General features: G+C 71.8%; 92 protein-coding genes, 1 tRNA gene and 4 pseudogenes (2 of these 97 running past the window's edge). 41 read left to right on the top strand and 56 right to left on the bottom strand.

The annotated features are described in order from the left end of the window. The 9 genes from DMB38_RS31020 to DMB38_RS30980 form a co-directional block, all read left to right on the top strand. A protein-coding gene (locus tag DMB38_RS31020) for a CocE/NonD family hydrolase (protein ID WP_125937922.1) crosses the window boundary here: on the top strand, positions 1-548 show its 3' end. 1,030 nt of this gene lie to the left of the window's left edge; only the last 548 of its 1,578 coding nucleotides appear in the window; the start codon falls outside the window, past its left edge; its stop codon occupies positions 546-548. Beyond that, positions 545-1,924 (top strand): YcaO-like family protein, encoded by a 1,380-nt coding sequence (locus DMB38_RS31015; protein ID WP_125937921.1) that lies wholly within the window; start codon positions 545-547, stop codon positions 1,922-1,924. The genes DMB38_RS31020 and DMB38_RS31015 overlap by 4 nt, the downstream gene beginning before the upstream one ends. 9 nt (positions 1,925-1,933) lie before the next feature. Beyond that, entirely contained in the window at positions 1,934-3,868 is a 1,935-nt protein-coding gene (locus DMB38_RS31010) for a hypothetical protein (RefSeq protein WP_125937920.1), read from the top strand. Then, positions 3,865-5,586 (top strand): ABC transporter ATP-binding protein, encoded by a 1,722-nt coding sequence (locus tag DMB38_RS31005; RefSeq protein ID WP_125937919.1) that lies wholly within the window; start codon positions 3,865-3,867, stop codon positions 5,584-5,586. The genes DMB38_RS31010 and DMB38_RS31005 overlap by 4 nt, the downstream gene beginning before the upstream one ends. Positions 5,587-5,607: 21 nt before the next feature. Next, positions 5,608-7,431 (top strand): ABC transporter ATP-binding protein, encoded by a 1,824-nt coding sequence (locus DMB38_RS31000; RefSeq protein ID WP_125937918.1) that lies wholly within the window; start codon positions 5,608-5,610, stop codon positions 7,429-7,431. A 442-nt stretch (positions 7,432-7,873) separates the two neighbouring features. After that, positions 7,874-8,122, top strand: a complete 249-nt coding sequence (locus DMB38_RS30995; RefSeq protein ID WP_240662784.1) for a helix-turn-helix transcriptional regulator — start codon at positions 7,874-7,876, stop codon at positions 8,120-8,122. A gap of 80 nt (positions 8,123-8,202) precedes the next feature. Then, positions 8,203-8,685 (top strand): YbaK/EbsC family protein, encoded by a 483-nt coding sequence (locus DMB38_RS30990; protein ID WP_240662783.1) that lies wholly within the window; start codon positions 8,203-8,205, stop codon positions 8,683-8,685. 35 nt (positions 8,686-8,720) lie between these two features. Continuing rightward, the gene (locus DMB38_RS30985; protein WP_125937915.1) at positions 8,721-9,146 is read left to right on the top strand and encodes a thioesterase family protein; all 426 of its coding nucleotides are present in this window, start codon (positions 8,721-8,723) and stop codon (positions 9,144-9,146) included. A 193-nt stretch (positions 9,147-9,339) separates the two neighbouring features. Then, a complete protein-coding gene (locus DMB38_RS30980; protein ID WP_206337772.1) occupies positions 9,340-9,909 on the top strand; it encodes a pyrroline-5-carboxylate reductase in 570 nt (189 codons plus the stop codon). Between the two features lie 244 nt (positions 9,910-10,153). Here DMB38_RS30980 and DMB38_RS30975 read toward each other — a convergent pair whose 3' ends face one another. Genes DMB38_RS30975 through DMB38_RS30965 form a run of 3 tightly spaced genes read right to left on the bottom strand, consistent with a single transcriptional unit; the run spans position 10,154 to position 14,252 of the window. Continuing rightward, on the bottom strand, positions 10,154-11,128 hold the full coding sequence (locus DMB38_RS30975; RefSeq protein ID WP_125937914.1) for a BadF/BadG/BcrA/BcrD ATPase family protein: 975 nt from the start codon (positions 11,126-11,128) through the stop codon (positions 10,154-10,156). After that, a complete protein-coding gene (locus DMB38_RS30970; RefSeq protein ID WP_125937913.1) occupies positions 11,125-12,027 on the bottom strand; it encodes an N-acetylmuramic acid 6-phosphate etherase in 903 nt (300 codons plus the stop codon). Before DMB38_RS30970 ends, DMB38_RS30975 begins: the two co-directional genes overlap by 4 nt. Further along, a complete protein-coding gene (locus tag DMB38_RS30965; RefSeq protein ID WP_125937912.1) occupies positions 12,024-14,252 on the bottom strand; it encodes an alpha-N-acetylglucosaminidase in 2,229 nt (742 codons plus the stop codon). The genes DMB38_RS30970 and DMB38_RS30965 overlap by 4 nt, the downstream gene beginning before the upstream one ends. Positions 14,253-14,355: 103 nt before the next feature. Between DMB38_RS30965 and DMB38_RS30960 the strand changes: the two genes are divergently transcribed. The 4 genes from DMB38_RS30960 (at position 14,356) to DMB38_RS30945 (ending at position 18,884) form a co-directional block, all read left to right on the top strand. After that, complete coding sequence (locus DMB38_RS30960) at positions 14,356-15,621, top strand: ROK family transcriptional regulator (RefSeq protein ID WP_206337771.1); 1,266 nt, start codon at positions 14,356-14,358, stop codon at positions 15,619-15,621. Between the two features lie 104 nt (positions 15,622-15,725). Continuing rightward, on the top strand, positions 15,726-17,051 hold the full coding sequence (locus DMB38_RS30955; RefSeq protein ID WP_206337770.1) for an extracellular solute-binding protein: 1,326 nt from the start codon (positions 15,726-15,728) through the stop codon (positions 17,049-17,051). Continuing rightward, positions 17,041-18,006, top strand: coding sequence for a sugar ABC transporter permease (locus DMB38_RS30950; protein WP_125937909.1), 966 nt, complete (start codon positions 17,041-17,043; stop codon positions 18,004-18,006). The genes DMB38_RS30955 and DMB38_RS30950 overlap by 11 nt, the downstream gene beginning before the upstream one ends. Then, positions 18,003-18,884: a carbohydrate ABC transporter permease gene (locus DMB38_RS30945; RefSeq protein WP_125937908.1), complete on the top strand. Its 882-nt coding sequence runs from the start codon at positions 18,003-18,005 to the stop codon at positions 18,882-18,884. Before DMB38_RS30950 ends, DMB38_RS30945 begins: the two co-directional genes overlap by 4 nt. Before the next feature lie 611 nt (positions 18,885-19,495). On the opposite strand, the gene DMB38_RS30940 is transcribed toward DMB38_RS30945, so the two are convergent. From DMB38_RS30940 to DMB38_RS30915, 6 genes are all read right to left on the bottom strand, one after another. Further along, positions 19,496-20,818 (bottom strand): BNR-4 repeat-containing protein, encoded by a 1,323-nt coding sequence (locus DMB38_RS30940; protein WP_125937907.1) that lies wholly within the window; start codon positions 20,816-20,818, stop codon positions 19,496-19,498. Between the two features lie 187 nt (positions 20,819-21,005). Next, positions 21,006-22,679 carry a DUF4038 domain-containing protein gene (locus tag DMB38_RS30935; protein ID WP_164716145.1) on the bottom strand — a complete coding sequence of 558 codons (1,674 nt, stop codon included), beginning with the start codon at positions 22,677-22,679 and terminating at the stop codon, positions 21,006-21,008. A gap of 141 nt (positions 22,680-22,820) precedes the next feature. Then, on the bottom strand, positions 22,821-23,954 hold the full coding sequence (locus DMB38_RS30930) for a glycoside hydrolase family 99-like domain-containing protein (RefSeq protein WP_125937905.1): 1,134 nt from the start codon (positions 23,952-23,954) through the stop codon (positions 22,821-22,823). Next, positions 23,944-24,708 carry an ATP-binding cassette domain-containing protein gene (locus tag DMB38_RS30925; protein ID WP_125937904.1) on the bottom strand — a complete coding sequence of 255 codons (765 nt, stop codon included), beginning with the start codon at positions 24,706-24,708 and terminating at the stop codon, positions 23,944-23,946. Before DMB38_RS30925 ends, DMB38_RS30930 begins: the two co-directional genes overlap by 11 nt. Continuing rightward, positions 24,705-25,739 carry an ABC transporter permease gene (locus DMB38_RS30920; RefSeq protein ID WP_125937903.1) on the bottom strand — a complete coding sequence of 345 codons (1,035 nt, stop codon included), beginning with the start codon at positions 25,737-25,739 and terminating at the stop codon, positions 24,705-24,707. The genes DMB38_RS30925 and DMB38_RS30920 overlap by 4 nt, the downstream gene beginning before the upstream one ends. 31 nt (positions 25,740-25,770) lie before the next feature. Then, positions 25,771-26,865: a substrate-binding domain-containing protein gene (locus DMB38_RS30915; protein ID WP_164716144.1), complete on the bottom strand. Its 1,095-nt coding sequence runs from the start codon at positions 26,863-26,865 to the stop codon at positions 25,771-25,773. A 133-nt stretch (positions 26,866-26,998) separates the two neighbouring features. Between DMB38_RS30915 and DMB38_RS30910 the strand changes: the two genes are divergently transcribed. Beyond that, positions 26,999-28,051 carry a LacI family DNA-binding transcriptional regulator gene (locus DMB38_RS30910; RefSeq protein WP_206337769.1) on the top strand — a complete coding sequence of 351 codons (1,053 nt, stop codon included), beginning with the start codon at positions 26,999-27,001 and terminating at the stop codon, positions 28,049-28,051. A 99-nt stretch (positions 28,052-28,150) separates the two neighbouring features. Next, a pseudogene (locus DMB38_RS30905) lies at positions 28,151-28,365 on the top strand (rhamnose isomerase); the annotation flags it as partial. A 63-nt stretch (positions 28,366-28,428) separates the two neighbouring features. On the opposite strand, the gene DMB38_RS30900 reads toward DMB38_RS30905, so the two are convergent. Continuing rightward, positions 28,429-29,730 (bottom strand): MFS transporter, encoded by a 1,302-nt coding sequence (locus DMB38_RS30900; protein ID WP_125937901.1) that lies wholly within the window; start codon positions 29,728-29,730, stop codon positions 28,429-28,431. Positions 29,731-29,852: 122 nt separating this feature from the next. After that, positions 29,853-30,953 carry a phytanoyl-CoA dioxygenase family protein gene (locus DMB38_RS30895; protein WP_125937900.1) on the bottom strand — a complete coding sequence of 367 codons (1,101 nt, stop codon included), beginning with the start codon at positions 30,951-30,953 and terminating at the stop codon, positions 29,853-29,855. 70 nt (positions 30,954-31,023) lie between these two features. Between DMB38_RS30895 and DMB38_RS30890 the strand changes: the two genes are divergently transcribed. Then, positions 31,024-31,854 (top strand): AraC family transcriptional regulator, encoded by an 831-nt coding sequence (locus tag DMB38_RS30890; protein ID WP_125937899.1) that lies wholly within the window; start codon positions 31,024-31,026, stop codon positions 31,852-31,854. Positions 31,855-31,984: 130 nt separating this feature from the next. Here the strand turns inward: DMB38_RS30890 and DMB38_RS30885 are convergent, their stop codons facing one another. The 6 genes and pseudogenes from DMB38_RS30885 to DMB38_RS30865 all read right to left on the bottom strand — a co-directional run bounded on the left by DMB38_RS30885 (position 31,985) and on the right by DMB38_RS30865 (position 38,317). Then, positions 31,985-33,280, bottom strand: a complete 1,296-nt coding sequence (locus DMB38_RS30885; RefSeq protein WP_125937898.1) for a BNR-4 repeat-containing protein — start codon at positions 33,278-33,280, stop codon at positions 31,985-31,987. Between the two features lie 220 nt (positions 33,281-33,500). Then, positions 33,501-34,475: an NADP-dependent oxidoreductase gene (locus DMB38_RS30880; protein WP_206337768.1), complete on the bottom strand. Its 975-nt coding sequence runs from the start codon at positions 34,473-34,475 to the stop codon at positions 33,501-33,503. Positions 34,476-34,978: 503 nt separating this feature from the next. Next, positions 34,979-36,385, bottom strand: a complete 1,407-nt coding sequence (locus DMB38_RS30875) for a sulfatase (protein ID WP_125937897.1) — start codon at positions 36,383-36,385, stop codon at positions 34,979-34,981. 154 nt (positions 36,386-36,539) lie between these two features. After that, on the bottom strand, positions 36,540-37,490 hold the full coding sequence (locus DMB38_RS37730) for a sulfatase/phosphatase domain-containing protein (protein ID WP_346429545.1): 951 nt from the start codon (positions 37,488-37,490) through the stop codon (positions 36,540-36,542). Positions 37,491-37,662: 172 nt separating this feature from the next. Next, positions 37,663-37,929: pseudogene (locus DMB38_RS37725) on the bottom strand (sulfatase-like hydrolase/transferase); the annotation flags it as partial. 142 nt (positions 37,930-38,071) lie between these two features. After that, positions 38,072-38,317, bottom strand: a complete 246-nt coding sequence (locus DMB38_RS30865) for a hypothetical protein (RefSeq protein ID WP_125937896.1) — start codon at positions 38,315-38,317, stop codon at positions 38,072-38,074. A 1,013-nt stretch (positions 38,318-39,330) separates the two neighbouring features. On the opposite strand from DMB38_RS30865, the gene DMB38_RS36295 reads away from it, so the two are divergent. Together DMB38_RS36295 and DMB38_RS30860 are read left to right on the top strand one after the other, a co-directional pair. After that, positions 39,331-39,468, top strand: a complete 138-nt coding sequence (locus tag DMB38_RS36295) for a hypothetical protein (RefSeq protein ID WP_164716143.1) — start codon at positions 39,331-39,333, stop codon at positions 39,466-39,468. A gap of 57 nt (positions 39,469-39,525) precedes the next feature. Next, complete coding sequence (locus DMB38_RS30860; protein WP_125937895.1) at positions 39,526-39,897, top strand: hypothetical protein; 372 nt, start codon at positions 39,526-39,528, stop codon at positions 39,895-39,897. A 13-nt stretch (positions 39,898-39,910) separates the two neighbouring features. Here the strand turns inward: DMB38_RS30860 and DMB38_RS30855 are convergent. From DMB38_RS30855 to DMB38_RS30825, 5 genes and pseudogenes are all read right to left on the bottom strand, one after another. Then, positions 39,911-40,756, bottom strand: a pseudogene (locus DMB38_RS30855) (IS5 family transposase). A gap of 905 nt (positions 40,757-41,661) precedes the next feature. Further along, entirely contained in the window at positions 41,662-42,972 is a 1,311-nt protein-coding gene (locus DMB38_RS30840; RefSeq protein ID WP_240662557.1) for a hypothetical protein, read from the bottom strand. A gap of 78 nt (positions 42,973-43,050) precedes the next feature. Beyond that, on the bottom strand, positions 43,051-43,533 hold the full coding sequence (locus tag DMB38_RS30835; protein ID WP_125937893.1) for a hypothetical protein: 483 nt from the start codon (positions 43,531-43,533) through the stop codon (positions 43,051-43,053). 278 nt (positions 43,534-43,811) lie between these two features. Continuing rightward, on the bottom strand, positions 43,812-44,438 hold the full coding sequence (locus tag DMB38_RS30830; protein ID WP_125937892.1) for a hypothetical protein: 627 nt from the start codon (positions 44,436-44,438) through the stop codon (positions 43,812-43,814). Positions 44,439-44,450: 12 nt separating this feature from the next. Further along, entirely contained in the window at positions 44,451-53,576 is a 9,126-nt protein-coding gene (locus tag DMB38_RS30825; protein ID WP_346429531.1) for a DNRLRE domain-containing protein, read from the bottom strand. 514 nt (positions 53,577-54,090) lie between these two features. On the opposite strand from DMB38_RS30825, the gene DMB38_RS37280 reads away from it, so the two are divergent. Then, the gene (locus DMB38_RS37280) at positions 54,091-54,555 is read left to right on the top strand and encodes a hypothetical protein (protein WP_240662556.1); all 465 of its coding nucleotides are present in this window, start codon (positions 54,091-54,093) and stop codon (positions 54,553-54,555) included. 563 nt (positions 54,556-55,118) lie between these two features. Here the strand turns inward: DMB38_RS37280 and DMB38_RS36290 are convergent. Both DMB38_RS36290 and DMB38_RS30815 read right to left on the bottom strand, forming a co-directional pair. Beyond that, complete coding sequence (locus DMB38_RS36290; RefSeq protein WP_164716142.1) at positions 55,119-55,259, bottom strand: hypothetical protein; 141 nt, start codon at positions 55,257-55,259, stop codon at positions 55,119-55,121. Between the two features lie 296 nt (positions 55,260-55,555). After that, positions 55,556-56,185, bottom strand: coding sequence for a DUF6461 domain-containing protein (locus DMB38_RS30815; RefSeq protein ID WP_125937890.1), 630 nt, complete (start codon positions 56,183-56,185; stop codon positions 55,556-55,558). Between the two features lie 55 nt (positions 56,186-56,240). On the opposite strand from DMB38_RS30815, the gene DMB38_RS36285 reads away from it, so the two are divergent. Next, positions 56,241-56,387 (top strand): hypothetical protein, encoded by a 147-nt coding sequence (locus DMB38_RS36285; protein ID WP_164716141.1) that lies wholly within the window; start codon positions 56,241-56,243, stop codon positions 56,385-56,387. 806 nt (positions 56,388-57,193) lie between these two features. Here the strand turns inward: DMB38_RS36285 and DMB38_RS30800 are convergent. The 3 genes from DMB38_RS30800 to DMB38_RS30790 form a co-directional block, all read right to left on the bottom strand. Continuing rightward, positions 57,194-58,444: an ATP-binding protein gene (locus tag DMB38_RS30800; protein ID WP_125937889.1), complete on the bottom strand. Its 1,251-nt coding sequence runs from the start codon at positions 58,442-58,444 to the stop codon at positions 57,194-57,196. Positions 58,445-58,689: 245 nt separating this feature from the next. Beyond that, positions 58,690-60,117 (bottom strand): hypothetical protein, encoded by a 1,428-nt coding sequence (locus DMB38_RS30795; RefSeq protein ID WP_125937888.1) that lies wholly within the window; start codon positions 60,115-60,117, stop codon positions 58,690-58,692. Then, positions 60,111-60,719 carry a hypothetical protein gene (locus DMB38_RS30790; protein ID WP_125937887.1) on the bottom strand — a complete coding sequence of 203 codons (609 nt, stop codon included), beginning with the start codon at positions 60,717-60,719 and terminating at the stop codon, positions 60,111-60,113. The genes DMB38_RS30795 and DMB38_RS30790 overlap by 7 nt, the downstream gene beginning before the upstream one ends. Positions 60,720-60,858: 139 nt before the next feature. Between DMB38_RS30790 and DMB38_RS37275 the strand changes: the two are divergent. From DMB38_RS37275 to DMB38_RS30775, 4 genes and pseudogenes are all read left to right on the top strand, one after another. Next, positions 60,859-61,080 (top strand): annotated as a pseudogene (locus tag DMB38_RS37275) (IS5/IS1182 family transposase); the annotation flags it as partial. After that, positions 61,062-61,931 carry a transposase gene (locus DMB38_RS30780; RefSeq protein ID WP_346429530.1) on the top strand — a complete coding sequence of 290 codons (870 nt, stop codon included), beginning with the start codon at positions 61,062-61,064 and terminating at the stop codon, positions 61,929-61,931. The pseudogene DMB38_RS37275 and the gene DMB38_RS30780, both read left to right, overlap by 19 nt. Before the next feature lie 145 nt (positions 61,932-62,076). After that, positions 62,077-62,355, top strand: a complete 279-nt coding sequence (locus DMB38_RS37270; RefSeq protein WP_240662555.1) for a hypothetical protein — start codon at positions 62,077-62,079, stop codon at positions 62,353-62,355. Continuing rightward, positions 62,356-63,381, top strand: coding sequence for a recombinase family protein (locus DMB38_RS30775; RefSeq protein ID WP_240662554.1), 1,026 nt, complete (start codon positions 62,356-62,358; stop codon positions 63,379-63,381). Positions 63,382-63,501: 120 nt separating this feature from the next. On the opposite strand, the gene DMB38_RS30770 is transcribed toward DMB38_RS30775, so the two are convergent. From DMB38_RS30770 to DMB38_RS30690, 17 genes are all read right to left on the bottom strand, one after another. Further along, positions 63,502-63,585 (bottom strand) — tRNA-Leu (locus DMB38_RS30770). Between the two features lie 222 nt (positions 63,586-63,807). Further along, positions 63,808-64,842: a sugar phosphate isomerase/epimerase gene (locus DMB38_RS30765; RefSeq protein WP_125937886.1), complete on the bottom strand. Its 1,035-nt coding sequence runs from the start codon at positions 64,840-64,842 to the stop codon at positions 63,808-63,810. 25 nt (positions 64,843-64,867) lie between these two features. Beyond that, positions 64,868-66,247 carry a nucleotide pyrophosphatase/phosphodiesterase family protein gene (locus DMB38_RS30760; protein ID WP_125937885.1) on the bottom strand — a complete coding sequence of 460 codons (1,380 nt, stop codon included), beginning with the start codon at positions 66,245-66,247 and terminating at the stop codon, positions 64,868-64,870. Then, positions 66,244-67,422, bottom strand: coding sequence for a metabolite traffic protein EboE (gene eboE / locus DMB38_RS30755; RefSeq protein ID WP_125937884.1), 1,179 nt, complete (start codon positions 67,420-67,422; stop codon positions 66,244-66,246). The genes DMB38_RS30760 and eboE overlap by 4 nt, the downstream gene beginning before the upstream one ends. Positions 67,423-67,425: 3 nt before the next feature. Beyond that, positions 67,426-68,283: a TatD family hydrolase gene (locus DMB38_RS30750; RefSeq protein WP_047018833.1), complete on the bottom strand. Its 858-nt coding sequence runs from the start codon at positions 68,281-68,283 to the stop codon at positions 67,426-67,428. Continuing rightward, entirely contained in the window at positions 68,283-68,960 is a 678-nt protein-coding gene (locus DMB38_RS30745; protein WP_125937883.1) for an EboA domain-containing protein, read from the bottom strand. The genes DMB38_RS30750 and DMB38_RS30745 overlap by 1 nt, the downstream gene beginning before the upstream one ends. Positions 68,961-69,105: 145 nt before the next feature. Then, positions 69,106-69,978: a sugar phosphate isomerase/epimerase family protein gene (locus DMB38_RS30740; protein ID WP_047018830.1), complete on the bottom strand. Its 873-nt coding sequence runs from the start codon at positions 69,976-69,978 to the stop codon at positions 69,106-69,108. Beyond that, on the bottom strand, positions 69,975-71,375 hold the full coding sequence (locus DMB38_RS30735) for an SCO3242 family prenyltransferase (protein ID WP_346429544.1): 1,401 nt from the start codon (positions 71,373-71,375) through the stop codon (positions 69,975-69,977). The genes DMB38_RS30740 and DMB38_RS30735 overlap by 4 nt, the downstream gene beginning before the upstream one ends. A gap of 32 nt (positions 71,376-71,407) precedes the next feature. Then, positions 71,408-72,559, bottom strand: coding sequence for an inositol-3-phosphate synthase (locus DMB38_RS30730; protein WP_125937882.1), 1,152 nt, complete (start codon positions 72,557-72,559; stop codon positions 71,408-71,410). A gap of 83 nt (positions 72,560-72,642) precedes the next feature. After that, positions 72,643-73,911 carry a ThuA domain-containing protein gene (locus DMB38_RS30725; protein WP_240662779.1) on the bottom strand — a complete coding sequence of 423 codons (1,269 nt, stop codon included), beginning with the start codon at positions 73,909-73,911 and terminating at the stop codon, positions 72,643-72,645. Between the two features lie 130 nt (positions 73,912-74,041). Continuing rightward, positions 74,042-76,501, bottom strand: coding sequence for a PQQ-dependent sugar dehydrogenase (locus DMB38_RS30720; protein ID WP_125937880.1), 2,460 nt, complete (start codon positions 76,499-76,501; stop codon positions 74,042-74,044). 198 nt (positions 76,502-76,699) lie between these two features. Further along, complete coding sequence (locus DMB38_RS30715; RefSeq protein ID WP_125937879.1) at positions 76,700-77,701, bottom strand: sugar phosphate isomerase/epimerase family protein; 1,002 nt, start codon at positions 77,699-77,701, stop codon at positions 76,700-76,702. 58 nt (positions 77,702-77,759) lie between these two features. Beyond that, positions 77,760-78,965 (bottom strand): Gfo/Idh/MocA family oxidoreductase, encoded by a 1,206-nt coding sequence (locus tag DMB38_RS30710; protein WP_125937878.1) that lies wholly within the window; start codon positions 78,963-78,965, stop codon positions 77,760-77,762. 88 nt (positions 78,966-79,053) lie between these two features. Next, positions 79,054-80,103 carry a substrate-binding domain-containing protein gene (locus DMB38_RS30705; RefSeq protein ID WP_206337767.1) on the bottom strand — a complete coding sequence of 350 codons (1,050 nt, stop codon included), beginning with the start codon at positions 80,101-80,103 and terminating at the stop codon, positions 79,054-79,056. Between the two features lie 14 nt (positions 80,104-80,117). Further along, the gene (locus tag DMB38_RS30700; protein ID WP_125937877.1) at positions 80,118-81,140 is read right to left on the bottom strand and encodes an ABC transporter permease; all 1,023 of its coding nucleotides are present in this window, start codon (positions 81,138-81,140) and stop codon (positions 80,118-80,120) included. Then, positions 81,141-82,676 (bottom strand): sugar ABC transporter ATP-binding protein, encoded by a 1,536-nt coding sequence (locus DMB38_RS30695; protein WP_125937876.1) that lies wholly within the window; start codon positions 82,674-82,676, stop codon positions 81,141-81,143. It lies immediately after the preceding gene. A 306-nt stretch (positions 82,677-82,982) separates the two neighbouring features. Continuing rightward, on the bottom strand, positions 82,983-84,164 hold the full coding sequence (locus DMB38_RS30690) for an ROK family transcriptional regulator (protein ID WP_047018821.1): 1,182 nt from the start codon (positions 84,162-84,164) through the stop codon (positions 82,983-82,985). A gap of 181 nt (positions 84,165-84,345) precedes the next feature. Here DMB38_RS30690 and fdhD point away from each other — a divergent pair, with 181 nt between their 5' ends. The 4 genes from fdhD (at position 84,346) to DMB38_RS30670 (ending at position 89,879) form a co-directional block, all read left to right on the top strand. Beyond that, a complete protein-coding gene (gene fdhD, locus DMB38_RS30685) occupies positions 84,346-85,176 on the top strand; it encodes a formate dehydrogenase accessory sulfurtransferase FdhD (RefSeq protein WP_125937875.1) in 831 nt (276 codons plus the stop codon). Between the two features lie 54 nt (positions 85,177-85,230). Continuing rightward, a complete protein-coding gene (locus tag DMB38_RS30680) occupies positions 85,231-85,845 on the top strand; it encodes a TetR/AcrR family transcriptional regulator (RefSeq protein ID WP_125937874.1) in 615 nt (204 codons plus the stop codon). Continuing rightward, positions 85,842-86,708: a thioesterase family protein gene (locus DMB38_RS30675; protein WP_125937873.1), complete on the top strand. Its 867-nt coding sequence runs from the start codon at positions 85,842-85,844 to the stop codon at positions 86,706-86,708. Before DMB38_RS30680 ends, DMB38_RS30675 begins: the two co-directional genes overlap by 4 nt. 267 nt (positions 86,709-86,975) lie before the next feature. After that, entirely contained in the window at positions 86,976-89,879 is a 2,904-nt protein-coding gene (locus DMB38_RS30670; RefSeq protein ID WP_125937872.1) for a BTAD domain-containing putative transcriptional regulator, read from the top strand. Between the two features lie 54 nt (positions 89,880-89,933). Here DMB38_RS30670 and DMB38_RS30665 read toward each other — a convergent pair whose 3' ends face one another. Beyond that, positions 89,934-90,515, bottom strand: coding sequence for a M23 family metallopeptidase (locus DMB38_RS30665; RefSeq protein ID WP_240662553.1), 582 nt, complete (start codon positions 90,513-90,515; stop codon positions 89,934-89,936). A 215-nt stretch (positions 90,516-90,730) separates the two neighbouring features. Here DMB38_RS30665 and DMB38_RS30660 point away from each other — a divergent pair, with 215 nt between their 5' ends. Beyond that, a complete protein-coding gene (locus tag DMB38_RS30660) occupies positions 90,731-92,176 on the top strand; it encodes a lipase maturation factor family protein (protein ID WP_125937871.1) in 1,446 nt (481 codons plus the stop codon). Here the strand turns inward: DMB38_RS30660 and DMB38_RS30655 are convergent. Continuing rightward, the gene (locus tag DMB38_RS30655) at positions 92,166-93,005 is read right to left on the bottom strand and encodes a helix-turn-helix transcriptional regulator (protein WP_125937870.1); all 840 of its coding nucleotides are present in this window, start codon (positions 93,003-93,005) and stop codon (positions 92,166-92,168) included. The two genes, DMB38_RS30660 and DMB38_RS30655, sit on opposite strands and share 11 nt — an antisense overlap. Before the next feature lie 132 nt (positions 93,006-93,137). On the opposite strand from DMB38_RS30655, the gene DMB38_RS30650 reads away from it, so the two are divergent. The 4 genes from DMB38_RS30650 to DMB38_RS30635 all read left to right on the top strand — a co-directional run bounded on the left by DMB38_RS30650 (position 93,138) and on the right by DMB38_RS30635 (position 97,855). After that, complete coding sequence (locus tag DMB38_RS30650; protein WP_125937869.1) at positions 93,138-93,998, top strand: NAD(P)-dependent oxidoreductase; 861 nt, start codon at positions 93,138-93,140, stop codon at positions 93,996-93,998. Positions 93,999-94,267: 269 nt separating this feature from the next. Continuing rightward, complete coding sequence (locus tag DMB38_RS30645) at positions 94,268-96,091, top strand: AMP-dependent synthetase/ligase (RefSeq protein WP_125937868.1); 1,824 nt, start codon at positions 94,268-94,270, stop codon at positions 96,089-96,091. A gap of 108 nt (positions 96,092-96,199) precedes the next feature. Then, complete coding sequence (locus DMB38_RS30640) at positions 96,200-97,027, top strand: aldo/keto reductase (RefSeq protein ID WP_125937867.1); 828 nt, start codon at positions 96,200-96,202, stop codon at positions 97,025-97,027. Positions 97,028-97,129: 102 nt separating this feature from the next. After that, positions 97,130-97,855 carry a tyrosine-protein phosphatase gene (locus tag DMB38_RS30635; RefSeq protein WP_125937866.1) on the top strand — a complete coding sequence of 242 codons (726 nt, stop codon included), beginning with the start codon at positions 97,130-97,132 and terminating at the stop codon, positions 97,853-97,855. A 17-nt stretch (positions 97,856-97,872) separates the two neighbouring features. On the opposite strand, the gene DMB38_RS30630 is transcribed toward DMB38_RS30635, so the two are convergent. Then, positions 97,873-98,181 (bottom strand): 4a-hydroxytetrahydrobiopterin dehydratase, encoded by a 309-nt coding sequence (locus DMB38_RS30630; protein WP_047018810.1) that lies wholly within the window; start codon positions 98,179-98,181, stop codon positions 97,873-97,875. 73 nt (positions 98,182-98,254) lie between these two features. On the opposite strand from DMB38_RS30630, the gene DMB38_RS30625 reads away from it, so the two are divergent. The 3 genes from DMB38_RS30625 to DMB38_RS30615 all read left to right on the top strand — a co-directional run bounded on the left by DMB38_RS30625 (position 98,255) and on the right by DMB38_RS30615 (position 103,705). Further along, positions 98,255-99,124: a helix-turn-helix transcriptional regulator gene (locus DMB38_RS30625; protein WP_125937865.1), complete on the top strand. Its 870-nt coding sequence runs from the start codon at positions 98,255-98,257 to the stop codon at positions 99,122-99,124. A 147-nt stretch (positions 99,125-99,271) separates the two neighbouring features. Continuing rightward, positions 99,272-101,386, top strand: a complete 2,115-nt coding sequence (locus DMB38_RS30620) for a sulfatase (protein ID WP_125937864.1) — start codon at positions 99,272-99,274, stop codon at positions 101,384-101,386. A gap of 207 nt (positions 101,387-101,593) precedes the next feature. Then, on the top strand, positions 101,594-103,705 hold the full coding sequence (locus tag DMB38_RS30615) for a sulfatase (RefSeq protein ID WP_240662552.1): 2,112 nt from the start codon (positions 101,594-101,596) through the stop codon (positions 103,703-103,705). Between the two features lie 59 nt (positions 103,706-103,764). Here the strand turns inward: DMB38_RS30615 and DMB38_RS30610 are convergent, their stop codons facing one another. Continuing rightward, on the bottom strand, positions 103,765-104,190 hold the full coding sequence (locus DMB38_RS30610) for a hypothetical protein (RefSeq protein ID WP_125937863.1): 426 nt from the start codon (positions 104,188-104,190) through the stop codon (positions 103,765-103,767). Between the two features lie 252 nt (positions 104,191-104,442). On the opposite strand from DMB38_RS30610, the gene DMB38_RS30605 reads away from it, so the two are divergent. After that, positions 104,443-105,399 (top strand): LysR family transcriptional regulator, encoded by a 957-nt coding sequence (locus tag DMB38_RS30605; RefSeq protein ID WP_125937862.1) that lies wholly within the window; start codon positions 104,443-104,445, stop codon positions 105,397-105,399. A gap of 18 nt (positions 105,400-105,417) precedes the next feature. Here DMB38_RS30605 and DMB38_RS30600 read toward each other — a convergent pair whose 3' ends face one another. Beyond that, on the bottom strand, positions 105,418-107,907 hold the full coding sequence (locus DMB38_RS30600; protein WP_125937861.1) for a phage holin family protein: 2,490 nt from the start codon (positions 107,905-107,907) through the stop codon (positions 105,418-105,420). A gap of 149 nt (positions 107,908-108,056) precedes the next feature. Between DMB38_RS30600 and DMB38_RS30595 the strand changes: the two genes are divergently transcribed. Both DMB38_RS30595 and DMB38_RS30590 read left to right on the top strand, forming a co-directional pair. Next, complete coding sequence (locus DMB38_RS30595; protein WP_125937860.1) at positions 108,057-108,839, top strand: MBL fold metallo-hydrolase; 783 nt, start codon at positions 108,057-108,059, stop codon at positions 108,837-108,839. A 2-nt stretch (positions 108,840-108,841) separates the two neighbouring features. Then, positions 108,842-109,486 (top strand): VTT domain-containing protein, encoded by a 645-nt coding sequence (locus tag DMB38_RS30590; RefSeq protein ID WP_125939385.1) that lies wholly within the window; start codon positions 108,842-108,844, stop codon positions 109,484-109,486. Between the two features lie 31 nt (positions 109,487-109,517). Here the strand turns inward: DMB38_RS30590 and DMB38_RS30585 are convergent, their stop codons facing one another. The 3 genes from DMB38_RS30585 to DMB38_RS30575 all read right to left on the bottom strand — a co-directional run bounded on the left by DMB38_RS30585 (position 109,518) and on the right by DMB38_RS30575 (position 112,301). Next, on the bottom strand, positions 109,518-110,549 hold the full coding sequence (locus DMB38_RS30585; protein WP_125937859.1) for an MBL fold metallo-hydrolase: 1,032 nt from the start codon (positions 110,547-110,549) through the stop codon (positions 109,518-109,520). Further along, positions 110,546-111,850 carry an aminotransferase class I/II-fold pyridoxal phosphate-dependent enzyme gene (locus DMB38_RS30580; RefSeq protein ID WP_125937858.1) on the bottom strand — a complete coding sequence of 435 codons (1,305 nt, stop codon included), beginning with the start codon at positions 111,848-111,850 and terminating at the stop codon, positions 110,546-110,548. The genes DMB38_RS30585 and DMB38_RS30580 overlap by 4 nt, the downstream gene beginning before the upstream one ends. Positions 111,851-112,058: 208 nt before the next feature. After that, positions 112,059-112,301, bottom strand: a complete 243-nt coding sequence (locus DMB38_RS30575; protein WP_047018800.1) for a DUF6158 family protein — start codon at positions 112,299-112,301, stop codon at positions 112,059-112,061. 162 nt (positions 112,302-112,463) lie between these two features. Between DMB38_RS30575 and DMB38_RS30570 the strand changes: the two genes are divergently transcribed. Both DMB38_RS30570 and DMB38_RS30565 read left to right on the top strand, forming a co-directional pair. Beyond that, positions 112,464-113,264, top strand: a complete 801-nt coding sequence (locus tag DMB38_RS30570; RefSeq protein ID WP_125937857.1) for a methyltransferase domain-containing protein — start codon at positions 112,464-112,466, stop codon at positions 113,262-113,264. Positions 113,265-113,359: 95 nt separating this feature from the next. Then, on the top strand, positions 113,360-113,707 hold the full coding sequence (locus tag DMB38_RS30565) for a VOC family protein (protein WP_027770346.1): 348 nt from the start codon (positions 113,360-113,362) through the stop codon (positions 113,705-113,707). A 16-nt stretch (positions 113,708-113,723) separates the two neighbouring features. On the opposite strand, the gene DMB38_RS30560 is transcribed toward DMB38_RS30565, so the two are convergent. The 4 genes in view from DMB38_RS30560 to DMB38_RS30545 are tightly spaced (at most 26 nt apart) and all read right to left on the bottom strand, a layout consistent with a single transcriptional unit that may run on beyond the window. Continuing rightward, on the bottom strand, positions 113,724-114,278 hold the full coding sequence (locus tag DMB38_RS30560; RefSeq protein ID WP_047018798.1) for a GNAT family protein: 555 nt from the start codon (positions 114,276-114,278) through the stop codon (positions 113,724-113,726). 26 nt (positions 114,279-114,304) lie between these two features. Next, complete coding sequence (locus tag DMB38_RS30555; RefSeq protein WP_125937856.1) at positions 114,305-114,676, bottom strand: glyoxalase superfamily protein; 372 nt, start codon at positions 114,674-114,676, stop codon at positions 114,305-114,307. 7 nt (positions 114,677-114,683) lie between these two features. Beyond that, positions 114,684-115,217 carry an endonuclease domain-containing protein gene (locus DMB38_RS30550; RefSeq protein WP_125937855.1) on the bottom strand — a complete coding sequence of 178 codons (534 nt, stop codon included), beginning with the start codon at positions 115,215-115,217 and terminating at the stop codon, positions 114,684-114,686. Positions 115,218-115,227: 10 nt separating this feature from the next. Continuing rightward, positions 115,228-115,343 carry the end of a pyridoxal-dependent decarboxylase gene (locus tag DMB38_RS30545; RefSeq protein ID WP_125937854.1) on the bottom strand. It continues 1,411 nt past the right edge of the window, so 116 of the gene's 1,527 nt are visible here — the last part of the coding sequence; the start codon falls outside the window, past its right edge; the stop codon is at positions 115,228-115,230.

Raw genomic sequence — 115,343 nt, 5'->3', positions numbered from 1 at the left:
GCATGCGGACCGTACGGGGCGCCGCCTTCACCGCCGACGTCGCCCGGCCGGTGCGCTCCGACCGCCTCGACGTGCCCACCGGCGGCGTGCCCGACCGCTGCCTGATCGTCTCCGCGCCGCTGCCTGCCGGCCTCCACCTCGCCGGGAGCGCGGAAGCCCGTATCGAGGGCACCGCGGACACGCCCACCGCCGACTGGGCCGTCCGTCTCACCGCGCTCACCGCCGACGACACGGCACACCCCCTGGCCGCCGGAGTCGCCCGCCGCGAGCACGACGGCCCCGGGCAGACCTGCCGCATCCGCGTCGAACTCGGCCCGCTCGCACGCCGGCTGGCTGCCGGCACCCGGCTGCGCGTCGAAGTCGCCGGCCACCACTTCCCCGCCCACGCCCGCAATCCGCACACCGGCCAGGACCCCGTACGCGCCACCGCTCTGCGCCCGTCCCGGCGGACCGTCGTCACCGCGGGCTGCCGCCTGCTGCTGCCCGTACTCGGCGCATCCGCCGCCGCTGCCCGTTCCGTCGACCCGGCCGAGGAGACAACCCGGTGAACCCGCCGCTGCCGCTGGACGCACTCGTCGACCCGGTCTGCGGCCTGGTCCGCTCCGTCGCCCCCGTACCGCATCCGCCCGGCACCCCCGCCCGCTACACGGCGATGACCGCCGACGTCTCCGACGCCCGCCGCCTCGGCGCCTGGCCCGCCGACCGCGTCGCGCTCGGCACCACGTTCGGCGACCCGGACGGCGCCCGCGTCGCCGCCGTCGCCGAGGCCGTCGAGCGCTACTGCGGCAACCGCGTCCCCCCGGCCGGCGAGCCCGGTGCCCCCCTGCGTACCACCGCCGCCCGCCTCGTCGCCGAAGGCCGGGCACTTCTCACCCCCGGCGAACTCCCGTCGTACGCGGACTGGCAGTACGGCCGGCCCCGCTTCCCCTACCGGCCGCTCACACCGGCCACCGAGACGCTGTGGGCCCGCGGGCGCGAACGGCTGCCCGGCGGCGGGGAACGCGACTGCTGGGCGCCGGTGGCGCTCACCCACCTCAACTGGCGCCAGGGCGAACTGACCGGCCTGCCCCGCACCCACCACCTCAACTACGCCGGCATCGCCACCGGCCGGGGACGGGCGGACGCCGCCGAGCGCGCGCTGCTCGAAGTCGTCGAACGCGATGCCCTCGAACTGTGGTGGCATCTCGGCGGCCCGGCCCGCGGCATCGACCTGGCCACGGTCCCGGGCCTCGCCGCGGACCTGGAGGGCTCGCCGCTGCGGGCCTGGGTGGTGGAGATGCCGGGCGACTTCGCCCCCGCCATGGCCGCCCTCGTCCACGATGCCGAACGCGGCCTGTACGCGGCCGGGTTCGCCTGCCGCCACGACCCGGCAGAGGCCGCCCGCAAAGCCGTCCTGGAGGCCGTCCACACCTGGGTCTTCACCCAGGGACTCACCGAACCGGACGGCTGGGTCTTCCGCGCGATCGAGGCCGGCATGCTCGCCCGCGGGCTCTACCTCGACCACCGCACCGACCGCCGCTACCTCGACGACGCAGGCGAGGACTTCGCCCGCGTACGTGACCTCGGCGCGCACGTCCAGGTGTGGCTGGACGACCGGCTCGCCCCGCTGGCACGGCGGTTCACCGACCCCGCGGAGACCGTCCCGATCGGCGCCGTCGCCCCCGGCTCTCCCGGGCTGCTGCACCGGCGCCTCGCCGAGGGCGGACACCGCGTGGTGACCTTCGACCTGACCACGCCCGACGTGGCGGAGACGGCGCTGCGCGTGACCCGTGTCCTGGTCACGGGCCTGGTGCCGAACGCGCCCGCCGCCTTCGCGTACTACGGCTGCCCGCGGTTCGCGGACGCCGCCGTGGCCCGCGGCTGGCGCACCGAACCCCCGGCGGGACCGGCCGACTTCACGCTCGCCCCGCCCCCGCACATGTGAGGAAACCGGATGACCACCTCTTCCACCGCCCGGGCAGGCGCCCCCGGCGCGGGCGGCCCGGAACCGGAGCCGGCGGAACAAGGCCCCGGGGTACGGCCGGACGCCGCCGGAACACGTGCGAACGCCCGGCTCGTCGCCGCCGCCCTCGCCGACGCCCGCTCCGGCCGCCCCGTCGAGCCCGACACCCCTTCCGGTCCCGCCCGGCAGCGCTGGCGGGAGCCCGCCCGCCGCGTGCCCGCTGCCGGAGCGGGGGACGTCGACCTCGACACCGTGCTCACCCTGTCCCTCGCCGCGGGCAAGCCGGCCCGCGCCGGGACCTCCGGCGGCAACGCCGCTCCCGCGCACGGCACTCCGGGCGCGGCCACCGCCGGCCTCCACACCGGCCGCGCGGCCGCCAGGCCGCGTGCCGCCGCCTCGGCCGGAGGCCGCTACCCGGTCCGCGCCCACCTGCTCGTCGGCCCCGGCTGCCCGCTCCCGCCGGGGCGCTACGCGTACGACCCGCTGACCCATCGGGTCCACCGCCGCGGTCCGGCTCCCGGCAACGCCGCCCGGGGCGTCGTCGCCGTCCTCACGGTGGCCGCGCAGCGCACCGTCTCCCACTACGGCCACCGGGCCTGGCCGTTGCTGCTGCTGGACACCGGCCATGCCGCCGCCGCGCTCGCGCTGGCATCGGTGGGCACGGGTCACGCGGCGCGGGTGTGCCTGGACGCGGACGGGGCGCTGCTGGCCGCGGCGGCGGGCCTGCCCCCGCCCGGGAGCTGGCGGGACCTGTGGCCCGGTACGTCGCCGGAACACCCGCTCGCCGCCGTCCACATCCGCCCCGGAGCGGCGGGACCGGGGACATCCGGCATCCCGCCCGCGGCGGCGGAAACCGGCACGTACGACGCGCCGCCAGGGCCTGCCGGGGCCCCGGACGGCGACGTGTGTCCGCTCGCCGCGTGGGCTGCGGTTCGGCTCCCGGCGCCACCCGGGGCCGGGCCGGCGGCGGGCAGTCCGGTCGGCCGCCGTACCGCGGCCGTACTGGGCGCGCTCACCCGCGCCCCTCATGCAGGGGACCGGCCGGCCTGGTGGCGGGCCCGTCCGCCGTGGCAGGGCGGTCGCGTCGAACCGCCCTGCGCGCAGGGCGCCTTGCCGGCCGCCCTTCGACGCCGGCGCAGCGCGTTCCCGCCGCTCGCCGGAGAGCCGGAACGGACCGCGCTGGCCGCCGTGCTGCACGCGGCCGCGGCCGCCTGCCCCTCCGGGCCCGCCTGGTGTGCCGCGGTCGGCGGCCGGAACCCGGGCCTGCTGGCCCCGGCCGGCGGCGCCGGAACGGGCGTCGTCTCCCCCGCGGCGGGCGACCGCGACCACACGGACCGGAACCTCGGCGACCGGCGCCCGGACAGCCACGGTGCGGGCGGGGATGAAGCCTTGCTTGTGCCCGGCCGCGCCGGCCCCGGTTCGCGCCCGGACCGCCCCGAGGAGCCGGGCGGCCATGCCGTACGGGAGGAAGCGCGCCCGTACGAGGGCGCCGCGCCCGCCCCGCCGTTGCGTCTGATGGCCCGCGGCGAGGCGCGCCCCGCGCTCGCCGCCTGGGCGGCCGGGCAGGGCTGGCTCGCCGGTGCCGGGGCCGTTCTTCTCGCCCGTAGCGCCCCGGGCGACGCATCGCCCGCCGGTGTGCGCGCCGTGCACCTGGCCGCCGGGTACGCGGCCGCCTCCGCCGAAGTGACCGCGGCCGCACTCGGGTTGCGCAGCCGGCCCGTCGGCTCCTGGCAGCGGGCGGACCTGGGCGCGGCGCTCGGCGACGCCCGGGGCGAGCGGTGGGTCGTCCACGGCCTCGCACTGGCCGCGCCCGAGGACGCCGCGCAGGTGGGGCGCAAAGGTCCCGTACCGGCCTCACCCGCGCAGGCAGCGGCGGGCACCTCAGCCACTCCCGATCCGAACACCGCAGGGAACGAACGCCGATGATGCTCCACCCCGAGCTGCTGCGCGCCGCCCGTACCGCCCCCGGCCCGCTGTCGGGCGCCACCGCGCTGCTCGCCGCCGTCACCGCCGCCCACGTCGCGCAGGCCGCGCTCCTGGCGGCGGCGCTCGCCGACATCGCCTGCGGCAGGGACGACCGGCTGCCGGCCCTGCTCGGCGCGGTCGTCGCCGTCGTCGCGCTGCGCGCGCTGCTGACCTGGCGGCAGCGGATCGCCGCGGCGGACGCCGGGGCCAGGATCCGGCTGCGGCTCCGCGACGAGCTGGTCGCGCGACTCGGGCGGCTCGGCCCCGCCCACCGGTCCGCCGCACGGGCCGGGGCGCTGCGCGCCACCGTGGTGGACGGCGTGGAGGGTGTCAACGCCTACCTCTCCCGCTACCTGCCCCAGCTCGCCGTCGTCGGCCTGGCCACCCCCGCGCTGCTGGTCTGGGTGGCCGTCCTGAACCCCGCCGCGGCAGCCGTACTCACCGCCGCCGTCGCGCTGGCCCTGCTCGCCCCGCGGCTGTGGGACCGTGCGCTGGCGGGCCGCGGCAAGGAGCACTGGGACACCTACGAGCACCTGGCCGCCGACTACCTGGAGGCGCTGCAGCACATGCCGGCGCTGCGCGCCGCGGGGGCGGTGGGCAGCAAGCGCGCCGCGCTGGAAGAACGGTCCGGGCAGGTGCACCGGGCCACGGTCGCCAAGCTCCGCGTCTCCCTGGTGGACACCGCGCTCACCGACCTGGCCATCCAGGCGGGCACGCTCGCCGCCGTCCTGCTGGCCTGCACCTCCGCCGCCACCGGTGCCGCCGCCGGGGGTGAGACGTACCTGCTGCTGATGCTCACCTCCGAGTGCTTCCGGCCGCTGCGCGACCTGTCGCGCGAGTGGCACGCCGGCTACCTCGGCGTCTCCGCCGCCGACGGCATCGCCGCCCTGCGCACCGCCCGGCCCGCCACACCCGACAACGGGACACTGCACCCGGCCTGGACGTCGGCGCCTGCCCTGACCTTCGCCGACGTGACGTTCACCTACCCCGGCGCCGCCCGGCCTGCCGTGGACGGGGTCACCTTCACCTGCGAGGCCGGGCGCACCACCGCCTTGGTCGGCCCGTCGGGGGCGGGCAAGACCACCCTGCTCGCACTGCTGCAACGGCAGCACGACCCCGACACCGGCGCCGTGCTGCTGGACGGCACCGACATCCGCGACCTGGCACTGGACGCGCTGCGCCGCGGTATCGCCGTCGTCTCGCAGGACACGTACCTCTTCCACGCCTCCGTCGCGGACAACCTGCGCCTGGCCCGTCCCGGCGCGAGCGACGACGAACTGGCCGCCGCGTGCCGCGACGCGGGCGTCCACGACGAGATCGCGACGCTGCCCGGGGGGTACGCCACCGTGCTCGGCGAGCGCGGCGCGACCCTCTCCGGCGGCCAGCGCCAGCGGCTCGCCCTGGCGCGCGCACTGCTCGCGGACGCACCCGTGCTGATCCTGGACGAGGCCACCAGCGCCGTCGACGAGGCCCGCGAGAGCCTCATCACCGAGGCCCTGCGGCAGGCCACGCAGGGCCGCACCTGCCTGGTCGTCGCCCACCGGCTCGCCGCGGTACGGCACGCCGACCGCGTCGTCGTGCTCGACCACGGCCGTCTGGACGCGGTCGGCGACCACCGCAGCCTGGCCGGGGCCGGGGGCACGTACGCCGAACTCGTCGCCGCCGACCTGCGGTCCTGACCGGAACGGGAGAAAGAAACCATGACGCCCCAGCCGGCGACGGACACCCGGTCGACCCACACCGCACCCCCGCACAGCCGCCCGCCGGCGCCCGCGCGGGGGGCGCTGCGCCGCCTGCTGCCCGCCCTGCGCCCGCACCGGGCCATGGCGGCGCGTACCGCCGTCGCCTGCCTGGCCGACCAGACCTGCCTCGTCGTGCTCGTCACCTGGCTCGCGTACGCCACCGGGCGCGCCGTCATCGACGGCACCGGCCCGGACGGCGCCACCATCGGCGCCCTCACCGCGCTCGTGCTGCTGCGCGCGTTCGCCACCTGGCGGCAGATGGACCTCTCCCACGACCTCGCCTACCGCGTCCTGGCCCGGCTCCGTGTCCGTGTCTACGACGGACTGGCCCGCAGCGCCCCCGCCCGGATCGCGGGGCGCCGCAGCGGGGACCTGGCCGCCACCGCCATGAACGACATCGAGGCCCTGGAGTTCTTCTACGCCCACACCATCGCCCAACTCCTCGCCTCCGCCGTGGTCTTCGCCGCGGGGGCGGCCGTACTCGGCCTCCTCGACCCCTGGCTGCTGATCGCCGCACTCGCCGCCGCGGCGGCACTCCTGGCGCACTCGCTCCTCGGAACCGCGGGCCGCACGGCGCGCGGGGAGATCACCAGGGCCGCGACCGCGCGGCTCTCCGCCGACGCCGTGGACACCGTCGACGGTCTGCGCGAACTCCTGGCCCACGGCGCCCTGGACCGGCGGCGCGCGGAGCTCACCGCGAGCGGGCGCCGGCTCACCGACGCCCAGCGCGCCGAGGCCGGGCACGAGGGCGCCTTCGCCGCCGTCCAGGACATGCTGGTCGTCCTCGCCCTCGTCGGCGTCCTCGCGGCCGGAGCCGCCACCACCGGCGACGGCCGGCTGCACGGCGCGTGGGCACCCGCCGCCCTGGCCCTCGCCCTGTCCGTGCTCTCTCCCGTGGCCGCCGCCGCCGACGCCCTGCGCCAGGCCGGCACCCTGCGCGCCGCGGCGGCCCGCGTCCACGCCGCCACCTCCGCCCCCGCGGGCGCCCCACCGCCGACGCACCCCCGGCCGCTGCCGCCCGGCCCGCTCGGCGTGCGACTGCGGAACGTCCACGTCGACTACGGCGCCGGGCCCGTCCTGCGCGGTGTGGACCTGACCGTGCCGGCCGGCTGCACGCTCGCCCTGGTCGGCGCCTCCGGCGCGGGCAAGACCAGCACGGCCCACCTGCTGGCCCGCTTCTGGGATCCCCGCTCGGGCACCGTCGAACTCCTCCCCGCCGACGGCGGCGACCCCGTCGACGTACGCCACCTGCCGGACCGGCACCTGCGCGACGCCGTCGCCCTCGTCGGCCAGGACACCGCGCTCTTCCACGGCACACTGCGCGACAACCTCCACCTCGCCGCACCCGCCGCCGACGAGAACCAGCTCGAACGAGTCCTGCGCCAAAGCGGCGTCGACCGCATCGCCGCCACCCTGCCCGACGGACTCGACAGCATCGTCGGCGAACGCGGCGCCACCCTCTCCGGCGGCCAGCGCGCCCGCGTCGCGCTCGCCCGCGCCCTGCTGGCCGACCCCAGGATCCTCGTCCTCGACGAGGCCACCGCGCATGTCGACACCGCGGGCGACGCCGAACTCGCCTCCGCCCTGGCCGCCGCGTCCACGAACCGCACCACCATCGTCATCGCCCACCGCCCCGCCACCATCCGCCGCGCCGACCGCATCGCCGTCTTGGAGAACGGCCAGGTGGCCGAAGAGGGCACCTGGCATGAACTGACCCAGCGGGAAGGGCCACTCACCCGGATCCTCGAAGCCCCGGCCGCACCGGCCGGCGACACCGCATGACCGGAGCACCACGGTCCACAGCACAGCTTCCGAGACGCTGCGTCAGGGCTCGCGGCATGCGCCAGGTGTATTGATCACGGTTGATCGTCTTCCACCTTTCCCTTGCAGGCGGCACGACGGCGGGCCCTGGGAAGCACACGCTCCCGGGAGCCCGTTCGTCTGCAAGCCCCCCGGCCCGGCGCCGCGGGCCGGTCGGGGGGCGCGGGTTCGGCGCCGGAGGCCCGGGTCACCGGGGCCGTCGTCGTCGCTCCCGGAGTCGCCCCCGCATCCTGCGATCAGACCCAGTACCGCCGCGGCCCCCGACCTCACCCCGATGAGGCGACGTCGAGCAAGAGGACCCTCCGGGGCGGGCTTGACACATAACTTAGTTAATTAGCACACTGCCTATGTGCTTGACGTCGAGGTGCTGAAGGCGCTGGGAAGCGAGAAGCGTCTGGCGATCATGGAGTGGCTGCGGGATCCCACCGCGCACTTTCCGCCACAGCGTGACGGCGACCTCGTCGAGGACGGAGTCTGCTCGGTGTTCATCGCCGACAAGCTCGGCGTGAGCCAGCCCACCGCGAGCGTGCACCTCAAGCTGCTCACCGGAACGGGTCTGCTGCGCGCCAAGAAGGTCAAGCAGTGGACCTTCTACCGCCGCGACGAGCAGCGCATCGCCGAGGTCAAGCGGATGTTCGACGAAGGATGGTAAGAGTGCCCCAGCAGTACGCAGCCACCTCGCAAGACGCTCAGGGCGCCGACCCTGCGGACAGTTCCGGCACGGATGCCTACGTGCGGCTCGTCTCGCTCCTCGACGCGCACGGCGCCCGGTACCGCGTCATCGACCACGTCCCCGAGGGACGCACCGAGGTGGTCAGCCGGCACCGCGGCCACCCCGTGGCCCACGCGGCGAAGTGCCTCGTCGTCATGGTGAAGACCGGCAAGCGCACCAGGCGGTACTTCCTCGCCGTCGTCCCCGGCGATGCCAGGGTCGACCTGGAGGGGCTGAAGGACCTCGCTGACGGCACGTACGTGTCCTTCGCGTCGGCGGAGAAGGCCGAGGCTCTCTCGGGCAGCGTCAGCGGCACCATCCTGCCGTTCAGCTTCGATCCGGATCTCGAACTCGTCGTCGACCCACGGCTCTTGGAGCATCCCGAGATCTTCTTCAACGCCGCACGGCTGGATCGCTCCCTGGCGCTGAACACCCAGGACTACCAGGATCATCTGCGCCGCATCGGCGCGCGGATCCGTCCGATCACCGCCGGGGAAGCCTGAGCGATCGCATCACCGACGAGCGAGAGGTTCGACAGATGACCTGGACCGCCCCGAAGCCCGGCCTCACACACACCTCCCGACTGCTGGTCGACGACGACCTGACGGTTCCTGCGGTATCGGACGCGCTGCCGGGCTTCGCCGGCATGCCCCGCGTCTTCGCGACGGCGTATCTCGTCGCCTTCGTGGAGAACACCTGCATCGAGGCGGTCGCTTCGCTGCTCCCGGAGGGGAGCAAGACGGTGGGCACTCATGTGGACCTCAGCCACAGCGCGGCGACCCCGGTCGGCATGGAGGTCACCGCATTCGTCGAACTGGTCGAGGCGGAAGGGCGGCGACTGCGCTTCGCCGTCGAATGCCGGGACGCCCAGGACGTCATCAGCAGCGGACACCACGAGCGGCACGTCATCGACGCGTCGAAGTTCGATGACCGCATGGCCGCCAAGGCGGCCGCGGCCCGCTGATGCCGGCGGGGACGGGCTCCGGACTCGGGGCGTCAGCGGAGGACCACTCGCCCCCGCCCGCGCCGATGTCCGCATCGGTGACTGCTGCCCCCACCCGCCGGCGACCGGACGGGGCAAACGTTGCCTGATACGGCACTGGAATCGGCGGTGACCGCGCATCGAAGCGAAGGCCATCGCTTGCCGATCGGAGTTGGTGATCCTCGCCGTCCGCCCCCAGGACCGTGTCGAGGCCCTCGCCGGGCTCCGGGTCGGCGACGACAGGGTCGTGGTCAGCGTCATGACCGGTGTCGCCATCAGCGAGCTGCGCCGCATGCTGGGCACCGATGCCCCCATGGTGCGCGCCATCCCGTTGCCCTCTGCGCGCGAGCGCCGGTCCGTCACCGTGACCTGCCCCTCCCACCCTGCTGTGGACGACCTCTTCGGCGGCCTCGGTGGGACGCTCCCCGTCGCGGACGAGGCGACCCTCAACGTTTTTCAGGCTCTGACGGCCACGCTGACCACCCATTACCGGTACCTGGCCACGCTCTCCGACTGGGCCACCCGTCAGGGCATTCCTCCCGAGGGCGCGGACCGCTACCTCCGTGGTCTCTTCCAGGGCGTCGGGCGTGCGCTGGGCGACGACACGCGCTCGTTGCAGCAGCTCGCGAGCGACCACGAGACACCGAGAGGGCTCAACGAGCGCCTTCGCACCACGTGGTTCGACGCGGCCAATGCCGAGGCCCTGGCCCGGGCGCTCGACGCGCTCCTCGCAGACCTCGGGTAGGCACGTCGGCACAGGGCCCGCGCACCCCCTGCCCGTCCAGGCGAACGCGCGCTCGGGCAGGTGGTCCGGCTGCCGGCGGCGGCCCCGGGGGACCATCATGTGGTGGCGCTGTCCCGCCGTGAGCCGGAACTGCCGGGCGCCGACACGGCGTACGCGGACGCCGCGGGGCCGGTGATGTCGTGGTGTATGCCGGTAGGGGCAACGAGATGGCCGCCCGCCCGCCCCCGTCCGCGCACTTGGTGCTTCACCCTGCCGGCGTCCGGTCGGCGGCGAAGACGTACAGATACGGGAAGTGCGGCCGCAGCGTCCCCGCCGACGCCGCCCGGGCCAGGGCCAGGGCGCCGTCGGCGGAGTTACCTCGCGGCGGGGTGAAGCGGGCGTCGGGGAGCAGGGTGCGCACGGTGTCGCGGAAGGGCTCCATGAGCAGGTCGGCGGCGTCGAAGAGGCGGCCGCCCCAGGAGAAGACCGGGTCGAGCCCGGTGGCGGCGGCTACCGCGGACTGGCCGAGATGGCGGCCGGCCTCGGTCCAGATCCGGGCGGCGACCGGGTCCCCGGCGCGTGCCGCGTCGCCGACCGACGGGGCGAACGAGGCGAGGTGGTGCGCCGCCGCGTTCCCCTCGTAGATGAGGGCGACGAGGTCCAGGGGGTGGCCGAAGCGGGCCGTCATGCGCTCCAGCAGGGCGGTCGACCCTCCGGGCCGGCCGTCGTGCGCGCGCAGCGCCGCGTGGAGGCCCTTCCGGCCGATCCAGGCGCCGCCGCCGTGGTCACCGAGCAGGTGGCCCCAGCCGTCGGTCTGGTTCCAGACGCCGTCGAGGTCGGTGCCGAGTGTGATGATGCCGGTGCCGGCGGCGATGACGACGCCCGGCTCGAACCCGAGGGCGCCGACGTGCGTGGTCACCGCGTCGCCCGCGACGACGAGCGCGCCGAGGCCGAACCGCCCGCGCAGCGTGTGCCAGAGCTCGCCGGGGTCGCCGACCAGGCCAGGCAGCCCGGTGATGCCGACGGCCATGCCCGCGAGCCGGTCCACGGGCGGCCCGGGGTGCGCCGCGCTCCCGACGAGGCCGGTGATCCGTACGGCGAGTTGGTCGAGGTCGACCCGGCCGTTCTTCCGGGGTACGGGCGCCACGTCCTCCCCGTACGAGCGCCCGCCGCCGGACTCGATCCGTACTCTGATCCCGCCGCCGCCGACGTCGACGCCCGCGAAGCCCGCTGCGCTCATCGGGTGTTCCCGTTCAGCGCGGCGACGGCCGCCCGAACGCCGGGGTGGTCGGCGAGCGCGGCCTGCGCCTGCCCCGCCGGGCAGCCGGTGAGCAGCCGTACGAGGGCCTCCGGCAGCCGGCCGTCGGCCTCGGCCAGCGCGGATCGGCAGGTCGCCTCGTCCTCGTCGGTGGCCGCGACGAGCAGGGCGACGGCGCGATCGCGGAGCTTGGCGTTGGTGGCGACGAGGCCGACCATGAGGTTGCCGTACGTACGCCCCGACTTGATCATCAGCGCGGTCGAGAACGAGTTGAGGATCACCTTGGTGGCCGTGCCCGCCTTGAGCCGGGTGGAGCCGGTCAGCGCCTCGGGTCCGGTGTCGGCGACGACGCCGATGTCGGCCGGATCGAGCAGCGAAGCCTGGGGGTTGCAGGTGACCAGCACCGTGAGCGCGCCCGCGGCGCGGGCGGCGCGCAGTGCGCCGGCGACGTAGGGGGTGGAGCCGGAGGCCGTGATGCCGATCGCCACGTCGGCCTCACGGAGCGCGGCGGCGTCGGCGGCGCCCAGCGCCTCGGCGTCCTCGCGGTCGACCGAGGAGTCGGCGAGGGCGGCGGGGCCGCCGGGGAAGTGGGCGGTGAACAGCTCGCGCGGCGCGCCGAACGTGGGGGTGATCTCGGTGGCATCGAGCACGGCGAGGCGTCCCGAGGCGCCGGCGCCGAAGTAGTGGACGGTCCCGCCGCGTCCGAGCCGCAGGTGCGTCTCGTCGACGGCCCGGGCGAGTTGGGCGGTGGCCGGGCCGACGGAGGTGACGGCCCGGGCGTCCTCGTCGTGCAGCCGCCGCAGCACGTCGCGGGTCGGCAGGCTGTCGATGTCGGCGGTGCGCGGGTTGCGGCGCTCCGTGGGCGGTACGGCCGGGGTCATCGTGCTCCTCGTCGGTCGTGGGCGTGGTTGTCGTCGGTCGGCGGCTGGGCGAGTGCGTCGGCCTGGTTCGCGTACGCGGTGAACAGCCGGCGGGACTCGGCGGCGAGGTCGCCGAGGTCCGCGGGCGGGGGTGCCGGTCCTTCGCGGAGGAACTGCTCGGCGCGGTACCGCAGTTCGTCCTGCAGCTCGCGCTCGGCGGCTGCGCCGCCGGGCTCGGCGAGAGCCCGGTCGAGGCCGCGCGCCCACAGCGCCCAGCGGTCGCGGTAGTAGCCGCCGACGAGCCCGCTCCAGTGCCGGCCTGCGTAGTCGTCGAGAGTCCCGCCGGCCGCGGCGCCCCACACCGTGACGATGCGGCGGGCGTTGTCCCGCAGCACGTCGGCGTCGGCGGGCCCCGCGGCCCAGGCCAGCGCCTTGGACTCCCAGTGCCGGAAGGTGTATTCGGGCCGGCAGGCGAGCATCCGGTCCAGGTCGTCGAAGACGCGCAGGAACCGGTCGAGGTGCGGTCCGCTGCCGGCGCCACGGTGGACGGACTCCGCCACGGCGTCGAGGTGGTACCGGTCGGCGACCCGGGCCACGAACGCGATGCCCGTCTCGACGAGGTCGTGCCCCAGTGGTCCCGCGGTCAGCCCGGGGTCGCGCTCGGCGGCCTCGACGAGCCGCTCCCAGGCCGCCGCCAGCGCGGCCGGCTCGTACCAGAGGGTGCGGGCGACGTCGGCGCGCAGTTCCGGCAGTCCGCCGTGCACGGGCGCGTACGACGGCCTGGCGGTGAGGATGCCGTTGTACTGCTCGGGGAAGATCCGCAGGCCCCGGGCGTCGTAGACGGTGTCCAGCAGGCCCCGCCAGGCGGTCCGCAGGGTGCCGGTGTCGCCGCGCCCGCCGTAGCGCCGGTCCACGAAGTCGTCGAGCCAGGGGCCGACATCGGAGGTTCGGTGCCAGAGCTGGTCGGCGGTCAGCTCGAAGAAGACGGGGTTGTTGCGGGTGGCCTCCATGGCCAGGCCGAGTCCCGCGGGCGGGTGCGGCGCCGCCAGCGCGGCGTCCACCGCGGCGGGCACCCCGCGCAGGTCGGCGACCGGGTCGGTCCGGCCGCCGAAGCTGAGCAGCGCGCACCACAGCCAGGGCTTGCCGGAGAACCCGTCGAGGCGTTCCCACTGCGGGTCGTACTCGGCCCACAGGTCGGCCACGACCATCCGGTCGTCGGGGATGGCGTCGAGGAAGGCGGCGACGCGGTCGCGGGTCCAGAAGTCCCGCTGGTACGAGAATGGCCAGGCCTGCATGATCCAGACCGCGTCCGGGTCGGCGGCGCGCAACCCGGCGAGCGTCGCGTCCGCCACGGCGCCGGGGAAGGCGGGGTCGGCGTCGACGGGGGTCATCTCGATGAAGGGATCGGCCGCGTACCGGTGGTCCGTGCCGTACAACTCGGCCTGTGCGCAGGCGGCTTCGGTGCACAGCCTGGTGTACAGCGGGTCGGCCGGGTCGAGCACCCAGGTGTCGAACCCCTGCCAGCCGCGGCGGTGGGCGCGGGCCGAGGCGGCGATCGCCCGCGGGACGTGCCCGGTGAAGGCGGGCAGCACGGGCGTCATGCCGAAGGCGCGCTCGCGGTCGAGGATGCGGGCGCCGAGGTCGCGGTGGCGGGTGATCCAGGAGGCGGGCAGCGGTCCCGCGAAGCCGTCGAGGCAGCCCATGTACTGGAACGGCAGGTAGCCGGGCCCGCCGAGGAAGTCGCGGATCGCACGGTCGTCGAGGCCGGTGCGGGAGTAGGCGGCGTACAGCGCGGCCTCGTGGCCGGTGACGGCGAGCGGCATGGTGATGCCGTGGAGCGCCATCCAGTCGATCTCGCGCTCCCAGTCCGGCCAGTCCCAGTAGGGCATCGTGTAGCTGAACGTGCAGAAGTTGAGGTAGTAGCCGTCCTGCACACGCGCCTCGCCGCACCGTCGCGGGCTGTCCGGGAGGGACGTGACGGGCAGTGGCAGCTCGGTGTCCCAGCCGACGGTCAGGCGGCAGCGGTCCCGCAGGTAGTGGTGAAGCCCGACGGACGCGCTCACCCCGTCCGTCGCGGAGACGGTGAGCACGCCGCCGGCAGCTTCATAGGCATAGCTCCGCAATTCCCGGCCTAGTGGCGCGAAATGGACCGCATCGGCCGCCTGTGAGCCGAGGACCCGCTCGGCGAGGCCGCGGACGGCCACCGTCCACTCCGGCGTCTCCCGCTCCCCGTCTCCGGTCGGCATCGCAACGTCAACCCCTTGATGAATTAGTTACGTACGGATCGTAATTAATATGCTAGCGTACCCGCCACATCCTCGAGATCAGGGGTGCCGAGAGAGGGGTGTCGTGGAGGACCAACTGGTCGCCGCCGGAACGCGGTTCATGCGGGAGGTCAACGCCGCCGCGATCCTGCGGCAGTTGCGCACCGGGCCCAGCATGAGCGTGTCCGCGCTGGCCAAGGCGGTGGGCCTGTCCCGGCAGGCGGTGAGCCGCTCGCTCAACGCGCTGGTCGACGAGGGGCTCGTCGAGTTCGGCTCCCTCGACCGCAACTCCGCCCGCGCCGGGCGGCCCGCGCAGCTCGTCCGCTTCCGGGCGGAGGCGGGGTACGTGCTCGGCCTGTCGGTCAGCCCGCAGGACCTGCGGGTCGCGGTCTCCGACCTGGCGGGAACGGTCGCCGCGAGCGAGGTGGTGCAGCTCGGCGCCGGGGTCAGCGGCGAGGTGGCGGTAAAGGCGCTGCTGGACACGGTGGAGCAGACGCTGGCCTCGACGGAAGTCGCGGCCGGCGACGTCTGGTTCGCCTCGGTGGGCGCGTCCGGGATCGTCGACCCGGCGACGGGGGTCATCAGGCTCATCCCGAGCATGCCGGGGCTGACCGGCGACATCCTCGTACGCCGCCTGAAGGACGCCCTCGGCTGCCCGGTCTACGTGGACAACGACGTCAAGCTCGCCACCCAGGGCGAGCGTTGGCGGGGCGCGGAGCGGCGCGAGGACTCGCTGGTGATGGTCCACTGGGGCGAGCGCGTCGGGGCCGGCATCGTGCTGAACGGCGAGCTCCACCGCGGCGCCTCCAACGACGCCGGGGACCTCGGCTTCCTCGATCTGTTCGCGGACGGGCCGGGCGCCGGGCCCGCCGGCGCGGCCCGGCGCCCGCACGGGCTCGGCCCGTTCGAGGGGTGGGTCGGCGGCGCGGAGATCGTGCGGCTGGCCACTCGGGCCGCGGAGCAGGCCGGCGACGACGCCTTCCGGGACCGCCTCGACGCCGCGGGCGACCGGGCGTTCGACGCCGTTCTGGACGCTGTCGTCGACGGCACGCCTGCGGCCCTGGAGACGGTCGACGAGGTCGCCCGCCGGTTCGCCAAGGGCGTCGCCGCGATCCGGGTCATCCTCGACCCGCGGCTCGTGGTCATCGGCGGGCCGATGGCCCGGTGCGGCGAGACACTGCTCGCCGCCGTTCGCAGACATCTGTCCGACCACGAGCTCGACCAGCCCGCGTTGGCGGTCTCGACGCTGCGGGAGCACGCCGTCGTGCACGGTGCGGTGCACCACTCGCTCGACGAGATCGAGCGGACCAGGTTCGGCCTCGTGCCCGGCGCCCGCCAGGAGGCCCGTTGAGCACGCGCCACCCCCACACCCACACGCCCCCCGCCTCCGACGCCGCCCGGCGCCGGTGTCCGGCAGCACCCGACAGAGGAACACAGAGGAGGACGGTCATGCGGATGACGGCACCAGCCCGGAGGCAGGCGCTCGCAGCGCTCGGCACCGCGGCGGCACTCGCCCTGACGGCCTGCGCGGGAAGCGGCGGAGCGGAGGGAGACACCAACGACGACGTCGACGCGTCGACGACCATCTCCGACGACCCTGTGACACTCACCCTCGCCTTCACCGACGACCCGCCCACCGAAGCGCTCATCGACGGCTTCGAGGAGAAACACTCCAACATCACGATCAAGACCCAGCAGACGCCGTTCAACGACTACGTGAAGTCCATCAAGCTGGGCATGTCGTCGGACAACCCGCCGGACCTCGCGCAGTACAACCCCGGCGCGATGAACTCCCTGGTCCCCGCCGGACTCATCCAGGACCTCGGCCCCTGGTCGAAGGAGTACGGCTGGCAGGACAAGTTCCCGCCGGCGAGCCTGGAGGTGCTGAGCTCCGACGAGTCGGCCAAGCAGTTCGGCACCGGCAACCTCTACGCCGCGCCCGGCGCCCTCTCGGTGCTCGGCGTGTTCTACAGCAAGTCGGCCCTGGCCGACGCGGGCGTGCGGGACGTGCCGGCGACGCTGGCGGACTTCGAGGACGCGATGGGGCGGGTGAAGGACGCCGGCCAGACCCCGCTGAGCCTCGGCGCACTCCAGGTCGGCGGCTTCCAGCTATGGAACGCGCTGCTCAACGTCACCGGCGACGTCGCCTCGTACCGGGACTGGGTGTACGGCAAGCCGGGCGCCACGATCGAGAACGAGGACGCGCGCAAGGCCGCCGAGAAGCTCGCCGGCTGGATAGAGAAGGGCTACGCGCGCGAGTCGGCCAACGCCACGGCCGACACCGACGCGCAGGCGGACTTCGCCGCCGGCAAGAGCGCGTTCCTCGTCACCGGCAACTGGGCCGCCGCGGCGCTGGAGGCCGAGATGGGCGACGACGTCGGCTTCTTCCCCATGCCCTCCCCCGAGGGCGGCACGGCGAAGGTCGCCTCCGGCGCCAGCGTCGCGTACGCCATCTCCTCGAAGTCGGAGCACCCCAACGAGGCCGCCGCCTTCCTCGACTACCTCCGCTCGCCGGAGGCGGCGAAGATCCAGTTCGACACCGGGTTCATGCCGGTCGACACCGAGGCGGAGCTGGGCGCCGAGGGCGTACGGAACGAGATCGCGACCGCCTTCGCGCCGGTGGCGCAGGCCGACGGCATCGTTCCGTTCCCCGACTACGCCTCCCCCGGCATGATCGACAAGCTGACGCCCGGCGTCCAGGGCCTCATCAGCGGCAAGACGACCGCCGACGACTTCCTGCGCTCGCTGCAGGAGTCGTGGAACGAGCACCATGGCTCATGACCTGAGCACGCCGGCCACCCTGCCGCGGGCCGCGGAGGCCCGCGGCGGGCGCCGCGCCGCAACCGGGCGCGCACGCCGCGCCCCCGGGCGCGGGCGGCGGTGGCGCGGCTGGCTGTACGTGCTGCCGGCGCTCGGCGTATATCTCGGGTTCGCCATCTGGCCGGCGCTCAACACGCTGCGCCTGTCCTTCTTCGAGTGGGACGGCGTGCTGGCGCCGACCTGGGCCGGGTTCGACAACTACACGCGGATCTTCCAGGACGAGGCCCTCTACGAGGCGATCCTGCACAGCCTGGTGCTGATCGTCTTCTTCTCGTTCGTGCCGGTGGTCGTCGGGCTGCTCATGACGGCCCTGCTGCTGGGCAAGGTGCGTAAGGGGATGACGTTCTTCCGGATCGTCTTCTTCCTCCCCCAGGTGCTGCCCCTGGTCGCGGTCGGCGTCACCTGGCGGTGGCTCTACAGCGAATCCGGCGTCGTCAACCAGCTCCTCGACCTGGTCGGCCTCGGCTCGCTGACCCGGCCCTGGCTCGGCGACTACGACCTGGCGCTGATCGCGCTCGGGCTGATCGGGACCTGGACGATGAGCGGGCTGTGCATGATGCTCTTCCTCTCCGGCGCGCAGAAGATCGACACGGCGCTCTACGAGGCGGCCGTCCTCGACGGCGCGGGCCCGTTCCAGCAGTTCCGCCACGTCACCCTCCCCGGGCTGCGGCAGGAGATCACGATCGCCGGAGTCATCACCACGATCGCGGCCCTGGCCAGCTTCGACCTCGTCTTCGTCACGACGAACGGCGGCCCGGCGGGGCAGACGAACGTGCCCGCCCTGCTCGTGTACCGGCTGGCGTTCAACGAGGGGGACATCGGCGGCGCCAGCGCGCTCGCCGTCGTGCTGACCGTGCTCGTCGTCGCCGTCGTCAGCGCCATCCGATATCTCGCCCGGGACAGGAGTCGAGCATGAGCGGCGGTGTGAGCGCCCGGCCCGGGCCCAAGGCCCGCGGCACGCGCGCCGGGAGCGGCGTGACGGCCAGGGGCACGAGCCTGCGCTACGGAGTCCTCGTCGCGCTCGCGGCCATGGTGCTGCTGCCGTTCGCCGGCATCGTGCTGGCGGCCCTCCACCCGCAGGGCGAGCAGGTCGGCGGGCTGAGCATCCCCGGCGAATGGTCCTGGGGGAACTTCCAGCAGGCCTGGGAGCGGGGCAACTTCGGCAACCTCATGCGGTCCAGCCTGCTGATCGCGGTCTGCGTGGTGCCGCTGGCGGTGACGCTGGCGACGCTCGCGGCGTACGGACTGACCGTGCTCCAGGCGTGGGGGAACCGGACGCTCTCTGCCGGGTTCGTGCTGGGGCTGACGCTGCCGGTGGAGCTCGTCGTGGTGGCCCTCTACTACAACCTGCGCGAGGTCGGCCTCACCGACTCGTACAGCGGCATCATCCTCGCCGAGGTGGCGCTGTTCATGCCGTTCGGCGTGTACTGGATGCAGGCGCACTTCTCCGGCATTCCCAGGGAACTCGTCGAGGCGGCGCGCATCGACGGCGCCCGGGATCTCTCGGTCCTGGTGCGGGTGCTGCTGCCGATCTCGTGGCCGGCGATCACCACGCTGTCGGTCCTGTACTTCATGTGGTCCTGGAACCAGTTCCTGCTCGTGCTGGTCATGATGCAGGACCCGGACCGCCGCACCGCGCCGACCGGTCTCGGGCTCTTCGTCGGCCAGTACTCGACGAACATCCCCCTTCTCGCCGCCGCCAGCCTGATCGTCATCGCCCCGATCGTGCTGGTCTACCTCACGTTCCAGCGCAGTTTCGTCAACGGCATCACACAGGGCGCGATCAAAAGCTGAGGGCTGCCGGGCGGCCCCTTCCGGGAGGTGATAGAGCGAGCGGGGCCAGGGTGACTCCTGCAATCACCTCGTCGGCCACGAGCCGCAAAAGGGGATCGAGACCCTTGCTGTTACGCGGACGACGACTGATGTGCCAGGACGTACTTCACCCACGACCAGCTCGATCGTGACCCGCCGACCGGCTCGTAGCCGTGGATCTCAGCGCTGATGCCCCAGGGTCGTGGCTGGTGATCGTCGCTCGGACACGTTCGCCGGGGTGGAGGTCACCGAGGGGGCTGGTTCTTCGGGCACCGGGGGTGTCCTTCTGTCGTCGGTCCCAGGGGGGCCGGGGTTGGCGTGGGTGTGGCCGGTCGGAGGCCAAGCCGAACTGTATGCGGCCACCCGCGGGGCATACCCCCGGCCCGCCCACCAAAGAAGGGCACCGAACCACGGTGAACAGCTACGAACAGTTAAGCGAGAAGTTCAGGCTCTCGACGACGCCTCCGGGCCGCACCCTCGGACTCACCGCGGCGCGCAAGAAGTCTCCGAGTCGGCCGTGACGAGACCGGGTTGGCGCTGGGGTTTCGTGAACGCCGGTCTCGTCTGGAGGCTGTCGTCGGTGAGCCGTCCCTTCAGGTGGTGGCCATGATGCGGGTTTGGTAGGTGGTGTAGCTGGGGTAGCGGCCGGCCATCCACAGCACGCCGAGCGGCTCTCCCGAGGGCAGGCCGCGGGGGGAGACGGGGCGTACCTGCGGTTCGCCGGAGCCCGCGGTGATGGCCTTCTTCCTCCAGGTGGCGCCGTGGTCGGGTGTGGTCCAGCGCTCGATCTCGTTGACCTTGCCGATCTCCCGGGACAGCAGCACGACGGACGGGTCGTCGTGGTCGAGGGTGATGCCGCCGGAGTAGTTGGGCTCGCTCGTGTCTTCGCTGATGCTGTCGCCCGCCGCGGTGAGTTCGTAGTCGGTGAACGCACTGCCGTCGAAGCGGGCGTAGTGGTAGCGGTGGTCGGTGTCGGTGGGGAAGACCGCGTAGGTCAGTACGGGCCGGCCGTCGCCGTCGTCGGCGATGTCGTGGATCCAGGCTTTGCCCCCGCCGGAGGCGAAGTCGTAGACGCAGGTGGTCTGGTCGGGGGTGACCGGGGTGCCGAGCGGGCCGATCCGGCTTCCATCCGCGCGGAAGAGGGATCCGTTCCGGTAGTACATGTAGTAGATGCCGGTGTCGACGTTACGGGGGTGGCCGTCCGTGAAGGCGAAGTGGATGGTGTCGGTGTCGTTGGAGGCGATCTTGACGTAGGGGCGCTGGCCGGGCACGTCGACCAGGCTCTGGGCCGGGGTCCAGACGTCGCCGCCGGTGGTGGTGGAGTAGGTCGGGTTGGCGTTGCCGCCTCGCCAGAACAAGTAGAGCTTCTTCCCTTCGGCGGCGAGCTCGACCGGGTTCGGATACGTGTAGCCCCAGCCGCCCGCGATGTTCGTCGGCACCGTCTTCAGCGGTTCCCAGCCCTGGCTGATGTCTTCGGCGGCGACGGAGCGCCGGTAGTACATCTTGTCGCCGCCGTGGCCGGAGAAGAACACGACGACGCGGCCGTGGCGGATGATGATGGAGGGGTTGTTGTGGTCGTCGATCTGGAAGCCGCTGATCAGTGTCGAGGTGGTGGAGCCACCGGTGTCGTGGTCGTACTGGGTGACGTTGATGTCGCCGGCGGCGGTGATGTAGCCGACGTAGGTGCGCCGGTGTGTGCCGCGGTGGTGCACGGCCCGGGGGTCGCCGAACCAGCACCAGGCGCCGCTGGGCGCCAGCGCCTTCGTACCTGCCGCGACAGGTCGCCGCGTCGAGGGCGTGGCTGCTGCGGCGCCGGCAGGCAGGGCGCCGAGCCCGGGGGCGGCTGCGGTGGCGACGAGGGCGCCCAGGAAGGTGCGGCGCCCCGGGTACGGCGGACGGGGGTTGAGTGCGGGCATGCGCGAGGTCTCCTTCGGCAGGTGAAGTGAGCGATCTTGGCGCTGACCGGCCCTGCGGTCTGCGGTCGGGGTTCGGCCGGCCGCGTCAGGGCAACCGGCAGCGGGGGGTGAAGGGTGAGCGCCGTTCCCGAAAGGGCCCGTGGGCTCCTCCGGGCCGACGACGCGGAGGGCTTTGCCGTCGCCCCGGTTACCGGGCCGACCTCGTGACGAGCAACGCCCAGTCGTCGGCGGCCGTGGGCCCGGGCGGGAGGTGCGCGGCGCCCTGGGCATCGGTGATGCCGACCGAACCGGCGGGCGTGTACCGGCCGGTCCTGGGGTCGAACCACTTCAGGGTGTAGGTGCCGCGCGTCAGGCCCGTGAGGGTTCCGGTGTAGGGCTCGCCTCCGTCGATGCGGTGCGGGTAGTACACGACGGTGGTCGAGCGGTCGGTGGTGGTCGACGCGAACGCGATCTGCGTATCGGTGGGCGCGTCGCCGGCCCACGTGAGGGCGTTCGGAGCTGGTGCCAGGCGCCACCACGGGAGAGCGGTGAAGAAGGACTTCAGGTGGCCCATCTGCGCGGCGCCGGGCAGCAAGAGCCCTTCGTTCCAGGGAGTGCTGCCGAAGTTCTGGCAGTTCTCGTTGGCGTCCTGGGCGGTCCAGCACGTCCACCAGACGCCGGCGGCACCGTAGTTGTTGCCGGCTGCCCCGCCTACCCTGGCCTTCCACGCGCTTTCCCGGGTCTGCCAGTTCTGCACTATCGCGTGGTTGTCCCAGTAGACGTCGATGCCCTCGTAGTTCGCTTCGGCCTCGACGACAGGGCGGGTCGGCGTTTTCTGGTATTGCTTCAGCCAGTAGTCGGCGACGCCGTCGACCCTGTTGTGTCCTTCTTGCAGTGTGACGAGTCCGTACCATTTCTGGTCACGGGGCTGGATGCCGCCGCCCGCGTAGATCGGGTAGTTGTGCAGCGACGCGGGCTGCTGGTACGGGTCGGTCTCGGCGAAGACCTGGGCGACCTGCTCCCAGCACTGGGCGCAGTTGCCAGGGTTGTCGAATTCCTGGGCCGTCAGCCAGACCATGGGGTAGGCCGCGTAGCGGGCCACCAGGTAACGCGCCAGGCGCTTGTACTCGGGCAGTTGGTCCTCGGTGGCCTCGGTCAGGCTGCTGCCCACGCCCATGGCGAGCGCGTCGACGATGCCCTTGTCGGCGATGTACTCGATCCGCCGGTCGACATCGTCCCAGAACTTGGGGTTGAGGGTGTGGAAGGTGCTGTCGAGCCAGGCCGGCCCGCCTTCGTTCCGGGTGCCGTCGTGGTTCGCGAAGGTCTCGTTCCAGATGACGTTGAAGCCCTGCTTGTCGCGGGTGTCGACGACGCCTTTGAACTGGGAGGCGAACCGCGGGTCGTTCGACTCGCCGTACCTGGTCTGGCCGACCAGGTTGCTCTGTTGGTTGTCGCCGAGCCAGAAGAACGGAGTGCCGTCCGCGTAGGTCATATAGCGGTTGTTCGCGCTGGTCTTGAGGAAGCCGTGCCGGTAGATCGGAAGGTCACCCTCGTACGCCCTGGCGTCGATGGTTCCGCGGTGCTCGTCCAGCCCGCTGTCCGGCCTGTCGGTGCTGGTGGTGTAGGTCCAGCGCCCCGGGGAGGGCGGGGAGAACCGGACCCGCCAGGTGTCGCCCCCGTCCCAGAAGCCGGGCATGGTCAGCCGCCGCCCGCCTGGCCCGGTGAAGGTGGCGGTCAGGTTCACGTCGCGGTACGGGTCCGCGTATTCGACGGTGCTGTGCAGGGGGATTTCGACGGGTCGCCAGGTCTCGGCGGTCAGTCTCGGTCCCTTGGCCGCAGCCGGAGCTTCCGATTCGAAGGCTGTCAGCAGCGCAGTGGACACCGCTGCTGCCATAAGAGCAGCGGCGAAGGGTCGCCAGCGGGAGAGCATACGTTCCACACCTCTCTTTGAATCGATTCATTCACAGGGCGGAGTGCGGCCCCTTCCGTACCGGCTCGGGCGCGGGTCGTTGAGGGGCTGTGTTCAGGTGCCGGACGCGGACCGGGTGCGGCGTTCTGCCGTGATCTGGGCGAGGGTGTCCAGGTAGGCGGTACCGAAGCGGTCGTCGGGTTCGAGGTAGCTGTCCTCGGTCCACTCGTTCCACGCGTTGATCAGCACTGCCGGTGCCCCCGCGCGCTCGGCGACCTCGATCGCCTCACGAAGCGCGGTGCCGAAAATCTCAGGGGAACGGTCCGCGGTGATGCCGGTGTACGGGTAGCCGCGATCCCGGTCGTGGTCCCAGCGTTCGGTGCGCGGGCTCGGGTCCCACCCCACCGTGACGTTGGGCAGATACGGCACCGCCTCCTGGCCCAGGTAGTGCGGCCACGCCTTCGCGGCCTTGGCCGCGACATGCGCGTACGGGGCGGCGGGGAAGCGGTCGAAGCCGTGGTCGTCGTGGTGCCACCACGTGTAGTGGGTGGTGCTGTCGGCACCGAGCGTGGTGAGGACGTCCGTTCGGTTGTCGACGAACCGGGTGGAGACCAGGTTCAGGTGAATGTCGATCCCGGCGTCGGCGGCCCGGATCCGGAAGCTGTCCAGCAGTCCGCGGGTGGCCGCCACCCCTCCTTGGGCCTGGAGCAGGTCGGGGAGGTCGTAGATCGAGAAGTAGGGGCGGCCGTCGATGCGCCAGTACGCGGGGTGCGTCAGGTAGTGGTCGATGACGTGCTGGGTGGCGCGCTCGAAGGCGTAGGTGCTGGTAGGGGCGTGGAACCAGGTTGCCGGGCCGCTGGTCGTGTCAGGCACGGTCGACGGGTACAGGTCATGCCAGGGATGGTTGGCCCACATGAGTGCGAACCGGAAGTCGCCGCCGTCGAGGCACGGCAGCAGAGCGTCATCCAGGAATCGGTTCAGGTAGGGGGCGTCGTCGTACCAGTACCAGTCGAGGATGAAGCCATCGAGCCCGGCATTTCGTGCGGCTGCTACCTTGCGGCGGCCGGCGGCCGGGTCCGCCTCGTCCGTCGCGCCCCATATCGGGGTGCGCGGCCAGTGGTGTCCGGGGAAGTGCGGCTGGGCCTCGCGCAGTACCTCCCACTCGGTCCAGCCCCGGTGGACGAGGACATCGTTGCGCGGGTCGGCGTGGTACTGCGGGAAGTAGTAGGCGAGCAGGTCAGTCGGCAACGGTTTCTCCTCCGTGGACGATGAGGCGGACGACTTCGTCGACCGAGGAGTCGGCGGTGTGCCGGATACCGGCGACCTCCCCCAGCCGAAGCACCATGATCCGGTCTGCGGTTTTCCACACCTGCTGGAGGTTGTGGCTGACGACGATGACGCTTGTCCCCCTGTCACGCAGATCCCGGATCAGCGTGAGCACCCGCTCGGATTCCTGCACGCCGAGGGCTGCCGTCGGCTCGTCCATGATCACGATGTGGGCGCCCTGAAGCAGCACGCGGGCGATGGCGACCGTCTGGCGCTGGCCGCCCGAGAGAAGGCTCACCGGGACGCGGACGCTGGGAAGCCGGAAGGTGAAGTCGCGCAGGACCTCCTCCGACTTGGCGATCATCGTCTTGCGGTCGACGAAGGGGCCGCGGCGGGGCTCTCGCCCCAGGAACAGGTTCGATGCGACGTCCCGGGTGTCCACCAGGGCCAGGTCCTGGTAGACGGTGGCGATCCCGGCCTCGGACGCGTCGAGCGGGCCTTTGAAGCGCCGCTTGGTGCCGTCCACTTCGATCGAGCCCCCGGGATCGGGGTCGTAGGCGCCCGAGAGGAGCTTGATGAGTGTCGACTTGCCGGCACCGTTGTCTCCGACGACGGCAAGTACCTCGCCCTTCTTGAGGTCGAACGAGACGCCCTTGAGGGCGCTGACGTGGCCGAAGCTCTTGCTGAGGTCGCTCGTACGCAGCACCGTGGTGGACTGTCCGGCTGCGGTGGTCATCGGCGGCTCTTCCTCTCTGCGATCGCACCGAGCACGACAGCGAGCACGAACACCAGCCCGCGGACGAGTTTCTGGGTGTAGGAGTCGACGTCGAGAAGGGTGAGGCCGTTGTTGAGTACGCCGATCAGCAGCACACCGGCGAGCGTGCGCTGGATGCGGCCGGCGCCTCCGCCCAGGCCGATGCCGCCCAGGAGCACCGCCGCCAGGACGTCGAACTCCGCTCCCTGGCCGAACGTCGGCCCGCCCGAACCGGCGCGCCCGGTACTGATGATGCCGGTGATGCCGGCGAGGACCGCGCACAGGACGAGAACCGCGACGTAGAGCGGACGCACCCGGATGCCCGTGCGCTGGGCCGCGATCTCGTTCCCCCCGGTGGCGTAGACGTGGTAGCCGAACCGCGTGTAGCTCAGGACCACGTACAGCACCGCGTACAGCACGATCATGACGATGAGGGGGGCGGGGAGTCCGAGCGGGCGGGAGTTGACCGCGTCCTGCAGGGTGGTGTCGGTGACCACCACGTTCTCCCCGTCGGTGATCTGCAGGGACAGACCGTAGACGGCGATGCTCACCGCGAGGGTGGCGATGATCGAATTGATGCCGACCCCGACCACGAGGGTGGCGTTGACAGCGCCGACGGCGAGGCCCACGAGAAGACCCACGGCGAGGGAGGCCCAGATGCCCAGCCCCCAGTTCTGCAGGGCGGTCGCGGTCATCACCGAGGTGAGTCCCTGCGTCGCGCCGATCGTGAGATCGAGCTGACCGGCTATCAGGGCGACGGTCATGCCCGCGGCGAGAATGCCGGTGACGGCGATCGCCTGGCCGATGTTCAGCAGGTTCCGCTCGGTGAGGAAGAATTCGGAACTCACCGAGAAGTAGATCACCAGGGCGAGCAGCGCCAGGTAGATCCCGAGGTCCAGCGCGAGGCCGGCCCAGGAGCGGCGGCGCACTGTGGTTTCCGCCGCGGTCCCCGCTCCGCCCCCGTCCCCGGGGCCGGGGGGCGCGAGGCCCGCGGTCTTGTGTGTCGTGGTCATCGGTGTCCCTTCGGGATCCGCGCACCAGCAGTTACTTCGCGCTGGCGTCGTCCGGGTAGTACTTGTCGACGTTGTCGGCCGTCAGCACGCGGTTGACCTGGTATTCGGCGAACTCTTCGTCGCGCAGTGTGGCGATGGCGGCCTCGACCCAGTTCCAGCCCTCGGCGTAGGGCTGGTAGTCGATGGCGCCGATCAGCATGTCCTGGTTCGCCCGGTCGCGGAGCGCGTGCCGGGCGGCCGTGTCGCCGCCGTTGGCCACGGCAAGGATGTCCTGGTCGCGCCGGCCGGACTTGGCCGCGTTCAGCGCCCCCACCACGGGCTCGTCCCCGTAGCTGACGACGGCGACCACGTCGTCGGGGTGTGCGGTGAGAAAGTCGGTGAAGGTGTCCTGCGCCGCCGCGGTCGGGTCGGTGCCGGGCGGGACCAGGCGGAAGGTGTCGGACTTGGATACGCCCCACTCCTCCTGCGCCTTGGCGAATGCGGCGTTGACGCGGGCGTCGCACGGCGGGCAGTTCCCCGCACTGATGCCGGCGACGATCAGCTTCCTGCCCTTCCAGGCGCTCTTCTGCTTCTCCTCGACCGGGCCGGTGAGCTGCTCGACGGCGAGTTCGCCGACCTGCCGGTCGTTGATCCCGAAGTCCTCGGCGCCCTCCATCGCGCCGTCGATGAGCAGGACCGGGGTCTCGTCGCGCTTGGCGGCGGCGATCGTCGGGGCGTTCAGGCTGCTGCCTCCACCGCCTACGAGGTCCGGTTGTCTGACGGCGAGGTCGTCGTACTTCGACTGCGCCTGGTCGTACTTGAAGGCGAGGTCGGCCTCCATCAGGTCCACGCCGTAGAACTTTGCCGCGGCCTTCATCCCCTGCGACCAGCTCGCGAAGAAGGGGAAGCTGGTCGAGGGGTTGATGAACGCCAGCCGGTACTTCTCGTGTGTCTTGGGCACCGCGTACAGCGACCGGACCTTGTGGGCTCCCGTCGCCTTGGCGACCTCGGCCGCGGCGTATGAACCACTGCCGCCCTTGACCATGTCGCGGGAGCCGTTCTCCCCGCTGCACGCGGTCAGCGCGAGGGCCGCGGACGCGACGACGATGAGCCCGCGCAGACGGCGACGACTCGCGATTTCAGGCATGTTGAGTCCTCTTCGTTGCAGGTGAAGGGGGGTGTAAAATTTGGAACGATTCAACGCCGTTACGGTAGAGAGCCGGGTATGGGCCGTCAAGGGTTTACGCACGGCCCCGGTGAGAAACGAGGTTGAGTGACGCGTGCACGCTGAGAAGATCCCGCCGGCGCCGAGCCGGGTGACGATCAGGGATGTCGCCCGAGCCGCCGGGGTGGCTGTGGGGACGGTGAGCAACCTGCTCAACGCGCCCGACAGGGTCACACCCGACAAGCGGCGGCGCATCGAGGCCGCGATCCAGGAGTTGGGCTACGTGCGCAATGTCGGCGCGGCCACCACGCGTGCGGGCCGCAGCGCCGCCCGTACGATCGGCCTGGTCGTCGTCGACGTCGCCAACCCGTTCTTCACCGAGGTCACCCGGGGCGCCGAGGACGCGGCGAACGCCGCGGGCCGCCTGGTCATCCTCTGCAACTCCGACTCCGACTCCAGCAAGGAACGCCGGTACCTGCAGGTGCTGGAGGAACAGCGGGTGCTGGGCGCACTGATCTCCCCGGTCGCCTCCGACCGGCGCCGGCTCGTCTCGCTACGGGAACGCGGCATGGCGGTAGTGCTCCTCGAACGCCAGCACCGAGGCTTCTGCAGCGTCACGGTCGACTCGGTCCAGGGCGGCGACCAGGCGGTGAGTCATCTGCTGGACCTGGGCCACCGGCACATCGCCTTCGTCTCCTCCCGCCTGTCCGTGCCGCAGTTCAGTAACCGACTCAAGGGAGCCCGAGAGGCTTGCCGACGCGCCGGTTTCAACCCCGACACCGTCCTGGTCCACCTTGAGTCACCACATCTGGACGGCCGCAGTGTTGGCCGGCAAGCGGCACGGCGCATCCTCGACGAACAGCTCCCCGTCACTGCGGTGTTCGCCGCCGCCGACCTGATCGCCCTCGGCCTGATCAATGAGCTGATGTCCAGCGGACTGTCGGTCCCCGGCGATATCTCTGTCGTCGGCTACGACGACATCGCCGACGCAGCCCACGCACCGGTTCCCCTCACCACTGTCCGGCAGCCGATGCGCGAACTGGGTCGTCTGGGCAATGAACTGCTCATCGCCGAGGCGACCGACCTGCGGCATCGGCACCGCCAGCACGTCCTCGGCACCGAACTGATCGTCCGCGGCACAACCGCGACGCCCGCCACGGCACGGTGACCGGCAGCGCGTCGCCGAACACTCCAAGGCTGCATCCAGCGGAAGCGGCACCCTCGCCTGGTCGGCACATCCCCTGGGACCGCGTGGACAACCGTCTTCCAGGACGACATATCCACCAGGTGGGACCGTCTCGCCGACGCTCTGCAGGAGGTGTACACGCGGCTCGGCGACCGGCAGCGGCTGGTACGGAGTGCAAGTTCTTCGAGCCCGCCTTCTACGGCACCGACGTCCCGGACTGGGGCACCCTCTACGCGCACTGCCTCAAGCTCGACGAGAAGGTCACCGTCTGCGTGGGCACCGGGCACCACGCCCCGGCACCGAGACCAGCACCTGGCGACAGTTGCGGTTCGCCGGGCCGTCCCTCCCTGCAGGCCCCTCTACACCCGCTTCGACCCAGAGCCCTCCCGTGGCCAGCCCTCCGCCCTGGCCTGGGGGGAACCGGTACGGTCCATCCTTCTCCAGGCCGGGAAGATCACTGGACACAGCGTGGCGAGCAGATACACACCGCCGGCCGCCAGCAGCGTGGAGGGCAGGCCGGCCGAGTCCACGAGCAAGCCCGCGGCCAGTCCGCCCAGCGGAGTGACCAGTTGCACCGAGGCCGTTGTCGCGCTCAGCACGCGGCTGCGCAGGTCCTCCGGGACCGTCTCGTACGTCACAGTGGCCACGATGGGGTTGAGTACACCGAAGGCGAGACCCTCTACCGCCATGGTCAGGGCCAGCGGGGTGAAGGTGTCGGTGAAGGCGGCCATCACGAAGCGCGGCAGGCCCCCGATGAGAAAGGCGATCGTGAACACGGGCCACCGCCGAAAGCGGCTGCCCACCGCCCCATAGACCAGCGCTCCCGTGAGAGCGCAAAACCCGAACGCCGCGTTCAGCAGACCGAGATCGACGGCACCATCCAGCTCTTCACGGGCATGCGCCGGCAGCAGCACGGCGCTCCATCCTTGGTCGAGGCCCCTGGTGACCAGCGTCATCAGGCACAGGCTCAGCAGCAGCGGCGTGGCCGCCACGAAGCGGTACCCTTCCGCGAGTTCACGACCGTAGGCACGCAGCGACGTCGGCTCGGCCCGTCGTTGGGCCTGCACCTCTGGCAAGCCGCGCACTCCGAACGCGAACAGGGGCGCGGCCACGGCGAAGGTCGCGGCATCTACCAACAGGACGTTCTCGGCTCCGAGTAGGGCGATCAGCACACCTCCGAGAGCCGATGCCGTCAGCGCCGCACAGCGTGCCGCACCGTCGTACAGCCCGGCGGCCCTGTTCAGCGGCATTCCGGCGCGTTCGGCGAGCGTGGGCAACAGGACGCCGCGAGCGGTTTCACCCGGCGCACGGAACATCCCTGTCATCGCCATCAGCACGCACAGCATCCAGAACTGCAGGATGCCGGCGAACTGCAGAAGCGGGATCGCCGCGACGGCGCCCCCGCAGGCGAGATCCGAGGCGACACTCACCCGCCGTCGGCCCATCTGGTCGATGACCGGACCGGTGACGAGCGCAGCGAGCACTGCGGGCAGCAGTGTGCAGAACGCGACGATCCCGGCCTTGGCGGCGCTGCCCGTGCTCTGCAGCACGAACCACGGCACGCCCATGTACGTGAGGCAATTCCCGGCGATCGAGACGAGGTTGGCGGCAAGAACCATTGCCAGAGGACGGCGATCAACCGTCCCGAAGTCTTCGGACACTGCGGTGGTCTCCCATAGGGGGAAGCGCCCACCGTGAAGGAAAGCAGTTCAGCCGGTGGGCGAAGCGAAGTGGTCAGCGTCTGGCGCGCATAGCGAGGCGCACCGCGATGCGGTGTTCACCATCAGCGCCTCCCACACTTCGCCGGGATGACCACCCGGCAACCTCCACGCATTCTCACCTCGGACACCGGCCCTCCGCAAAGACGACCGCGGGAGGGCGTTCGATCCGGGCTAGTCCTTGCCGTCGGGGAGTGCTTGATCACCGCTGGCCCAGATTCGATGGTGCGCAGCACGCCGTCCTGCCCGCTCGACGGCCAGAAGGCCGGGCCGTGCGGCAGCAATGGCACTGGCGCCGGAGGGCAGGAACGAAACGTGGCCGCCGTCACGGCTCGCCCTGCACCCCGTCGCACAGCTCGACCGCGCTGCCACTCACGCGCCTGCGGGGAACGGTGGAAAGTGCTCGTCCGGCAGCCGGTCCCCGAGATGAGACCGAGAAGGTCGGTGACGGGGTGGTGCGCCGCCTTTTCCGGGGCGTAGCGGGTGTCGGCGTCCATGTAGATGGTGACGTGGGCGATACGCGGGTCGTCGGTGGCGTTGGCGTTCGCGCTGTGGGCCAGCAGAGAATGGTGGAAGGTGCAATCACCGGCCCGCAGCGGCACGGTCACGCGCGGCCGGTAGGCCAGCTCGGGGGCGAGGGAATGCAGGTCGTCGTGATCGCCCAGGTCCTGAGCCCGCAGCCCGGTGAGGTGCTGGCTGCCGGGGATGAAGGTCATGCAGCCGCGCTCGGCGGGCACGTCGACGAGGGCCACCCAGGCGGAAAGCGCATGCCGTGAACCTTGGTGCGGCCAGTACGGCTCGTCCTGGTGGTACTCGGTCGCGGCGCCGTTGTGCGGTGCCTTGATCAGAAGCTGGTCATGCCACAGCCGCAACGGGACTCCGGCGAGCCGGGTGGCGATGCCCGCCAGATCTGGGTCGAGTGTGAGCTGACGCAGTGTCTCGTCGTGCTGCCAGAGCTGCAGGAGCTGGGTGAAGATGTCGCCCGTGCTGGTGCCGAGCTCACGCAGCCGAGCCTCGGCGTCGAGCGCTGCACCTGCGTAACGTTCCGCCTCGGCCCGGGAGAGTACGCCGGGCAGATGGACGAAACCGTCGCGGCGATAGGAAGCGATCTGCTGCTCCGTCAGAGATTCGGGGGTGGTCTGACGCGAGAACGTAGTCGATGTCATGGGCCAACACTGGCAAAGACGCCGAGGGCGGAACAGCACGGAACCGCTCGCGCTGTAGCACAATCACGTCATGCACCAAGTGCGCAGAGCAGACGTGTTTCCGGTCGGGCAGCAGCATGTGGTCGCCGGCCAGTACAACCTGACAGCGCCCTCTGCCCCGCACAGTCACGACTTCCTGGAGTTGGCCGTGGTGACGGCCGGACGTGCCACCCACGTCTCGGCAGCGGGCGAGCTGGAGTTGACCCGTGGGTCCGCCGTCCTGCTACGGCCCGGCGACTGGCACGGCTACGCCGACTGCGCGGACCTCACCGTCTACAACGTCTACATCGGCCCCGAAGTACTCACCCGCGAACTCGCCTGGCTGCGCGCCGACCCGGGTTTCTCCAGGACGCTCTACGACACCCCCGATGCACTGCGTCTTGAGGGCGCGGACCTCGCCCTCGCGGAGACCTGTCTGGAACAATTGACAGCCGACCGCGCTCGGAGAGCGACATCGCGCGCAGTACAAGCCGGCCTGCTGTTGTGCGTCCTGGGCGGCGCCATGCCGCAGCAAGGCGCCGACGTGCCGGCCGATCCGCACCCGGAGGTGACGGCCGCCGCCCGCCGCCTCGAGCACGACCTCACCGCCCCCTGGACTCTCGAACGCCTCGCCGCCCCTTCGGGGCTGTCGCCAGGGCGACTGGCCCGGCTGTTCGCACGCAGGGTCGGCGTTGCGCCGATGGCATACCTGGGACGGCTGCGCGCGGAGCGAGCGGCCGCACTGCTCATTGAGACCGATCTGCCGGTGGCGGCGATCGGCCGCCGCGTGGGATGGCCAGACCCCAACTACACAAGCCGCCGCTTCCGCCACCACTACGGTCTGAGCCCGGCCCAGTACCGAGAGCGCTTCCGAGCACGGTAACCCCGGTAACCCCGGACAAGGACGGATCGTTCGCTCCGAATGCTGACCGGCTCCGTCTCGAAGGGCACACCACAGGTCGCGCGCTTCTTCCGTCCTGCCCTGCCCGGAAAGGCACGGAGGCGGAGCGGGTCTAGTCGTTGCGGCCGTAGAAGAGCCGCCCGCCCGCCGTGTCCACCAGGTACAGCACGTCCTGCCCGCTCGCGTTGCGGCGGACCGCGAGGCGGTCGACCGGCAGGCCGGGGGCGACGGCTGCGGCGGTCCATGCGCCGCCCGACTCGGTGGCGACGAACGCGCGGTCGGCGCCGGACTCGGTGACGTAGTAGACGCGCTTGCCCTCGTCCGCGTCCCAGGTGATGCCGAGCGCCGCGCGGGTCCCGGATCCGCGGTGCACCATCTGGCGGGCCCATGCGGTGCCCTGGGGGTAGGCGTAGCGGACCTCGAAGCTGCCCCCGTCCTGCGGCCGGTAGCGATACGCGACCCTGGGCGCCGCGCCGTTGAGGGTGAGCTTCGCGCTTTGCACGGCCGGCCCGGTGTAGGTGTTGTCGCTGCTGTAGGCCTCGCCGGGGCCGAGGGGCTGGAGCACGTCGGCGGTGGCCGGGGAGACGGGCGCGGTGACGGCGGCGCCCCGGGAGTCGGTGAACGCGCCGGTGGCCGGGGTGTACTTCAGGTACGACAGCTCGTGCCGGAACGCCGAGGACGGGAAGCGGCTCCACTGGAAGAGCAGGTGTACGTTCCCTGCCGTGTCGAACTGCAGATCGTCCGGGTAGACGGCGCGGCCCGCTGCGCCGGCGAAGACCGCGGCCCTGCTCCACCGCGACTCGGCGTCGTGCCACCGGTAGAGCCTGCCGGTGCGGCGGTCCGCCTCGTCGATCCGGGCGATCAGCCACACGTCGCCGTCGGGGGCCGTCGCCACCACCGGATACGTGACTCCGGCGCCCTGGTCGGGCAGGTCGGCGGAGTGGTCGACGGGGGCGGAGCCGGTGGTGTCCGAGCGGAAGTACCGCCAGGGGTTGTTGTGCATCGAGGCGAAGACGTGGAACCTGCCGCTGCCGTCCCGGGCGATCGACGGCTGGTTGTGGCCGACGTCGTCCGTGAACTCGGCCTGCGCGCCGCCCCGCATGACCGGGATGCGGGTCCATCTCCCCGCCGGGTCGCGGCGGGCGATCGCGACCTTGTGCGTGCCCGCGGAGGAGCCCGGCTCGTCGAAGGCGAAGTACGTGTACTCGCCGGCGCCGCGGTAGGTGGCGACCGGCGTCCACCAGGCGGCCTGGTTGGAGGAGTCCATCGGATACGGCACCAGAACCGGGGCGGTGGGAGCTGCGGGAGCGGCCTGCGCGCGGGCGGCGGGGCCGAGGAGCGCGGCGGCCGGAGCAAGCGCAGCGGCGGTCAGCAGGCGGCGTCGGGCTACGATGAATGAGGCATCCATATTGCGGGAGAGTCACGCACAGAATGGATGCCGTCAAGGGATGGGGCGGGGGCAAGCGCGATCGACCGCGGTGCGCGGGCCGAAGGGGACAGCAGCTCGTGCAGGATCCTCCTGCGATCATGTGGTTTCCCACGTGACGGCGTCGCGAGGGTCCTGTGGTGCGGTTGAGCGCCCTGGGCACGGTGGCTGTGGACGCCCGGGACACGACCGGCGCGAGGCATCAGGGGGAAACGCGCAGGACGAGCTTGCCGCGGGTGCGGCCTGTTTCGGCGCGGCGGTGTGCCTCGGCGGCCTGCGCCAGTGGCATGACGTCCTCGACCTCGACCGATACCTCTCCGGTGTCGATGAGCCCGCCGATCCGGCCCATCGCGTGGCCGTCGGGCTCGACCAGGAACCCGGTGGCGCGCAGGCCGCGGGATCGCGCCTGTGCCAGCAGCGCGGGGTCAACGCCGGAGGGCACGGCGACGAGCAGGCCGCCGGGCCGCAGTACCGGCAGGGAGCGGGTGCTGGTTGCGTCGTGGCCGTCACCGACAAGGTCGATGACGACGTCGACGCTGTCGTGGTCGATGGCGTCCTCGAAGCGCTCCCGGGTGTAGTCCACCAGTTCATCCGCGCCGAGGCTGCGCAGCCAGTCGTGCTTGGCAGCACTCGCGGTGCCGATGACATAGGCGCCCAGGTGCCTGGCGAACTGCACGGCGAAGTGCCCGACGCCGCCGGCCGCGGCATGGATGAGTACGCGCTGCCCGGCCTGCACGTCGGCGGTGTCGACCAGGGTCTGCCAGGCCGTCAGCGCCGCCAGCGGGACGGCCGCGGCCGTATCGTGGCTGAGCGTGGTCGGCTTGCTGGCGAACTGCCGCGACGGGGCGGTGACGTACTCCGCGTAGGCTCCAGCCTGCCGCGGGAACCACGGCATTCCGTACACCTCGTCGCCCACGGCCAGGGTGGTGACGCCGAAACCGGTCTCCTCCACGATGCCGGACACGTCCCAGCCCAGGATCACGGGCGGCGGACCCAGCGTTCCCGGCATCCCGCCGTTTGCGCGGGTCTTGTAGTCCACCGGATTCACTCCGGCCGACACGACCCGCACCAGCACCTCGGTGGGCAGCGGCTGCGGCCGCGCGATCTCCACCGTGTGCAGCACCTCGGGTCCGCCGAACTCGTCCAGCCCGATCGCACGCATGGTGGGGGCGGTCATACTGCTTCTCCTGTTCCCGGCCGTTCACGGCGCCGATCTGCTGCTGGAAAGTCAGGTCGTCCTCAAGGTGCCAGTCCTCGGTGATCCTTTCGGTGCCGACGCGCTGGACGCCCACGGCGATGAAGCCGGCCTCCTGGCCCCGTCCGCGCACTCCGTCGTAGCCGCCGGTGCCCGCCGCCCCCACAGGCGCGGAAGCGGCCGATCCGCACAGTCGTCTGGTGGACGACTGTGCGGATCGACTGGTGCCGAAGGCGGTCGTCATACGGGTCCTTGCCAGCCGTCAGCGTCGTTGGCACGGCGGAAGCCGAGGTTCGCGGCGGCGGAGTCGGCGGTGTTGCTGGGCTGTGCGGTCCTCGTCGCGGGCCACGGGGGTCGTGGACGGGCGCACCGGCGGCGCGGGCCGCGTAGGTGCCGGGTCGAAGCTGTCGGCGCGCCTCCCGGACGTTGGTCCGGGGCGGGCCGGCCTCGATCCGGTGAAACGAACGCGTGGGCCGACAAGCACATCAGACGGGAGCGGCGTTATGCTTCGGCAACCACTGGGCGAGTTCCTTCTTGATTGCGGTGTACTCAGGTCGTGTGGCGAGGTTGGTCCATTCGAGCGGGTCGTCTGAGTGGTCGTAGAGTTCCTCGCCGCCGTCGTTGTAGCGGGTGTAGCGCCAACGCTCCGTACGGATGGAATGGTTTCCCTGGCCGAAGGTGGTCAGGGCGGGTCGTTTGCGTTCGGCGTCGGGCTTCCTGAGCAAGGGGACAAGGCTGGCGCCTTCGATCTCGGCGCGTTCGGGAAGCCCGCAGAGTTCGGTCAGCGTCGGATAGACACCCATCAGGTCGACGGCCTGATCGGAGCGGCTGCCCGGCGTGGTCACCCCTGGTGCGACGATCATCAGGGCGTTGCGGGTGGCCTCCTCCCAGAGGGAGAACTTGCGCCAGTGGAGCTTCTCACCGAGGTGCCAGCCGTGATCGCTCCAGAGCACGAGGACGGTGTTGTCCTTCCAGGGGCTGGCGTCATAGGCGTCCAGGATGCGACCGAGCACCGCGTCGGCGAAGGAGATGGACGCGAGATAGCCCTGGACGGCTTGGCGCCACTGGTCGTGCTCGAGCACCTTGCGGTGGTCGCCGTTCGGCTTGGCCATGTGCACAGCGGCCGGCGGGACGTCGTCGAGATCGTTCTCGTTGATCGTCGGCAGGGTGATGGATTCGAGCGGATACAGGTCGAAGTACTTCTGCGGCACGTACCAGGGCAGATGTGGTTTGGATATGCCGCATGCGAGGAACAACGGTCCGTCCTGGTCGCGGGACAGCTCTCCGGCGGCCCACTCGGCAACCTTCATGTCGGCCATTTCGGCGTCGGCAGCGTCCACCGGGCCCCAGTCGAAGTGGGCCGTGTTGGGGATTCCGTTGAGCGGGCGACCGGGTGGCAGCGGGTCCGGCGGCCGGTCTTGGGACTGCGACGGAAAGTAGGTGTCCCAGCTGGCGGGATCCATGAACTTGCCGTGGTAGATCTTGCCGCCGCCGATCGCGCGGTATCCGTGGGCACGGAAGTGCTGCGGGAGTGTGACGGCGTCCTGCAGGCGCGGGGACTCTCGCCATGGCTGCTCGTTCGTGTAGATGCCCGAGGTGGAGGGGCGGAGGCCGGTCATGAGGGCCGCGCGGGACGGGTTGCACAGTGGCGCCGGGCAGTGGGCGTTGGTGAACGTGATGCCGAGGCTTGCCAGCCGGTCGAGGTTCGGCGTCTTGACGTCCGGATGACCGCCCAGAGGGCCGATCCAGTCATTCAGGTCGTCTACGGCGATGAACAGCACATGGGGGCGTTCTGGTTTACCGCGGGAAAGCGTGGGCGCTGCTGTCAGTCCGGCCGCCGTGGCCGACGACAGTGCCAGAAACCGTCTGCGATCCAGCAACGACTTCTCCATCTGGACGGGCGCAGCGTGGGCTGCGGAGGTGGGCGTGGGATTCCGCGGGCGCGAATGCGCCGTCTCAAGGCGCGGGTGGGCCTTCCGCAGCGGCGACGAGGAAGGTTCCACTGGCACCGTCGTGTCGAGCCGCGATGTGTCCCGGACACTGGTCCTAGGCGGCGGCCTGTGCAGGTGCGGGTTGGTCACCGTACAGGCGCTGCAGCCGGGCCAGTTCCCGTTCAAGGCCGGCCCGCACCTGCGCGTGTGCCGGGTGGTCGTACACGTTGTGCAGTTCGTCGGGGTCGTTGTGCAGGTCGAACAGCTCCCATTCGGGTGGGAAGACGCGGTCGGAGGCGCCGGGGACGCCCAGGCCCTCGCCGTAGTAGAAGATCAGCTTGTAGCGCTCGGTGCGTACGCCGTAGTGGGCGCGGACGTGGTGTGCGGAATCGTCGTGCATCCAGTAGCGGTAGTACATCGAGCGCCGCCAGCCCTTCGGGGTGCGGCCGCCGAACAGCGGGGTCAGGCTGCGTCCCTGCATCCGCTGGGGCACGGCGGTGTCGGAGATGCCGGCAAGGTCGAGGAACGTCTGCGCGTAGTCGATGTTGAGGACGATCGCATCGCCGGCGGAGCCGGGGGCGATGCGGCGGGGGTAGCGGACGAGCAGTGGCATCCGCAGGGACGGCTCGTACATGAACCGTTTGTCGAACCAGCCGTGATCGCCGAGGAAGAATCCCTGGTCGGAGGTGTAGATGACGAGGGTGTCGTCGGTCAGGCCCCGGGCGTCGAGGTGGTCCAGCAGCCGGCCGACGTTGTCGTCGACCGAGGCCACGCAGCGCAGGTAGTCCTCCATGTAGCGCTGGTACTTCCAGTCCAGTTCCTCGTCGGCGGTGAGGCCGTCGGGCACCGGTTCCTTGAGGTCGGTGGCGGTGAGGTCGCGGGCCACCCGCATTTTCGCCGCGGCCGCCGCCGCGGAGCGGTCGGCGTAGTCGTCGCGCAGGGTGGCAGGCTGCGGGATGGTGTCCTCGTACATGTCGGCGTGTGTCTCGTCCGGCCGCCACGGGCGGTGCGGTGCCTTCTGGTGGACCAGGAGGCAGAACGGACGGCTCGGATCGCGCTGGTCCAGCCAGTCCAGGGCGACGTCGGTGATGACGTCGGTGGTGTAAGCCGGTGTAGGAGATCCGGCCTTCGGGGGTGATGAGCTGCGGGTTGACGTACGGTCCCTGCCCTTGCAGCACGGCCCAGCGGTCGAAGCCGCGGGGGTCGTGGAGGCCGCCGTGGCCGAGGTGCCACTTGCCGAACAGCGCGGTCTGGTAGCCAGCCGCCTGCAGCAGCGCGGGGAACGCGCTCTGGGTGGCGTCGAACGGCGTGTCCAGGGTGGTGACGCCGTTGACGTGGCTGTACGTGCCGGTGAGGATCGCGGCGCGGCTCGGGCTGCAGATGCTGTTGGTGCAGAAGGCGTTGTCGAACCGCATGCCCTCGCGGGCGATCCGGTCGATGTTCGGGGTTTCGTTGATCGCGCTGCCGTACGCCGACACCGCGTGCGTGGCGTGGTCGTCGGTCATGATGAACACGATGTTCGGCCGTGAGTCGGCGCCGGCACGTCGTGGCAACAGGCTCAGCGCGGCCGCGCCGGCCACCCCCGACACCATCGTCCGCCGGCTGACTGCGTGATCACTCATGTTCAGGATGCTCCCGTCGCGGTTATCAGCTGGGTGGAGCCGGATGTGAAGGAGACGCGAACGGCTCCGCAGGATCGCCGACGGCGGCCTGCCATCGCTCCGGCTCCTCCGATAGCCGGGCCACGCCGACGTGGTGGGCAGCGGACGACGGGGTGGCCCGCGCCCCTGAGCGGCGGTCGTCGGCGGTGAGGAGCACGATGTCGGGCCGCTCCGCCGGGCCGCCGCCGTCGGCCCCGTCGTCACTTACGTGCCGGGACGCGATGGGCTCCACGGTGACTCCATATCCGACCCGGTCAAGTTGATGTACGCAGATAGGCTAGGAGGCAGGCCACGTCGGGCTGTCGGGTTCACGGCAAATGCCGGAGCAACCGAAACGAGGCTTTCAAGAGTCCGTAACAGTCGTCTCCGGCGAGCGGCCATCGTGCCGATGACGGCAACCCGCTGTGTCATACAGACGGCAGGAGAATCGGCAGCTGCTGCGTGGACAGGCGCTGGTCGCCGGGCACGGGCGGGTCACGCCGAGTTCTTCGATGTCGGGCCCAGCCGGGTGCGCTCGGCCACCGCGACATCGCCCGCTGGAACCCACCGCAGGACTGGATCATCTCCCGCCACCAAGACGGGCACAGCAAAATGCACCCGTTCCTCACTCCAGGTGAGGCCCGGGTGCCGATCACGCCTGCCCGCGAACCAGCGGTCGTGGGGTAATTGTGTGTCCGAGGGGCGAGTTGACCACTACACCCACGTCCTCGCACGGAGAACATCACTGGCCTTGGGCTAATGCGCTTCCTTGCAGATTCCATCGTCTCGCCGGATGAAGGCAACGACAGCCCTCTGCCGCTCGGACGCGTGACAGAGGGTTGTCGCTTCGCCAAGCGCCGGGGGGAGCGGGCATGCCACGGCCACCAGCTGTTCTCGTGACGGCAGCGATGGACGCAGACGACGCCAGCGCCATGCCCGTGCCGGCATCCAGACGGATCAGCTCGTCGCCCCTTGGGAGCCAGCCGCGCTCGTACCGCTCTATCGGGAACTGCAAAAAGCATTCGAGGACAGCAAGAACGAACCCGGCGCGGCGGATTTCTACTACGGCGAGATGGAGATGCGCCGCCACGACCCCCGCACCCCGGTCGCCGAACTGGTCCTGCTCCACCTGTACTGGGCGTTACCAGGCCACGCTCCCGGGCGATTGGCTGGCTCCCCGACGCCGTCGCCGCCACCGTGCTGCTGACGATGACCCTCGGCCTGCCGGGCACCCTCGCGAAACCGCATCCGCCCGGCGCAGGCGTCATGGGTAAGCAGGACCCAGAACTGCACGCCGCCTTCGCTGAGCGATTCACCGGGGCCCGCGCACAGGAGGTCGCCGACGTCGTCGACTCCGACCTCTTCCGCTCCAGCGGCCAAGACCTAACCACCGTCGGCCACTAGGCCGTCTCTTCCGGATCACCTTTCAGCGGTCTTGTCCGGCCTGGATACGGTGACGGCATGACCACAATCCTGCGGCACCCCCGACCTGGATTCATGTGGGATTGGTGGGCGGTGGACGCTCAGGGCTTCCTCGTGCAGTTCAATGGCGGGCCGGCTCCTGAGCATCTGCTGGTGCATGTGGATCGTGTCGACGCCGCAGTTGCATGGGCCGAGGAGAACCGTCCCGCATGGTTCAACGATGCTCCCCCATCGCTTCACACCTTCAACTGCAACGGCGAGCTGCCGGTCTACACCCGCAGCAGCGTCCCGAACTCCCCGTTGCGGCTGTCCGACGCCCCGGCAGCCATCGCCGACGTTGCGGCCCTGGTTGAACTGCACAAGGCAGTGGGAGACTCCTGGACGGTCTACCTTGACGAGGGCTGGGTCTAGGCAGCCGCTGGAGCTACCTGTCCGACCAGATGAAGATGGCGGCGATGTGGAGTCCGGCAAGGTAGCTGGTGGCGGTCTTGTCATAGCGGGTGGCCAGGCCGCGCCACTGCTTGAGCTTGTTGATGCACCGCTCGACGGTGTTGCGCTGCTTGTAGGTCTGGCGGTCCAGGGTGCGGGGCCTGCCGCCGGCACGGCCTCGGCGCTTGCGGTTGTCCTGCTGGTCGACGGGCTCGGGGATGACCGCCCGGATGCCGCGCCGACGAAGATGGGTGCGGAGCGCGCGGGACGAATACGCCCTATCGGCCAAGACCAGCTCCGGTGTTGTTCTGGGTCGGCCGACCCGTCGGGGCACCCGAAGGCGCGCCATAACGTTGGGGAATGCGGGTGCGTCACCTGCCTGACCAAGGCGTAAGGACGAAGGTGAGCGGGCGGCAGCGACTGTCGGCTGCGAGGTGGATCTTGGTGTTCAGTCCGCCGCGGGACCGTCCGAGGGCGTGGTCAACCGGCTCGCCGGCCGCAGCCCCTTTTGACGGGCCCCGGCGGCGTGCTGGTGGGCACGGACGATCGTGGAGTCGACCGCGACGGCCCAGTCGAGGTCGCCTTCGGTGTCGGCCCGGGCGAGCAGGGCGGTGAAGACCTTCTCCCATGTGCCGTCGGTGGCCCATCTCCCCAGGCGGTTGTGGGCGCCCTTCCATGAGCCGAAGTGCTCGGGCAGGTCCATCCAGGGTGTCCCGGTGCGGTACTTGAACGCGATCGCGTCGATCACCTTCCGGCGATCACGCCACCGCCCGCCCCGCTTCGGAGTCCTATCCGGCAGCAACGGCTCGATCCTCGCCCACCGGGCGTCAGTCAACGACACACCAGCCCAACGATCAGATGATCGGAAGGCTACTGCTCAACTTCCTTGGCGCTGCTGACGCTCTCGACATCGCCGCACGCGCCTGGCGTACTGCCCAGCCTGCGACCTCTGCGCGCGATCAATCGAAAGCACCTGGGGATCTGCCGCCCGCTCGTACAGCTCAACCTCGAAGGAGTCTGCGTCCACCTCGACCAGACGAGCCAGGGCATCCCGATCCTGCTCAGCCGTCGGACGCGCTCGGACCTCGTCCCTCCACACCTGACCGCTCGCCTCGGCTTCGTCCACCTCCCCAATGTATGTGCGCGCGGCAGCGTGCGAAGTCCGCCCGACCCAAGGTCCGGAAGAGACGGCCTAGACCGAGAGGGTCTTCCGATTCACCGACCCCGTCCTCGTCGGTCTGGCTGCGCTCGCGATCCGTGGCCGCGTCAAACGCTAAGAACCACCGCCACCCAGCCGGCTGGCACTCAGTTTATGCCGCAGCGGGCAATCACCGAATACGGTGATCTTCCCGCGGGCGCCGTGGCCCGCGGCGCCTGCCAGTGTTGGCCGGTCTCGCGCCCGCCGCCGCGGCGCCGTCCTCGACTCCGGCAGACCGGTACTCCCAGCCGGTGGTGCGGGTGACGTTCTCGGCAGTCAACGTGAGTAGGGCGCCGAAGAAGTCCGCCCGCGTGGTCGTGGTGGTGTACCGCGTCGAGAAGTGAAGGTCCTGGGCGGTCTGAAGCGTAAGCCGCTCAAGCCTGGTTCCTCGCACCTCAAGGTCCAATTCCGGAAGCACGGCAAGACGCTCACGGGGTGGGTCATCTTCGACTGCGCCGATCTCTACCAGCAGTACTGAATCCGAAGGCCGGAGCGAGCCGCGCACGGTGGCGTGCGCAGTTCGCCTCCGCGAGCGGTCGGCGTCTACGTCAGTCGAAGACCTCCACCAGTGCCACGCTCTCGGCCGGCGACAGCCACCCATCGCCAGCGTATTTCGCCTCGTACCACACCGTCCCGGTCGTGCGTGGGCGGTCAGTGAAGGCGAGCGTGCCGTCTGGAGACACAGTGGCGGTGCCGAGGGAGACTCCGGCGGGGTCGGCGAAGGTGGAGCGCCTCAGCGATACGGTTGTCCCCGCGCCGAGCCACGTCGTTGGCGTGAGGGTGCCCGTGATGGTGATCTGCTGACCCCGCTTCGCGGTCTCGGGACCGTCTAGCAACAGGGTGCTCTCCTGCCCGGCGGGGTCGTCCAGCACCTTCAAGGTGAAGGGGCCCGAGCTGTAAGTGGTCACCACCGCGAAGAGGCGGCTGTGGTCGGGGGCCCAGGCGAGGCCGCCGGTCACTGTTCTGTCCGCGCCGAGGTCAATCGCCTTCAGCGGCGCGTCGTAGCCGGGTCGGTAGACCCATGCGTCGTCGTGGCGTGCGTCGGAGCCCAAGGCGAGCGTGCCATCGGGAGCGAACGCCACCGCATTGGGATAAGCGTCGGTGGTGTAAAAGCCGTCGTGCGACAGATCCGCGGTGCGGAACGCCTGGTGGTCGTAGGGCGACGCGCACGCTAGGACGACCTGCCGGGCGTCCGGTGTCAGCGCGAGTTCATTCAGGCTGGCGCACCCATACGGTCCTGGGCCGTGGCTCCTCACCTGCTCGACCGCCCGACCGGAACTCACGTCGTACCTCACGAGGGTGGCATCACTGAAGTGGTCGGCGGCAACGAGGGTGCTCGGATCCTCGGGCACCGCGGCGATTTGGGGAGGACCATCGAACGTGCGGGGCGCCTGCGCCCGGGTAACCACCGGCTCGGGCCCGCTCAGGTCGAGGGAACCGAGGTCACCGCTCCAGGTGTCGACGGAGTAGCCGAACCATACCTTGCCACCCGCGAGGGCCAGCCACGTCGGGCCAGCGTAAGCGCCAGCACCCGTGCCGGTGTCGTATCGGGCGGTCTCCTGCAGCGTAGCGGTATCGATCTCCGCGATGGCGCCGGCGTCCCGCAGTGCCACGTAGAGCGTGTTGGAGTCCTCGGAGAGCGCAAGGCCCCAAGCGCCTGCCGCGCCGGAGAACTGCTTCACGACCTGTCCGCTGTAGTCCGCCACTACTACCTGGCCGCCAAATGGATCAGTGATGAACACCTGCCGATGGATGCCATCGACGGCCATATCGCGGTACGAACTGATGGGCAGCTGTGTGCTGGTGTCAGCGGCGGCCGGCGCGCCCCCTGTGCCGATCAGGGAGATCGTGCTGATCACGGCGGCCAGTAAGGCGCTCATCACGCGCCTACGAATAGACACTGGGCAAAACCCCCTCAAATATGTGTGCCCCGTTACTCAGTTCGACAAACGCTCCTGAAGAGCTGCTAGCCTACCTCTACTAATGACTCGATCAGCATTCCTCAATTGCGCGATCTCATCGGCCCCACCCAAGGGATATGAGGAGATTACGTGTTGCTGGCAGTCGGCTTCCTGGGCAAAGAATGCAGTAACGGGGATGTTCTGATCGAGCTGCCCCATCGCCGTTAGGCAGGTATGCGCACACTTCAGCGCGATTTCAGCGTCGCCGCTGGAGCGATATAGCGCCGCATAGCGTAGCCCAAGCGCCGCGTAGAATGAATGAATCTCCCTTGGATCGATGATTTCTTCATCAGAGGACTCATCAAACTCCGGGAATCCTGACAAAGAGTCCACGCAGTCCTGAAATTGCCGCTGTGGAACTTCATCATTCCAGAGGTATGCGAGCAGACGAATCACCGTGTCGATATCACTGTCGCGCCCTTGGCCATCGCCACGCAGCCCAGTGAATACCTGAGCCATTCGCTCCGCGCACCCCGCAACGCACACACCAACCTGACCTTGCGACTGCCCTCGCAGGGCCGTTGCGACGGCCTCATCCTTGACGCGATTCAGTGTTACAGGCCGCCGTACTTTCTCACCCGCAGTCGATCTGCTTCTCCCATCTTCTCCTCGAAGTGTTCCATAGCGCGCCGAATCCCTCCCTCTCGATCTGAAGGCGCCGGCCAGCCTGGTGTCCTGCGTGCAGAACACCACAGTTACCCAAGCGCACCGGCCCCTGTCAGGCCAAACGCCCCACATCAATCAGTCGAGTTCAGGTGCGTCGCTTTCTGCACGTTCGCCATGATTCGCGCCACAGCATATTCCATGCCAGCCTCCCGCGCATAACTAATTGCCCGCTCGGCAAATTGATTCTTTTGTTCTTCCAGTCCAAGGAATGCGCTGTAGACGCTCGCCAACTCCAGCCTGGGAAGCGAATTCCAGGGCCACAGATCGAGCCTCTCGAACTCGGCCTCATTCTCCAGCAAATTCAGCAGCTCACCCGGCCCTGAAATCGCCAGTAGAAATTCAGAGCAAAGATCTGACAGAAGCGAACGTACTACGGACCCGACTTCGAAGTCCGAACCATCTCCCCTCAATTCGAATCGGCCCTTGCCAGGGTTTCTGAGACGATAGAGCTTGCCGAGCGACGCCGCCACAATGAATTCCCGACGGGAGGCTGATACGGAACTGAGGCCCGGAAGGCCGAGGTTCAGAGTGACGTCGAACCGGTACGCTCCCCTGGTCGCTGTCTTCTCAGGATGGAACACGACGCCCCGAAGGAGTCGATCCATGCGGATGGCTACCCTTCCCTTCACATGAAAGCCATGCTCGCGTTTCAGGGGATCAACTGCGCCGACAATTAGCTGTTTGAATTCCTCATTCATCAGCCAGCCACCCTAATGAATCCTGTGGTATGAAATCGTTCCACTCTTCCCCACGCGATATACCCAGAGCTGTCCCGCTCCCGCGGGGACGCCCATCTCCTGCTCGTACAGGCCGAGCTCCTTTCGACCCCGCCGAATCTGAGCACGACTATCGGGCTTCAATTCGATGGGCACACGAACGCCAGTCGCGGGGTCAGTGTACCCGCCATCCGGGCGCAGACCGCTTGGCAGCGTGAACTCTCCTTCATACCCGAGGTGTCCACGGCCACCCATCACGTCGCTGAAATCTTGGTGCGCCTGACGGCCCAACGCGGCAGCAGAGTTATTCCCACTGGTACACGAACGTGCATTGTGGACTAGGACCGGCATCTCGCCGGCCAGTGCATAGTACGTGTGGATGTCGCGGATGGTCAGGTCGTGGGTGGTCTGGCGCTTGGTGTAGTGGTCGGCAGCCTGGACGGTGGTGGTGTCGCCAGTGGCGGTACGGATGGTCGTGCCGGGGAGGAGGTCGCCAGCGTCGATCCATTCGCCTGCGTACTCGGCCCAGAAGGGGTGGGTGGTGGTGGCGGTGAGCTGACCCGTTTGCCCGTCTTCTGTGGTGAAGGTGAGGCGAACGAACTTCTTGTCGTCGTGGGTGGTGATGAGTCGTTTGACGGTGCGGGTGGTGGTTTCTCCGGTGTCGGGGTCGGTGACGACGACGCGGTCACCGATCTCAATGTCTTCGATCCGCTTGGTTCTGCCGTCGGCGAGGAGTACCCGTGTGCCGGGGGTGAAGCTGTGGCACTTCCCGAAGGTCTTCTTCAGGAGCTTTGCCCCACCCTTGAGGAGAAGACTTCCCGCCTTTCCTATGCCTGGGATCAGTTCGGGGGCTTCCGCCAGGCACCCCAGGCTCGGGTCGGTCAAGCATTCTTTCCAAGTGGCGGGGTCTGGGAGCAGGAACGATGTGGCGAAGATTCCCGCCTTGTCGAACCATGAGTACTCCTCGGCAGGAGGAGTCTGGTCGCCGAGCCACATGTAACCGAGGGCCTTGTCCGGGTTCTTCAGGTATTTGATCTTGCCGAAGAGGTCGAGTTCTCCCGTGTCGGCGTTTGCGATCCCCTCGTAGAGTTCCCCCTCGAAGGTGAAGGCTGCCCGGACCCCGCCTGTGGGTTCCCCGTCGAAGGAGAGGGTTCCGTCGGCGCGGGTCTCGTTGCCGGTGCCGCAGCTGACGTCCAGCGCGCCAGACCCTTCGCCTCCGCCGCAGGCGAGGCGGTGGCCGTCGAGTTCGATGTTCGTGGTGGGGTTGCCACCGGTGAAGGCGTAGCGATTGCCGGTGGTGGGGTCGGTGCCGAGTTGCATGTCCGCGAGCGCGCCGTTGTAGGTGTCGCGGGTGAGGAAGCGGTTGAGGCCGGGGCTGTAGTTGCGGAAGCCCATGTCGTAGGTGCTGGTGGCGGCGTCCCAGCGTTTGGCGTTGTACCGGTAGGGGTTGAAGGCGTCCTCGTCGGGATTCGCCGGGTCCGGCTTGTCGATGCCGGTGAACTCGGCGTCGTTGTCGGTGCCGTAGGCGGTGTAGCCGTAGGTGGCCTCGGTGTTGCCGTCCTCGCCGGTGACGGTCTCGACGTCGGAGTGGCTGTTGTAGCCGTAGACGCCGAGTTGCTGGGTGCCGCCGGGTTTGTGGGTGATCTGTGACAGGCGTTGCCCCCACGGCCCGTACTGGTACGACTTGGTGATCCCGGATCCGACCCGTTCGTCGAGGACTTCCTTCGACACGCCGAGGTAGGTGAAGTCCGTCGTCTCCGGACTGGAAGTGCCGGCACCAGTGGTCTTGGAGGTAGTGCGGTCCAGGGGGTCGTAGGTGTAATTCGTAGTCGCCGTGGTGCCGTTTTCCTGGAGCTTGGTGTGCTCGGCGACGTGGTCGAAGCCGTCGTAGGCGTTCTGCTCAAGGATCTTGCCGTCGGCCGTGACCGCCTCCAGGCGGCCGTAGGGGTCGTAGGTGTAGGCCGAGGTGACTCCACCGGAGCCGTCACCGGTGGCGGTGGCCTGCTGCAGCCGGTTGAGGTTGTAGTCGAAGCGGGTGTCCACACCGTCGACGGTCTGCTCGACGACGTTGGCGTTCGCATCGTGAACGTAGGTCTCGATCCCGGCGCCCAGGCCGGCCTTGTCGAGCTTGGCGATGCGATCCACCGGGTCGTAGGTGTAGGTGCTGGTGGTGTCTGCCAACGCGCCGGTGTCGGCGTTCATGCGGCTGAAGACGTCTTCTGCCTTGTTGCCGTTCGGATCCCAGTCATAGGCGTGGGAGGCAACCAGGGCGCCGTCGTTGGTCTCCCGGCTGCTCTTGAGCGCGCCGTTGGCGTAGTAGTCGTGGTCGAGCAGGTTGCCGTTGGCTTTGGTCTCGACATCGACCATGCCACGGGGGGTGTAGGTGTAGCTCGTGGTCTTGCGGGTCGGGTCGGTCTCCGAGGTGGTGTCGGCGATCTTGACGGTCTCGAGCAGGTTGCGTGCGTTGTAGGTGTAGCCGGCCCACTGGTCGGGGTGCGTGGACGTCTCCGGTTGGCCGTTCGCGTCATAGGTGAAGGCGGTGGACTTCTTCTCCTCGCCGGCCAGGTTCTCGGTGACCTTCGCAAGCTGGTTCAGCCCGGTGTAGACCATCGTGTAGGCATCGATCCGCGTGCCGGACGAGGTGTCGTCGACGTCGGTCAGGTTTCCGTTGCGGTCGTAGCGGTAGCCGAAGACCTTCTCCTCAGCGTCAGCTGCCGCATCGTACGAGCGGACCAGTTTGACGGCGTCCGCGCTGACGGTTCCCTGGCCGGTTCCGGAGACCGTGATCGACTTGGTGCCCTGCTTGTAGCGGTAGGTGCCGAGCTTCACCCAGCGGTTGGCGTTCTCGGCCTGGTCGATCTTCTTGGTCGCGGGGCCGCCGCCGGCGTGGTCGATGCGGTAGGTGGCGGTGCCGGCGTCCGACTTGGCCGGGTACTTGGCGTAGGCGGTGTACTGGCCGTCGCGGGGGATGACCGTCTGCCAGGTGAACGTGCCGGTTCCTGACGTCTGGCTGCGATGGTTGAACCCGGTGTCCTTCGGATCGCCCGAGAGCGCGATGGACTTCGACGCCTTCCAGGACCCGGAGGTGGAGGTGTGCTGGGTGTCGGAGTTGTCGACCAGCACCACGGCGGAGCCGTCGGGGACGCCGGAATCCTTCCTGGTCTGCAGGGACCCGTCGGGGTAGTAGGCCCAGTCCATCGGGCGTTCGGAGGAACCGCCTGCGGAGATCAGCCGTCGGCTCTTCTGCTGGCCGAGGTCGTTGTAGTCGTAGCGGGTGACGATGTCCCACGGGTCGGTGGAGGTGCGGATCCAGCCGTTGTCGAAGTACTCGTAGGTGGTCTCGTTACGGACCGTCTGGCCCTCCGACGGCGGCGCCGAGACCGTCTTGACCCGTCCGACCTCGTCGTAGAGCGTCTCGGTGTAGACGTCCGGGTTGTTGTAGCGGGCGTCGTTCGGGTCGTAGGGCTGGTGCTGCCGCCACGGCCGGTTCAGCTCGTCGTACTTGGTGACCGCGGTGAAGTCGTCCGCCGTCCCAGTAGTGGCGACGCCGCGGGGGGTTTCGACCTTGGTGCGGTTGCCGGCCTGGTCGTAGGTGAACTTCGTGGTGCGTACCGTGCCTGCGTCGGTGTCGTAGGGGACGCGTTGGGCGATGGGCAGGCCGCGTTCGTCGTAGTCGACTTCGGTGGTCTTGTCAGCCTGGTCGGTTGTGGCGATGACCAGGGAGTCTTTGTCGTAGGTGGTTGTGGTGGTTTCGCCGGCGGCGTCGGTGACCGTTTCCGGGCGGTGGTTGAGGTCGTAGGTGGTGTGGGTGGTGAAGTCGGTGGTGTCGGGGGTGGTGTTCTTCTTGGGGTCGATGACGTGGGTGACGTTGCCGACCTCGTCGTAGCGGTAGGAGAGCTTGTCGCCGTCGGCGTTGACGACGTCCGTGAGCTGGTAGATCGCGTCGTAGGTGTTGGTGGTGACGAAGTCGTCCGGGTTGTCTGCTGTCACGACGCCCTTGGGCTCGGTCGTGGTGAGGAGGTTGCCGACGCGGTCGTAGGTGTAGCGGGTCTCCCGGCCGGTGGTGTTGTTGTCCGGGGCGGTGGCCGAGGTGGTCTGGTCGGCCTCGTCGTAGACGGCGGTGGAGACGGCGCCGTTGGGGGCGGTGGCGCGGGTGATGTTGTCGTTGGCGTCGAAGACCGGCGCGGGCGTGGTGATGAACTCACCCGCAGTCTTGGGTACGACGCTCTCGCCGGGGCGGCCGTAGGTGTCGTAGGTCTGGGTGGTGGTCTTGTCCAGGGCGTCGATGACCTTGAGGACCTGGCCGCGTTCGTCGTAGACGAAGTCGGTGCCGTTGCCCTTCGGGTCGGTGATCAGCCGGGGGTAGCCGGTGGGGGTGAAGTCGGCGTTGGTGGTGGTGTTGTTGCGCGGGTCGGTGGCCGTCTGGAGCTGGCCGTGGCCGTCGTAGGTGTAGCGGGTGGTGTAGTCACCCGCTTCCGCGGTGGCGGTGCCCTTGGGGTCGGTGACGGTCAGCAGGTTGCCGTACGCGTCGTAGGTGAAGGTCCAGGTGCGGCCCTCGGGCGAGGTCTTGTGCCACAGGTCCTTCACGTACTCGTCCCCGACGCGGGAGGAGTACTCGTACGCGGTGGCGTTGTCGGGGGTGGCGCCGTCGGTGCAGACAGCGGGTTCGGGGACGCCGCCTGCGGCCTTGTTCTGCTCGGCGTCGCGTTGCCAGAGGGGGTAGCCGGTGGTGGGGTCGTAGCAGTAGGCGGTTTCGGCGCCGTTGTTCTCGCGGAGGTAGGTGACGTTGTTGTCCGCGTCCCAGGACATCTGGGTGGTCTCGTTCTTGGCGTTGGTCAGCGTCACCGGGCGGCCGAAGTCGTCGGTGGTGTAGTCGGTGACGTTGCCTTCGGCGTCGGTCAGCTTGGTGTCCGTGAACTTCGGGTTGTCCGCGGGGTTGTCCGCGTCGCCTGCCGCGTACGTGAACGTGGTGTCGTTGCTGCGCCGGTCGGTGATGGTCTTGGTCCACCAGTGGTACTTGGGGTCGTCCCCGGCGCTGGGAGCGCTGTATTCGAGCCGCGTGGTGTTCTGGCGTGGGTCCTGGACGCCGGTGAGTTTGACGTTCTTGTTGCCCTGGTCGGCGTCGTAGGTGAAGTCGAATTCCTTGGGCTGTGCGCTGCCCGCGCCGTCGACCATGCGGCCCAGCAGGCCCTTGGTGGTGTAGTAGAAGGCGAGTGTGCGGCCGGAGATGTCGGTGACCGACTTGATGTGGTCGTAGATCTTGGAGTTGTTCAGTTTCCCCGTGCCGGCGACCTGCTTACCTGTGTCGTCGATGTAGTCCCACGTCGTGTCGCCCTTCTGGTAGTACTCGACCTCGAGGGACTTCCGGCCGGCGGGGTCGGTGATGTAGTCGAGGAACTTGGTCGGCTTGTTGTTGGACTTGCGCTCGGTATACGTGTAGGTCTGCGTGTTGCCGTTGGGGTCGATGACCGAGGTCAGGTAGCCGTCGCAGCCGAAGAGGAACCGGGTGCCGTCCGGGCGGGTCGCCGTCCAGGCGTCCGGGATCGGGTCCTTGGCCGGGGTGCAGTCCAGGTCCTGTTTGGGTGCGAGCTTGTAGTGGACGCCCGCGGGGGCTTTGAAGGTGCCGTTCTCCTGCTTGCGGAAGATGTGGGTGGTGCCGTCACCGTCCGGCCAGCGGACCTCCGTCGGGCGCGGGTTGGGGTGGAAGTCCAGCGGGGCGCCCAGGCGTAGTGGGCCGGCGGCCTGAGCGGACCAGCCGTGGCCGGTGATGGTGTCCGAGGTGTCGAGGGAGTTGTAGGCGACGCGGAAGAAGGTGTTCAGGCCGCGGCCGGGGTTGGTGAAGGCGTCGTAGGACCACACCGCGTTACCGGCAGCGGTGTTGTTCATCACCGTCGAGCCGGCGCCGGTGGACGTGCCGGTGTAGGAGTAGAACTTCTCCAGGCCGAGTTCGTCGGAGGTGGGGTCCTCGACGGCGACGCGCTGGGTGAGGCCGGGGATGCCCTCCTGGTCCGACAGCCACCTCTTCACGTCACCGCGGTAGACGTCCCAGGTCAGCTGATAGTCGGTGCGCTTGTTGCCCGAATCGGAGTTGATTGGCGTCGTGACCTGCGCGATGACGGTCTTTTCCGTGCCGGGCGGGATGCTGGCCGGCAGGCCGGTGACGATCGGCTGTCCGAGGCCGGGCGGGGTGCTGCCGTCGGGCAGGGTCCAGCGGTATGACAGCCCCCATGTGCCCGGGTTGGCATTCAGGGTGAAGTCGGTGGTGTTGGTGAACGTGACCTTGACGTTGTAGGTGCTGTTCGGCGTCATCCGCTGCGGCGTGTCAGGTGCGTAGTACGTCGACTCGGCGGTCGCGTCGACGTAGATGACGCGCATCAGCGGGCCGAGCTGCTGGTCCTGGGCCTCACTGGAAAGCCACAGCGACCGCTCCCGCGGCCCGGTGGCGGACTCGTTGGCCAGCTTGACCATGGCGCCCTTGTTGGTGTCGGGCGTGCTGACCCAGCCCTTGACCATCGTCGTGGCGTCCCACCAGTGCCGGCCGACGTCTTCGGTCCACTGCGGCACCGTGTCCGAGAGGGTTGCCGAGAAGTCTCCGCCGGGCTTGGTCCAGGCGGTGGTGGCGTTGGCGTTGTTCCAGGTCGCGGTGGTCTCATCGAAGCTGCGGTCGAGGGGGCGCAGTTCGTAGACCGCGCCGGTCGACCCCTCGTCGCGGGTGGTCTCGGTGCCCCACATCTGCAGTTGGGCTTCGAGGACGGTCGCGGTGGCGGGGATGGTGGAGGTGTCGAAGTCCAGCGCGGCGCGGGTGGTGCCGTAGGTGTCGGAGTTGTTGCCCACGGACAGCCAGTTCTGACCCACGTTCCAGGAGTTGATCGTGTCCTGGTTGGTGTTCGGCTGCGCCGAGGACAGCGTCGTATCCGCCACCGCCCCGCCGGTCGAGCCCTGGATGAGTTTCATCGTCCGGCCCGCTTTGGGGATGCCCACGATCCGCGTGGGCGAGCCCAGCAGGTCACCGTCTGCCGTCTTGACCGCGATCTGGTAGTAGTACGACTTCCCGATCTCCGGACCCGGATCCGGCGACGGCGTCGCGGTCGTATCGGTGAAATTGTCGGCGGTCCGCTCACCGATCGGGGCGATCAGTGTGGCCGCGGAGGGGGTGAACGCCTGCTGGGTGGAGCGGTGGATCTGGTACTCGACGAAGTCCGCCCCCGCATCGGTGGTGGTGTTGGTGTACGGCTTCCAGTGCAGCTCCGGACCGGTGCCGTGCACGACCGTCGGGGAGTCGAGTGCGGTGCCGATGCGGCCGTAGGAGACCGTGAGCCTGGGGATGGTGGACGTCTCGCCGCCGTAGGAGCCGTCGCCGGCCTCGTACCGCGGCCCGCCGCGCGCGTCCTCGCCCCTGGGGGCTTCGTCGTACGCCTTGAGCACGAAGCCGTTGTTGGGCAGGGTGCCGTTCACCCACTCCTGCACCGAGTTCTTCACCGGGAAGTTGTGCCACTGGTTGTACTCGCCGGGGTCCTTCCACAGTTCCGCCCGGTTGACCAGCCGCACCGCGTCCGCGACGTTCTTGCTCGACGCGTCCCCGGTGTCGCCCAGCTTGATCGTGTTCGCGGTTCCCTTGGCGTAGCTCAGCTCCTCCGTGCCCAGGTCCACCCACCGGCCGGTGGTCCCGCGCTGGTCCACGGTGAAGTTCGTTGTGCCGCCGCGGTGCTTGATCTCGTACGGCGCCGCCGACGCCGCGTCCGCCACCCCGGGGATGTACACGTCCGTGAGGTAGCTGGCGGTCTCGGGAACATCGGGCTGCCAGGTGTACGACTCGCCGGTGGCCGAGTTCTGGTTGTAGCGGTAGTCGGACTCGATCCCCGCCCCGGCCACCCGGGTCCAGTCGCCGACCGCGGCCGTGCCGGCGCGGCCGTCGTCGAGCTGCAGCTTCGTACCCGACAGATCGCCCAGCAGGTTCTTGGTGCTGTCCCAGGTGGCTGTCGTCTCGTCCCAGGGTCCGGTGGCCTCGTGCGCCTCGATCTTCACTTTCTTGCCGCCGGTGGTGTGCGTCTGGTCGTAGTACAGGCTCAGCCGGGCCGAATCGACGGTCACGCCCGCCGGGATCTCGTTCAGCGGGAACTTGATCAGCGAGCGGGCCACACCAGTCGGCGTGGTGCCCACCTGCAGATCCCACGCCTGCCTGAAGTTCACCCCGGGCTGATCGGAGAGCACCATGACGTCCTGGGACTGGGACGGCGACGGCGCAATGGTGATGGTCGGGTCGACCTTCACCGGGTACTGCCGCTCCTTCGCGGCCAGCCACCCCGCATCCGGCGTCAGGGTCAGCAGCCACTGCTTCCCGTCCCGGCTCAGCTTCTGCGTGACCTTCGGACTCCACGCCTTCCCGTACGGGGAGGAGGCGTCCTTGGCCGCATCCGTCATGAACGGCGCCGGGATCACCAGCACCGGATCCGGGCTCGTCTCGTGGAAGAACGCGACCGAACCGTCCTTGCGGGACTCGGGTGTCAGACCGTCGGTGACGTCCATGGTGAAGGCGAACGACACCGGCCCGTCGGGCCGCTCGTGAAGGACGATGTCCTCCTTCACCTCCCCCGTGCCCACCCGGTATGTGAGGTCCGCACCGTTCACGGCGTCGGGGTAGGTGACGGTGCCGCCTTGGGCCCGCGGCTTCAGCTCACCGCTCGCGTCCTTCAGTCCGAACGTCACGGACTGGCCCAGCTCCGCCTCGACCTTCAGCAGCCGCTCGGCTGAGTGACCGAAGTAACTGCGGGCGAGGTTGGTGGTATTGGCGTACGCGTAGCCCTTGGCGTCGGACTCCCTCACCGCGGTGTCGATCGCCTTCCAGGCGCCGCCACGGGTCTCGTATGACGTGGGCGCGGCGGCCAGCTCCGCCTCGACCCCGCCGTCCGACATCCGCCAGAACCGCGCCTCCGGCGTACGGCGACCGGTCAGCTCCTTCACCCGCTTCGCCGCCCGCTCCGCCTTGCCCGGGGGCAGCTTCTCCCGGCTCGCAGGGTTCTGGCTGTCGCTCGACGGCGGCTCGTCGTCATCTGGATCGTCGTCGGTGAACCAGTCTCTGACCGTGTCGACGACACCGCCCGCCCCGGGCGTGGAACCCACCGCAAAAGCCGGCTGCGGCAACAGCGTCACCAAAAATGCAGCCGCCACCGCCGACGAAACGAACCGCCCCAGCCGAGCCTTCATTCCGCACCCCTTCACGCCATTTCCCCGCGCGTGAATACACGCGGAAAACGGCACGCCGAATAACCGGACGGACAGATGCCCGGCCAGCACAACGCACGCAATGCATGGGGGGTAGCCGCCCGATCTTCAACGGGCGGTGGTGTACCTGTCAAGCGATGGGCGATACACACTCAAATCAACTCAAATACATGTGCCTGGGGAGCGTGTAGTAACACCGTGCAGACGCAGTGAATCCATCAACTGCCCTGGTCAACACACCACGGCGACCTGCTTCCGCAGTAGAGCCCTGCCCGAATCTGAGACTCACCCAACGCGCCGTGAATTCTCGCCAGAAAAGGAGAAGAGGCCCCTGCGCTTCCCCGAGAGGCGGGCGTGTGACACTCTCGGCCTGCCAGGAATTCAGCGCCCGAAGGCGAAGGGATCCTCACCCATGCCTACCGCGACGACCGCGGAAGCCGAAACGGATAACCCGCACCCGCCACCCGTACTCCTCTCACGGCACCGCCGAACTCTCACCGCTGCCCTTACCGCCACCGCGCTGGCCGCAGCCGCCCTCCTCGGCCACACCCTCACCCGCAACGACGACGCCCCACCCGGACAACGCCCCGCGCCCACCGCCCCGGTGACGTACACCGTCGACGGCGAGGGCACCGCCCAGATCACCTACGTCGCACGAGGTGCCACCGGCACCACGGTCCAGGAAGCAGCCCTGCCCTGGCGCAAGTCCGTACGCGTTCCCCTCGGCAGAACCCCCACGATCACCCTCATCCTCCCCGACCACGGCGGCCAAGCCACCTGCACCCTCGCCATCCGCGGCAACCACGCCCAACGCTCCACCGCCACCGGCCCCCACGGTCGCGCCACCTGCAGCGCAGAACTCCACCGCCACCGCTGACCCGCGGCACGATAGGAAGGGGAAGCACATGGCGGATGGTGGGCCGTTCCTGCTTGCCTGGGGGCTGTGAGCAACCTTCTTCGGCTGGATCGTCGCCACGAACTTCCGCGGGGCCGCCCTCCGCCTGCACCTCCACACCACGCTCATCAGGCCGGAACGACTGAGCCACGTGTCGTGGCCAGGACTTCGCCTCCTGCGCGCAGTGGCCGGGGTGTTCGCTCTGATCGGCCCGGTCGTCCTCGTCTCCAGGCGGTGAACGTCCTACCCCGAGAGGGATGGCATCTGCCCGAACTGCCCCAGCAGCCGCTGCCCTTCACCGCGTGGGCCCGGCATGGTCGTGGCGTTCTGGACGTGGGCGCGGCCGGGTGGTGAGGAGGAATAGGCCGGGCGGATCGGACGGCCCGGTGGTGCACCCCCACAGCTCCATCCGCCCGCCGTACAGCGGCCGATACTCCACCGTGTCCACCAGTACGCACCCCTCCCCGAGCTCAGGCAGCGCCTCTCCCGGCCCGTGCTGATCAGCGCCACCGGCGCGTAGTGGGACTGCACGCAGCTCACCACCGTCACCTGTCCGAGGCGAGCAGCACTGGCCGGCCGCTGGTGAAGTCCGGCGACTCGTCAAGCCGCTCGAAGCCGCTCTCCACACGCTCAGTGACGTAGAACTGGCTGTAGTCGATGTTGATGATCCCGTCCCGACGCTCCATGGCTTCTCCCCACATCGCCGCTAAGGATGAGCCACTGTATGGCGCCGCTGTGACAGTCCTGACTCCGCTGATCCGCAAGGTTCTGCCTCACACCTGCAAGCTCGAAGTCGAGCGGGATTGGAGAGCACCGGCGTTGGGACTACGAACGCATTCCTGTCTCGCCTCGGGCAGCGGGGTAGTCGGACCAGTTGTCGCCGGTGAAACGCGCCTGGCGGTTAGCGGTGCCGGGGTAGGGGCGGGCGAAGGGGAGTCCGACCGCACCACTCACAACTCATCGCTGCTGTATGGCCAGGTGGTCAGCAGTTGGCCTGTGCGAAGGCCGCGGTGGGCAGCGGGGCCCGAGTGTCCTCCCAAACGATGTAGATCCCGTGCTCGCGCTCGAGGAAGCGCAGGAAGGCGACGTCGGCGAGCCCCTGGCCGGAGTAGACGAAGCCCGGCACCCCCTCCTTTGCGCCCACGCCTCCCAGATGCGGCATGCCCGGTTCGTAATAGGCCAGCACCTGGCCATCACGGGCGTAGCCGATCTGGCGCTCGCCATTGGCGCTGCGGAACACCGTGTACGCACGCGTGCCGCGCGACAACGCCGGCAGGAAGGCCGTGGCGCTGGTGGAGACGTCCTCGATGGCATAGGCCCAGCCGGAGACCGCGCCGGCGCGGACGATCACCTCTGGATGGGAGAGGAATCCCGCTTCCGTCAGGCGCGCCACCAGCGCCTCGTCCTCCCAGTCGAGAAAATCCAGGTCGCCCAGGTGCCCGTCCTCCGGCCACATCTGGAGTTCGGCGACCGCGTCACTGGTCAGCTCGTGAATGTGCTCGAGCTTCGCCCCCATCCGCACTAGCAACTCACGCGGCTCGATGCCCTCGCACAGCGTGAAGGTGTAGCCCAACTCGTACTCGGTCGCTATCCACCGCAGCCCGCTCGACACGTCCGCTCTCCTCGCAGCCGACAACTCACGCTGCAACGTAGCCCAGCCAGCCCTCATGCAGCGACCACGTAGGCGGGTACTCAGCAGCGGCCTGCGCGGCCGGACGGCCGCGGCGGCGTACGCGTCGCTGGAGCGCGTCGAAGGCCAGCCGGCCCTCGTCGGGAACCACCAGTTCGCCGTCCAAGACCAGTTCCTCCCCTAGCGAAGCCGCAGCCGCGGTGATGTCCGGGAACGCTTCGCCGAGGTTCGCCCCGGACGGGACTGGACGAAGGTGTGGCCCCTGCGGGCGACGTCCAGGGAGTTTTTCGCAGCGGCTAGTACTCCAGTGTGACTTCGCGAGCCTCACCCACGGTGGTGCCCGCGCCGTGGACGAGCAGCAGATCATCCGGTTGGACGCCGAGATCGTCGAGCGCGTGGAAGGCCCCGCTGGACGCGCGCGATGGACACACAGACGGTAACATTAACCGAATTGTCGCATTTCTGCCTTCTGAGAAGTCCGGCACGCGAGAGGCGCCCAATGCCCAAGAGCCCCAGGAAGCAGAACCAGCGCCCAGCACTAACGGTAATAGTCCCCGAGGAACCGCCAGAACTCACCCCCGAGGCCGCCAGAGCACTGCTGTCCCTCCTGGTGAAGGCGCACGAGCGCTCCGGGGACAGCGCCCCGACCCCTCCCACTCCCGCTCCACCGGGAAAATCTACTGCTCACCAAATGGACAATCCAGGCAAACGGGGGACTTGAACCCCCACGCTTGGCCGTTCGATAAAGCCGCTGGTCAGAGCGCCACCCGGCGGCATCTTGACCTAGAGCCGCCATCGGTCGCCAAAGGTGTCCACACGACAAAAGCCCTGGTCAAAGGGCGGACCAAGGCCGATTCTAAAGTGTCCGAGGGGGACTTGAACACTACACCCACGCTCTCACACGGAGAACGTCATTGCCGTTGAAGTGATCGATGCCCCTCCCCTGCAGACCCACCTGCTTCGGTCTGACCTGCCGGAACGGCAATTCGTCTACACCTGATCGTCTGGTTCAGGCGGTCGGATCTGGAGCAGGTTGGAGATGCCGCCCTGGTTCACACAATCCTGTGCGAGGTCGTGCACATGCCAGTAATAGTCGAGATCTGGTTCGCCGGCGTTCACGGTGGTCTCGACCGGTGTGTAGCGGCGGAGCGGAGTCGAGACGTCGTGAAAGGGGAAGCCGAAGGTGTCCACCGTCAGGATCGAGAGCGGATCCTTACCGTTCCAGTCGATCCGGACACGCACCTCGTACTCCGCGCTGCCGGTGGCACCAGCGGTGGTGCGGACCAGCGCCATCAGATCTGCGATGGCGCACTCGATGGCTGAAGACTCGACCTGCCAGCCCTCGAAATAACCGTCCCTGCTTCTGTGCCCACCAACAGCAGCCGCGAGGGTCACCGAGCCGTCGTGATGGATGGTGACCCACGACTCCTTCCACGCTGCATGCTCACTCGTTGCTGTGTTGACGGCAATCCAACGGCGCAGTCCGGGACGGGGGTTGGATCGATCCACGCTCTCCAGCGGATGGATGCCTCCGCGTCCTGCATAGACCAGGGCCAGCTCCGCGGTTCTCTCCAGGACGACTCGTGCCTCGTCGCGGGACAGTCGGCCCGCAAGGCGGGGGATGCGGGGGTGAGCAGCAGCGATCAACCATGCGCGCCTGTCGGCATCGCGTCCGGCAGCAGCCTCGTCAACCAGCGCGTCCAGAGCCTCGGTTGCGTGGCGGCGTTCGTCGAACCGGGCGCGGTACATGGCTTCGATCTGGCGCTCTTTCATCCACACCGTGTCGGAGTCGTTGCGCACTGGTGCACCGAAGTACTCGTGCCTGTAGATCAGATGGGGTCCATCGACGCTCGACGGGACCTCCACCACCACCGCTCGGTTGCCCGCGGACTTGAGTCGGTGCACACGCAGATCGAAGACCGGCGGCGAGATGGCGGTGATCGCAGCGCTGCGCAAGGCGCGCTCATGGGCCTCTTCGAACTCGCCGACATCGACACGCTTCGCCGCCGCCTTTTGCTTCTCATGGACGCCGTAGACGATCATGCCGCCGCCGCTGTTCGCCATCGCCGCAACGTCCTTGGGAAAATCCGTCTGGGATATCCCCCTCGCCGGGGGCAGTTCGGACTTCCAATCCAGGTCCGTGGCCTCCGCTACGCCGGCTGCCACCGCGGCATCGAGGAGTTCATCGGTTATCGGGCCAGGTGTCATGCCGAGCGCACGGTGAAGCGCAGTGAAGCTCATCCAACGATGATATGCGCACCCGTTCTCGCAAGGCGCCGCAGCAAGCCACGACGTAGGGACCCGCCACCCAACCACCGCGCCGACCCATCGCCGTATACGGAGAGCGCTTCCAGCTCGGTTCCGAGCTCGGATGGTCGATCGTTTTCAGGGGACCCTGCACTGTGGCCTGGCGGATGAAGCTCGCATTGGCCCTGGGTAACGGCCCCGGCGACCACAGGCTGCAAGTGCGGTGATGGACTCCGCGCTCACTCCTCGAAGAGGTCAGCCTGCGTCCAATGTGCCGGGGCGGGTTCGCCGGAGTAGAGCAGCCCTTCCAGGTGTGCCGCATCTTCGTCGTCGAGGTCGAGGAAGAGGCGCAGGGTCGTGCCGAGAAGCTCTGCGTAGGGAAGCAGTGATCGGGCGCCTGGAGGGCTCGCCGTGCGAGTTGTGAAGTTGCAGCGCAACGGGGTCCTGGTCGGCGTCAGGGCGAGTGCCTCGACCACTCCCTCTTCCTGGCCGAACGCCGCGCTGATCCCGTCGAGTTGCGGGTCGTGAGTGACGTCCTCACCGGGCGCGTCGTAGCCGATGCTGCGGTTGGTCATCAGCATGCGGATGGACGTCAGGGCGATGGAGAAGCGACTGGCCCGATCGCGAACCTGGGCGAGCAGGGGTGCCGGGTGTTCCTCGGGGAAGTCCAGTTCTTTCCGGCTGGCAGCCAGATAGGCGGTAAAGCCGGGCCCGCACAGACCCAGGCGCCCGTTATCGACGACCCAACGCCAATCGGTGCCCGAGTCGGGGGAACGGCGGCGATCGTCGACGATCATGCAGACATGGCCCTTCCAGATCTGGATGGCGCTGCGCATCAGGTGCTGGAGGTTCGGCGTGTCGCGTACGTCCGTGCCCAGTAGTGTCTTGGCAGTCACGAGCGGGCGGATACGTCGCCAGAAGTCTTCGTCGGGAATCTCTCGTGAGCCGAGCAGGAGACTGAGTGAGGTCTCATCCAGGGTCGAGCGGACAGGTGCGTCGCCCGGGAACTCCAGAAGGGAGCGACCGCTGCCTTGCCACATGGCGGCCATAAAGGTGGCCATCCGGCGCGAGACGGTCGGCACTGTTCGCCGCGTAACCTCGGACAGAGCTTCCCGGGTGGGGTCGGTCCTTCCTGCGCGCGCCGCCTCCACGCCGCTCCCGACAGCGGTCAGGAAGTGCTCCACTCGGTCTTGACTCATGATCCCCCGGCCGCCTTCGACGATCGCGTCGGAGGCGAGAGCGGTCGGGGAACGTGTCAGGGTGTGCGCCGGCAAGGCACCGAGCCCGGAAGGATCAAGGATGAGTGTGTCATGCTCCTCCGCCACCGCTTCCAGACGGGCTTGCGAATGATCAACATCCACTTGCGCCAGCGGCACCACCAGGGGCTGCTGCTCGCGCTCCAGGAGCATCACATCTGATGCGAGTAGATCCGGGTCCGCCGACGCGCGGAGGTAAATGCGCCGTTCTCCCTTGCGTGTCCCCGAGTTCCACGTCATCAACAAGTCGGGCACATAGGAGTGGTTGAAGAAGTCCGTTCGGATGATCCTGGCTTGGGGGTGAATGAGCAACAGCCGCCTCTGGATGACGTCCTTGACGCGCTCGACAGCCTGGCGTGGATCAGGGTGGTCAAGCGCGCTGTCGATCTCGGGCGCAACAGGCGTCACCATGAGGTCCCTCCCTGGCTGCTGTAGAACTGCGCGACGACACCTCGCCAGTCATCGAGCGGGACGAGCCTCTCCTGCTTCTCGGACAGCACCACCAACCAGAGCCGCTTGGACAGATCCTCGACCACCTCGTTCTTGATCAGCTCCGCGGCTTCGGCGCGGTCAGCGGCGCCTAACGCCCGCTGTGCTTCAAGGAACACCGCCTCGCGGATGATCTCGGGGGTGGTGAGCTGATGCCAGTCGTTCGCGCGGAACGGTGCCCAACTGATCCACATGAAGTGATCACCCAGCATGTACTCCTGACTGAGCGCCACATAGCACTTCGCCAGGAAGCTCTTGTACTCCGTCCCCTGATCGCTGGCGTTCTTGCGCCACTTGACCTCGGCGCAGAACATCTCGCCGTGCCACTCGCCGCCACGCATGACGCCGCCCAAGTCGAAAGAGAACGGCTTCCGGTTGCCATGGGGCCAGCACAGAGTCAGCTTGCTGGCCCACACCCCCTCGGTGTTGGGATAGGACTGCGATACCCGCATCGTCCCTTCGAGCCATTGCTTGGCCCGCCGTACGGCCTCTGCACCGACCAGGTGCGCCTCTTCGCCCGGCACAGTCGGAGCATATCGTCAAGATTGGGTATTCAACACACCACAGGGCGTCCCTGCAAAGATCACTTACAGCGGCTAACACAATGAGGTGGATCGGCCCTGGTGGCCGCTTCCAACACTGGAGTTGAGTGTTCGATCCGGAGTGGAGACACCGCCGTGGATCGTGTCGGATGAGCTGTGGGACCGTAACGAGCCGTTGCTGCTGCAGCGGGAGCGGCGCTTTCGGTATCCCGGGCCGCAGGCCGTTGCCGGACCGGGAGGTGCTGTGCGGGTTCCTTACGTGCTGCATATCGGGATCCAGGGGGAGTACCTGCCACAGGAGCTGGGCTTCGGTTCGGGCATGACGTGCTGGCGCCGGCTGCGGGCGAGCATACTGGGGCTGTTCCGCAGGCAGATGCAGTTGTCGAGGTGCTCGTTGTCCCTCCGTTGCCGTTCGTGAGCAAGTCCCTCGACGGCACGACGGCGATATGGGTGCGGGATCGGCTGGACGGGTTGTGGCACGACGAGGACTTCGCCGGCTGGTATCCGCGCGATGGCCGCCCGGGGCTCTCGCCCGCTCAGTGGGCGACCGAATGCGTGCTGCAGTTCCTGCTCGGTCTGTCGGACCGTCAGGCAGCCGAGGCGGTCCGCTGCCGGATCGATTTCAAGTTAGCGCTGGGCATGGAGCTGGACGATCCCGGTTTCCACCACAGTGAGCTGGCTGACTTCCGCGAGCCCCTAGCCCAGGGCAACCACGCCGACCGCCTCCTCGACCTCGCACTCGCCCGCTTGAAGCAGGCCGGACTCATACGCGAACGCACCACCCAGCGCACCGCCTCCACCCACGTTTTTGGCCGCGGTGCGCGACCTGACCCGGCTGGAGATGGTCACCGAGGCGGTCCGTGCCGCGCTGGGAGAAGTCACCCGCAGCGCCGGGCACCTTCTGGTCGGCCTGGTCGACGAGGAGTGGGAGGACCGCTATGGCCGTCCGGTCCGCCTGGGCAAGAAGACCGCCCGGTTCAAGACCAGGATCCCCGCCGCCGGCGACGACGCCTGCCGGCTGCTGGAACACCTCCAACAGCGTGGGCCGGGCTACCGGCCCGCAGGCCGAGGGATGGTACGGACTTGTCAATACTGCTTCACCCGAACGAGTGGCTTCCGGTTCCCTTCCACCACTGTGCGTGCAACGGTCGAAATGACGTACCCGGGTGTTCGATCCCCGGCTTGGTCAGGTAGCGACTGCGGGGAGGTTCGGCATGGCTTCGTCGGGCGCGTTGCCGCTATTCGCCCCGCCTGCCGACCCTGGCGCGCTGGGCAGGTGGGTGGGCGGCCAGGTGACCGAGCCGAGGGCCCAGGATGGGTTGCGGTCTTCTACGGGCGGGTGTCGACGGAGGACTTCCAGGACCCGGAGACTTCGAAGGGCTGGCAGTTGATGCGGGCGCAGGCGCTGGTCGCCGGGCACGGGCGGGTCACCGCCGAGTTCTTCGATGTCGGGCACAGCCGGGTGCTGCCCTGGCCCCGCCGCCCGGAAGCCGCCCGGCTGATCGACGCCCTAGCCGATCCGGACCGCACCTTCGACGCGGTGGTGATCGGCTCCAGCGAGCGTGCTTTCCACAGCAGCCAGTTCGCCGCCATGGCCCCACTGTTCGAACACCACTAGGTGCGGTTGTGGCTGCCCGAGTTGGGCGGCCCGGTCGACCCCAGCCTGGCCGGGCACGAGGAGCTGATGATCCTGCTGGGGATCCTGTCCAAGCGGGAGATCACCCGCGCCCGGCTGCGCGCCCGGACCGCCATGACCGTCCAGGCCCGCGAACAAAGACGCTACCTCGGCGGCCGGCCGCCCTACGGCTACCGGCTCACCGACGCCGGCCCGCACCCGAACCGGGCCTGGGCACGCCGCGGCGCCCGCGCCCAACGCCTGGAAGCCGACCCCACCACCGCACCCATCGTCTCCTGGATGTTCGCCCAACGCCGCGCAGGCAAGAGCGTGGCGCGCATCGCCCGCGCCCTCAACAACGCGGCGGTGCCGTGTCCGTCGGCCGCCGACCCGGAGCGCAACGCGCACCGCAGCGGCACTCGGTGGACGCTGACCGCGGTGCGCGCAATCCTGGCCAACCCCCGCTACACCGGCCGACAGGTGTGGAACCGCCAGCGCACCGACCAGGAGCTGATCGACCCGGCCAACACCGCCCTCGGCCACCGCGACATCGCCCGCTGGAACCCACCACAGGACTGGATCATCTCCCGCGAGAAAGCCCACCCGGCTCTGGTCAGCGAGGCCGACTTCGTCGCCATCCAGGGCACGCGGGCCACCACCACGACGCCGGGACGCACCTACCTGCTCACCGGGCTGCTGCGCTGCGGCATCTGCGGTCGGCGGATGGAGTCCTGCTGGACCAACGGCCGCCCGGCCTACCGCTGCCGCCACGGCCACACCAGCGCCACCCGCCCCGGCACGGACCGGCCACGGAACGCCTACATCCGCGAGGACCGCATCCTTGCCCGCCTGCCCGCCCTGCTGCTGCGCCTCGGCCACCCCCGCACCGGGGACCACTCCCCCGGCGACCCCTCAGCTAGAGCGGCGGCGGACTGGCTGCGCACCCGGGGCATCAACCTGACCTACGACCCGGCGGACAGCTCCCTGACCGCCGGCACCCCGACGAGAGAAAGGATCATCGTCGGCTGACCTTCACGCCCGCTGACCAGCACCGGGACCGGCCACAACACAAACGCCCGTCCCCCGCCTGGGCGAGACACGGGCGCCAAACCGGCATGCCCTAATTTCGGCAGATATGTACAAATAGTGTGTCCGAGGGGGGACTTGAACCCCCACGCCCTTAACGGGCACTAGCACCTCAAGCTAGCGCGTCTGCCATTCCGCCACCCGGACCGGGTTGCCGTGCCGCGGCAGAGAGCCGCGGGGCACGGCCAACGATACCAAGGATTCCCGGGTCGTTCGCACCGGTATTTGGTTACGGTGCGTGGCCGTTCGTTGCGGGTGGTGACGGGGCGGGCCCCGGCCCGCCGGTGGGGCGGCGGGCCGGGGGGATTCGGGCGGCGGGCGCAGGGCCCCGCCGGGCCGGGGTGGTGGGTGGGGTGGGGCGGGGTGGGGTCAGGCGCGGAGGTGGTGGAGGTGGGTGGCGGAGCGGCGGGCTGTGCTGAGGGAGCCGGCCGGGTTCGTGTCGGGGTTCACCGCGTCGTCGCGTTCGACGAGCCAGTTGTGGTACTTGCGGTACCGGCCGCCGGTGACCGTGCCGATGAAGCGCTGGTAGTCGATGTCCCCGTCGCCCACGTCGGTCATGTGGTAGCCGTCCTGGGACGCCGCGTCGTGCTCGCCGTCCTTCACGTGGAACAGCGGGAAGCGCCGCGGGGCGGCCGTGACGTAGTCCAGCGGGTCGAACGGCGCAGGGGTGCCGTCCGGGCGGACGCTGAAGCGGTGGACGCCGGTGTAGGCCCAGTAGATGTCCATCTCCATGAACACCAGGTCCGGGTCCGTCTCGGCCAGCATCAGGTCGTAGATGCGCACCGTCGGGTCGTCGCTGCAGAAGCCGAACTCGTTGCCGTGGTTGTGCTGGTAGAACCGCAGGCCGCGGCGGTGGGCCGCCGCGCCGTAGGCGTTGAACTCCGCCGAGGCGCGCCTTACCCCGTCGACCGTGGTGCCGTAGCGGAACGGGCCGTCCCAGGTGCCGACGTACGGGAGGTCCAGGGCCTCGGCGTCGTCGAGGACCTGCTCCAGGCTGGTGGCGAAGGAGTAGCCCGCCGGGTCGCCGACGTGGTAAGCGACGTGGCTGCCGATGCCGCGCAGGCCGTGGTCGCGGGCCAGGCGGCGGAGCTGGGGCAGGGTGAGGGGGCCGTTGCCCTGGGTGTAGCCGGCGTACTCGACCTGGTCGTAGCCGTACCGCTCCAGGGCGTCGAAGACCTTGGCGAAGCCGGCCGTGCCGATCTGGTCGCGGAGGGTGTAGAGCTGGATGCCCAGGTTGCCCCGGGGGACGGCCGGGCGGCCGTGGCCGGCGCCCCGCGGCTGCGCGGTGGCGCCGGCGGCGCCCGCGGTGCCGGCGATGGCCGCCGCCGTGGTGCCGGCCGCGACTCCGAGGAATCTGCGTCTGTTGACGGCGTGGTCGAGTTCGTCTCTGTTCTTGGTGGACATGGCAACGCTCCTTGACGGGGATCGGCTAATCGAGACCGGCGAGCGACAGCAGCAGCGACTTCACGTCGGTCGCCGGTACGGGTCCCGAGGTCGCCCCCGGCCGGGTGGTGAGCAGCACGGGGCCGTCGCGCTCGTCGTCCGGGAGGCGGCCGTGGGTGCCGCGTACCGGGGCGGGGTCGAGGGGGACGACGGCCAGGCGGTAGCGCATCCCGGCCTTCTTGCGGGCGATCGCGGAGACGGCCCGCAGACGTACGTACGGGTCGGTGGGGTCCATGAAGAGCTCGGCGGGGTCGTAGCCGGGCTTGCGGTGGATCTCGACGAGCTGGGCGAAGTCCGGGGCACGGTCGTCGTCGAGCCAGTAGTAGTACGTGAACCAGGCGTCCGGCTCCGCCACCGCGACCAGCTCGCCGGCGCGCGGGTGGTCCAGGCCGTGGGCCTTCTTGCCGGAGTCCGAGAGTACGTCGGCGACGCCGGGCAGCTTGGTGAGGATCTCCCGGGTGGCCTCGACGTCGGCCGGGTCGCGGACGTAGACGTGTGCGATCTGGTGGTCGGAGACCGCGAAGGCGCGCGACGCCCACGGGTCCAGGTACTCCATCCCGTCCTGGGTGTAGACCTCCAGCAGCCCGGCCTTGCGCAGCGCGCGGTTGACGTCCACGGGCGTGGTGGCCTGGGTGATGCCGTACTCCGAGAGCACCACGGTCTCCGCGTCCGCCGCCCTGGCGTCCGCCAGCAGCGGCGCCAGCGCGTCGTCCAGCTCGCGCGCGGCGGCGTGCGAGCGCGGGTCGTCGGGGCCGTAGCGCTGGAGGTCGTAGTCGAGGTGCGGGAGGTAGACGAGGGTGAGGTCGGGGCTGTACGCGTCGAGGATGTGCCGCGAGGCGTCGATGATCCACTGCGAGGAGACGATGCTCGCCGTCGGGCCCCAGTAGTTGAAGAGGGGGAACGTGCCGAAGGCGGCGGTCAGTTCGTCGTGCAGCTCCGGCGGCCGGGTGTAGCAGTCGGGCTCCTTGCGGCCGTCGGCGTAGTAGATCGGGCGCGGGGTGACGATGTAGTCGGTGTCCATGCCCATCGCGTACCACCAGCCGACGTTGGCCACGGTGTAGCCGGGGTACGCGCGCCGGGCGGCCTCCCAGAGCTTGTCGCCGCCGACGAGCGCGTTGTGCTGGCGCCACAGGAAGACCTCGCCCAGCTCGCGGAAGTACCAGCCGTTGGCGACGATCCCGTGCTCCGCCGGCGGGGCGCCGGTGAGGATCGTCGACTGCACGGTGCAGGTGACGGCCGGCAGCGGCGGCGTCAGCGCGCTGTTCGAGCCGGCGTCGGCCAGCGCGCGCAGGTTCGGCATGTGGTCGAGGAGGCGCGGCGTGAGGCCGACGACGTCGACGACGACCAGCCGCTTCGGGGGCGTCATGGCAGCTCCTTCAGGCCGAGCGAGGTGAGCAGGTCGCGGGCGACGGACAGTTCGGCGGCGATGCCGTCGGCGAGCTGTGCGCGGCTGCGCGGCCGCAGGTGTGCGGGCAGAGCCTGCCAGGTGTACGTCTCCACTTCCAGGTGTCTCGTCAGCGGCGCCGGACCGCCGACGAGGCGCGCCAGCGTCTCCTCGAGCACCGGCGTCGTCGCCGTCAGCGGCGGCTCCAGCGGCGCGTGCAGCGGTACGTGGAAGTGGGCGCGCCACGGGCCGTCGTCGGGGAGGCCGCCGGCCAGCGCCTCGTCGAGGTCGTCGGTGGCCCGTACGGTGCCGTCGGCGGCGCGGATCCGGGTCTGGTGGAGGAACCGCGGCTCCGCGAAGGCGGCCAGCGCGGTCCGTACCCCGGGATCCGCGGGCCGGTCGGCCACCAGGGCCGCGGAGAGCTGGGACTTGACGATGGGCAGGCCCGCGCCCGTGATGCCGGCGATGGCGGTGGCCGGGTCCTCGAAGGACGTGGCCAGATGGCAGGTGTCGACGCAGACGCCGATACGCTCCGGCGGCGGCGCGCCCTCCGCGGTGAGCGCGGCGACGGCGTCGGCGGTGGTCTCGACGGTGCAGCCGGGCTCCGGCTCCAGGCCGACGCGGATGGAGCGGCCGGTCAGCTCCTCGATGGCGTCGAGGCGCGCGGCCAGGGTGCCGAGCGCCGTCAGCGACGCCTTGCGGGCGGCGTCGTCGAAGTCGGTGCGCCAGGCGAGCGGGAGGGTGGAGATGGTGCCCTCGGTGACGTCGTCGGGCAGCAGCGCGGCGAGCAGCCGGGCCAGCTCGACGGTGTGGTCGAGGCGCTCGGGCTCGGTCCAGTCGGGGCGGTAGACGCGGTACTTGACGACCTGGTCGCCGAACCCCTGGTACGGGAAGCCGTTGAGGGTCACGGCCTCCAGGCCGCGCTCGTCGAGCGCCTTCTTCAGCCGGCGCAGCGCGGCGGGGTCGGAGCCGAGGGTGCGGACGGCGTCGCGCGCGAGCCACAGGCCGATGCCCAGCCGGTCGCGGCCGAGGCGGCGGCGCACCGGCTCGGCGTGGTCGCGCAGTTGCGCCATCACCCCGTCGAGATCCTCGGCGGGATGCACGTTGGTGCAGTACGCGAGATGGACGAGGGAGCCGTCGGGGTGTCGGAACCGCATGGGTCAGCTTCCCCCTCGCAGGATGGAGTTCCCTTCGTACGTGGCGCCGCCGGCCTCGGGCTTCTCCGGCTCCAGCTCCAGCCGGCCGCTCTGGCCGTAGAACTCCACCGGGTTCTGCCAGAGCACCTTGTCGACGTCGGCGTCGGTGAAGCCGGCGGCGAGCATGGCGTCGGCGGTCTTGCGGGTCTTGAGCGGGTCGCTCTTGCCCCAGTCGGCGGCGGAGTTGACGAGCATCCGCTCGGTGCCGTACTCGCGCAGGATGCGGACCATGCGGTCCTCGTCCATCTTGGTGTCGGGATAGATGGAGAAGGCCGCCCAGCAGCCGCTGTCCCGGGCGGCGGCCACCGTCGTCTCGTTGAGGTGGTCGAGGATCACGCGCTCGGGCGCCAGCCTGGACTCGCGGACGACGTCGAGCGTACGGGCAAGGCCCGCTGCCTTGTCGCGGTGCGGCGTGTGCACCATGGCGGGCAGCCCGTGGTCGGCGGCCAGCTCCAACTGGGCGGCCAGCGCGTGGTCCTCCTCGGGGGTCATCGAGTCGTAGCCGATCTCGCCGACGGCGACGACGTGGTCCTTCAGCAGGTAGCGCGGCAGCTCGTCCAGGACCGGCAGGAGGCGCGGGTCGTTGGCCTCCTTGGGGTTGAGGGCGAGCGTGCAGTGGTGCGCGATGCCGTACTGGGCGGCGCGGAACGGCTCCCAGCCGAGCAGCGAGTCGAAGTAGTCGTAGAAGCTCTCCGGGGAGGTGCGGGGCTGCCCCAGCCAGAAGGAGGGCTCGACGAGGGCGCGCACGCCCGCGTCGTACATCGCGGCGTAGTCATCGGTCGTGCGGGACGTCATGTGGATGTGCGGGTCGAAGATGCGCATCACACCTCCTTGCGGGTCAGGGCGAGGATCCGGTCGAGGTCCGCCGGCACGGCGCGGCCGGCGGCCGTCCGCTCGCGGGCGTAGTCGTCGAGCATGCGGGCGAGTTCGCCGTCGCCCGCGGCGCGGTCGGCGAGACCGGCGATCTCGTCGGCGGGCACGCCGGTGAAGAGGCACTTGAGGACGGCCTGCCGCCAGGCGTGGTCGCCCAGGTGCTCGGCGGCGTACGGGCCGAGGGCGGCGGCGACCAGGCGGGTGTCGTTGGTCCGCAGCGCGTCCTCGATCAGCGGTACGGCGCCGGGGCCGAGGCCCAGGTGCGGCAGGGCACGCAGCACGGCTCGGCGTTCCGCGGCGTCCCCGCGGTCGTAGACGCGGGTGGCGACCTGCTCGTCGGCGCGGGCGGCGTGCAGGATCAGCACGCGCACGGCGTCGGCGGCCCCGGCCCCGGCGCGGCGGCGCGCGGCGGCGAAGTGGGCCTCCCAGGCGAGCAGTCCCGCGCTGGGTCCCGGGGTGCCGGCGGCGGCGTCGGCGAGGGCGGCGGCGAGCCATTCGCGCGCCTCGGGCGCGAGACCGGCCTCGACGGACGCGCGCAGGGCGGCGACCGTCGCGGCCGCCGGGGCGGAGGCGGCGGCGGGTGCGGCGGGGTCGGTAGCGGGTGCGGCGGGGTCGGGGGTCACCACTGCGCGGCTCCTTTCACTCGGGTCACGGATGCGGCACGCGGCGCGCGGGTCCCGGTGAGCCGCGCGGCCCCGGCGGGCCGGCGGGCCCCGGGCGGCCGGGCGGCGGTGGCGGGCAGGTACGGCGGGCCGGGTTCGTACGGGAGGCTCAGCACGGCACCGGCCCCCTCGCCCGCGCCTCTTCCTCCGCCGCGCGCAGGAAGCGGATGGAGCTGCTCGCCAGCTCGGGGCCGGCGTGCGAGTGCCGGGGCAGCTCGACGCTGATCAGGCCCTGGTAGCCGGTGGTCTGCAGGGCTTCGAGCACCGAGGGGAAGCCGATCTCGCCCTCGCCGAAGGGCAGGTGCTCGTGCACGCCCCGGCACATGTCCTCGATCTGCACGTGCGCGAGCCAGGGCGCGGCGGCCCGTACGCAGTCGGCGGGCAGCGCCTCCTCCAGGCACTGGCAGTGCCCGATGTCGAGGGTGAGCGCCAGCGCCGGCGGGTCGTCCAGCTCCCCGCGCAGCCGGTGGAACCCGGCGAGGTCGTACAGCAGATGGCCGGGCTCCGGCTCGATGGCCAGCGGCACGCCGGCGGCGTCCGCGGCCTGGAGCACCGGGATCAGCTCCTCGCCCAGCCGCTTCCAGGCGTCCGGCTCGGAGACCCCGTACGGGCGCGTGCCGCTGAAGCAGTGCACGGCGTTGGCGCCCAGCTCGGCGGCGACGTTCACGGCGGTGCGCAGCAGCCGGGAGCGTACGGCACGGGCCTCGGGGTCGGGGTCGAGCAGGGTGGGGTGGTGCTTGCGGCGCGGGTCGAGGACGTAGCGGGCGCCGGTCTCGATGGTCACCGCGAGCCCGTGCCGCGCCAGCAGCCGCCGCACGGTGGCCGTGCGGGCGGGCAGGTCGGGCGCGAGCGGGTCGAGGTGCATGTGGTCGAGGGTGAGCGCGATGCCGTCGTAGCCGAGGTCGGCGAGGAGCGCGACGGCGTCGGTCAGCCGCAGGTCGGTGAGGCCGTTGGTGCCGTAGGCCAGGCGCAGCCGGCTCATGTGGGGCTCACCTTCCGCGCGAGCCGGCGGGCGACGGGCACGAGGGCCAGCAGCGCGGCGGCGCTGCCGGGCGCGCCGGCACGGGCGGCGAGGGCGGACTGCAGCGGGATCATGGCGCGGATGCCGCCGCCGACGGCGCGCTGGGTGAGCTGCGGGCTGGGGTTGAGCGCGGCGTGCAGGTACGGGCGGACGGCGGTGGCGGCGTACGCGCCGGCGAGGAGGTCGCCGGGGGTGAGCGCCAGCCGGGGTCCGGTGGGTGGCGGGGCGCCGTCCGCCCGGGGGTGCGGATCCGGTTGCGGATACGGGTCGTTGCCGCGGCGCAGGGTGGCGGCGACGGCGGTGGTGACGGCGAGGCCGACGAGCGGGACGGCCGTCGACCCGCCCTCGACCTCGCGGCGGGAGACGACGGTGACCGCGTAGGTGTGGACGCCGAGGAGCACGGCGGCGGCGAGCGGTCCGTCCGCCCAGCCGTCGCCGCCCTGGAGGTGGCGCAGGGCGGACGGGGCCGTGCCGGCCGGCGGCGGGGCCCCGCGGGCAGAACGGGCCTGGGTGGCCGCGGCGCCGAGGAGCAGGTCCAGGGTGCGGGCGGCGGCCATCGCGGCGGGGCCCGCGGGGGTGTTCTTCAGCTTCAGGTCGTACGCCCACACCGCCCCCGCGAGCGCGGTGGCGAGCGCGAGCGGGCGGCGGCCCGCGGCGGCGGCCAGGCCGAGGCTCGCCGCGGTCAGGGCGGCGGCAGCGGCCAGGGCGGCGCGGGGGGTGATCCGGCCGGAGGGCAGCGGGCGGTGCGGGCGCTCGACGGCGTCGACGTCGCGGTCGGCGTAGTCGTTGAGCGCCATGCCCGCCTCGTAGAGGCAGAGGGAGGAGCCGATGGCCAGCGCGGTGCCGCGGTTGGGCCGCAGCCCGGCGGCGGCGGCGCCGGCGAGGGCGTCGCCGGGGACGGTGAACAGCGCGGAGACGCGGAGCAGTTCGACCCAGGCGCGCATCTGCGCGGCAGGCGACGCGGGCTGCTTGCGCCCCTGGGCGCTGCGCGCCTGCGGCTCGATCGGCCCGGCGGTACGCGGCCGGCGCAGCACGGCGCCGGGGACGGCGGCGGCGAGCAGCGCCACTCCCCCGGCCACGGCGGCGGCGGGCCCGCGGCCCGGCGGAGCGGCGGCACCGTCCCGCCGTACCCGCGCGGCCACCCCCGCGGCGGCCGCACCCAGCAGGACCCCGGAGACGGCGGCGACGGGCGCGGCCCGCCGGCGCCGGACGGCTGCTCCCGCGCCCAGCGCGAGCATCCCGGCGGCGCCCGCCACCGCGGCGGCCGGCGCCGCCCGGCGGGCCCGCGCGATGGCGACGGCGCCCAGGACACCCGCCCCGGCCGCACCGGCGCCCGCGCCCAGCGCGAGCAGCCGCATGCCGCCCCGCCGCCGCACCCGCTGCGCCGCGCTCATCGCGCGACCCGCAGGCGCTCCGCGACCGAGAGCAGTTCCCGCCACTGGTCGGCGAGCCCGGGCGGGCCGCCGTCCGGGTCCTTGAAGAAGAAGCCGAGGCCCGGCACCGGACCCGACATCCCGGTCTCGTGGGCGCGGGCGACGATCCGGACCAGGTCGAGGACGAGCGGCGCGGCGAGCGCGGAGTCGCAGCCCTGCCAGATGGTCTGGAGCACCATGCGGGTGCCGAGGAAGCCGTCGAAGACGACGTGGTCCCAGGCGGTCTTCCAGTCGCCGAGGGCGGGGACGTCGTCGATGTGCACCTCGCCGTCGACACCGGCGCCGAGGGAGTCGACGAGCACCCGCTCCTTGCCGACGTTCTTGGCCGCCGCGGCGGCCGGGTCGCCGGCGAGGTTGGCGCCGTCGCCGCCGCCGAGGAGGTTGGTGCCGGACCAGGCCCGTACCTCCAGCGCGCGCTGGAGGAACATCGGCGCCAGCACGGAGCGCAGCAGGGTCTGGCCGGTCTTGCCGTCGCGGCCGGCGTACGGCAGGCCGGAGGCGGCGGCGAGCTCGCGCAGCCGCGGGTGGTGCATGCCGGTGGAGGGGGTGAAGTTGACGTACGCGCAGCCGGCCTTCAGGGCGGCGGCGGCGTAGCAGGACGAGGCGGGCAGCGCGTCGCCGGCGGCGACCGGCTCGGTGGAGGCGACGTTGACGACGACGGCGCGCGCGAGGTTGCGGCGGCGGACGAAGTCGGTGATGTCGGCCGCGTAGGAGTCGATGAGCGCCTCCTCGTCGTACGGTTCGCCGGGCTCCGGGCCGCCGTTCCTTATCTCCTCGTCGGCGGCGGCCAGCTCGGCGGCGACGGCGGCGGGCAGCCCGTGCGGGAGTACGCCGCCGGCGGCGAGTTCGTCCGCGCGCTTGGGCAGCGGGGTGCAGGCGACGTCGTGGCCGCCGAAGACCAGCCGGGCGGGCGCCGGCAGCCCGCAGTCGGCGAACGGCGCGGTCTCGGTGACCATGCCGGCCGCGGGGTGGAGTCCGGCGGCCAGGGCGGCGCAGCCGGTGATCACGGTCGTGGCGACGGAGCCGCGGGCGCCGATGAGCCAGACGCCGGTATCGGCCGTCACCGGGTTCGCCGGTTGCGGCGCTGTGTCTTGTCTGTGGACCGTCACGGCTGCTGCCTCCCACGTGTGTTCAGTTCAGATACACGGTGCGCCCGTGGGCGGGAGGCGTCGTGACCTCCCGCCCACGGCGTTCACGGGAGATCCTTCACCAGGATGTTGCGGAACGACACCTGGTCGTCCGCACCGTGGTTCTGGATCCCGATGTGTCCGTCCGCAAGGCTGCGGGCGGGGTCGGTGTTCGTGAAGTCGTTGATCTTCACGTCGTTGAGCCAGATCTGCAGGCGCTCACCCTCGACGCGGAGTTCGAAGGTGTTCCACTCGCCGGGCGGGTTGAGCGCCTCGTCGCGCGCGGCGATGTCGGCGGACTGGAAGCCGTAGACGGCGCCCGTGGTCCGGTCCGGGGAGTCGGTGGCGTCGATCTGGATCTCATAGCCGTTGTTCACGGCCGACCAGGGGTCGTCGGAGGGCGGGAACCCGATGAAGACGCCGGAGTTGTCGTCGCCCTCCATGCGCCAGTCGAGCTTGAGGGAGTACGAGCCGAACTGCCTGGCCTCGTACCACAGCATGCCCATGCCGCCCTCCGAGGTCAGGATGCCGTCCTCCAGGCGGAACGAGCCCGGCCCGGCCTGCTTCCAGCCCTCGGTGGAAGTGCCGTCGAAGATCGGAGTGTAGTCGCTCTCGGCAGAACTGCAGTCCGATTCGACGGCCCCGGCGGCGTACTGGATGCCGCCGAGCAGATGGGCGCGGAACTCGGGCTCCGCGTACGACTCCTTGGTGTGGCCGAGGCCCGTGTAGAAGGACCGGCCGCTCTCGTAGGTCTGGCACCAGGAGATGGGGTGGTCGCCGCCCATGTTGCCGCCGCTGTACGAGCCCTCGTCGAGGGTCGCCAGGACGCGGGCCTGCTCGCGCGGGTTGGTGCGGTAGTTGTACCACTCGTCGGTACGCACCCACTCGTCGCCCAGGTGCGCGGTGGCGGGGTGGTCGTGGTCCTCGACCTTCACCGTCGCCTGCTGTATCTGCGGGTGCGAGTGGAAGTACGCGCCGACGAGGCCGCCGTAGAACGGCCAGTCGTACTCGGTGTCGGCGGCGGCGTGCACGCCGACGTAGCCGCCGCCCGCGCGCACGTAGTTCTCGAAGGCCCGCTGCTGCTTGGCGTCGAGCACGTCGCCGGTGGTGGAGAGGAAGACGACGGCGTCGTACTGCTGGAGGGTGCCGGGCGTGAACACGCCGGCGTTCTCGGTGGTGTCGACGGTGAAGCCGTGGTCGGCGCCGAGCTGCTTGATGGTCTCGATGCCGTCGGGGATGGAGTCGTGGCGGAAGCCGGCGGTCTTGGAGAAGACGAGCACGTGCTCGCCCTCCGCCTTCTTCCCCGGCTTCTCGGCGACCGCGGACGTGCTCATGGCCAGGGTGGTCAGTACGACCGCCGCCGTCGCGAGTGCGAGGCGTCCGGGAGCTTTCACAGTGCGCTCCTTGAGGGTCTCGTCGGGTGGGACGCCCCGCCGGCCGGAGCCGGCGGGGCGGTGGGGGGAGCTATCCGGTGGTGAGGGTGAAGTCGTCGACGTCGTACAGCGGGTCCGTACTGCTGCCGGCGAAGACGAGGTAGAGCTTCGTGGTGCCGTCCGGGGCGCCCGACAGGGTCGCCGTGACGTCCTGGAACGTGTCCCATCCGCCGGTGACCGGCACCTCGGTCGAGCCGAGGAGCGTCCCGTCGGGGGCGCCCGCGCGCACCTCCAGGGTGCCGCCGGCGCCGGCGGAGGAGATCCGGGCGGTGAGCCCGGTGACGTCGGACAGGACCCAGGGCTCGAAGGCGATCCAGTCGCCGGCGTGGATGTCGCCGACCGTCTTGCCGCCGTTGGCCGCGGGCTTGCTCTGCGGCGCGACGCCCTGGGAGCCGTCGTAGTGCTCGGCCTGGCGGTGCTTGGGCTGCAGCTTGGCCTGGTCGGTCCCGGTGAGGGCGGACTGGCCGCCGCCTCCGCCGTCGGTGTACGTGGCGGTGAGGCCGCCGTAGAGGTTGGCGTTGGGGTCGTGCTCGCCGTCCGCTGCGGTCTTCAGGGTGCCGCTGCAGCCGTTGGCGCTGGTCATCTCGTGGCCGTGGGAGTCGTGGCCGAGGATGTAGGCGACCCGGACCTTACCGCAGTCGACGCTCTCGTCCTCCGGGTCGGCGACGGTGACCTCGAAGGGCACGTCGTCGCCGAAGGAGAAGGACTGGCCGTCCCGCGGCAGGTCCAGGGTCACGGTGGGCGCGGTGTTGCCGACGGTGATCTGCACGTTGGCGCTGCCGGTGAGGCCGCCGGGGTCGGTGGCGGTGAGGGTGACGTTGTACGTGCCGTTCTCCGCGTACGTGTGCGCGGGGTCGGCCTGGTCGGAGGTGGCGCCGTCGCCGAAGTCCCAGGAGTACGTCAGCTCGGTGCTGTCGGGGTCGGTGGTGCCGGCGGAGGAGAACTGCACGGCCAGGGGTGCCTGTCCGGAGGTCTTGTCGGCGCTCGCCTCGGCGACCGGCGAGGCGCCGCCGGTCATGTTCTCGATGCGGTAGAGGGCGGAGTTCTCGTCGCCGCCGAAGTAGCCGGTGCCGTAGTCGAGGACGTAGAGGGCGCCGTCCGGGCCGAAGTCCATGTCCATGACCTGCGTGCCGGACCAGGGGAAGTCGTTGATGGCGGCGACGGTGCCGTCGCCGCCCTGCTCGATCCGCTTGATCCACTTGCGGCCGAACTCGCCGGCGAAGAAGTTCCCTTCGAATTCGGCGGGGAAGGCGACCGCGGAGCCGTCGTCGACCTCGTCCTGGCGGTAGACGGGGCCGCCCATCGGGGACTCGGAGCCGTTGCCGAATTCGGGGACGGAGTTGCCGTCGTAGGGGATCCACGCGGGCTGGGCGGGGGGCAGTTCCGTCAGGCCGGTGTTGTGCGGCGAGTCGTTGACGGGCGCGCCGCAGTCGAAGGCCGCCCCGGAGGCGCCGGAGCCGAAGTCGTAGTCCTTGTACGCGTCGTTGTCGCCGGTGCAGTACGGCCAGCCGAAGTTGCCCGCCTCGGTGATACGGGCGAACTCGACCTGCCCCGCGGGCCCGCGGGTGTCGCTTGCGGTGCCGGCGTCGGGGCCGTAGTCGCCGACGTAGACGGTGCCGGTGGCCTTGTCGACGCTGAGCCGGAACGGGTTGCGGAAGCCCATGGCGTAGATCTCGGGGCGCGTCTTCTCGGTGCCGGGCGCGAAGAGGTTGCCGTCCGGGATGTCGTACGAACCGTCCGCGTCGACCTTGATCCGCAGGACCTTGCCCCGCAGGTCGTTGGTGTTGCCGGCGGAGCGCTGGGCGTCGAACGCGGGGTTGCGCGTGGCGCGTTCGTCGATGGGCGTGTAGCCGTCGGAGGCGAACGGGTTGGTGTCGTCCCCGGTGGAGAGGTACAGGTTGCCCTCGGCGTCGAAGTCGATGTCGCCGCCGGTGTGGCAGCACAGGCCGCGGGAGGCGGGCACGTCCAGGACCGCCTTCTCGCTGCCGGTGTCGAGGGTGCCGTCGTCCTTCAGGACGAAGCGGGAGAGCCGGTTGACGCCGTCGAACGGCGCGAAGTCGGCGGCGCTGCCGTCCGACGGGGCGTCGCCCGCCGGGGTGTCCAGGGGCGGGGCGTAGTAGAGGTAGACGAACCGGTTCTGCGCGAAGCCCGGGTCGACCCCGACGCCTTGCAGGCCCTCCTCGTCGTGGTTGTACACGGCGAGCTTGCCCGCGACCTTCGTCGTACCGGCGGCGTCCGTGAGCCGTACCGTTCCGTCGCGCGAGGTGTGCAGCACGGACCGGTCGGGGAGCACCGCCATGGTCATCGGCTCGCCCATCTCGGGCTCGCCCTTGGCCAGCGTCACCTGCTGGAACTCCGCCGCGGCCGGGGCCTCGTGGTCCTCGCCCGGGTGCGCGGCGCCGGTGGCGGACGTGCCCAGCACGAGGGCCGGCGCGGCCAGCAGGGCCGCCACCGTCCTCGTGAGCGTTCTCCGGATCTTTCTGGTGTGCACCTGATCTCTCCTGCCGAGAGTGGGGGGTTTATGTCAGGGACATCACAGGAACGTAACCGCCTTTTGCAGGATAGAGAAGCCCTTTGACAGGACTTCAGTTATCTTCATCCTTGATAAGGACAAAGTGCCCCCCGGACATGCCGGAGCGGCCCGGCGGCGGGTGCCGCCGCCGGGCTGCGCTCCGCGCCGCTGCGGCGGTCAGTCGCCCCCGAAGGCGGCGTCGAACGACGCCTGCGGAGGCTCGAAGTCGAGCGCCTTGAGCGCCCGCAGCGCCTCCGGCGCGCCCTGCAGCCGGTCCATGCCGGCGTCCTCCCACTCCACCGAGATGGGCCCCTCGTAGCCGATCGAGCGGAGCATCCGGAAGACGTCCTCCCACGGCACGTCGCCGTGTCCGGCCGAGACGAAGTCCCAGCCGCGGCGCGGGTCGCCCCAGGGCAGGTGCGAGCCGAGCCGGCCGTTGCGGCCGTCGAGCCGCTTGCGGGCCTCCTTGCAGTCCACGTGGTAGATGCGGTCCTTGAAGTCCCACAGGAAGCCGACCGGGTCGAGGTCCTGCCAGACGAAGTGGCTGGGGTCGAAGTTCAGCCCGAAGGCGGGCCGGTGGCCGATCGCCTCCATCGCCCGGTGCGTCGTCCAGTAGTCGTACGCGATCTCGGACGGGTGCACCTCGTGCGCGAAGCGCACGCCCTCGGCGTCGAACACGTCGAGGATCGGGTTCCAGCGGTCGGCGAAGTCCTGGTAGCCGCGCTCGATCATGTGCGGCGGGACCGGCGGGAACATCGCCACGAGATGCCAGATCGACGAGCCGGTGAAGCCGATGACGGTGTCGACGCCGAAGGCCGCCGCCGCCCGCGCGGTGTCGGCGATCTCGGCGGCGGCCCGCTGCCGGACGCCCTCGGGCTCGCCGTCGCCCCAGATCCGGGCCGGGAGGATGGCCTGGTGGCGCTCGTCGATGGGGTGGTCGCAGACCGCCTGGCCCACCAGGTGGTTGGAGATGGCCCAGCACTTCAGGCCGTACTTCTCCAGCAACTGGTGGCGGCCGTCGAGGTAGCCGGGCTCGTTCAGGGCCTTGTCCACCTCGAAGTGGTCGCCCCAGCAGGCGAGTTCGAGGCCGTCGTAGCCGAAGTCGCGGGCCAGCCGGCAGACCTCCTCCAGGGGGAGGTCCGCCCACTGGCCGGTGAACAGGGTGAAGGACCGGGGCATCGTGTGCTGCCTCTTTCTCCGGAGTGCCTCCGGGGGTGGTGGGCTGATCCGGGTGGGGTCAGGTGGTTTGACCGGCTTGCACCACGGGCGTGAAGACGGCGTTCTTCTCCGCGCTCTCCTCGACGGCCGCCAGCACCCGCTGGACCTGCAGCCCGTCCGCGAAGGACGGCGCGGGCTGCGCGCCGGTGGCGATGGCGTGGACGAGGTCGCGGGCCTGGTGCACGAAGGTGTGCTCGTACCCGAGGCCGTGGCCCGGCGGCCACCACGCCTCCAGGTAGGGGTGCTCCGGCTCGGTGACCAGGACCCGCCGGAAGCCGGCGGTCTCGGCCGGCTCGGCGTGGTCGTGCAACTGCAGCTCGTTCAGGCGCTCCAGGTCGAAGGAGAGGGAGCCGTGCTCGCCGTTCAGCTCCACCGACAGGGCGTTCTTGCGGCCCGCGGCCATCCGGCTGACCTCGAAGGACGCCAGCGCGCCCGAGGCCAGCCGGCCGGTGAACAGGGCGGCGTCGTCCACCGTGACCGGACCGCGCTCGCCGCCGCCGGCCGCCGCGCCGGAGAGCCCCGCCGCCGCCGACGGCAGCGGCCGCTCCTTCACGAACGTCTCGGTCTGCGCCGAGACGCCCACCAGCGGCTCGCCGGTGAGGAACTGCGCGAGGTCGACGATGTGCGCGCCGAGGTCGCCGAGCGCCCCGGAGCCCGCCTTCTCCTTCTGCATCCGCCAGGCGAGCGGAAACTCCGGGTCGACGAGCCAGTCCTGCAGGTACGTCACACGCACGTGCCGCAGCGCACCCAGCCGGCCGCGGGCGATCAGCTCGCGCGCGTACGCCAGGGCCGGCACCCGGCGGTAGTTGAAGCCGACCATCGCGAGCTGCCCGCGCTCCCGCGCCCGCGCCGCGGCGTCGACCATCGCCTCGGCCTCGGCGACGGTGTTGGCGAGCGGCTTCTCGCACAGCACGTGCTTGCCCGCCTCCAGCGCGGCGATGGCGATCTCCGCGTGGCTGTCGCCCGGCGTGCAGACGTCGACGAGCTGCACGTCGTCCCGGGTGATGAGCCGGCGCCAGTCGGTCTCCGCGGCGGCCCAGCCCATCTTGCGGGCCGCCGTGGCCACCTTGTCCTCGTCGCGGCCGCAGATCGCGGCCATGACGGGAGTCAGCGGAAGGTCGAAGACGCGGGCGGCGGTCCGCCAGCCCTGCGAATGGGCCGCCCCCATGAACGCGTAGCCGACCATGCCGACGCCGAGCGCGGGTGCGGTCGTGTCGTGGGACATAGAACTCCTTGTCAGTAGGCTGCTTCCGGCGCGCCGCAGCGGTCGTTCCGGCAGTTCCGGGCGTGCGGCTCCTGGTGCTGGCTTCCCGTCAGTTGAAGCCGGTCGGCAGGTACTGGTCGATGTTGTCCTTGCTCACGACGGCGGAGTACAACGTGATCGACGCCGGGATCTCGAACTCGGCCATGCCCGAGACGCCCTTCTGCTGGCCGAGGGCGCGCGCGAGGTCGATCGCGGACGCGGCCATCGTCGGCGGGTACAGGACGGTGGCCTTGATCACCGAGTCGTCGGCCTTGATGGAGTCCATCACGGCCTTGGAACCGGCGCCGCCGACCATGATGAACTCGTCGCGGCCCGACTGGTCGATGGCGCGCTTGACGCCGACGCCCTGGTCGTCGTCGTGGTTCCACATGGCGTCGAACTCCGGCACGGCCTGGAGCAGGTCGGACATCTTGCGCTGGCCCGACTCGACGGTGAACTCGGCGGCCTGCCGGGCCACCTTCTCGATGTTGGGGTAGTTCTTCAGCGCGTCGTCGAAGCCCTTCGTGCGCTGCTGGGTGAGCTCCAGGTTGTCGAGCCCGGCCAGCTCCACGACCTTCGCGTTGCTCTTGCCCTTGAGCTGCTCGCCGATGAACCGGCCCGCGTTCAGGCCCATGCCGTAGTTGTCGCCGCCGATCCAGCAGCGGTACGCCTGCGGGCTGTTGAAGATCCGGTCCAGGTTGATGACGGGGATGCCGGCCCGCATGGCCTTCAGCCCCGCCTGGGTCATCGCCTTGCCGTCGGCCGGCAGGATGACGAGGACGTCGACCTTCTTGTTGATCAGCGAGTCGACCTGGCCTATCTGGGTGGCCGTGTCGTTCGAGCCCTCGGTGATGTCGAGGGTGACGTCCTCGTACTTCTCCGCGCGCGAGCGCGCGTTGTCGTTGATGGCGTTGAGCCAGCCGTGGTCGGCCTCGGGGCCGGCGAAGCCGATGGTGACCGGCTTGCCGGGCTTGTCGTCCGAGACGTTTGCCTGCTGCTGCTCGGAGCCGCCCTCGTCGTCGCTGTCGTCATTGCTGGTGCAACTGGTGAGGAAGGCGGCGGCGGAGACACCGGCGGCGCCGAAGAGCATGTTTCTCCGGCTGAAAGGCGATTCTGGCATGTGAGTACGACCCTTCATTGCGTCGAGGATTTACGCGAAGTGTGGTGCTGGATAAGGACGGCGGCGACGATGATCGCGCCCTTGGCGATCTTCTGTACGTCGCTTTGCACGTTGTTGAGCGCGAAGAGGTTGGTAATGGTGGTGAAGACGACCACGCCCAGCACCGAGCCGAGGATGGTGCCCCGGCCGCCGCTGAGCAGGGTGCCGCCGATGATCGCGGCCGCGATGGCGTCCAGTTCGTAGAGGTTGCCGTTGGTGTTCTGGCCGGAGCCCGCGAGCACGATGAGCATGAACGCCGCGATGCCGCAGCAGAGCCCGGACAGGCCGTACAGCAGCAGGCGCTGGCGCTTGATGTCGATGCCGGCGAGCCGGGCGGCCTCGGGGTTGCCGCCGACCGCCACGGTGCGGCGGCCGAAGGTGGTGCGGTTGAGCAGCACCCAGCCCAGGGCGGCGACGCCGAGGAAGATGAGGACCAGGTACGGGATGCCGAGGATGCGGGCGTCCGCGTTCCCGAGGTCCAGCACGGCGTCGACCTCGACGATCTGCGTCTGGCCGTCGCTCATCTGCTCGGCGAAGCCGCGCGCGGAGGCGAGCATGGCCAGCGTGGCGATGAACGGCACGAGGCTGCCGTACGCGATGAGGACGCCGTTGACCAGGCCGCAGCCTATGCCGACGGCTATCGCGCAGAAGAGCATGCCCGACAGGCCGTAGTCCTGCGTCGCCTGCGTCGTCGCCCAGACCGAGGCGAGGGCGACGATCGCGCCGACCGACAGGTCGATGCCGCCGCCGATGATGACCAGCGTCACACCGATGGTGACGACGCCGATCGCCGACGACTGGGTGAGGATCAGCCGGAAGTTGTCGACGTCCAGGAACTGGTCGGGCTTGGTGAGGGCGCCGACCGCGACCAGCAGGCCGAGCACGCCGACCAGCGCCAGGAGTCTGAAGTCCAGATGGCTGTGCCAGGCGGCGGCGTTGCCGTTCCCCTGAGGCTTCTCCGGCGCCGGGGCGGAGAGCGAGTCCGATTTGCTCAACACTTACGAGGTCCCTTCCATGACGAGGTCGAGCACCCGGTGCTCGTCGAGATCCCGGGCCGGGGCGGTGTGCACGACCTGGCCCTCGCGGAGTACGAGGACGCGGTCGGCGAGGCCGAGGACCTCGGGGAGTTCGCTGGAGACGAGCAGGACCGCGACGCCTTCGTCGGCGAGCCTGCGGATGAGCGCGTACAACTCGGCGCGGGCGCCGACGTCCACGCCGCGGGTGGGCTCGTCCAGCAGCAGCACCCGGCAGTCGCGCAGCAGCCAGCGCGCGAGCACGGCCTTCTGCTGGTTGCCCCCGGAGAGCGTGCGGACGGGGGCGTCGGGGTTGTCGGGGCGCAGCGAGAGGTCGCGTACCGCCTGCCGGGCCGCGGCCCGCTCCCCCGACCGGTCCAGCCAGCCGCCGGTGGAGAAGCGGGTGAGCGAGGAGATGGAGACGTTGCGGCTGACGGACTCCGTCATGAGCAGCGCCTGCGACTTGCGCTCCTCGGGGGCCAGCCCGATGCCCGCCTTGACGGCGGCGGTGACGCTCCCGGGGCGCAGCGGGCGGCCGTCGACGAGCACCCGGCCGGCGGTCGGCTTGCGGGCGCCGAAGACGGTCTCCAGGATCTCCGAGCGGCCGGAGCCGACCAGGCCCGCGAGCCCGACGATCTCGCCGGGGGCGAGCTTGAGGTCCACCGGCGCGAACTCGCCCTGCCTGGCGAGCCCTTCGAGGGTGAGCACGGGGTCCTTGCCCGCGCCCGGCGCCTCGGGCCGCTCGGGGAAGACGTGCGCGACGTTGCGGCCGGTCATCAGGGTGACGATCTCGTTGGTCGACGTGCTCTGCGCGGGCAGCCCGCGGGCGACGGCACGGCCGTCCTTGAGCACGGTGACACGGTCGCCTATCCGGCGGATCTCCTCCAGCCGGTGGGAGATGTAGATGACGGCGACGCCCTGCTCGGTGAGGTCGGCGACGATCCGGAAGAGGTTGTCGACCTCGTCGGGGTCGAGCGCGGCGGAGGGCTCGTCCATGACGATGAGCTTCACGTCGTGGGAGAGCGCGCGGGCCATGGAGACGACCTGCTGGCCGGCGGCGGAGAGGTCGCCGACGATGGTGGACGCGGAGATCTCCGGGTGGCCGAGCCGGGCCAGCAGGTCCTGGGCTGCGGTGTGCGCCTCGCGGGCCTTGATGAACCCGCCGGAGGCGCGCTCGTGGCCGAGGAAGACGTTCTCCGCCACCGACAGGTGCCTCACCAGGTCGAGTTCCTGGTAGATGGTGGAGATGCCCAGCCGCATGGCGGCGACGGGCGACTTCAGCGCGGTCTCGGCGCCCTGCCAGACGATGGTGCCGTCGTCGGGCTGGTGGGCGCCGGCCAGGACCTTGATGAGGGTGGACTTGCCCGCGCCGTTCTGGCCGAGCAGGCAGTGCACCTCGCCGGCCACGACGTCGAGGTCGACGCCGTCGAGCGCGCGGACGCCGGGGAAGGATTTGGTGATCCCCGTCATGGTGAGCAGGGGTGTGGCGGGGGTGGGCGGCGTATCTGACGTAGGCGCCATGTACGGATCTCCTCGGCGGTGCTCCGACTGCGGCTGCGCAGGGGCAGGTTGGGCAGGGCGGAGCGCAAACGGGCGGGTTCACCGGGCGGTGCGGGTGGTGCGGTGGAGTGGTCGGAGGGCAGCGGCGTGGTGCGGGGGCCTGCGCGGGTGGTGCCGCGGTCGGCCGGGGGTGCTGCGGGTGGTGCGGGTGGTGCTCTCGGTGCCTGTGGTGCTGGGGCGGTGCGTGGGTCGTACGGGGTGGTGCGGTGGGTCGGACCTGGGGTGGTGCGGGCCGTACGGGTGGTGCGCGGATGTCCGCGCCCGGCGTCAGGCGGGCGAGAACAGGTGGTCGCTGGTGAGCCGGGCGGCGCCGATCACGCCCGCGGTGGGGCCCAGCTCGCCGAGCACGATGGGGAGGTTGCCGGTCGCCAGGGGCAGCGACTGGCGGTAGACCTGGGTGCGGATGGCGGCGAGGAGCGTGTGACCGAGGCCGGTGACGCCGCCGCCGATGACCACGAGCCCGGGGTTGAAGAAGCTGACCAGTCCTGCGATGACCTGGCCGGTTCGGGTGCCGCCCTCGCGGATGAGGTCCAGCGCGACCGCGTCGCCCGCGGTCGCCGCCGCGGCGACGTCCTTGGCCTCCAGTTCGCCGGTCTCCTCCAGCCGGGCGGCCAACTGCGCGGACCGGCCCTCGCGGGCGGCGTTCTCGGCGTCCCGCGCGAGGGCGTAACCGCCGAAGTACGCCTCCAGGCAGCCGCGGTTACCGCAGGCGCACGGGCGCCCGTCCACCTCCACCTGGATGTGGCCGATGTCGCCGGCGCTGCCGTTCGTCCCGCGGTAGACCTCGCCGCCGACGAGGATGCCGCAGCCGATGCCGGTGCCGATCTTGACGTAGAGGAAGTCCCGTACGGCACGGGCGACACCGGCGTGCTGCTCGCCCTGGGCCATGATGTTCACGTCGTTGTCGACCATGACGGGGCAGCCCAGCTCCTGGCTGAGCGCCTCGCGGACCGGGAAGCCGTCCCAGCCGGGCATGATCGGCGGCGCGACCGGCACGCCCTCGGGGAAGCGGACGGGACCCGGGACGCCGATGCCGGCGCCGTCGAACCCCTCCGCCACCCCGGAGGCGCGGAGCTTGGCCGCCATCGCCAGCGCCTGCTCGAAGACCGCTACCGGGCCCTCGCGCACGTCCATGGGCTGGGTCAGATGACCGAGCACCTCCAGCTCCGCGTTGGTGACCGCCACGTCGATGGAGGTGGCGCCGATGTCGACGCCGAGGAAGCGCAGCGAGGGCGCGAGGCGGATGTTGTGCGACCTGCGTCCGCCCCGTGAGGCGGCGAGGCCGTCGGCGACCACGAGCCCGGTCTGCAGCAGCCGGTCGATCTCGACCGCCAGCTTGGACCGGGACAGTTCCACCTGGTCGCCGAGCTGCGCCCGGGAGTTCGGCCCGCCGTCACGCAGCAGGCGGAGCAGTCGCGCCTGGTGCGCGTTCGCGGGCCGAGCTGTCATGCGCCTCACGCCACTCCTCCCCGGCCTCGCGTACGTCGTTCTCGTACGCCGTTGTCGGCTTTCCGAGGGGAACGTAGCAGTGCTTCGCCACTGAGGGAAGAAGTTCTGCAGGAATCGGTATCTACTTTCTCCACCATCAGGACAAAGATGGGGTCGCCATCGGCGGCGTACGCTGACCGGCATGGGTCGGGTGACGGTGCGGCGTCCGGTGGTGCGGGTGCGCGGGGGGCGGGTGGACCGGCGGGCGGACACGCTGGTGGCGGAGGAGCCGCTGGAGATCCGGCTGGGGGGCCGGGCGCTGGCGATCACGATGCGGACGCCGGGTGACGACTTCGCGTTGGCGACGGGTTTCCTCGTGAGCGAAGGGGTGCTGGCGCGGGGGGCGGAACTGGCGTCGGTGACGTACTGCGCGGGGGCGGTGGACGGCGCGGAGGGCGGCAACACGTACAACGTGGTGGACGTGCGTCTGACCGCGGGCGTGGTGGCGCCGGACGTCTCGCTGGAGCGCAACGTCTATACGACGTCGTCGTGCGGGCTGTGCGGGAAGGCGAGCCTGGACGCCGTCCGCACGACCACACGCTGGCCGGTCGGCGACGAGGGCATGCGGCTCACACCCGGGGTCCTGGCCGCGCTGCCGGACCGGCTGCGGGCGGGGCAGCGGGTCTTCGACCGCACCGGAGGGCTGCATGCCGCCGCCCTGTTCACCGAGGACGGAGAGCTGATCGACCTGCGCGAGGACGTGGGGCGGCACAACGCCGTGGACAAGCTGATCGGGCGGGCGTTGCAGCAGGACCGCCTCCCGCTCTCCGGCGCCGTGCTGATGGTCTCCGGTCGGGCCTCCTTCGAACTGGCGCAGAAGGCGGCGATGGCCGGCATCCCCGTCCTGGCCGCGGTCTCCGCGCCCTCCTCCCTGGCCGTCGACCTCGCCGCAGAGACCGGCATGACGCTGGTCGGCTTCCTGCGCGGGGACACCATGAACGTGTACGCAGGCGAACACCGCATCGCGCTCTGACGCACCCCGGGGGCGGGTAGACAGTGTCCACCCGCGTGGTAGACACTGTCCACCATGACCGCGGACACCCGCGCGCGCCTGCTGGAGGCCGCGCTCGAACTGCTCGACGAGCGAGGCGTCGACGCCCTCACCCTGCGCGCCATCGCCCGTCGCTGCGGCGTCTCGCACGGCGCCCCGCTCAAGCACTTCCCGCACCGCGCGGCGCTGCTGTCGGCCGTGGCCACCCAGGGCTTCCGCGAGTTGCAGGACTGGGCGGGCGAGGCGCTGGCGAAGCTGCCGGCGGACGCGAGCCCGGCCCGGCGGCTGCGCACGGGCACGCGCGCGTACGTGGAGTACGCCGTGGCCCGGCCCGAGATGTTCGCGCTGATGTTCCGCCGCGACCTGCTCGATCCGCAGGACCGCGAGCTGGGCCGCGCCTCGCTCGGCGGCTTCGAGAACCTCGTCCGTCTCGTCGAGGCCCGGCAGGCCGAGGGCTGGCGGGCCGACGCGGACCCGCGGCTGCTCACCGGCGCGCTGTGGTCCGCCCTGCACGGCACCGCCGAGCTGTGGTCCTGGGGCTCCCTGCCGCTGGCGACCGGCGCGGCGACCATCGACGACGTACTCGACGGCCTCTGCGAGGCGTTCGAGATCGGCCCACCCACCGCACGACGAAAGCGAAGCACGCCATGACCACCACCCCTCCCCCGGACTTCGACCGGGAGACCGCCGTCCACGCGCGGCCGGGCGAGCCCGGCACGTACGACACGGACCTGCCCGGCGCGTGGAAGGTCGGCCAGGGCATCAACGGCGGCGTGCTGCTCGCGGTCACCGCCCGCGCGCTGGCCGCCGAACTCGGCACCCCCCGCGACGACCGCCCCGGCCACCCGGATCCGCTGTCCATCTCCGCGTACTACCTCTCCACGGCCACCGCGGGCCCGGCGGTCGTCCGCACCGAGACCATCCGCCGCGGCAACTCCGTCTCCCACGGCGGCGCGGAACTCCTCCAGCAGGAGGACCCCGCCGCCGACCCGGCCCCCCGGCTGCGCGTCCTGGCGGCCTACGGCACCCTCGGCGGTCAGCCCGACGACGTCAGGACCTCCGCGAAGCCCCCGGCCCTGGCGCCGGTGGAGCAGTGCATAGGCAGTGACGCGGCCCCGCCGGAGTTCCGCGCGGAGTCCCCGATGCTCACCCGCGCCGACCTCCGCCTGGACCCGTCCTGCGTGGGCTGGGCGGTCGGCGCGCCGTCGGGCCGGGGCGAGATGAAGGGCTGGTTCCGCCTGCCGGAGGACCGCGACCCGGACCCGATGCTGCTGCTGATGGCCGTGGACGTGCTGCCCCCGGTGAGCTTCGACCTGGGCGTGATCGGCTGGGCCCCGACGCTGGAACTGACGGCCCACGTACGCGCCAGCCCGGCACCGGGCTGGCTCCGGGTGATCCACACGACCCGCAACGTCGCGGGCGGCCACATGGAGGAGGACGCGGAGATCTGGGACTCGGCGGACCGCCTGGTGGCCCAGTCCCGCCAACTGGCCCGCCTTCCCCGGCAGTCCTGACCGGGGCCGCCCGCTCCCGCCGGAGATCGCCGCCCAAGCCGGGCGGTTTCGTCGCGCTGCTCCCGGTGGGGAGGTGTGAAGCCCGTTCGGGGGCCGGGGAGTCGGTGCCGGCCTTCGCCCGGGCCCGCCCCGCTCTCCCGCCATGTCCGCCGGCTCGGGGCGGGGTTGACACGGTGCGTCATGTCCATGACTGTCGAGCCTTCGGCGACGTGCATCCGTTCCGGGGGCGCAACGCCGACGACAGGCCGCCGACACGGAGGTACGTGGATGGGGGAGCCGACGTTCGGACTCCTGGGGCCGCTGCGGGTGTGGGCGGGAGGCGTCCCCGTCCGGATCGGGGGGCCGAAGCCGAGGGCGGCGCTCGCCACGCTGCTGCTCCAGCCCGGCCGCTTCGTCTCCGTGGACGTGCTGACGGAGGTGCTGTGGCCGGGCGGGGCGCCCCCGTCGGCCGTGGCCAACGTCCGTACGTACGTGCGTAACCTGCGCCGGGCGCTGTCCGCCGCGGGGATCTCCGCCGCGGGGCTGCGGACGGAGCCGTCCGGCTACGCGTTCGACGTCGCACCCGACGACGTCGACATGCTGCTCTTCGAGCGCCACCTGGACCGGGCGCGCGCGGCCCGCGACCGGGGCGACGACGTCGCGGCGCTGCACGACTACGAGACGGCGCTCGGCCTCTGGCGCGGCGGCGTACTGCAGGACGTACCGGCCAGCGTGGTCTGGGACCCCGGCGTCACCAGGCTGGAGGAGCTGCGCGCGACCGCGGTCGACGAGTGCCTCGGGGTCCGGCTGCGGCTGCGGGACTACGCGCTCCTCCTCGCCGAGCTGCGCTCCCGGCTCACCGAGGATCCGCTCCGGGAGGACCTGTGGCGCATGCTCGTACGGGCGCTGCACGACTCGGGCCGTACGACCGAGGCCCGCTCCGCCTACGCCGAGGCCGAGCGCGTCCTGGCCGCCGAACTCGGCACCGAGCCGAGCAGGCCGCTGCGGGCGGTCGGCGAGGAGGTCAACGGCTACGCCGGGCGGCGCCCCGCGGTGGCGGTCACGCCCGTGTACCAGTTACCCATGGACGTACCGGACTTCACCGGCCGGACGGCGGAGATCGCCGCACTGGAGAAGCTGCTGTCGGCGGCCGACCGGCGACCGGTCGTCGTGGCGATGTCGGGGCCGCCGGGGTCGGGGAAGTCCGCGCTGGCGGTGCACGTGGCGCACCGGGCCCGCGCGGCGTTCCCCGACGGCCAGCTCTTCGTCGACCTCGGCGGGCTGAGCGACCGGCCGCGCGACCCCGCCGACGTCCTGGCCGAGATGCTGCGCGGCCTCGGTGTCGTCGACAGCACCGTCCCCGCCGAGCGGAGCGAACGGGCCGCGCTGCTCCGCTCGCGCCTGGCGCAGCGGCGCTTCCTCATCGTCCTCGACGACGCGGCCGACGGCGCGCAGGTACGCCCCCTGCTGCCCGGCACCGGCGGCTCGGCCGTGCTCGTCAGCTCCCGCCGCCGGATGCCCGATCTGCCGGCGCACCACTTCTCGCTCGGCGAGCTGAAGCAGGAGGAGGCCCGCGCCCTGCTGGGCACCGTCGCCGGCCCCGACCGGCTGGTCGACGACGCGGCCGGGGCGGACCGGGTGCTCGCCGGCTGCGGCTCGCTGCCGCTGGCCGTACGGATCGCGGGGTCGCGGCTGGCGAGCCGGCGGTCCTGGACCGCGGCGACGCTGGCCGATCTCCTGCAGGACGAGCGCGGGCGGCTCGACCAACTGCAGGCGGGCGAGCTGGAGGTGCGGGCGAGCGCGGAGCTGAGCTACCGGCACCTGCCGGAGGCCGCGGCCACGGCCTTCCGCGCCTTCGGCGGGCTGCCGGCCGAGCCGGTGGGCGGCTGGCTCGTGGCCGTCGCCATGGGCGGCGCCGCCGACGACGCCGCCGAAGCGCTGGCCACCCTGGCCGACAGGCACCTGATCGAGCCCGTGGGGACCGACGGCCTCGGGCTGCCGCGCTACCGCATGCACGACCTGCTGCGCTGCTACGCGCGCGAGCTGGCCGACGCGGACACCTTCACGGTGCGCCGCCGGCAGCAGCTCCGCATCGTCGACGCCCTGACCGCACTCGCGCGGAGTGCGAACGCGGCCATGCCCACACGATTCCTCGGCGTGTTCGGCGCGGCGGCCCGGCCGGCCGGGGCGGGCGCGGAGATCATGCGGGCCGTGCGGGCCGCGCCCGTCGAGTGGTTCGAGACCGAACGCCGGATCCTCGTCGCCACGGTGGAGTCCGCGCTGCGGCTCGGCCGGGTCGCGCAGGCCGCCGACCTCGCGCTGGAGCTGGCGAGCTTCTTCGACCTGCGCGGCTACTACGGCGACTGGCTGCGTACGCACCAACTGGTGCTCGACGCGATACCGGCCCCGTCGGACGCGCGGGCCGCGGCGCTGCTCCGTAACATCGGGCAACTCCACCTCTACCGCGACCGCTACGCCGACGCGCTCGACTCCTTCGTCTGGGCCCGCGCGATCTTCGCCGCGGCCGGCCACCCCGCCGGCGAGGCGATGGCGGCGGCGGGCGAGGGATCCGTACACCGGATCCTGGGCGACCTCGACGCGGCGCTGGCGACGTTCACCGACACGCTGCGCGGCTTCCGGGAGGCCGGCGACCGGCACGGCGAGGCGGTCGCGCGCAACGCGATCGCCTCCGTCTGGCTGGAGCGCGGGGACCCGCGCGCCGCCGCGTCGTGGCTGGACGGAGCGCTGGAGCTGGCCCGGGACCTCGGCGACCGCCACCGCGAGGCGCAGGTCCGCCGCCGTATCGCCGTGCTGCACGATCTGCGCGGCGAACCGGACCTGGCACGGGCGGAGCTGGAACGGGCCCTGGACATCTTCGGCGACCTCGCCGACACGCACTGCGCCGCCTACGTGCAGGAGAGCATCGGCGAACTGTGCCTGCGCCGCGGCAACGCGGGCGAGGCGTCGGCGCTGCTCGCCGACGCGCTCGCCGTGCAGCGGCAGTTGGGCGACCGGCGCGCGGAGGCGAGCCTCGCCTGCCTCCTCGGTGAGCTGCACCGCGCGACGGGCAGGGAGCAGACCGCGCGGCACTACTTCCACCGCTCCCTGTCCACCTGGCGGCGGCTGGAGGCGCACGACCGGGCCGAGGTGGTGCACGCGAAGCTGCGGGCGCTGCGCTCCGGCCCGGGATGACGCGCGTAGAGCGAATGCGGCGGAAAGCAGGCGCATTCGCTCCACGCGGGCGCGTCAGCAACCGTTCGTGCTCTTCAGCCGCCGGTCGAGGTAGTCGTACCAGGTGACGCCCTGGACGACCGCGACGACGACGGAGCCGTTGTGGATCTGCTCGTAGTGCAGGTGGGGGGTGAAGTCGTAGATGGCGGACGTGGCGCCGACCTTCCCGATCACCTGGCCCCGCTTCACCTGCGCGCCGCGCCCGACGTTGCGCTCCTTCAGATGCGCGTACCGGGTCCGCCATCCGTCGCCGTGGGCGATGACGATGGTGTTCCCGTAGCCGTCGCCGGTGGAGTAGTACGACGCGACGACCGTGCCGCCCGCGCTGGCGAGCACGCGGCGGCCCAGGTCGTCGGGGGTGCCCTGGGCGTTGTAGTGGTTCCAGTCGATGGAGTGCGCCGGGCCGTGCCCGCGCCAGTTGTTGCCACGCCAGACCTGGCCGCAGATGAACGGCATCCTGAAGCCGGGCCGGGCCAGCGGTGCCGCCGTCTCTGACTCCGTGCCGGCCTGGGGTGCCGCGACGGCGACCGGCGTCGCGACGGCCACGGCGGCGGCCACGCACACCGCGGCGAACAGTCGGTGGAATCGTCTGCGCATGGTTCTCCCCTTCTCGTCGGTGACCCGGCGATTGAAGGGGGCGCCGATACAAAGCGGATACACGGGGGCGTTCGCATACGGTCACGGCCGGCTGAAGCCCTGCGGCGGCGGCCGGTCGGACTACCGGCGGAAGGCCGGTCCGACGGGCAGAACACGATCTGCCCGACGGCGCGGCGGGGTGTGGGCCCCGTTGCGGCGGTGGTACGGATGGCGTCGTGGAGTGGTTTTCGTCTGACGGGTACTGGCTCAGCCGGCTGGTTTTCCAGCGCGGGCTCGCCCTGCTGTACGTCGTCGCCTTCGTCGCCGCGGCGCGGCAGTTCCGGCCGCTCATCGGTGCGCGCGGCATGCTGCCCGTGCCGCGCTTCACCGCGCGGGTGCCGTTCCGGCGGGCGCCGAGTCTCTTCCAGGTGCGGTACTCCGACCGGCTGTTCGCCGGGGTCGCCTGGGGTGGTGCGGCCCTGGCGGCCGCCGTGGCCGGCGGGGCGGCGGATGCGGTGCCGTTGTGGGCGGCGATGCTGCTGTGGGCGGTGTTGTGGGCGCTCTACCTGTCGATCGTCAACGTGGGACAGACGTGGTACTCGTTCGGCTGGGAGTCGCTGCTGCTGGAGGCCGGGTTTCTCGCGGTCTTCCTCGGCAACGACACCGTCGGGCCCCCCGTGCTGGTGCTCTTCCTGCTGCGCTGGCTGCTCTTCCGGGTCGAGTTCGGCGCCGGGCTGATCAAGATGCGCGGCGACCGGTGCTGGCGGAAGCTGACCTGCCTCTACTACCACCACGAGACCCAGCCGATGCCCGGGCCGCTGAGCTGGTTCTTCCACCATCTGCCCCGGCCCCTCCACCGGGTCGAGGCCGCCGCCAACCACGTCGCCCAACTCGGGCTGCCCGTCCTGCTGTTCACGCCGCAGCCGGTCGCCACCTTCGCCGCCGCGGCCATCGTCGTCACCCAGCTCTGGCTGGTGCTCTCCGGCAACTTCGCCTGGCTCAACTGGATCACCATCCTCGTCGCCCTCACCGCGATCGACGGGCGGTTCGTCGCCGACCACACCCCGCTGCCCGGCCCGCCCGGGTTCGGCGCCACGCCCACCTGGTTCATCGTCGTCGTCTGCGCCGCGACCGCCGTCGTCCTCGCGCTGAGCTGGTGGCCCGCCCGCAACCTGCTCTCCCGGCGGCAGCGGATGAACGCCTCGTTCAACTCCCTCCACCTCGTCAACACCTACGGCGCCTTCGGCAGCATCACCCGCGTACGGCACGAGATCGTCGTCGAGGGCACGGCCGACACCATGCCCACGGCGGCGAGCGAGTGGCGGGAGTACGGGTTCAGGGGAAAGCCAGGCGATCCACGGCGGTTGCCGCGGCAGTTCGCGCCGTACCACCTGCGGCTCGACTGGCTGATGTGGTTCGCGGCGCTCTCCCCCGCGTACGCGGAGCGGTGGTTCGGCCCCTTCCTGCTGCGGCTGCTCGACGGGGACCGCGACACCCTCCGGCTGCTGGCCCACAACCCCTTCCCCGGCACCCCGCCGGGCAGCGTCCGCGCGCGGCTCTTCCGGTACGAGTACACGGACTGGGCGGAGCTGCGCCGCACCCGGGCATGGTGGCGGCGGGAGTTCGTCCGCGAGTACGCCCCGCCCGTGACCGCCGGCGAGCGCAGCGGCCTCAGCCCGTGAGCCGCTGCAGCCCCACCACCCGCAGCAGCTCCAGCCGCTGGTGCGACTCGCTGCCCGGCCGCGCCGTGTAGACCACCAGCCGCTGGTCGTGCTCCGGGTTCAGCAGCACCTCGCAGTCCAGCTCCAGCAGCCCGGCCACCGGGTGGACGAACCGCTTGACCTCCCGGCGCCGCACCGCCACGTCGTGCGCCTCCCAGAGCGCCGCGAACTCCGCGCTGCGCGCCCGCAGCCGCCGTACGAGACCGGCCACCCGGGCGTCGTCCGGCCGCCGGGCGACGGTGGCCCGCAGGTCGGCGACGGCGCGGCGGGCGACGTCCTCGCGGTCCTCCGGCGGGATCAGCGCGCGGCTCTCCGGCTCCGTGAAGAACCGCCAGACGATGTTGCGCCCGTCCCCGGCGCGGTCGGCGGTGTCCCCGGACAGCGCCCGCGACAGGGCGTTCTGCGCCAGCACGTCGCCGCAGTCGGCGAGCACCTGGGCCGGGGTGTCGGTGAGCCGGTCGAGGATCAGCAGCAGCCCGGGGCGCACGTGCGCCCCCGCGCCGCGGGCGCGCGGCGGCTCCTCGCCGGCCAGGTGGAACAGATGGTCGCGCTCGTCGTCGCCGAGGCGCAGCCCGCGGGCGACGGCGGCGAGCATCTGGCGCGACGGGCGGGAGCCGCGGGCCTGTTCGAGCCGGGTGTAGTGGTCGGCGGACATCCCGGCGAGCTGCGCGACCTCCTCGCGCCGCAGGCCCGGCGTGCGGCGCCGCGCCCCGGGCGGCAGGCCGACGTCCGCGGGGGTGAGCCGGGCGCGGCTGCGGCGCAGGAAGTCGGCCAGCTCCGTTCTGTCCATGGCCACCAAGGGTGCCGCAGGGGTGCGCCCGCAGCCAGGGACCGCCCGTCCCCGGATGAAGCCGTCTCTCCCGCCGCGGGCACGCCGGCCGCAGGGTGGCGGGGACGTCGGCGTACGAGGAGCGGAGTGACGATGAGCGTGCTGGTGACGGGAGCGACGGGGGCGGTCGGGCAGCGGTTCGTACCGCGGCTGCTGCAGTGGGCGGGCGGCGAGGAGGTGCGGCTCCTGGTGCGCGACGAGGAGCGCGCCGTGCCGCTCGCCGGGCGGGGCGCCCGCCTCGTCGTCGGCGATCTGCGCGAGCCCGGCGACCGGCGCCGGGCGCTGGCGGGGATACGCGACGTGGTGCACGTCGCCGCGGCGTTCCGCGACGTGCCGGACGAGGAGGCGTACGCCGTGAACCGCGACGCGACGCTCGCCCTCGGCGCCGAGGCCGCCGCGGCGGGCGTGCGCCGCTTCGTCTTCACCAGCACCAACCTCGTCTACGGCGCCGGCCGCGGCCGCCCTGCCGTGGAGACCGACGAGCCCCGCGGGGACGGCCCGCTGGCCGGCGCGTACCCGCGGTCGAAGACCGCCGCCGAGAAGGGGCTGCTGGAACTCCACCGGGACCGCGGCCTCGACGTGCGCGTCGCGCGGCTGGCGTTCGTCTACGGCGAGGGCGACGGGCACCTGGAGGCGTCGCTGCGCTGGACCCCGCACATGGCCGCGCACCAGCGGATCCAGATGGTGCACCAGGCGGACGTCGCCCGGGCGCTGTGGCGGGTGCTGAGCGCTCCGGGACTCGCCGGGCGGGTCTACAACGTCGCCGACGACGCGCCGGTCAGCGCGCTGGAGCTGCTGCGCCTGGTCGGTGCGCCGGTCCCGGAGGGGATGGCGGAGCGGGCGTCGGACGACCCGTGGCACGGGGTGGTCTCGAACGCGCGGATCCGCGCGGAGCTGGGCTTCCGGCCGCTGTACCCGTCGCTGTGGACGGCCCGGGACGCGGGGGCGCTGTAAGGGAGAGCCGCGCCGGACGAGAAGGCCGGGCCCGGTCCGTACGCCGCCGCCACCCGCGGCATACGGACCGGGCCCGTGCACTTTCGCCGTCCCCGCCCCGCGCCCGCGCGCGCCGCGCCATGCTGGACCCGCCACTCCTTTCCCGCCGGCCGGGCGACGTGCGCCCCTCGCAGAGGTTCCGTGCAGAGGTGATGGAGGATCGCGGACCAGCGGCCTCCTCGGGTACGGTCGCCGCGCCGGGCGCCCCACCGTCTGAGGAGAGTAAAGCGTTGCGCGAGTTCACCGTGCCTCCCCTGGCAGACGCACCGAAGTCGGGGGGGCTGGCGGACGCGGTCTTCCAGCGGGCCGCGCAGGATCCCGGGCAGATCGCCTTCGCCCGCAAGGTCGGCGGCGAGTGGCGGGACGTGACGATAGGGGCCTTCCGCGACGAGGTGCTCGCCCTCGCCAAGGGGCTGCTGGCCGCGGGGCTCCGCTTCGGCGACCGGGTGGGGATCATGTGCAGGACCCGGTACGAGTGGACCCAACTGGACTTCGCCCTCTGGTCGATCGGCGCCCAGGCCGTGCCCGTCTACCCGACCTCCGCCCCCGACCAGGCGTACTGGATGCTGCACGACGCCGGTGCCGTGGCCTGCGTGGTCGAGAGCGCGGACCACGCGATGACCGTCGGCTCGGTGATCGACAAACTGCCCGGGCTCAAGCTGCTCTGGCAGATCGACGAGGGCGCCATCCAGGAGCTGAGCGCCGCCGGCGCGCACCTCGACGACGACGTGGTGGAGCGGCACCGCCTCGCCGTCACCCCGGACTCCCCCGCCACCGTGATCTACACCTCCGGCACCACCGGCCGGCCGCGCGGCTGCGAGCTGACCCACGCCAACTTCATGGCCGAGGCCGACAACATCCTGCTGCGCTACGAGGCCCTCTTCCGCCCGTACCAGGGAGAGCCCGCCACGACCCTGCTCTTCCTCCCCCTCGCGCACGTCTTCGGCCGGATGATCCAGGTCACCGCGGTCCGCGGCGGGGTGAAGCTCGGCCACCAGCCGGACCCCTCGGCACAGGTGCTGCTCGCGGACCTCAAGACGTTCCGGCCCAGCCTCATCCTGGCCGTACCGCACATCTTCGAGAAGATCTACGCCGCGGCCCGCCGCAAGGCCGAGACCGAGGGCCGGCTCGCGGTCTTCGACAAGGCCGCCGACGTCGCCGTCCGGTACGCCGTGGCCCGCGAGGACGCGTCCTTCGGCGTGGGCCGCGGGCCCGGCCCGGCGCTGCGGGTGGAGCACCAGGTGTTCGACAAGCTGGTGTACGCCAAGATGCGCGCGGCGCTCGGCGGCCGGACCCGCTTCGTGTTCTCCGGCGGCTCGGCCATCCAGCGCCGGCTCGGGCTGTTCTTCGCCGGCGCGGGCATCACGGTCATCGAGGGCTACGGCCTGACGGAGACCACCGCCGCCGCGGTCGCCAACCCGCCCGAGCGCCCCCGCTACGGCACCGTCGGCATCCCCATCCCCGGCATCACCGTCTACATCGCCCCCGACGACGAGGTGTGGCTGCACGGCCCGCAGGTCTTCAGCGGCTACATCGGCGACCGGCCGGGCGCCGCGGACGCGCTGCGCGACGGCTGGCTGGCCACCGGCGACCTGGGCAGCCTCGACGAGGACGGCTATCTGACGATCACCGGCAGGAAGAAGGAGCTGCTGGTGACGTCGAACGGCAAGAGCGTCTCGCCGGTGCCGCTGGAGGAGCGGGTGCGGGCGCACCCGCTGGTCTCGCAGTGCCTGGCGGTCGGCAACGACCGGCCGTACGTCGCGGCGCTGGTCACCCTGGACCCGGACGGCGTGGCGCACTGGCAGCTCATGCGCGGCAGGCCGTCGATGACCCCGTCCGAGCTGGTCAGGGACGGGGAGCTGGAGGCCGAGATCCGGCGGGCGGTGGTGGCGGCCAACACCCAGGTGTCGCCGCCGGAGTCGATCCGGACGTTCCGGATACTGGCCGTGCAGTTCACCGAGGAGCACGGGCTGGTGACGCCGTCGCTGAAGCTGAAGCGGAAGGCGATCGAGAAGGCGTACGCGAACGAGGTCGAGGCTCTTTACCAGACGTAGGCCCGGTCCGGATGGTGATCGAGGGAATGCCACGGCGGCCGATCGCGGTTAGCGTCGGGAGGGCGAACCGCCTGTACGCACTTTTCGACGAAGAGGGATGCATCCCACGTGAGCAACGTTCCGACCATCACCCTCAACAACGGCGTCACGATGCCGCAGCTCGGCTTCGGCGTCTGGCAGGTGCCCGACGCCGAGGCCGAGACCGCGGTGCGCACCGCCCTCGACGCCGGTTACCGGAGCATCGACACCGCCGCCATCTACGGGAACGAGGCGGGCACGGGCAAGGCCCTGACCGGGTCCGGCCTCCCGCGCGAGGAGCTGTTCGTCACCACGAAGCTGTGGAACTCCGAGCACGGCTACGACGCCGCCCTGCGCGCGTTCGACGACTCGCTGCGCCGGCTGGGCCTGGACCACGTCGACCTGTACCTGATCCACTGGCCGGCGCCGGCCAAGGACAAGTACCTGGACACCTGGCGGGCCCTGGAGAAGCTGTACGCGGACGGGCGGGCCCGCGCCATCGGCGTCTCCAACTTCCAGCCCGCCCATCTCCAGCGGGTCCTGGACGAGGGCACCGTCGTGCCCGCGCTGAACCAGGTCGAGCTCCACCCCGACTTCGCCCAGGCCGACGTGCGCGCCTTCCACGCCGCGCACGGCATCGCCACCGAGGCGTGGTCGCCGCTGGGCCAGGGCAAGGGGCTTCTGGACGAGCCGGTGCTGCGGGAGCTGGGCGAGAAGCACGGCCGCAGCCCCGCGCAGATCGCACTGCGCTGGCATCTGCAACTGGGCAACGTGGTCATCCCCAAGTCCGTCACCCCGTCGCGGATCCGGGAGAACATCGACGTCTTCGGCTTCGAGCTGGACGACGCCGACATGGCCGCCGTCGCGGGCCTGGACGCGGGCAACCGTATCGGCGACAACCCCGACGACGTGAACTGACGCACCCCTCCCCGCGGACGGCCGGTCGTCCCGCTCGGAACCGTTGCACCCGCAACCGCGTCTGAGGGGGCGACCGGAAGTCGATCATCGAGGGGGAGTCAGATGGCTGCACGGCCCGGACGTGAGCTCGACTGGGACGGCTGCTTCAACGTACGCGACCTCGGCGGGCTGCCCGCGGCCGGCGGCCGCCGCACCCGGCCCGGTGCGCTGGTGCGCGCCGACAACCTGGACGGGCTGACCGCCGCGGGCTGGGCCGCCGTCGCGGAGCACGGCGTCCGCACCGTGGTCGACCTGCGCAACGCCATCGACCACCGGCCCCGGCTGCCCCGCCCGGAGGGCATCGGGCTGGTCCGGGTGCCCGTGGACGAGCTGGCCGGGAACGTGCGCTGGTGGCGCGAGTGGGGCCACCTCGAAGGGACCCCGCTCACCTGGGCCGCCTATCTGGAGTACGTGCCGCAGGTGGCGGCGTCCGTCGTCCGCGAGGTCGCGGCGGCCCCGCCGGGCGGCATCGTGGTGCACTGCACCGCGGGCCGGGACCGCACCGGCTTCGCCTCGTTCGTGCTGCTGACGCTCGCCGGGGTGGCGGCGGCCGACATCGCCGCCGACTACCTGCTCAGCGGCCCCAACCACCGGCGGGCCGCGGCCGCCCTGGGCCACCCGGACCAGACGCTGGAGATCGCCGAGATCCAGGCCCGCTCGGGCCGTACCGCCACGCAGGTCATCACCGACACGCACGCGACCTTCGACGCGGCGGCGTACCTCGCCAAGGCCGGGCTGCCGGACGCGGCGGTCGCCGCGGCCCGGGAACGGCTGCTCGCGCCGGGGTGACGCGGCGGCCGCGGGCGTCAGCTCGCGCCGTGCTCCGGGGCGACGTCCTCGATCCGGCGCGCGAGGTCGAAGTCCAGCTCGGTGACCCGGCCGCCCACGCTGTGGGTGTTGACGGCGATATCGAGGGTGTTGTAACCGAGCGTGAGCATCGCGTGGTGCCCCAGCTCCTCCTGGATCCGGGAGACGTCCGCGACCATCGCCGCGGCGGGCGGGTGCGAGTCGAAGCGGTACGTGCGCGACAGCAGCTCCCCCTCGGCCACCGACCAGCCCGGAAGCCGGGCGAGCCGGTCCTCGGTGTCCTGCGGGGAAAGCGGTTCGACGGCCATGCGAGGGGCTCCCTTCGCGGCGGGGCGGTTCCCGGCCGACAGTACCCCGCGGAACTCGGTTACCGTCGATGACATGACGACCCCCGGTCTCCCCGTCACCCCAGGTACGCCGGCCGGCGGCACGCCCCGCACGGGCGGCCCCGACGACGTCGCCGCCACCGCGGGCGCCCTGCTGCGCAACTGGCGGGAGCGCCGCGGGCTGAGCCAACTGGAGCTGGCGCTGCGCGCGGACTCCTCGGCGCGCCACATCAGCTTCGTCGAGACCGGCAGGTCGCGGCCGAGTCGTGCGATGGTGCTCAAGCTCGCCGAGCACCTGGACATGCCCGTACGCGAACGCAACGCGCTGCTGCTCGCCGCCGGCCACGCGCCGCACTACCCCGAGACCCCGCTGGACGACCCGGCGATGGCCGAGCTGCGCCAGGGCGTCGAGCAGCTCGTCGCCGCGCACGAGCCGTTCCCCGCGGTGGTGGTGGACGGCGCGTACAACGTGGTGGCCGCCAACCGCGGCATCCTGCTTGTCCTCGACGAGGTGCCGGAGGAGCTGCTGCGCCCGCCGCTGAACGCGATGCGGCTGACGCTGCACCCCGACGGGCTGGCGAAGAAGATCCGCAACCTGCCGCAGTGGCGCGCCCATCTGCTGCACCAGATGGACCGCCAGCTCTCGCTGGTGCGCTCGCCCGCGCTGAAGGAGCTCTACGACGAGGTGGCGGCCTATCCGCTCCCGCCGGAGGCGGGCGACGAGGAGGTCGAGGAGGTCGGCGGCCGGGCCCCGTTCGCGCTGCCGCTGCGGGTGGCGCACGACGGGCACCTGCTGTCGTTCGTCTCGACCATCTCGACCTTCAACACGCCCATGGACGTGACGGTTTCGGAGCTCGCGCTGGAGACGCTGCTGCCCGCGGATCCGGAGACGACGAAGTACCTGCGCCAGCAGCTCGGCTCCTGACTTACCCGATCGGGGCAGGGCCATTCCCACCCACAAGCTTTCATAAACCTTTAGCAGGGCCTTATTTGACGGAAGGTCCGCCGTCGCGCAAGATCGGCGTGAACTGCCGGTCCCTTCCAGCGCGCCGGCGCCCGAAGGGAGCCCGTCATGGCCAGCCGTCGCGAAGTCCTTGCCACGTCCGCGGTCGCCGTCGGCGCGACCGCCTTACCGCTCTCCGCCGGCGCCCCCAACGCCCGCGCGGCGGTCGCCGACCCCGACCCGACCCGGCCGCCGGGCCGCGGCCCGAACGTCGTCCTGATCGTCCTCGACGACCTGGGGTACGGCGATCTCGGCTGCTACGGCTCGGAGTTGATCGACACCCCGCACCTGGACCGGCTCGCCCGCCAGGGCACCCGCTTCACCCAGGGCTACTCCGGCGCCCCCGTGTGCAGCCCGTCCCGCGCCGCGCTGCTCACCGGCCGCGTACCGCCGCGCACCGGCGTGCGCAAGGTGCTCAGCCGGGACGACTCGCAGGGGCTGCGGGCGGCGGAGAAGACGCTCCCCGGCTATCTGCGCGACGCGGGCTACCACACGGCCGCCATCGGCAAGTGGCACCTCGGCCGGCTCGACGAGAACCACCCGTCACGGCACGGCTTCGACTCGTACTTCGGCGTCGACGCGATGTTCTCCGAGGACTCGTACCCCACCGAGATCTGGCGCGACGGCGCCCCCGTGGGGACCCTGCGCGACGACGCCGACCTGGCGACGCTGACGCGCCGGTTCACCGACGAGGCGATCGACGTGATCGACCGCGCCGGGAAGCGGCCGTTCTTCATCTACCTCGCCGAGACCATGCCCCACCTCCCGCTCGCCGTGGAGCCGGAGTTCGAGGGCCGCTCCCGCGGCGGCCTCTACGGCGACGCCGTCGAATCCGTCGACCACCACCTCGGCCGCCTCTTCCGCGCGCTGGCGGACCGCGGCCTCGAACGGGACACGCTCGTCATCGTCGCCAGCGACAACGGCCCCTGGTTCGAGGGCTCCACGGGCGGGCTGCGCGGCCGCAAGTCCGGCTGCTACGAGGGCGGGGTGCGGGTGCCGTTCCTCATGCGCTGGACGGGCACCGTCCCGCGCGGCCGGGAGTCGCACCAGGTGGTCTCGTTCCTCGACGTGCTGCCGACGCTCTGCGGCCTCGCGGGCGTGGTGCCGGACCCCGGGGTGAAGCTCGACGGCACCGACCTGCGCACGGTGCTGCGGGGCGAGCGGCTGCGCGAGCGCCCGCCGGTGCCGTTCTTCCTCGGCCGGCACGCGGCGGCGGTACGCGACGGCCGCTGGAAGCTGCACGTCCGGCGGGCCGGACGGAACCAGCGCTTCCTGCCCGAGCTGTTCGACCTGGAGGCCGACCCGCGCGAGGTGGCGAACGTGGCCGCGCGCCGGCCCGAGGTCACCGAGCGGCTGCGCACGTACCTCGCCGCGCTGGAGGAGGACGTGGCCGCGGAGCGCCGCCCCGCGGTGGCGCTCACCGCGAAGCCCCCGCTCTTCGCGGGCCGCGCCAACACCCTGCGGGTACGGCTGTCGCGCGCGCTGCGTCCCGGGGGCGGCGGCGGCAAGGCCAGGGTCTCGGTGACGGTCGCGGTGCCGGAGGGCTGGACGGCGACGACCGTACGGAAGGCCGTCGACCTGACCGCCGCCCCGGTGGTCGAGATCGATGTCACCCCGCCGCCCGCGGCGGGCGCACCCGCCGGGCGGCTGCGCGGCCACCGGCTCACGCCCCTGGTCGTCGTCGACGGCCGGACGGTGACCGGCGCCGACGTGCAGGTGTACGCCGTGCCGCACGGCCGCGACGCGGCCCTCGCGCTCGACGCGGGACCCGACGGCCGCCCCGCGCTGCCCTCGTACCGCCATCTGACCCCCGCCACCGCCTGGGACCGGGCCGCCGGGTTCGGCTGGGTCTCCGCGCCGCCGCAGTCCCGCGCCCACGCGGGACCCGACCCGCTGCGCCGCGGCGTGGTCCGCGACCGGTCGGCGGCGGTGCTGCGGCTGCGGCTGGCCGCGGGGCGGCGCCGGATCTCGCTGCTCCGCGGCGACGACAAGCGGCCCACGCACGGTTTCACGGTGGCGGCGGACGGCGAGACGGTGATCGAGCCGGGCCCGCGGCTGCCCGCGGGGGCGTACCGCTGGGAGGAGTTCGTCCTCGACGGCGGACCCGAAGGCCGGACGATCGAGCTGGGGCTGAGCGGCACCGGGGGCAACAGGTGGACGCTCGTCGCGCTGGTGGTGCACTGACGCCGCCGGGTCCCCGCCCCGGCGCACCCGGGGCCGTCCAACCCGGCCGCCCCGCCCCTGACTTGCCCGAATGGCACCCGGACGTCCCCTCCCGTACACCTTCATAAACCTGTAATACGCTCTTATTTGACGCAGGGGCCGCCGAAGTCCGAGGATCGGCGGCACCTGCCGGTCTCCCTACGCGCCGGCGTCCGAAGGGAGTCCGTCTTGGTCAGCCGTCGCGATGTCCTCGCAGGATCGGCAGCGACGCTCGGTACGAGCGCGTTATCCGTCTCGGTCGGCGGGCCCCACCTGCGGACCGCGGCCGCACAGCCGGCCCGGCCCGCGGGCGGCGGCCCGAACGTCATCATGGTCCTCCTGGACGACCTCGGCTACGGCGACCTCGGCTGCTACGGCCATCCGCTGATCCGCACCCCGCGGCTGGACCGGCTCGCCCGCCAGGGCACCCGCTTCACCCAGGGCTACTGCGCCGCCCCCGTGTGCAGCCCCTCGCGCGCCGCGCTGCTCACCGGCCGCGTACCGCCGCGCACGGGCATACCGGACGTGCTGAGCCGCGACGACCCGCACGGTCTCGGCACGGCGGAGCGGACCCTGCCCGAGTACCTGCGCACCGGGGGCTACGTCACCGCGGCGATCGGCAAGTGGCACCTCGGCCGGCTCGACGCCCACCACCCGGCGCGGCACGGCTTCGACTCGTTCTTCGGCGTCGACGCGATGTACACGGCGGACACGTACCCCACCGAGGTCTGGCGCGACGAGCAGCCCGTGGAGACGCTGAACAGCGACGCCGATCTGGCGACGCTCACCCGGCGCTTCACCGACGAGGCGATCGACGTCATCGACCGCGCCGGCGACCGGCCGTTCTTCATCTACCTCGCCGAGACCATGCCCCACCTCCCGCTCGCCGTGGAGCCGGAGTTCGACGGCGTCTCCCGCGGCGGCCTCTACGGCGACGCCATCGAATCCGTCGACCACCACCTCGGCCGCCTCTTCGACGCGATCGCCGAGCGCGGCCTCGACCGGGAGACGCTGATCATCGTCGCCGGGGACAACGGCCCCTGGTTCGAGGGCTCGTCGGGCGGGCTGCGGTCCCGGAAGTTCGAGGTCTTCGAGGGCGGCGTGCGGGTGCCGTTCATCGCCCGCTGGACGGGCACCGTGCCGCGCGGCCGGGAGTCGGACGACGTGGTCTCCTTCCTCGACCTGCTGCCGACGGTGTGCTCGCTGGCCGGCGTCGAGCCGGAGCCGGGCGTGCCGCTGGACGGCACCGACCTGACGGCGACGCTGCGCGGCGCGCGGCTGCGCGAGCGCGCGCCGGTGCCGTTCTTCCTCAGCGCGCGGGCCGCGGCCGTACGCGACGGCCGGTGGAAGCTGCACGTCCGGCGGCGCGGCTCGGACCAGCGCTATCTGCCGGAGCTCTACGACCTCGACGCGGACCCGCGGGAGTCGGTGAACCTGACGGCGCGGCAGCCGGAGGTGAGCGCGCGGCTCCAGGAGTTCCTGACGGCGCTGGAGGAGGACATCGCGCGCGAGCAGCGCCCGCCGGTCGAACTCACCGCGGACCTGCCGCTCTTCGCGGAGCGCCCCAATGCCGTACGGGTACGGCTGACCCGCGCGCTGCGCCCCGGCGGCGACCCCGTGGCGGAGGTGACGGTGTCGCTGGCGGCGCCGGACGGCTGGGCGACGACGACCGTACGGGAGGTGGTGGACCTCGGCACAGACCCGGTGCTCGACGTCGAGGTCACCCCGCCCGCCGCGGTCGCCGCCCCCGCGGGGCGGCTGGCGACGTACGAACTGACGCCCCGCGTCGAGATCGACGGCCGGACCGTGACCGGCGAGCCGGTGCGCGGCTACGCCGTGCCGCACGGCGACGACGTGACCCTCGCGCTCGACGCGGGCCCGGCCGGCTCCCCGGTCACCCCCTCCTACCGCGCCCTGACGCCCGACTCCTCCTGGACGGAGGAGGCCGGCTACGGCTGGACGGGCGGAGCGCCGGCACCGATGTCCCGCGACCGCGGCGCCCCCGACGTCTTCCGCCGCGACATGGTCAACAACCAGCCCGCGGCGCTGCTGCGGCTGCGCCTGCCCGCCGGCCGGAGCACGGTCTCCGTGCTGCGCGGCGACGACGACTACGCCACGCCCGGGATCGTCGTCGCGGCGGACGGGACGGAGGTGCTCACGCCGGGACCGCAGGTGCCGGCGGGCGCGTACCAGTGGGAGGAGTTCGTCCTCGACGGCGGGGCGTCGGGCCGGGTGACCGAACTGCGCGTCGGCGCGCCGGAGACCGCGAACTGGAAGATCGTGGCGCTGCTGGTGCGCTGACGCGACCGCGGGCCGCCGCCCCGGCGAGTGGCGGGGCGGCGGCCCGTACGTCCGGGCGGTCAGCGCCCGGCGGCGGCCCGGAGGCCGCGCAGCAGCCCGTACTGCACGACGGCGAAGCCCAGCACGACCGCCGCCTGCATCGGGATCCACACGTATCCCGCGGTGGTCGGGTCGAGTACCCCGGTGACGAGGACGACGACGCTGGCCACCGCCCACGCGACGTTGATGTCGACCACCAGCGCCACCAGACGCGCGGGCGGCACGGGCTTGCGGGCGAGCCAGGCGACGTCGGCGGCGTAGAGGACGAGCACCGCGCCGAGCACGAGCAGCAGCCCGCGGTCCACGCCCAGGAGGTCGGCGACGGGCCCGGAGAGGGCCAGGTACGCCAGCCCGTTGGCACCGGTGACGACGGCGTCGAGGCCGAGCCAGCGGCAGAGCGTGATCTGCGGGGTGGAGGCGGCGGTCGGGGAGACGGCTGCGGACATGACGGATCACCCTCCGTAGGACGTAGGTACTGGTCAGAGCCGGAACCCGGGCCGGAGTGCGCCGGTCCGGGCTCCGATACCCCTACGGTGCCCGCCCCCGCTCCGCACGTCGATTACCGGCGAGGTAATGTCCGGCTCCCCACGGGCCGGCTCTGAGGCGGGCGACCTGCCGGTTTCGGCGCTATTGCGGTGCCGCGTCCGTGGCCCTACGTTTCCGGAAGCGGCCCGTGCCCGGCCTGAGATGAGACGGCGATGGAACTGGAACTGCGGCATCTCAAGCTCGTGCGCGCCATCGCGGAGACGGGGAGCCTCACCCGGGCCGCCGGCCGTCTCGGTCTCGCCCAGTCGGCGATCAGCGCGCAGCTCAAGCGCATCGAACGGGCCCTGGGCGGCCCGTTGTTCGTACGCGACCGGGCGGGCGCCCGGCCCACGGCCCTCGGCGAGCTGGTGCTCGACCGGGCGCAGGTGCTGCTGCCCGCGGTGCGGGAGCTGCAGGAGGAGGCGGTGCGGTTCGCGAACGCCTGGGAGGACATGCACCGGTTCCGGCTCGGCGGCACGCACGGGCCGCTGCTGGGGGCGCTGGTGGACCGGCTGGCGGCGCTCCACCCGGACGAGCCGGTGAGCACGTACACCTCCTGGTCGGTGCAGGAGATCAGCGAGATGGCGTCCTCGGGGCGGCTGGACTTCGCGCTGATCGGGGTCTGCGGCGAGAGCCCGCCGCCCGCGGAGGACCTGGAGTGGCGGGTCGTGGGCACGGACCCGGTCTTCCTCATGCTGGCCGGGGACCATCCGGCGGCGGACGAACCGGAGCTGGAGCTGGGGCGGTTCCGCGAGGAGCGGTGGACGACGGTGCCCGGCGAGGGGTGCTTCGGGGACTGCTTCTCGGCGGCGTGCGCGCGGGCCGGGTTCACGCCGACGCCGATTCTGGAGACCGACACCGTCTCGTGCGCGCACCTGGTGCAGGTCGGCCGCGCGGTGGGGCTGTGCCGGGCGACCATGCCGCCGACGCCGGGGATCGCCACCGTGCCGATCACGGGGACGCCGCTGAGCTGGCGGCACCTCATCGGCTGGCATCCGGAGTCGCCCGCGGCGGGCACGGCGCCCGCCGTGCTGATGTACGCGCGGGCGGCGCACGCGGAGGCGGCGCGGCGCAACCCGGTCTACGCGAAGTGGCTCGCCGCCCACCCCGGGTACGGCACCGCAGGCTGACGGGCCGCCCGGCCGCCGTCACCCGGCGCGCTGGTCCTCCGCCACCGGCTCCGCGCGCACCCCGGCCGCCGCCGCCCGGCGCACGACCGGGCCGCCGCACTCGCCGATCCACCGGCGCAGCACCCGGTGCACCGACTCGGCGCCCGCCAGCGTCTCCCCCGCCGGCACCGGCGGCGTCAGCCCCTCGGGCCAGAAGAGGAACGCCCGGCTCTGCTCGCCGCCGAGGCCGCCGTGCGAGCCGATCTGGTCCTCGAAGGCGTGCACGGTGCCGGTCCGCGGGTCGTACGAGGAGTTGACCATGATGTCCGCGGCGTGCGGGAAGCGCGCGGTGCGCAGCACCGTCCCGGCGGCGCCGGGCCCGAAGGGCAGCAGCGGGTCGATGCCGACGACCTTGCCGGTCTCCAGATGGTGCTCCGCCCCGTCGGCGCCGAGGACGACGGGGCCGTGCTCCTCGGAGCGCACCAGGACGAAGCCCACCCCGGGGTGCTCCGTCAGCGCCGGCAGCAGCGCCGGGTGGCGGCGCTCGATCGTCTCCCGGCTGGCGACGCCGGGCAGTTCGGGGAAGGACACCAGGCCCAGGTTCCCGGAGGCGAGCACCACGGGCTCCAGCCCGCGGCGCCCCTCGCCGTCGTGCCCGTCCTCAGGGCGCTCGGGCCGGCGCAGCGCGGCGCGGGCGGCGGTGCGGGCCTCGGCGCCGCTCCTGGTCTTGCCGACCCGCCGCGAGACGGGCAGCCCGCAGCCGGCGCGTACCAGGTCCTGCAGCGTGAGGCCGTACGCGGCGGCGAACGTCGGGCCGTGGCTCTGGCCGTGGTCCGACAGCAGCACGATGCGGTACGGGCGCGGGGCGTGCTCCGCGGCCTTGGCGATGAGCGCTATCGAGCGGTCGATGCGGCGCAGCACCTGCTGGGTGTCGCGGTGGTGCGGCCCGGCGTAGTGCGCCACCTCGTCGTACGCGACGAGGTCGGCGTAGACCGCCGTGCGCCCGGCGAGCATGTCCCCTATGACGGAGGCCACGACGACGTCCCGGGAGACGACGGTGGCGAAGGCGCGGATGAACGGGTACAGCCCGCCGCGGCCGACGCGCGGCGTCTCCCGGCGCAGCCGGGAGCGGAGCGACTGGAAGACCTCGCGGACGGCCTCGGCGACGAAGGAGGCGAAGGTGCGGGAGGCGTTGGCGGGGTCGGAGAAGTAGGCGAAGTACCCGGCGCGGGAGCGGGTCTTCTTGTTCCGCCGGACGGCGACCGAGAGCACGAGGGCGAGCTGGGTGGCGCCGCCCGTGAAGAGGTTGCCGCGGCTGGCGGTGTCACCGGGCTCGCCGGTGGCCAGCAGCCCGCCGGGCGCGCCCGGGTCGGCGGCGCGGGCGGCGGCCCGGCGCTCCAGCTCCTGTGCGGTGGAGGGATGGCTGCAGACCATCACCTCGCCGGTCTCCTTCTCGTACCAGCGGAAGGCGGGCACGTCCTCGTTGGTGCCGTGCAGGATGCCGAGCTGACTGGCGCCCGTCTGGCTGGACCAGTCGGTGCGCCAGGGGATGAGCCGGTGGCTGGTGCCGTGCCAGGAGGCGACGGTCTCCATCACCGGCGGCAGCCGGTGCGCGAGCAGCCGCTGCCCGCCGAGGCTGCGCCCGCCGGCCCGCTCGCGCTCCTGGAGCGCGGCGTGCAGCACGTCGTGGCCGACGCCGTCGAGCTGGAGGAAGACGATGCCGGGGGCGGCGTCGGGGGACACCGCGGGCGCGCCGCGGCGGTACGCGAGCCGGGCGAGCCGGCGGCGGTACGCGCCGTCGTCGCGGACGGTGAGCGCGGTGCTGGTGGCGGAGGACGCGGCGGACATCACCGCGGCGACGACGACGGCGGTCTCCGGGTTGGCCTCGCCGCGTCCCGTGGGGTTGAGGCTGAGCGCGATCAGCAGCAGGGAGCCGTTGAGGAAGAAGACGAGCAGGCCGAGCACGAACGCGGGCACCAGCAGCAGGGCCCGGACGAGCACGGGCCAGACCAGCGCGGAGAGCACGCCGAAGACGCCGGCGCCGACGGCGGCGGTGACGGCGATGTGGGTGGCGCTGTCGCCGCCGGGCGCCTGGAGCCGGAAGTCGGGCAGGGCGCCGGCGAGGATGAGCATCGTCACCGTGCCGACGGCCCACACGACGACGATCCGGCCGAGGCCGCGGGCGGCGGCGCGGCGGCCCTTGCGCGTGGCCGCGGCCCGCAGGACGGTCAGGCCCGCGCGGGATCCGGAGCCGGTGCGGGGCGGGTCGTCCTCGTCCGTACGGGACGGGTCTTCCGGCTCCGTACCGGGTTCCTGGCCCGGCTCCGCGGCGGACCGGTCGTCCGGCTCCGTGCCGGACCCGGGCCCCGGCTCGGTGCGGGACAGGGGGTCCGGGTCCGTGCGGGACCCGGCGTGCGGCCCGGACCGGGGGTCCGGGCCGGGTCTGGTGCCCTCCCCCGCGCCCTCCCCGGACGCGGGCTCCTCACCCGGCCCGGAGTACCCGCCGGGCGCCTTCCGCGGCTCTGCCATGCGCTGTCTCACCTCCGCTCCTGTCGTACCAGCCTTCCACAGCCGGGCGGCAACCCGTTCCGCCCGGAGCCGCGGGGCCGCACGGGGCGGGCGGGACGCCGTACCCTCGGTGGGGCCGGAGCTGGTGGTGGCGGCGGAGGGAGCGGGCGTTGCCGGTCGAGATCACGTGGTGGGGGCATGCCACCGCGACCGTGCGGGACTCGGGGGTGCGGGTGCTGACCGACCCGCTGTTCGTACCGCGGCTGATGCACCTGCGGCGGCGCCGCGGCGCGCTGCCTCCGCCCGCGGCCGCGATCGCCGACGTCGTGGTCGTCTCCCACCTGCACTCCGACCACCTGCACCTGCCGTCCCTGGCCAGGATCGCGCCCGGCACCCGGCTCGTGGTGCCGCACGGCGCCCGGGGCGCCGTCCCCGGGCTGGGGCGGCTCGCCGACTCGCGCGGGCTGCGGGTGACCGAGGTGCGCCCGGGGGACGAGGTCGCCGCCGGGCCGCTGACGATACGCGCCGTGCCCGCCGCCCACGACGGCCGCCGCTGGCCCTACGGGGCGCGCACCGCGCCCGCGCTGGGCTACGTCTTCGAGGGCGAGGCCCGCACCTACTTCGCCGGCGACACCGGCCTCTTCGACGGCATGGCCCGCGCCGTGGGCCCGTGCGACGTGGCGTTGCTGCCCGTGGGCGGCTGGGGCCCGTTCCTCGGCCACGGGCACCTCGACCCCGGCCGCGCCGCCGAGGCGCTGGCCGAGCTGGCACCGCGCGCGGCGGTGCCGGTGCACTACGGCACGTACTGGCCGATCGGCATGGACGCCGTCCGCCCGCACGAGTTCCACGCCCCCGGCCACGACTTCGTCCGCCGGGCCGCGGCGCTGGCGCCCGAGGTGGCGGTGCACCGGCTGGGGCACGGCGAGGGCATGCGACTGGAGGCGGCCCGTTGAGGCTGCCCAACGCACCGCCCGAGCTGCTCGCCGCCGCCCGGGACGTGGCCCCCGCGCAGCAGGCGGTGGGCTACCCGTCGCTCTTCCTGCTCGTGCTCGTCGGATCGCTGGTGCCCGTGGTGCCGACGGGCGCCGTGGTCAGCTCCGCCGCCGTCGTCGCCTTCCACCACGAGGCCGCGTACGCGCTGCTGCTGGTCTTCGGCACCGCCGCGATCGCCGCCTTCCTCGGCGACGTCGCGCTGTACTGGCTGGGCGGCCGCGGCGTGCGCTCGCGCAACGGCTCGCGCTGGCTCGACCGGCTGCGCGACCGGGTCGCCCCCGGGCAACTCGCCCACGCGCAGCGGAGGCTGGAGCAGCACCGGATCTCGGTGCTCGTGCTGTCGCGGCTGCTGCCGGCCGGGCGGATCCCGGTGATGCTGGCGTGCCTGCTGGCGCGGATGCCGCTGCGCACGTTCGTCCGGGGCAACTTCCCGGCCTGTCTGGCATGGGCGGCCACGTACCAGTTGATCGGCATCCTCGGCGGCTCGCTCTTTCCCGAGCCGTGGCAGGGCGTGGCGGCGGCGGTGGCGCTGACGGTGCTGATCAGCGTGGCGCCGCCGGTGTGGCGCCGGTTGCGCGGCCACGGCGGCCAGGGGAGGGGCGCGTAGCACGGACGCGGCCACGCGTGCGGGCTCTGCGTCACAGCACCCGCGACGCGCCCACCGGCAGGTCCCACAGCTCCGCCCGCGGCCGGCCGGTGCGCTCCCAGGCCGCCCGCACCCGCCGCAGCGGCTCCAGCGGCGGCTCCGCCGACAGCAGGAACGTGCCGAAGTGCATCGGCGCCATCCGCCGTGCGCCGACGTCGCCGCAGGCGCGCACGGCCTGCTCGGGGTCCATGTGCACCGGGCCCAGCATCCAGCGCGGCGAGTACGCGCCGATGGGCAGCAGCGCGAGGGCGATGCCGGGCAGCCGGCGGCCGATCTCCTCGAAGAAGTGGCCGTAGCCGGTGTCGCCGGCGAAGTAGACCCGCCGGCCCGCGCCGTCGGTGAGCACCCAGCCGCCCCAGAGCGAGCGGCAGGTGTCGGTGAGCGTGCGCTTGCTCCAGTGGTGCGCCGGTACGAAGTCGAAGCGCACCGGCCCGCCGGGCGCGGGCAGTTCCGCGGCCTCCCACCAGTCCAGCTCGGTGACCCGGGTGAAGCCGCGGCGGCGGCACCAGCGGGCGAGCCCGGCGGGCACGAACAGCGGGGTGGTGCGCGGCAGCCGCTTGAGGGTGGGGCGGTCGAGGTGGTCGTAGTGGTTGTGCGAGACGACGACGGCGTCGACGGGCGGCAGGTCCTCCCAGCGCACCCCGACGGGGGTGACGCGGGCGGGGGTGCCGAGGATCCGCCGGGACCACAGCGGGTCGGTGAGCACGGTCAGGCCGCCGATGCGCAGCACCCAACTGGCGTGCCCGGCCCAGGTGACGGCGACGGTGGCGGGGCCCGCGGCGGGCAGCGGCCCGGGCTCGTAGGGCAGCTCGGGGATCTCCTCGAGGGTCCTGGCCGACGGGCGGAACTGGCCGGTGCGGGCCAGCCGGGCGAGCATGGCGATGCCGGGGAGGGGGGCGTTGAGGCGGTCGGTGAAGGACCGCGGCCAGCGGCGGATCTCGCCGAGGGGGCGCGGTTCCGTGCCGGAGCGCCCGGTCGGTGCGGCGGGCCCCGCGGCTCCCGTCCGCTGTGACTGGCTGGTCAACGGCGAACTCCCGTCAGCTCGGTGAGGGCCGATCCGAGGGACCTCAACGCCTCGGCCACCTGCGGCCAGTCCGCGGGGTCCGGCTGCTCCTCCCCCGCGGTTCCGGGGGCCGCGGGGGCTGCCGGGCCGGGCGCGGCGGCGGGGGTGAGGGTGCTCGCCGCGGCGGCGGGCGGCCTGGCCTGCGCCGAGGCGAGGGCGGCGGCGTGCGCGCCCCCGGCGTCGCCGAGCAGCGGCGCGGTCGTCACCCGCAGCCGGAGCGCGGTCAGGTCGTCACCGAAGCGCTGCGCGCCGGCGACCGCGCGGGCGCGGGACCCGGGGCCCAGCGCCCGGACGACGGCCGTCTCCAGGTCCACGGCGTCCACGACGCCGCGGCGGGCCAGGTCCCGGCGCAGGGCTTCGAGGTCCGCGTAGAGGTGGTAGCCGGCGTGCGGCGGGCGGACCAGGGCGCCCGCGCCGGTGAGGACGGACCGTACGGCCGCGGTGAGCGCCGTGTGCAGCCGGACGGCGGCGGCCAGCCGGCCGGTGACCGCGGGCGGCTCGGCCAGCGCCGCCGCGGCGGCGGCCTCGACGGGCGGCGGCAGCGGCGGCACCGCGGTGCCGAGCACGGCCAGCGCGGCGGCGTGCAGCGCGGCGCCCGCGCGGGTGGCGGGGAAGCGGGCGACGGCGGCGGGCCAGCCGGGCGGGGTGAGCGTGCCGCCGAGGTCGGCGAGGACGACGACGTCGTCGGGCAGCATCTCGGCGGGGCTGACGAGCACGGTGGCGTGCGGGTCGTGCAGCGTGTCGCGGTACGTCTCGTCGCTGACGACGAGCAGCCCCTCCCGGGCCGCCGCCTCGCACGCCTCGTGCACCAGCTCCGGCGGCGGCACGGTGCCGGTGGGGTCGTCGGCGACGGAGAGGACCAGCAACCGGGGGTCGCCGCCCTCGGCCCGTACCCGCCGGACGGTCTCCAGCAGCGCGATCGGGTCGGGGGCGCCGCCGGACTCGGCGGTGGTGGGCACACGGTGCACGGCGCGGCCGAGGACCGCCGGCTGGGCCGCGTACCAGGACGCGGAGGGCCGGGGCAGCAGCACCTCGCCGCCGACGGCGGCGACCAGGGCGAGGAGCAGGGCGGGGCCGCCGGGGGCGGCGACGGTCTGCCCGGGGTCGGTGGCCAGGCCGCGGCGGTGCCAGTAACCCGCGGCGGCGGCGCGCAGCTCCGGGCCGCCGCCGGGCGGCCCGGGGGCGGCGGTGGCGGCGCCGGCGAAGCCGTCGACGAGTTCCGCGGGAGGTGGCAGACCGGCGTCGGGGACGGCCTGCTGCATGCGCCACCTCCCGCCGTCACGCGCCCGTCGGGCGCTCACAAGAGTGCGGATCCCTCCCACTGTCCCAGATCGGGCGGCCACCGGGGCGGTGCGCTGCGCGCCTGGTCAGGTGAGGTGCGGCCGGGCGGCCGCGGCGGGCGTACGGCCCGGCGTACGGCCCGTACGCCCGGTACGGCCCGTTCGGCACGCGTCCCCTGCGCACGGTCCCTCAGCCGCGCTCGCGCGCGCCTGCGCGGGTGCGGCCGAGCGCGACGGAGCGTTCGGGGTGCCGGCTCAGGTACTCGCCTTCGAGCTGCGCCATGCGGGTGTTGTGCATGGCGAGCGCCGCCGCGGACCCGTGCAGCAGCGTGTCGTGGCGGGTGCGGTGGATGGTCTCCAGCTCCCTTATCAGTTGCTGGTCGGTCAGCCGCGCGGGGGCGATGCCGCCCCGGCGCCGGTCGCTCTCGCCCATCTGCGGCTCTCCTTCGCGCCGGCGGTCTCCGTCTCCCAGGATCGGGCAATCCGGGGCCCGCTGCTACCCGGGGGACGCGCCCAGGTTCGCCGGACCCTCCCCTCCTGCCCGCATAGCGGGACGATACTTCTCGTCATACGAGACCGGAGCTACGCTGCCGCCATGGCCGTTTACACGCATGGACACCACGACTCGGTGCTGCGCTCGCACCGCTGGCGCACGGCCGCCAACTCGGCGGCGTACCTGACCGGCGCACTGCGCCCGGACATGCACGTCCTCGACCTCGGCTGCGGCCCCGGCACGATCACCGCCGACCTCGCCGCCCTCGTGCCCCGGGGCCGGGTGACGGCGGTGGACGCCGAGGAGGGGATCCTGGCGCGGGCGCGCGCCGCGGCGGCGGAACGGGGCGTGACGAACGTGGAGTTCGCCGTCGCCGACGCCGAGGCGCTGGACTTCCCGGACGACTCGTTCGACGTGGTCCACGCCCACCAGGTGCTCCAGCACCTCGCGCACCCCGTGCGGGCGCTTGAGGAGATGCGCCGGGTGTGCCGCCCCGGCGGGCTCGTCGCAGCGCGGGACGCGGACTACGCGGCGATGACCTGGTACCCCGAGGTGCCCGCCCTGGACGACTGGCTGGACACCTACCGGCGGGTGGCGCGCGCCTCGGGCGGCGAGCCGGACGCGGGGCGGCGGCTGCTCGGCTGGGCCCGCGAGGCGGGGTTCGAGGACGTCACGGCCTCGGCGGGCGCATGGTGCTTCGCGACGGCGGAGGAGCGCGCGTGGTGGAGCGAGTCGTGGGCGGACCGCACGGTGGCCTCGTCGTACGCCCGCCTCGCGGTCGACGGCGGGCACGCGGACGCCGCGGGTCTGGCGCGGATCGCCGAGGGCTGGCGGGAGTGGGGCGCGGCGGGGGGCGCGTGGTTCGCGGTGCTGCACGGCGAGGTGCTGTGCCGGGTGCCGTGACGGCCCGGCGTGCCGTGACGGCGCGGCAGGCCCGGCGCGTACCCGCGTCAACGACCCGGCGTCCGGGCGGGCTTCGCCGCCCCTAGACTCTCCCCATGGAGATCCTCGGCACCTCACTGCGCATCTGCGTGGACGACCTTGAGTCCGCCGTCGACACGTACGAGAGGCTCACCGGCGAACAGGCGCAGCACTTCTCGCAGGCGGGCGTCTCCGTCGCCGCGGTCGGCTGCTTCCTGCTGATGTCCGGTCCGCCGCAGACCCTCGACGTGCTGCGCAGAATCACCGCGACGCTGGCGGTCAAGGACGTCGCCGAGGCGTACGCGACGCTCCGGTCGGTCGGCGCGGAGATCGTCGCGGGCCCGTCGGAGACGCCGATCGGGCGCAACATGGTGGCGCGCCACCCCGACGGCAGCATCTTCGAGTACGTCGACCGCCGCCGCTGACCCGCGCCGCCGGCCGCTACCGCGGCGGGCCGTCGATGTCGGTCATCTCGACGGTCAGGGCCCAGCGCTCGTGGTCGCGCCAGGCGCCGTCGATGAAGAGGTAGTCGGGCGAGAAGCCCTCCAGCCGGAAGCCGGCGCGCTTGGCCAGCGCGATGGAGGCGGCGTTGCCCGGCTGGACGTTGATCTCCAGGCGGTGCAGCCCGAGGTGGGTGAAGGCGTGGCGGACGACGAGGCCGATGCCCTCGGACATGAGGCCGCGGCCCGCGTACGGCACGAAGGCCGCGTACCCGAGGGCGCCGGAGAGGAAGGCGCGGCGCACGATGGCGTTGATGTTGACGAAGCCGGCGAGGGCGCCCGACTCCCGCTCGCAGACGAGGAACCCCTCGGTCTGCGGCTCGGTGAGCCGCTCCAGATAGGCACGGTAGTCGGCGGGGGTGGCGGGCGGGGAGAGCCACGGGTGGTGGAGCCGGGCGCTGGCCCGGGCGCGGGCGAGGAACTCCTCCTCGTCCGCGGGGCGCGGGAGGCGGATCGCGGTGCGCGCGCCGGCCGCGATGACGTCGTTCTCGGGCACCGGGCGAGTGTACGCCCCGCCGCCGGTCAGGGGTTCGGCTGGACGAACCGCAGCCGGTTGCCGAAGGGGTCGGTCAGCTCCAGGATCGTGCCGATCCCGGCGTCCTCCTCGAGTCCCGGCTTCAGGTACGGGTAGTCCTTGGCCTTCAGCTCGGCGTGCAGCTCGCCGGCGCCGTCGATCTCGACGTAGACCGTGGCGCCGGGGCTGGCGTCGCCGTGGTGCTCGCTCAGGTGGAGGGTGAGGTCTCCGCGGGAGACCTGCATGTAGAGCGGGAAGCCGTCGGCGAATCGGTGCTCCCAGTCGACCGTGAAGCCCAGGTAGTCGAGGTAGAACTCGCGTGCCTTGGCGATGTCGAAGATGCGGAGGATCGGTGCGGTACGACGGAAGAGGACAGTCATGTCTCCACTATGCCTCCGCCGCCAGCCGCTCGGCGAGACGGCGCATCCCGTCTCCGACCAGGTAGTGGCCGGGCAGCCCGGGGATCTCGACGGGGCGTCCGGTGGGGCGCCGGGGCGGGTGGCGTATGAGGTGGCCGAGGACGCGGGCGGCGAGCGCGGGGTCGTCGGGCGGGTCGCCGAGGACGTAGTGGTAGGCGTTCGGGCGCCAGTGGGGATAGCGCTCGGTGAGGCCGACGATCAGCGCGGGCGGACGGCGGCGGTACGAGGCGTAGGGCTCGGCGTAGGACGAGGTGCGGCGCCCCTCGGCGACGTTGCACGAGTCGCAGAGGAGGCCGCGGACCAGCCCGGAGACGTGGTGGTGGTCGGTGACCAGCCGGGCCGGGCACAGCCCGCAGACCGCGCACCGGCCGTCCTGCCAGCGCCGTATCGCCCCGAGTGCCCCGCCCGGACCGGCGACGGGCACGCGCGCGGGTGCGACGCCGGGCGGCGTCCACTCGTGGCAGGCGGGGACCTCGCGGCCCGGCGGTGGCGTGCTGCTCATGGTCCCGACGCTACGGCCCGGCACTGACATCGGCCGCCGCCCGCGGCCCCTCCGCCCGCAGCAGCGCGACGAGTTCGTCCACGTGCCCGCGGCGGGTGAGGAACCCGTTGACGTTGATCCGCAGCG

Origin of the sequence: Streptomyces sp. WAC 06738 (genome assembly GCF_003945505.1) — a bacterium.
Lineage (GTDB): Bacteria > Actinomycetota > Actinomycetes > Streptomycetales > Streptomycetaceae > Streptomyces.
Note: the sequence above shows the minus strand (reverse complement) of the source record. Positions and strands in the feature narration are given on the sequence as shown.

Excerpts from the sequence above, each read along its gene's own strand:
- DMB38_RS30835 (WP_125937893.1), bottom strand. The coding sequence starts at position 43,533 with ATGGCTCAGGTATTCACTGGGCTGCGTGGCGATGGCCAAGGGCGCGAC.
- DMB38_RS31005 (WP_125937919.1), top strand. The coding sequence starts at position 3,865 with ATGATGCTCCACCCCGAGCTGCTGCGCGCCGCCCGTACCGCCCCCGGC.
- DMB38_RS30880 (WP_206337768.1), bottom strand. The coding sequence starts at position 34,475 with ATGACCGCCCCCACCATGCGTGCGATCGGGCTGGACGAGTTCGGCGGA.
- DMB38_RS30975 (WP_125937914.1), bottom strand. The coding sequence starts at position 11,128 with ATGAGCGCAGCGGGCTTCGCGGGCGTCGACGTCGGCGGCGGCGGGATC.
- DMB38_RS30750 (WP_047018833.1), bottom strand. The coding sequence starts at position 68,283 with ATGCGCATCTTCGACCCGCACATCCACATGACGTCCCGCACGACCGAT.
- DMB38_RS36290 (WP_164716142.1), bottom strand. The coding sequence starts at position 55,259 with ATGGAGCGTCGGGACGGGATCATCAACATCGACTACAGCCAGTTCTAC.
- DMB38_RS30945 (WP_125937908.1), top strand. The coding sequence starts at position 18,003 with ATGAGCGGCGGTGTGAGCGCCCGGCCCGGGCCCAAGGCCCGCGGCACG.
- DMB38_RS30550 (WP_125937855.1), bottom strand. The coding sequence starts at position 115,217 with ATGAGCAGCACGCCACCGCCGGGCCGCGAGGTCCCCGCCTGCCACGAG.
- DMB38_RS30970 (WP_125937913.1), bottom strand. The coding sequence starts at position 12,027 with ATGACCCCGGCCGTACCGCCCACGGAGCGCCGCAACCCGCGCACCGCC.
- DMB38_RS30675 (WP_125937873.1), top strand. The coding sequence starts at position 85,842 with ATGACCACCACCCCTCCCCCGGACTTCGACCGGGAGACCGCCGTCCAC.
- DMB38_RS30620 (WP_125937864.1), top strand. The coding sequence starts at position 99,272 with ATGGCCAGCCGTCGCGAAGTCCTTGCCACGTCCGCGGTCGCCGTCGGC.
- DMB38_RS30885 (WP_125937898.1), bottom strand. The coding sequence starts at position 33,280 with ATGGATGCCTCATTCATCGTAGCCCGACGCCGCCTGCTGACCGCCGCT.
- DMB38_RS30875 (WP_125937897.1), bottom strand. The coding sequence starts at position 36,385 with ATGGAGAAGTCGTTGCTGGATCGCAGACGGTTTCTGGCACTGTCGTCG.
- DMB38_RS30765 (WP_125937886.1), bottom strand. The coding sequence starts at position 64,842 with ATGTCCACCAAGAACAGAGACGAACTCGACCACGCCGTCAACAGACGC.
- DMB38_RS30995 (WP_240662784.1), top strand. The coding sequence starts at position 7,874 with ATGGAGTGGCTGCGGGATCCCACCGCGCACTTTCCGCCACAGCGTGAC.
- DMB38_RS30580 (WP_125937858.1), bottom strand. The coding sequence starts at position 111,850 with ATGCAGCAGGCCGTCCCCGACGCCGGTCTGCCACCTCCCGCGGAACTC.
- DMB38_RS30800 (WP_125937889.1), bottom strand. The coding sequence starts at position 58,444 with ATGAGCTTCACTGCGCTTCACCGTGCGCTCGGCATGACACCTGGCCCG.
- DMB38_RS30710 (WP_125937878.1), bottom strand. The coding sequence starts at position 78,965 with ATGTCCCACGACACGACCGCACCCGCGCTCGGCGTCGGCATGGTCGGC.
- DMB38_RS37280 (WP_240662556.1), top strand. The coding sequence starts at position 54,091 with ATGCCTACCGCGACGACCGCGGAAGCCGAAACGGATAACCCGCACCCG.
- DMB38_RS30600 (WP_125937861.1), bottom strand. The coding sequence starts at position 107,907 with ATGGCAGAGCCGCGGAAGGCGCCCGGCGGGTACTCCGGGCCGGGTGAG.
- DMB38_RS36285 (WP_164716141.1), top strand. The coding sequence starts at position 56,241 with ATGCAGCGACCACGTAGGCGGGTACTCAGCAGCGGCCTGCGCGGCCGG.
- DMB38_RS30630 (WP_047018810.1), bottom strand. The coding sequence starts at position 98,181 with ATGGCCGTCGAACCGCTTTCCCCGCAGGACACCGAGGACCGGCTCGCC.
- DMB38_RS30725 (WP_240662779.1), bottom strand. The coding sequence starts at position 73,911 with ATGAGCACGTCCGCGGTCGCCGAGAAGCCGGGGAAGAAGGCGGAGGGC.
- DMB38_RS31010 (WP_125937920.1), top strand. The coding sequence starts at position 1,934 with ATGACCACCTCTTCCACCGCCCGGGCAGGCGCCCCCGGCGCGGGCGGC.
- DMB38_RS30920 (WP_125937903.1), bottom strand. The coding sequence starts at position 25,739 with ATGACCACGACACACAAGACCGCGGGCCTCGCGCCCCCCGGCCCCGGG.
- DMB38_RS30570 (WP_125937857.1), top strand. The coding sequence starts at position 112,464 with ATGGCCGTTTACACGCATGGACACCACGACTCGGTGCTGCGCTCGCAC.
- DMB38_RS30795 (WP_125937888.1), bottom strand. The coding sequence starts at position 60,117 with ATGGTGACGCCTGTTGCGCCCGAGATCGACAGCGCGCTTGACCACCCT.
- DMB38_RS30735 (WP_346429544.1), bottom strand. The coding sequence starts at position 71,375 with ATGCGGCTGCTCGCGCTGGGCGCGGGCGCCGGTGCGGCCGGGGCGGGT.
- DMB38_RS36295 (WP_164716143.1), top strand. The coding sequence starts at position 39,331 with ATGGGTAAGCAGGACCCAGAACTGCACGCCGCCTTCGCTGAGCGATTC.
- fdhD (WP_125937875.1), top strand. The coding sequence starts at position 84,346 with ATGGGTCGGGTGACGGTGCGGCGTCCGGTGGTGCGGGTGCGCGGGGGG.
- DMB38_RS30695 (WP_125937876.1), bottom strand. The coding sequence starts at position 82,676 with ATGGCGCCTACGTCAGATACGCCGCCCACCCCCGCCACACCCCTGCTC.
- DMB38_RS30890 (WP_125937899.1), top strand. The coding sequence starts at position 31,024 with ATGCACCAAGTGCGCAGAGCAGACGTGTTTCCGGTCGGGCAGCAGCAT.
- DMB38_RS30575 (WP_047018800.1), bottom strand. The coding sequence starts at position 112,301 with ATGGGCGAGAGCGACCGGCGCCGGGGCGGCATCGCCCCCGCGCGGCTG.
- DMB38_RS30565 (WP_027770346.1), top strand. The coding sequence starts at position 113,360 with ATGGAGATCCTCGGCACCTCACTGCGCATCTGCGTGGACGACCTTGAG.
- DMB38_RS30955 (WP_206337770.1), top strand. The coding sequence starts at position 15,726 with ATGACGGCACCAGCCCGGAGGCAGGCGCTCGCAGCGCTCGGCACCGCG.
- DMB38_RS30895 (WP_125937900.1), bottom strand. The coding sequence starts at position 30,953 with ATGACATCGACTACGTTCTCGCGTCAGACCACCCCCGAATCTCTGACG.
- DMB38_RS31000 (WP_125937918.1), top strand. The coding sequence starts at position 5,608 with ATGACGCCCCAGCCGGCGACGGACACCCGGTCGACCCACACCGCACCC.
- DMB38_RS30950 (WP_125937909.1), top strand. The coding sequence starts at position 17,041 with ATGGCTCATGACCTGAGCACGCCGGCCACCCTGCCGCGGGCCGCGGAG.
- DMB38_RS30760 (WP_125937885.1), bottom strand. The coding sequence starts at position 66,247 with ATGACGCCCCCGAAGCGGCTGGTCGTCGTCGACGTCGTCGGCCTCACG.
- DMB38_RS30665 (WP_240662553.1), bottom strand. The coding sequence starts at position 90,515 with ATGCGCAGACGATTCCACCGACTGTTCGCCGCGGTGTGCGTGGCCGCC.
- DMB38_RS30655 (WP_125937870.1), bottom strand. The coding sequence starts at position 93,005 with ATGGACAGAACGGAGCTGGCCGACTTCCTGCGCCGCAGCCGCGCCCGG.
- DMB38_RS30940 (WP_125937907.1), bottom strand. The coding sequence starts at position 20,818 with ATGCCCGCACTCAACCCCCGTCCGCCGTACCCGGGGCGCCGCACCTTC.
- eboE (WP_125937884.1), bottom strand. The coding sequence starts at position 67,422 with ATGCGGTTCCGACACCCCGACGGCTCCCTCGTCCATCTCGCGTACTGC.
- DMB38_RS30705 (WP_206337767.1), bottom strand. The coding sequence starts at position 80,103 with ATGCCAGAATCGCCTTTCAGCCGGAGAAACATGCTCTTCGGCGCCGCC.
- DMB38_RS30860 (WP_125937895.1), top strand. The coding sequence starts at position 39,526 with ATGACCACAATCCTGCGGCACCCCCGACCTGGATTCATGTGGGATTGG.
- DMB38_RS30635 (WP_125937866.1), top strand. The coding sequence starts at position 97,130 with ATGGCTGCACGGCCCGGACGTGAGCTCGACTGGGACGGCTGCTTCAAC.
- DMB38_RS30985 (WP_125937915.1), top strand. The coding sequence starts at position 8,721 with ATGACCTGGACCGCCCCGAAGCCCGGCCTCACACACACCTCCCGACTG.
- DMB38_RS30680 (WP_125937874.1), top strand. The coding sequence starts at position 85,231 with ATGACCGCGGACACCCGCGCGCGCCTGCTGGAGGCCGCGCTCGAACTG.
- DMB38_RS30965 (WP_125937912.1), bottom strand. The coding sequence starts at position 14,252 with ATGCCGACCGGAGACGGGGAGCGGGAGACGCCGGAGTGGACGGTGGCC.
- DMB38_RS30740 (WP_047018830.1), bottom strand. The coding sequence starts at position 69,978 with ATGAGCCGGCTGCGCCTGGCCTACGGCACCAACGGCCTCACCGACCTG.
- DMB38_RS30925 (WP_125937904.1), bottom strand. The coding sequence starts at position 24,708 with ATGACCACCGCAGCCGGACAGTCCACCACGGTGCTGCGTACGAGCGAC.
- DMB38_RS30650 (WP_125937869.1), top strand. The coding sequence starts at position 93,138 with ATGAGCGTGCTGGTGACGGGAGCGACGGGGGCGGTCGGGCAGCGGTTC.
- DMB38_RS30605 (WP_125937862.1), top strand. The coding sequence starts at position 104,443 with ATGGAACTGGAACTGCGGCATCTCAAGCTCGTGCGCGCCATCGCGGAG.
- DMB38_RS30555 (WP_125937856.1), bottom strand. The coding sequence starts at position 114,676 with ATGACTGTCCTCTTCCGTCGTACCGCACCGATCCTCCGCATCTTCGAC.
- DMB38_RS30830 (WP_125937892.1), bottom strand. The coding sequence starts at position 44,438 with ATGAATGAGGAATTCAAACAGCTAATTGTCGGCGCAGTTGATCCCCTG.
- DMB38_RS30915 (WP_164716144.1), bottom strand. The coding sequence starts at position 26,865 with ATGCCTGAAATCGCGAGTCGTCGCCGTCTGCGCGGGCTCATCGTCGTC.
- DMB38_RS30715 (WP_125937879.1), bottom strand. The coding sequence starts at position 77,701 with ATGCCCCGGTCCTTCACCCTGTTCACCGGCCAGTGGGCGGACCTCCCC.
- DMB38_RS30610 (WP_125937863.1), bottom strand. The coding sequence starts at position 104,190 with ATGTCCGCAGCCGTCTCCCCGACCGCCGCCTCCACCCCGCAGATCACG.
- DMB38_RS30670 (WP_125937872.1), top strand. The coding sequence starts at position 86,976 with ATGGGGGAGCCGACGTTCGGACTCCTGGGGCCGCTGCGGGTGTGGGCG.
- DMB38_RS30625 (WP_125937865.1), top strand. The coding sequence starts at position 98,255 with ATGACGACCCCCGGTCTCCCCGTCACCCCAGGTACGCCGGCCGGCGGC.
- DMB38_RS30690 (WP_047018821.1), bottom strand. The coding sequence starts at position 84,164 with ATGACAGCTCGGCCCGCGAACGCGCACCAGGCGCGACTGCTCCGCCTG.